Raw genomic sequence first — 112,834 nt, 5'->3', positions numbered from 1 at the left:
TACTTTTCCGCACCGATGCGGAAGTCGCCCTTGGCGTTCGGCACCAGGGTCTTGTCCAGCCAGGTCTGCTGTTCGTCCACGGCCTTCTTCAGGCCATCGATGGCGGCCTGCAGGCGCTGCTGGTCGGCCTGCGGAAGTTCACCGATGTGCGGGGTGATGAAGGTATCGACGATGCTGAGGATGCCCTTGTTCTGCTTGGCCACCGTTTCGGCGTGGATCTTCGGCACCCGTGCCGGATCCAGGTTCTCGCGGGCCTGGGCGAAGATCGCCGGCAGCTTTTCCATGCGCGCGGTGGCCGACTTCATGCGCTCCGGCAGCGGCGCGAACTCGCGCGCCATCAGGCCGTAGATCGCGCTGCCGGCGATGCCGTTGTACAGCTGCGGGTCCCACTTGCCGGACTGCAGCACTTCGGCGTTCCAGATTTCCGACTGCAGCTGGTTGCGCAGGATCGCTGCGTCCACCTGGTTCTCGCGGCCCAGCTTGGCCACCTCGATCTTGTCCAGCTCGCCCAGCAGCGCCTTGTAGGCTGCCAGGGTCTTCTGCTGGCCGGCGGTACTGAGGTCGTCCAGCTCGCTGTCGTAGCGGTGGTCACCGATCTGGGTAGCGCTGACCGGCGACAGCTGCATCCAGGTGTCCAGGGCGCGCTTGGACAGGTCGGCGAAGGCGGCATCGACCGCCGCGTCACCGGCCTGCTGGCTGGTGGCCGGGGTGGAAGCGTTGGTCGGGGCGTCGGCGGGCTGGCAACCGGCCAGCGCGGCGACCAGGGCGAGGGCAAGAAGATGCGGGCGCATCGGCGTTCCTGTACGGGGTCAAACCCTGAGCATAGGGCGGCGTGGCTGCTTTGTCCCCGTGCCATAGGATTACCATGGGCGCAGACAAGGACCCTCCAAAGGAGCGCAGAACATGGAATACCAGGGAAGCTGCCATTGCGGCAGGATCGCATTCACCGTACAGGCCGGGGCGCCGATCAGCGACGTCATCGACTGCAACTGCTCGATGTGCCGTCGCCGCGGCAGCCTGCTGTGGTTTGCCCCGCGCGAGGCGTTCCAGCTGAGCACCAATCCCGCGGACGTGGCCACCTACCACTTCAACAAAGCCCATATCGATCATCACCACTGCCGCGAGTGCGGCGTTGCCCCCTACAGCGAAGCGGTGGACCCGCGCACCGGTACGCCGATGGTGGCGGTGAACGTGCGCTGCGTACCGCAGGTGGACCTGGCCACGCTGGCGGTGATGTCCTACGACGGAGCGGCACTGTGACGCCGCTGCGCGCGTGGACGCGTGTGGTGGCAATGCCGGTGCTGCTGCTGGCGCTGGCGGCCTGTGCCAAGAACGGCGAGAGGGCGCAGGAGGCGGGTGCGGCCGCTGCCGATGCTGCTGTCGCTTCGCCGGAAGGTGCGTTCCTGGCCTACGAGCATGACGTGCAGATCCAGCTGGAAGCGGCGCAGATCGCTGTGCGCATCCAGCAGGTGGCGCAGGCCTGCCAGAGCGCGAAGTTCGGTGACTGCGCGGTTCTGCAGGTCGATCAACGCAGTGGCGAGCAACCCAGCGGTGAGGTCAAGGTACGCATCGCGCCGAAGGGCACCGAGCCACTGATCGCGATGGCCGGTGAGGGGGGCACGCTGCAGTCGCGTAACACGCGCGCCGAAGATCTCGCGCAGCAGGTCGCCGACACCGCACTGACCAAGGCGCGGTTGGAGAAGGAACACGCGCGGCTGCTGTCCTACCAGGATCGCAAGGACCTGAAGATCGAGGACCTGATGGCGATCACCACGCGCCTGTCGGAGATCGAAGCGGGCGTCGAACAGGCCAACAAGGATTCGGCGCAGCAACGCCGCCGCATCGATACCCAGCTGGTCACGATGCACTTCGATACCACCTCGGGCCAGCGCAGCCGCAGCGAGATCGGCGAAGCGCTGAGTGAATCGGGCAGCATCCTCAGCACCAGCGTGGCGTTCCTGATCCGCGCTGCCGCCGCGTTGTTGCCGGTAGCGGTGCTGGCGTTGATCGCGGCCTGGGGTGTGCGGGCGTGGTGGCGTCGCCGCCGCCGCAGGCTGCCGCCCAGCCTCTGAGGTGAAGGTTGATGCCGGCAACCCGCCGGCATCAGCCCTCGTCGGTCTCGTACTCGACGAACACGTCCAGCTCCAGTGCCAGTTCCTGCACGGCATCGCGCACCTTCTGCGCGGTGCTTTCATTGCCGACTTCCACTTCCAGTTCGTGGATGCCCGGGCCGATGTCATCGGACAGCCCGGCCGAACTGGAATCGTCGTCGTCCATGTGCGGCATCAGGTCGTCGGTTTCCTCGACATGTTCGATGCCGTCCAGGCCGAGCAGCAGGTCGCTGATGGCACGGGCGTCGTCTTCGGTTCCGGTGATGCGCAGTCGCAGCATGGCCATGGCATAGGTACGTTGTGGGTTCGCGAGCAGCCTAGCCAGCGTGAAGCAAAGAACGGGTGAGGGCGCAGTCAGCCGTGCGTGGCCGGGCGCCCGAGCAGGCTGTCCGGCAATGCGGGAATCGGCGTGCGTTCGTCCTGCGCCTGCTCCAGCAACCAGTCGATGAACAGGCGCGCGGCGTGGCTCGGCGGTTGCCCTTCGGCATGCACCACGTGATACGCATAGCGCGCTTTCAGCGCCGGGCCGGGCAGGCGTACCACCTCGTAGCGCTGCAGGTAGGGCTGCGCGATATGGGTACGTGCCAGCACCGTGCCCATGCCGTACACCGCGGCACGCATCGCATCGGTGCTGTCGGCAAAGGTATGCATCGGCGGCAGCGGCGACGGTGGACGCACACCCGCGTGGCGGAACCAGTCGCGCCAGCCCTGCGGCGACAGATCGGTCAGCAGCGGCAGGTCGGCGATGCGCGCCGGATCGACCAGCGTTTCGACCCCGGCCAGCGCCGGCGAGGCCACCGGGAACAGGTAGTCATCCATCAGGTGCTGTGCACGCAGGCCTGGCCACTGGCCCAGGCCATAGCGGATGCCGACCTCCGGACCGTTGTCGTCGTAGCGGTCCAGACCGCTGCCCGTGTGCAGTTCGATGCGGATGTGCGGATGGGCCTGGGTGAAGCGTGGCAGCCGTGGCAACAGCCAGCAGTAGGACAGCGAGCGCAGCGTGGTGATCCGCAGCGGCACGCTGTCGGCATCCGGCTGCAGGTGATGGGCGACGGCCGCGACATCGGAGAAGGCGGCGCTGGCGGCGTCGGCCAGCTGCCGGCCCTCGGCAGTCAGGCGCACGCCGCGGGCGTGGCGCAGGAACAGCCGGGTTTCCAGCACCTCCTCCAGCCGGCGCACATGGTGGCTGACCGCGCTGGCGGTCAGGTGCAGCTCCTGGGCGGCCTGGGCGAAGTTCTGGTGGCGCGCTGCAACCGCGAACACGGCCAGTGCGGGGAGCAGGGAAGGGCGTAGCTGCATGTCCAGCCTCAAACCATATTTGTGGCTGGCAGCGATACTACGCGCTTGTGCGGCGGGCGTCTGCGCCCGATCCTGTCTGCCTTGGCGAGGAACAGACGATGGACGGAGGCAGGGCATGAATGCGGTCCCACAGGCGGCCGAGCGCGACTGGCGCACGCCGCTGGAATTGACCCTGCTGGGCGCCATCTGGGGCTGCTCGTTCCTGTTCATGCGGGTGGCGGTGCCGTCGTTCGGCCCGTTCGCGCTGGTCGAGGTGCGGCTGGTGCTGGGCGCGCTGGTGCTGCTGCCGTTCCTGTGGCGCGCCCGCGCACAGTTCCCGCCGCGGCGCTGGCTGTGGCTGGCACCGATCGGCCTGATCAACTCGGCGCTGCCGTTCGTGCTGTTCGCCTATGCCGCCGAACAGGCACCGGCCGCGATCGGTGCGATCTGCAATGCGATGACCGTGCTGTTCGCCGCGCTGATCGCCTTCCTGTTCTTCGGCGAGAAGATCGGCATGCGCCGTGCGGGCGCGCTGCTGGTCGGCTTCGCCGGCGTGGTGGTGCTGGCCACTGCCAAGGTCTCCGGCCTGAGCATCGGCACCGCGGTGCTGGCCGGTGCGGCGGCTTCGTTGCTGTACGGCCTGGGCGTGAACCTGGTGAAGCGGCACATGACCGGCCTGCCGTCGGCGGCCGCGGCGGCGGCAACGCTGTCGTGTGCCTCGCTGTGGATGCTGCCGATGGCGGTCAGCCATTGGCCGCAGGCGGCGATTCCGGCCAAGGCCTGGGGCGCAGCGATCGCGCTTGGCGTGGCCTGCACCGGGCTGGCGTTCCTGATGTTCTATCGTTTGATCGGCCGTATCGGCCCGTCGCGTGCGTCGACCGTGACCTATCTGATTCCGCTGTTCGGCGCTGCGTTCGCGTGGTTGTTCCTGGGTGAGCCGGTGACGCTGCAGATGCTGATTGCGGGTGCGTTGATTCTGGGTAGCGTGGCGGTGAGTCAGAAGGGTTGAGGTGTTTTGCACGTGGCGCGTGCTGAAGGCGCTTCATCGTTCATGGGCGTCACTTTTCTTTTCGCGCGAAAAGAAAAGTAACCAAAAGAAACGCGCCGCCAGGTCGCGAGCCGGTGCTGCGCACCGGTACCCTGCGCTCCTCGGCCCGTCGAGGGACGGCGCGGGAACTCGCTGCGCTCAGACACCCGCGCCTCTTCGCCCTCGCCGGACCTGCGGTGCTCGGCTCGCTCAAGGCGGACCCAGATCAAAGGCCACAGCTGCACCCAGTAGATCCACGCCATGCGTGGATGCTTTTGCGGTTGATCTTGACCTTCCAGTCCGCCTTGAGCGAGCCGAGCATCGCAGGGGAATCAGGGGCGAAGAGGCGGCGATGTCCTGTAGAGCCGACTGCTAGTCGGCTGACTTCCTCGCGCCGTCCCCTGATTCACCGAGAAGCGCAGGGGACCGGCGTGCGAAGCACGGCGGCTCGCGACCTGGCGGCGCGTTTCTTTTGGTTACTTTTCTTTTCGCGCGAAAAGAAAAGTAACGCCCATGAACGATGAAGCACCTTCAGCACGCGCCACGCGCAGAACCCGCAACGGCGTTACTTCACCGGCACCGGAACATTGCAAAGATCGATATGCCCCGCCGGGCGCTTGTAGAAATCATCCACGCGATTGCGCCGCGCCTCCACTGTATCGGCGAAGGTCTTCGAATCGGTGCGCAGCACCTGGATCGGCGTGCGCTCGGCCGCCGGCACATCGCTGGCGCGGCGGATCGACACGATCGGCGTACGCAGCTTCGGGTCGGTGTAGAAGCCCATCGGCGCCGGGCCGCGCGGGGTCGCGCTGAGCAGCTCCATGCCCTTCAGCACGCGGCCGACCAGGGTGATGTTGCGGTCCAGCTGGCGCGGCGACTGACCGGTCACCACATAGAGTTCGGCGCCGATGCTGCTGTCTTCCTCGTTGCTGCGGCCAGCGCCGAGCATGCCGTAGCAATGCGCCAGCCAGGCCTTGCCGGCCTGCGGGTCCTGGCCGACCGGGAAGCCGTCGGCGAAACCGGTCTGTGCGGCCCAGCCATCGCGATCCGGCAGCACGCTGACCTTCAGGCCGGCGCTGGCGCGTTCGAATTCAGCCGGCAGCTTGCGCGCGGCACTGCCGAACGGCTTGGCCTTGGCGGCGTCATCGGCGTCAGCATCGCCGAACTGCACCACGAAGTTGTCCTGCGAACGGTAGATGCTGGTGCCGTCCCAGAAGTGCTCGTGGGCGAAGGTCTGGATGTTGGCGACATGGCGCGGTGCGAACTGCGGCGCCAGCTCGATGATCACCCGCCCGGCCGGCAGGTCCATGTACAGCAGGTTGGCCGGGTCCGGCGCGCGCCAGTCGCTGGCCGCCGACGCATCGAGGATCTGCTGCGGGCTGCGGTAGGGCGTGGCCGCACTGGCCATGGCGGGCAGCAGGCAGGACAGGGCGAGGGCGGTCAGGGCAAGGCGATGACGGTGCGGCATGGGATCCCCGGAACATGAACGAGGCCTCGATTCTGCGCGAGCGGCCCGGCCACGCCAACCGGCAGAGTGACTAACGACACATTCGCTATACCGAACTTCGCACTACTGTGGACTTCAACGTAGTGGAGGGCCGGTCATGTCCGAGGACGATGTCCAGCTGAAGAAGTTCCAGAAGGAGCTCAGCGCCGGAACGGTGTCGCTGGCCCTGCTGGCGGTGCTGGCCCGGGCCGGGGAGCCGCTGTACGGCTACCTCATTGCCAAGGAGCTGGAGCGGGTGGGCGAGGGCGTGCTGAGCGGCAAGCAGAGCGCGCTGTACCCGGTGCTGCGCAATCTGGAGGGCGCCGGCCTGCTGGAAAGCCATGTGGAGCCGTCCAGCAGCGGGCCGCCGCGGCGCTACTACCGCATCAATGAACGTGGCCGCGAGGTGTTGGCGCAATGGCGCCAGGCCTGGCAGGCCACCCGCGATTCCGTCGATTCCGTGTTGGAGGGGGTACCACAATGAACGACCCGAGCCTGGCAGGCAGTGCCCTGCCGACCACCATTCCGCAGTACCTGGCGCAGCTGCGCGCGGCGCTGGAAGGCGCCGACCCGGCGATGGTGCAGGACGCGCTGTACGACGCCGAGGAATACCTGCGCTCGGAGCTGGCGGCGCAGCCCGGCCGCAGCGAGGCCGAGGTGATCGCCGACGTTGCCGGCAGCTACGGTGCGCCGGACGAGGTAGCCGAAATCTACCGCGAGACCGAAGTGACGGTTAATCGCGCGTTGCGCACACCACGTGCGGATACCGCGCCGGTGCTGCGTGCTGCGGCGGAAGCCAGTGGCGTCGAGCCGGCCGCACCGCCGCCGGTGCCGGTGCAGCGCTCGCTGCTGACGCGCTTCTTCGGTGTGGTGACCGATCCACACACTTATGGCGCGCTGTTCTACATGCTGCTGTCGCTGGCCACCGGCATCTTCTTCTTCACCTGGGTGGTGACCGGCCTGTCGCTGTCGCTGGGCCTGCTGATCCTGATCATCGGCATTCCGCTGACCGTGCTGTTCTTCGGCTCGGTGCGCGGGCTGGCGCTGCTGGAGGGGCGGCTGGTGGAAGCACTGCTGGGCGAGCGCATGCCGCGCCGCCCGCGTTACACCGACCGCAGCCGCACGTGGCTGCAGCGCATCGGCGACATGTTCACCGACGGCCGCACCTGGCTGACCCTGCTGTACTTCGTGCTGATGCTGCCGCTGGGCATCATCTACTTCACCATCGCGGTGACGCTGCTGTCGCTGTCGCTGGGCCTGATCTGGGCACCGGTCGCGGCGATCTTCAGTGGCGACATTCCGGGTGTGTACGTCGACGGCATGAACGTGCTGCCGATGGCGGCCTCGCCGCTGGTGGCGATCGTGGTGGCGGCCGTGGGCGCGTTGCTGCTGGTGCTGACCCTGCACCTGGCACGCGGGATCGGCAAGCTGCACGGGCTGATCGCCAAGAACCTGCTCGTGCGGCTGTAAGCGGGAATCCACGCTTCGGTAGGCTTCGCTCTGGTAGGTGCCAACCTTGGTTGGCATGATCCATCAGTGCAGGGGCGCTTGGCGGAATTCGCTTTGGTAGGTGCCAACCTTGGTTGGCACAATCCTTCAGATACCGGGATTCAGGGTAGAGCGCCAACCAAGGTTGGCATCTACCAGGGCGTACCGACCAAGGTCGGTACCCACCCTGGGCGGTTTACCCCGCCTTGCGGCGCAACGGGGTGACGTTGCTCTTCTTCTTCGTGGCCTTCGCCGCCGGTGCTTCGGCATGCGCGGCGAAGAAATCGCGCACCTTCGGGTACACCACTTCGCGCCAGCGACGGCCGCTGAAGATGCCGTAGTGACCGGCACCTTCGACGATGAAATGCTCGCGGCGGTCAGCGTCGATGCCGGTGCACAGCGCCTGCGCCGCTTCGGTCTGGCCGAGGCCGGCGATGTCGTCCAGCTCGCCTTCGATGCTCAGCAGCGCGGTATCGCGGATCGCCGACGGATCGACCTTCTCGCCGTTGACCACCCACTCGCCACGCGGCAGCAGGAAGTCCTGGAACACCACGGAAATAGTATCCAGGTAGTACTTGGCGGGCATGTCCAGCACCGCGTTGTACTCGTCGTAGAAACGACGGTGTGCGTCGGCGTCTTCCAGGTCGCCCTTGACCAGGTCGGTGTAGAAGTCCCAGTGCGAGCTGAAGTGGCGGCTCGGGTTCATCGACAGGAAGCCGGCGTGCTGCAGGAAGCCCGGGTACACGCGACGACCGGCGCCGGGATAGCTGGCCGGCACGGTGTGGATGACGTTGTTCTCGAACCACGACAGCGGGTTCTGCGTGGCCAGGTTGTTCACTGCGGTCGGGCTGCAGCGCGCGTCGATCGGGCCACCCATCATCACCAGCGTGCGCGGCGTCGGTTCGCCACGGCTGGCCATCAGCGAAACCGCGGCCAGCACCGGCACGGTCGGCTGGCACACGCTGACCACGTGCAGGCGCTCCACGCCGAGGTGGCGGATGAACTCCTGGATGTAGGCGATGTAGTCGTCCAGGCCGAACTCGCCTTCGCTGGCCGGCACCATGCGCGCGTCGACCCAGTCGGTCACATACACGCGGTGGTCGCGCAGCAGCGTGCGCACGGTGTCGCGCAGCAGCGTGGCGTGGTGGCCGGACAGCGGCGCCACCACCAGCACGAACGGCTGGTTGAGCATGGTGTGCAGCTGGTCGGCTTCATTGCTGTGGCGCTTGAAGCGCAGCAGCTTGCAGAACGGCTTGCTCACTTCCTCGTGCACGACGATCGGCACGCGCTCGCCATCGACGTCGATTTCGTTGATGCCCCACTCGGGCTTCTCGTAATCCTTGCCGATGCGATGGAAGAGTTCATTGACCGCCGCCAGGCGATCAGCGCCGGGCATCTGCGACCACCAGTGGCCCTGGTTGGCGAAGAACCTGGCGTTGGCCTGGGCCTGGTGCACCCAGGGGGCGAGCAGGTTGCGGGTCAGTTCGTGCAGTTGATAGAGCATGACGACCGAATATGTATGGTCATATGTTGCCGCGCAGCATATCCCATCCGGGTGTCCCGCAGGTTAAGTTGTCTGAAAATAATGAATCCGGATTCACATCCGCTCCAGCGCGGCCGTATCGCCTGCCAGGGCGGGGCCGAGCCAGCAATGCGACCCTACCGCCTGCAGGCCCTGCCGGGCCAGTTCACGCCGGTACCAGCGCGCCGGGCGGGCCTGGAAACCTTCGTGGTCGCCCTCGAACGCGTCCTCGGCGGCGAAGGTCTCCAGGAAGGCCACGCCGCCGGTCAGCTCCGCCACGCCGGCCAGTCCGGCACGCAGCTCACGGTCGGGCACGTAGTGCATCACGTCCGAGCAGATCAGCAGGTCGACCGGGGCGCAGGGCCGCAGCCAGGCGAAATCACCGAAGCGGGCCAGGTGCAGGTTGCGGGTGCGGCCGTAGCGGCGCACAGCGTACTCGCTGCTGTCGAAGCCGAGGTATTCGACCTTCGGACGCAGCTTCAGCAGCGGCGCGCGCCAGGCGCCTTCGCCGCAGCCGATGTCCAGCACGCTGCGGATCGGTCGCTCCAGATAGTACTCGGCGCTGGCCACGGCCAACGCGACCTTGCGCGCCAGGCGGGCGCTGCCGCCGATGTCGGCACGGCGGTACCAGCGTTGGAAATAGGCGGCGTCGTAGGTCTTGTCCATGGGGCGGTGCACGATCGGGGAAAACGGCGCTTATCGTACGGCGTTGCGGCGTGCCATGCGTCGATGTGTCGCGGCGTGCGTGCCTGCGGCGGCCTTGTCACGGCATGCGAGAATGGCCGCCAACCTACGCCAGCCACCGGAGCGAGCGCATGCAGAGCTATTACTGGGTCAAGACCTTCCACATCGTGTTCGTGGTGGCGTGGATGGCCACGGTGTTCTATCTGCCGCGCATCCTGGTGAACCTGGCCGAGACCGCTGGCCAGCCGGCGGTGACCGAGCGCCTGCAGCTGATGGGCCTGCGCCTGTACCGTTTCGGCCACTCGATGTTCGGCCTGGCGTTCCTGCTGGGCCTGGTGCTGTGGCTGGGCTACAAGGTCATTCCGGATTTCCCGACGATGGTTGCCTCGGGCGGCGCCGGTTGGCTGCATGCCAAGCTGGGGCTGGTGGTGCTGCTGCTGGTGTACTTCAGCTGGATCGGGCGCCTGCTCAAGGGCGTGGCCAAGGGCAGGGCGCTGCCGTCGTCGCGCGCGCTGCGCTGGATCAACGAGATCCCGCTGCTGGCCTTCATCCCGATCGTGTGGCTGGTGCTGGCCAAGCCATTCTGAGATCCCGCTATCCGTAGAGCCATGCTTGGCTCTACGGGTCCGCGTGATTCTTCGCCAAAGCAGAGGCATCCACGCGTGGCGTGGATCTACTGGGTGCAGCTGTGGCTTTTGATGTTCAGGTCCGCCATGAGCGAGCCGAGCATCGCAGGTGAAACAGGGGCGAAGAGGCGCTGATGTCCTGTAGTGCCGACTGCTAGTCGGCTGACTTCTGCGCGCCGTCCCCTGATTCACCGAGAAGCGCAGGGAACCGGTGCAAGGCACCGGCTCGCGTTCGGCGGCGTGTTCTTTGGTTACTTTCTTGCACGAGCAAGAAAGTAACAAGCCGATGAATCAGGCCGCTTCGTACGTGCCGTAGCTGCGCAGGCGGGCGTAGCGCTGTTCCAGCAGCTGCTCGGTGGACAGCTTGTCCAGCGCGTCCAGTTCGTTCAGCAGCACCGCCTTCAGGCGCTTGGCCATCTGCGTCGGGTTGCGGTGGGCGCCACCGGTCGGCTCGCGCACGACCTTGTCGACCAGGCCCAGGCTCTTCAGGCGCGGGGCGGTCAGGCCCAGCTGTTCGGCGGCATCCTTGGCCTTGCCGGCATCCTTCCACAGGATCGAGGCGCAGCCTTCCGGGGTGATGGTCGAGTACACCGAGTACTCCAGCATCACGGTGCGGTCGCCCACGCCCAGCGCCAGCGCGCCGCCGGAGCCACCTTCACCGATCACGGTGCAGATGATCGGCACCTTCAGTTCGGCCATCTCGATCAGGTTGCGTGCGATCGCTTCGGACTGGCCACGCGATTCGGCATCGATGCCCGGCCAGGCGCCGGCGGTGTCGATCAGGGTCAGCACCGGCAGGCCGAAGCGCTCGGCCATCTTCATCAGGCGCAGGGCCTTGCGGTAGCCCTCCGGCTTGGGCATGCCGAAGTTGCGCTTGATCTTTTCCTTGGTGTCACGGCCCTTCTGGTGGCCGATCACCATCACTGCACGGCCATTGATGCGTGCCAGGCCACCCATGATGGCCTTGTCGTCGGCGAAGGCACGGTCGCCGGCCAGCTCCTGGAACTCATCGAACATGACGCGGAGGTAGTCTGCGGTGTACGGGCGCGACGGATGACGGGCCAGCTGCAGCACCTGCCACGAGGTCAGGTTGCGGAAGATCTGCGCGGTGCGCATGCGCAGCTTGTCCTGCAGCGCGTGCACTTCCGCCTCGACATTGACCGCCGGCCCGGCACTGGCGTTGCGCAGTTCCTGGATCTTGGCTTCCAGGTCGGCGATGGGTTGCTCGAAGTCGAGGTAGTTCGGATTCATCGGAAGCCGTCGTGTAAAGAAGAGGGGAATTCTATCCGAATGCGTGCAAACCACCCGTACGCCTTCGTCTGGAAGGCGACGGTAGCGCAGCCGGGCAGGGGGCGCCAGTCAGCTCAGGGCACCACCAGGGCGCTGCGGCCCATCAGCTGGCTGCGCTGGGAAACGAAGTCGTTGTAGGCCTCGTTGGCCTCCCGGCCCAGCCCGCTGCCCAGGGTGGCGGTGGCCGAGGTGAAGGCCATCTGCGCGGCGAAGTCCTGCTTGCGCAGGGCCTTCTGTTCATCGGCGGTGGTGGCCTTCAGCCAGCGCGCATAGACCTCACGCAGCGGCGCGGCATGCGCCTCGAAGGCCGGCACCAGCGCCGGCAGGCTGGCCGGGGCCGGTTCCAGGCTGAACGCCGGGGCCACGTAGCCGGCCGGCTGCTCGCGCTTGAACGCACCGGGCTCGCCCATGCCTTCTTCCACGTAAGCGATGAAGTCCGGCGCGGTGAACACCTTGGCCACGATCTGGCCGCCGCTGGAATCGACGTGGGCGACCACCTTTTCCTTGGGGAACGGTTCGCGCACGCCGTAGGTCCAGGTCTTGTCGATGAACAGGTCGTGGCGCTTCTCGAACGGGCCTTCGAAGTCGACGCCGCCCAGCTCGATGCCGGCCTTGCCGGTGCCGAAGTTCTTCATCTTGCTCTCGTCGGTGACATAGATCTCGCGGGCGATCACGTACTCGCTGAGGGTCGGATTGATCAGGCCGCCACGACCGTCGACGTAGACGATGAAGCGCACGTCGCCGAGCTTTTCGGTGTGCAGGCGATGTTCGCCGACGGCCAGCGAAATCGGGCGCGAGCCCTGTGCGGCCACCGGCAGGTCCTTGCCATCGATGCTCAGTGCCAGCGGCGTGTCGGTCGGGTTGTCGATCTGGAACTCGACCTTCGAGGGCGAACAGGCGGCCAGGGCCAGAGCGGCGGCGAACGGGAACAGCAGGGTCTTCATCGGCAATCGTCCTTGATACATGGAACGGGAAAGCAGGGGGTTCAGCAAAACCAGGGAGCCAGCTTCAGCTGGCCCACGGCGGGCTGTAGCGCACCTTCAGGGTGCGCACGGCCGGGTCGGCGCGCAGCGCCTCCATCAGCTTGGAATCGATGCGTACCGCGCTCTGCCCGGACACATCGAGCATGCCGGCGACGCCGCCGTGCGGCCCCTTCAGCAGCAGGTCCAGGCGCAGCGGCGTGCGGCCGGGGCGATGGCGGTCGAGCAGGGCGTCGATGCGCTCCCAGACCGGGCGCTGCTGGCGCAGGTCCAGGCGCAGCGAGAGCCGGGTGGCGTAGTTGGCGCAGACTTCGTCGAAGTCCCAGCACTGGCGGATGCGCAGCGCGAAGCCACCGTTGAATTCGTCCTCGCGCAGGCCACCCTTGACCACCAGGATGCGGTCCTTGGTCATCAGGTGGCCGAACTCGGCCATCGCGTCGGAGAACGCGCTGCACTCGACGCGGCCACGGCCGTCCTCGAGCTGGATGAAGATCTGGCTCTCACCCTTGCGGCGCACGCCGACCACCTGGCCGGCCAGCACGGTTTGCACTTCCGGGCGCCAGCGCTTTTCGCCGCCGCCACCGCCACCGCTGTTGGCGCTCCAGATCTTCTCCACCGAGCCCAGGTCGTTGCCGACCAGGTCGCGCACATCGTCGCGCCAGGGATCGAACGGGTGGCCGCTGAGGTAGAAGCCCAGCGTGTCGCGCTCGCCGTTCAGGCGCTGCAGCAGCGGCCATTCCTCGGCTTCGGGCAGGTCCAGCTGGATCGTGGTCGCGCTCGGGTCGGGGCCGCCGAACAGCGAGTTCTGCCCGGACGCACGTTCGCGCGCCATCTGGTCGGTGGCCTTGATCACTTCCGGCAGCTGCAGCATCAGCGAGGCGCGGTTATGCCCGAGCTCATCCAGTGCGCCGCAGTTGATCATCGCTTCCAGCGTGCGCCGGTTGAGCTTGGCCGAGCCGACGCGGGTGCAGAAGTCGAGCAGGTCCTTGTAGTCGCCACCCTTCAGGCGCTCGTCCACGACGGCCTCGCAGGCACCCTGGCCGACGCCCTTGATCGCGCCAAGCCCGTACTGGATGGTGTCCGGGGTCACGGCTTCGAACATGAAGGCGGAGTGGTTCACCTTCGGCGGCAGCACGGTCAGGCCGAGGTTGCGCACCTCGTCGAGGAAGCCGACCACCTTCTCGGTGTTGTCCAGGTCCGAGGACAGCGTGGCCGCCATGAACTCGGCCGGGTAATGGCGCTTCAGCCATGCGGTCTGGTAGCTGACCAGCGCGTAGGCAGCGGCGTGCGACTTGTTGAAGCCGTAGCCGGCGAACTTCTCCATCAGGTCGAAGATCGCGTCGGCCTTGGCCTCGTCCACGCCGTCCTTGGCCGCGCCTTCGCGGAAGATCTCGCGGTGCTTGGCCATTTCGGCCGGCACCTTCTTGCCCATCGCGCGGCGCAGCAGGTCGGCGCCGCCCAGCGAGTAGCCGCCGACGATCTGCGCCATCTGCATCACCTGCTCCTGGTACACCATGATGCCGTAGGTGTCCTTCAGGATCGCTTCGGTGCGCGGATCGGGATAGATGATTTCTTCCTGGCCGTGCTTACGCGCGTTGAAGGACGGAATCAGGTCCATCGGGCCGGGACGGTACAGCGACACCAGCGCGATCAGGTCTTCGAAACGGTCGGGGCGCGCGTCCTTCAGCAGGCGGCGCATGCCCGAGGATTCGAACTGGAACACCGCGCCGGTGTTGCCGTTGGCGAAGATGTCCTTGTAGGTGGGCGTGTCGTCCAGCGGGATCGCGGCGATGTCCACCGGCGGGATGCCGGCGCGCTCATGGCGCTTGTTGATCGCCTTCACCGCCCAGTCGATGATGGTCAGCGTGCGCAGGCCCAGGAAGTCGAACTTCACCAGGCCGACTTCTTCCACGTCGTTCTTGTCGAACTGGGTGACCGGGTTCTTGCCGAGGCCGTTCTCGTCGTGTTCGGCGTACAGCGGGCAGAACTCGCTCAGCGGCTCCGGCCCGATCACCACGCCACCGGCATGCTTGCCGGCGTTGCGGGTCAGGTCTTCCAGCTGCAGCGCCAGATCGATCAGGTCGCGGACATCGTCCTCGGTCTCGTAGCGCTGGATCAGTTCGGCCGACGCCATTTCCGAGCTCGGGCCTTCCTTGCCCTTGCCCAGCGCATCCTTCAGGTGGATGCCGAGGATGTTCGGGATCAGCTTGGAGACACCGTCGACCAGGCCGTACGGGAAACCGAGCACGCGGCCGGAGTCGCGCACCACCGCCTTGGCGGCCATGGTGCCGTAGGTGATGATCTGGCTGACGCGCTCGCGTCCGTACTTGCGCGCGACGTAGTCGATCACCTCGTCGCGGCGGTCCATGCAGAAGTCGATGTCGAAGTCGGGCATCGACACGCGTTCCGGATTGAGGAATCGCTCGAACAGCAGGTTGTACGGCAGCGGGTCCAGGTCGGTGATCTTCAGCGCCCACGCCACCAGCGAACCGGCACCCGAACCACGGCCGGGACCGATCGGGATGCCCTGGTTCTTGCCCCATTGGATGAAGTCGGCCACGATCAGGAAGTAGCCCGGGAAGCCCATCTTGATGATGGTGTTGAGCTCGAACTCCAGGCGCTCGAAATACTCTTCGCGGGTCTTGCCCGGCGCCAGTGGATTCTTCTCCAGGCGCTCTTCCAGGCCATCGCGCGACATCTTCTGGATCCAGGTGTCCAGGGTCTCGTCGTCCGGCACCGGGTAGTTGGGCAGGAAGTAGGTGCCCAGCCGCATCTCGATGTTGCAGCGCTCGGCCAGCGCCAGCGTGTTGTCGATCGCATCGGGGATGTCGGCGAACAGCGCGCACATCTCCTCGGCAGACTTCAGGTACTGCTGGTCGCTGTATTCGCGCGGGCGCTTGGGGTCGTCCAGCACGCGGCCGGTGGAAATGCACACGCGCGCTTCGTGCGCGCTGAAATCCGTCGGCGACAGGAAGCGCACGTCGTTGCTGGCCACCACCGGCAGGCCACGCTGGCCGGCGGCCATCAGCGCGAACTGGTTGAAGGTTTCTTCGCCCTCGCGGCCGGTGCGGGTCAGCTCCAGGTGCAGACCGTCGCCGAACACGCGTTGCCAGTCGGCCAGCTGCTGCTCGGCCAGTTCATGCTTGCCGTCCAACGCCAGGCGCCCGGCCAGGCTCTGCCGGCCAGCGAGTGCGAACAGGTTGGCGTTGCCGGCCTTCAGCCAGTCCGGGTGGATTGCCACGCCGCCTTCCGGGCGATGGCCTTCCATCCAGGCGCGGGTCAGCAGGCGCGACAGGCTCAGGTAGCCCTCACGGTCGCGGCACAGCAGGGTCATCCGCCACGGGTCCTGGCCTTCCTCGGCGATCAGCACGTCGGCGCCGGCGATCGGCTTGATGCCCACGCCTTCGGCGGCCTTGTAGAACTTGACCAGGGCGAACAGGTTGTTGAGGTCGGTCACCGCCAGCGCGGGCAGGCCGAGCTCGACCGAGCGCGACAGCAGGTTGGCCTGCTTGGCCTTCTTCGGGTCCGCCTGGTCGGGCTTGGCCGGCACGCGGATGGTCGAGTCCGCCAGCGAGAACTCGGTGTGGACGTGGAGATGTACGAAGCGGGAGTTGGACATGCCGGACCAGGTTGGAGCGCGCGGGCCCCGGGTGCTGACGGAAGATCGTCGCCGGGGTCGGGATGCGCTGGAGTGCCCGGTCAGGGTAGCGAGGGCAGGGGGAAGCGACAAGGACTTGACGGTGCGCCGATTGCGCGAATGTCGCCGGGCATGGCCCGGCGCCAGCGGAGGCGTTCACATTGCCGTGAAAGCGCCGGACGATACCCGGCAGCCGTTGTTCAAGCGATGGCTGTGATCGCGGGGGCTGGCGCTGTTTCCAGGCACTCGCGCACCGGGGCGAAGCTGCGCCGGTGCTCCACGCAGGGGCCGTGCTCGCGCAGGGCGGCCAGGTGGGCCGGGGTGCCGTAGCCCTTGTGCTGCTCGAAGCCGTACTGCGGATGGCGGGCATGCACCTCCTGCATGTAGCGGTCGCGCGAGACCTTGGCCAGTATCGAGGCGGCCATGATCGCGCGGTCGATGCCATCGCCGCCGACCAGCGCCTGCGCCGGCAGTACCAGACCCTTGGGCACCACGTTGCCATCGATGCGCGCGAAGCCGGCCACGTGGGCGACCGCTGCGACCACGTCGCGCATGCCCTGCAGGGTGGCCTGGTAGATGTTCAGACGGTCGATGGTGTCCACGTCCACCAGCACCACATGCCAGGCCAGGGCGCGCGCGATGATGCGGTCATGCAGCTGCTCGCGGCGCGCCGCGGTCAGCTGCTTGGAATCGTCCAGGCCGTTGATGCGCGGCCGTGCCGGGTCGAACACCACGGCCGCCACCGCGACCGGCCCGGCCAGCGGGCCACGACCGGCTTCGTCGACGCCGGCGACCAGGCGCTCCGGCTCGACCACCGCCGCGCCATCGAACAGGGTCAGGCTGGCCGCTGCGGCGTGGCGGCGGCTCATGCCTGGGCCTGGTCGCGCATCAGCAGCTCGCCGACGGCGTCGGCGGCACGTGCCGACGCATTGCGGCGCAGGCGCTCATGCAGGCGGGCATAGGTGTCCTGCAGGTCGGTCACCCGCTGCGGGTGGTCGAACCATTGCTGGATGGCCGCAGCCAGCTTGTCCGGCGTGCAGTCATGCTGCATCAGCTCCGGTGCCAGGTCCTGGCCGGCCAGGATGTTGGGCAGGGCGAAGCGGTCGACCTTGATCAGGCCGAATGCCTTGACCAGACGGTAGGTCAGCTCGTTGACACGGTAGCCGACCACCATCGGCCGCTTCACCAGCATCGCCTCCAGGGTCGCGGTACCGGACGCCAGCACCACCACGTCAGCCGCGATCATGGCGTTGCGCGCTTGGCCGTCGAGCACATGCGAGTACGCGACCGGCAGCGCCGAGCGCGACAGCTGCTCTTCGATCAGCCGCTTGCATGCGGGGTTGGCGGCAGGCACCACCACGTGCAGGCCGGGGATGCGCTCGGAGACCTGCCAGGCGGCTTCGAAGAAGGGTTCACCGAGGCGCGAGATTTCGCCCAGGCGGCTGCCTGGCAACACTGCCAGCACCTTGGCCGACGTCGGCAGGCCAAGCGCGGCGCGCGCTTCCTCGCGGTTGCCCTGCAGGGGGATGTCATCGGCCATCGGATGGCCAACGAAGCGTGCGTCGATGCCGTGCTTGGCATAGATCGGGGGTTCCATCGGGAACAGGCACAGCACCAGGTCAGCGCTGCTGCCGATCTTCTCGGCGCGCTTCTCGCGCCAGGCCCAGACCGAGGGGCTCACGTAATGCACGGTGCGCACGCCGCGCTGCTTCAGCCAGCGTTCGATGCCCAGGTTGAAGTCGGGCGCGTCGATGCCGATGAACGCGTCCGGTTGCCATTCCAGCGCACGCTGGCGGAACGCGGAACGCAGCTTGAGCAGGCGTGGCAGGTGGCGCAGTACTTCGGTCAGGCCCATCACCGCCAGCTCGCTGGCATCGTGCCAGGTCAGGCAGCCGGCGCTGCGCATGGCATCGCCACCGATGCCGGCGAATTCGGCATTCGGAAAGCGTGCCTTCAGCTCGCGCACCAGGCCCGCACCCAGCAGATCACCGGAGGCCTCACCGGCCACCAGTGCGATCCGCAATGGGCGCTCGCTGAGCACCCGCTGCGCGGGGACGCTGCCGGCCATCGAGGCCAGCGGAATCACGGCGGCGCCGGCCGGCGCCTGGCCGGTCGTGCTGCTCATCGCAGCAAGGGCCTCTCGGCGTGCTCGATGAAGTCCAGCATGGCCTTCACGTCATCGCTGTCGCGCGCCTGTTCGGTCAGCTGCACCTTGGCTTCGGCCAGTGGCAGGCCCGCCACGTACAGCGTGCGGTAGGCACGCTTGATGGCGGAAATGCGCTCGGCGTCGAAGCCGCGGCGCTTCAGGCCTTCGCTGTTGATGCCGCGCGGGCGGCCCAACGAATCGGTGCCGACCATGGTGAACGGCGGAACATCGCCATTGGTCAGCGCGCCCATGCCGAGGAAGGCATGCGCGCCGATCCGGCAGAACTGGTGGGCCCCGGCGAAGCCGCTGATGATCACGTAGTCACCCACGGTCACGTGGCCGGCCAGGGTGGTGTTGTTGGAGAACACGCAGAAGTTGCCGACATGGCAGTCATGCGCCACGTGCGTGTAGGCCAGCATCCAGTTGTCGTCGCCGATGGTGGTGATGCCGCCGCCGCCGCCGGTGCCACGGTTCAGCGTGACGAACTCGCGGAACACATTGCGGTCGCCGATCACCAGCTCGGTGCGCTCCCCTGCATACTTCTTGTCCTGCGGTTCGCCACCGACGGCTGCGTGGCCGATGAAGCGGTTGTCGCGGCCGATCTTCGTCGGGCCGTGGATGCTGCAGTGGGGGCCGATCACCGTGCCGGCACCGATTTCCACATCGGCACCGATCAGGGTGAACGCGCCCACCTGGACGTCATCGGCCAGGCGCGCGGCCGGATCGATGACGGCGGTCGGGTGGATCCGCGGTGCGTTGTCAGTCATTCCTGCCTCCAGTGGATCAGCCCTTGGCGCCGGCGCACATGACTTCGGCCGAGGCAACGACTTCACCGTTGACCTTGGCTTCGCCGTAGTACCAGCCCATGTTGCGGATCAGGCGCTTCATCTGCACATCCAGCATCAGCACGTCGCCGGGAACGACCTGCTTGTTGAAGCGGGCATTTTCCACCTTGACCATGTAGAACAGCTTGGACTGCGCATCGCGGCCGAGCGTGAGCTGGGTCATCACGCCACCGGCCTGCGCCAGCGCTTCGATGATCAGCACGCCGGGCATGATCGGGCGGCCCGGAAAGTGGCCCTGGAAGAACGGCTCGTTGATGCTGACGTTCTTCTGCGCAAGGATGCGCTTGGCGTCGATGTCGAGCTCAAGCACCCGGTCCACCAGCAGGAACGGGTAGCGGTGCGGGAGCAGTTCCTGGATCTGGCAGACGTCGATCGGAAGCTGCAGCGTGTCGTTCATTCTTTCTCCTTGCCAGCAGCCAGGACGCGGCGAGCCAATGCATCCAGCTGCTTGAAGCGCGCGGCGTTCTTGCGCCACGTGCGGTTGTCGGTCAACGGGGTGCCGGACGAGTACTCGCCCGGCTCATGGATGGAATTGCGAACCACCGACTTGCCGGTGATCACGACCTTGTCGCAGATCTCGAGGTGGCCGACCACGCCAACGTGGCCGCCGAGCAGGCAGTAGCGGCCGATCTTGGCGCTGCCGGCGATGCCGGTGCAGCCGGCGATGGCCGAGTGCGCACCGATCTGCACGTTGTGCGCGATCTGCACCAGGTTGTCCAGGCGCACGTCTTCGTCCAGCACGGTGTCTTCCAGCGCACCACGGTCGACGCAGGTGTTGGCGCCGATCTCGCAGTCATCGCCGATGCGCACGCCGCCGAGCTGCGGCACCTTGATCCACTTGCCGGCGTCCATGGCCAGGCCGAAGCCATCGGCGCCGAGCACGGCACCGGGATGCACACGAACCCGCTTGCCGAGCTTGACCCGGGTGACCAGGGTGACCCGCGCGATCAGCTCGCAGCCGTTGTCCAGGCTGCAGTCTTCGCCGATCACGCTGCCGGTGCCGATGATGCAGTTTTCGCCGACCACGCTGCGTGCGCCGACGGAGACGAACGGGCCGATATGCGCGCTGGCGGCGACCTGCGCGCTGGGATCGATGACGGCGCTGGGGTGGATACCGGGCGGGCGCGTCGGCGCGATGTCGAACAGCGCGGCGATCTTGGCGAAGGTGGTGTACGGGTCCTTGGCCACGAGCGCGGCGCCGGGGGCGGCCTCGGCGTCGTCGGCACGCAGGACTACCAGCGAGGCCTGGCTGTCGGCCAGTTGGGCGCGGTAGCGCGGGTTGGCGAGGAAGGTCAGCTGGCCAGGACCGGCATGGGCGAGGGTGGCCACGCCATGGATGGCGGTGGCGGGGTCGCCGTGGACCTGCAGGCCGAACTGCTCGGCGAGTTGCTGGGCGGTGTAGGTGGGAGTATTCACGGCGGGAGTTTAACGTGTGACGGCATTGCGGTCATGCGGGGCGGTCATGCAGCCAACGGCAGGGCCCCTCGCGGCCGGCAGAGCCAGTGTCATGGGCTGGGTCGGACGGGGCGGGGCTGCGGGGGGCGGCGCAAGTACGTCCATGTAGCCTTGGTCGCCGCATCCATGCGGCTCACACCCCCGCAGCCCCACCCCGTCCGACCTCCGAGGGCGTGGCGCGAGTGCCAGCCACGGAAAAACAGAAAAGATCAAAAGCAGAGCGGGCGCTTCCGGCATCCAGGCCAAACGAAAACGCCGGGCAGAGCCCGGCGCTTCGCATCCCGTCTGGTGGAGAGCCCCCCTTCGTTAAGGGGGGCGCGCCAACGGCGCGGGGGATAGGTGAAATGCGCGGGCAATTCACCGGAGGTGGATCAGTTCTGAGGAACGACGTTCCTCAGAACTGGCCACCGAACGTGAATTGCAGACGTTCGATCTTGTCATCGTCTTCCTTCTTCAGCGGGAAGGCGTAGCTGATCGAGATCGGGCCGACTGGGGCGCGCCACAGCAGGGCCACACCGGTGGACACGCGCAGTTCGTTGGCCTTGAAGTTCTTGGTGCCGTTGTAGACGTTACCGAAGTCGACGAAGGCGGACACGCGTGCCGACGGGCTGTCGAACAGGCGCGGGAAGTAGGCTTCGACCGAACCGACGGTCTTCAGCGAACCACCCAGCGGCTGGCCTTCCGGGTAGCCGTTGGTGACTTCGCGCGGGCCGAGGGTGTTGTCTTCGAAGCCGCGCACCGAGTTGGTACCGCCGGCGTAGAAGTTCTCGAAGAACGGCAGGCCGCTGGCGGTCACCGTACGGGTGGTGCCGTCCGGGTTGGTCAGCGTGCGGGTGTAGTCGTTGCCATAGGCATCGCCGTAGCCCACTTCGGCACGGGTGTTGATCACCAGCGACGGCATGATCGGCCAGTACTTGCTGATCTGGTAGTTCAGCTTGTAGTACTCGATGGTCGAACCCGGCAGCGTGGTTTCCAGGCCGATGCGCTGGTAGGTACCGCGGGTCGGCATGAAGTAGTCGTTGCGCGAGTCACGCGCCCAGCCCAGCTCGGTGCGCCAGGCATGGAACGTGCGCCTACCGACGGCGTTGATGTAGTCGATGATCGACTGCGGGGTCGAACCCTGGTAGGTGGTGATCTGGTTGCTGTCGATGCCGAACATCAGCGAGACGGTATCGGTCTCGGTGATCGGCACGCCGAACACCACCTGCGCCGAACCATTGGTGCTGTTGTACTGCGCGGTGTTGAAGTCGGAGTAGTCCAGTTCGCGCCAGGACAGGTTGTAGCCCAGCGACACGCCGTCATCGGTGAAGTACGGGTTGGTGTAGCTGAAGCCGTAGCGCTGCAGGTAGCTGCTGCGCGAGGCTTCGACCGACACGCGGTTGCCGCCGCCGAGGAAGTTGTTCTGCGACAGCTGCACCGAGGTGGTCATGCCGTAGGACTGCGAGTAGCCCAGGCCGAACACGAAGCTGCCGGACGTGGTTTCCTTGACGTTGTAGACGACGTCGACCTGGTCGTTGCTGCCGCTCACGGCCGGGGTTTCAACGTCCACCGACTCGAAGTAGCCCAGGCGCTGCAGGCGGATCTTGGAGCGGTCGATCGCGGCCTGCGAGTACCAGCTGTTCTCGAACTGGCGCATTTCGCGACGCATCACTTCGTCGGACGTACGCGTGTTGCCACGGAACAGGATGCGACGCACCGACACGCGCGGGCCGGGCACGACCTGCATGTTGATCGCCACGGTCTGCTCGGGGCGGTTGGTGGTCGGGATCGGGTTCACCTTGGCGAACGCGTAGCCGATGTTGGACAGCGAGTTGGTGATGGTGTCCGAGCTGAATTCCAGCAGCGCACGCGAGAACGTGTCGCCGGACTTCTGGATCACCATGCGCTCGACGTCCTCCTGCGGAAGGATCGTGTCGCCGCTGACCTTGATCTCGGAGATCTTGTACTGCGCACCTTCGGTCACGCCGGCGGTGAGGAACATGTCGCGCTTGTCGGGGCTGATCGACACCTGGGTCGAATCAATGCTGAAGTCGACATAGCCGCGGTCGAGGTACCAGGAATTGAGCTTTTCCAGGTCGCCGGACAGCTTTTCCTTGGAGTACTGGTCGTCACGGCGGTACCACGATGCCCAGTTGTGCTCCTTGGACTCCCAGGTCTCCAGGATGTCCTTACTCTCGAACTTCTCGGTGCCGACCAGGTTGACGTGACGGATCTTGGCCGCCTTGCCTTCCTTGATGGCGATCGCGATGTCCACGCGGTTGCGGTCCAGCGGGCTCACCGTCGGGGTGATCTCGACGTTGTACTTGCCGCGGTCGTTGTACTGGCGGCGCAGTTCCTGGGTCACGCGGTCCAGGCTCAGGCGATCGAAGGTGCCGCCCTCGGTCAGGCCGATGTCGGACAGGCCCTTGAGCAGCTGCTCGGACTTGATGTCCTTGTTGCCGGTCACGGTCAGCTTGTTGATCGCCGGGCGTTCCTTGACGGTCACCACCAGGATGCTGCCCTGGCGGTCCAGCTGCACGTCTTCGAAGAAGCCGGTCTTGTACAGGGCGCGGATGGTCTCGCCGACCTTGTTGTCGGTGACCGTCTCGCCACGCTCCACCGGCAGGTAGGTGAATACCGTGCCCGAGCTGATGCGCTGCAGGCCATCCACGCGGATGTCGCTGACAGTGAAGGGCTCGGCTGCCTGGGCCAGGGCGGGAGCGCCGGTGACGGCGGCGAGGGCGAGGGCCAGCAGGCGGCGATTGGGGAGTCGCGTCATGTCACGTCCGGTAGGAAGGTCGATTTCATTGGTGCGGGATGCCGACGCTGTAGACGGCAACAACGTGGAAAAGTTCATCGCGGGACCAGGCCGAGGATGTCGTTGTAGAACGCCAACCCCATCAGCCCGGCCAGCAACGCCAGGCCGATGTACTGGCCGGCGGCGATGGCACGCTCGCTCAGCGGGCTGCCCTTGACCAACTCGATAAGGTAATACAGCAGGTGGCCGCCGTCCAAGATCGGGATCGGCAACAGGTTGATGATGCACAGGCTGAGTGACAGCAGGGCAAGGAACTGCAGGAACCAGTCCAGGCCGCGTTTGGCCGAGATGTTGGCTACCCGGGCGATGGTGACGGGCCCGGAAACGTTCTGCAGCGAGGCTTTGCCGGTGACGATGCGGCCCATCATGCCCAGCGAATCGGCCGCCAGGCGGCCGGTTTCGCGCACGGCCACGGTGACCGCGTCGAGCGGGCCATAGCGCAGCAGGGTGTCGTAGGGAGGGCTGAACGAGGTCGGGAACTGCACGCCGATCTGCCAGATCGGCTCGCCCTTTGAATCCTTGCCCTGGCGCGGGGTGACTTCCAGCGCCAGGCGCTCGCCGCCCCGCAGGACCTCGATCATGCCCGGGCCGCCGGCGCGGCCCAGCGTCTGGATCTCGCCGATGACCTGGTCGGCGCCGTCGATGCGCTGGCCGTCGATCGCTACGATCAGATCGCCCGGCTGCAGCTGCCCGGCCACCACGGAGTCCGCGGTGAGCGACTCGACCAGCGCCGGTTGCAGCCACGACTGCCAGTACAGGCCAGCCAGGATTGGCACGCGCCGTTCATCGAAGCCGGGGGGCAGCTGCGACAGCGGCAGGCTGCGCACGCGCACCTGGTCGGCCGGGTCCAGCACTTCCAGCTTCACGTCGCGGCGGTCCATCGCGGCGGCGGTCAGCGCCATGCTGGCCTCGCCGAGGGTGACCACCGGGCGCTCGTCCACGCGCAGCACGCGGTCGCCGCTGGTCAGGCCGGCGCTGGCGGCGATGCCGCTGACACGGCCGATGGTCGGCGAATAATCCTGCTTGCCGATCACGAACATCGCCCACAGCAGCAGGATGCACAGCAGCAGGTTGGCGATCGGTCCGGCGGCGACGATGGCGATGCGCTGCCAGACGGTCTTGTGGTTGAAGGCCTGGCCGCGCTCGTGCGGGTGCACTTCGACCTCGCGCTCGTCCAGGAACTTCACATAACCGCCCAGCGGGATGGCGGCGATGGCGAACTCGGTGCCGTGCCTGTCCCGGCGGGACCACAGCGGCCGGCCGAAGCCGACCGAGAAGCGCAGGATCTTGACCCCGCACAGGCGCCCGACCCAGTAATGCCCGAACTCGTGGAACGTGACCAGCAGCCCGAGGCTGACAATCATCCACCAGACCGATCCGATGAAGTCAGTCATGCAGGCTCACAGTGGCGGGCAGGGGCGGCGTCGTCATGCTGGGCGAGGCGGTCGTTCAGGCGGCGTCGATGGCGTTCAGGGTCAGCTGGCGTGCCCGCTGGTCGGCGGACAACAGGACCTCCAGTGTATCGGCTGGCTGGGTCGGCAGTGTTGAAAGAGCGTTAGCAACCAGCTCCGGGATGGTCAGGAAACCGATCCGGCCCTGAAGAAACGCTGAAACCGCCTCTTCATTGGCAGCGTTCAGCACCGCCGGGGCGGTGCCGCCGGCCCGCATCGCCTGCCAGGCCAGGGCCAGGCAGGGGAAGGCGTCGGTGTCCGGGGCCTCGAAATCGAGCCGGCCCTGGGCCAGCAGATCCAGCCCGGATACGCCCGATTCGATGCGTTGTGGCCAGCCCAGGCCAACGGCCAGTGTGGTGCGCATGTCCGGCAGGCCCATCTGCGCCAGGGTTGAGCCGTCCACGAACTCGACCAGCGAGTGGACCAGGCTCTGCGGGTGCACCAGCACTTCGATGCGCTCACCGGGGATGCCGAACAGGTGGTGGGCCTCGATCACTTCCAGGCCCTTGTTCATCAACGTCGCCGAATCGACCGAGATCTTCGGCCCCATCGACCACTTCGGGTGGGCAACGGCCTGGGCCGGGGTGACCTGGGCCAGCTCGGCGCGGCTGCGGCCACGGAACGGGCCGCCGGAGGCGGTCAGCAGGATGCGGCGCACGCCGGCGCCATCCACGCTGGCATCGCGCGAGCGCAGGCACTGGAAGATCGCGCTGTGTTCGCTGTCGATCGGGATGATCTCGGCGCCGGCGCGTTCTGCGGTGCGGGTCAGCAGCTCACCGGCCAGCACCAGCGATTCCTTGTTGGCCAGCAGGATGCGCTTGCCCGCGGCGGCGGCGGCCAGGGTGGAAGACAGCCCGGCCGCACCGACGATGGCGGCGACCACGGTGTCGCAGGCATCGCTGGCGGCCAGCTGGTCCAGCGCGGCATGGCCGGCATGCGCCTCGGTGGCCAGTCCGGCATCGCGCAGGCCATCGCGCAGCTCAGCGAACAGCGATTCGTCGGCGATCACCGCGTGCGCGGGCCGGTGCTGGCGGCACAGTGCCAGCAACGCCTGCACCTGACGACCGGCGGCCAGCACGGTGGCCTGGTAGCGCTGCGGGTGGCGGGCGATCACGTCCAGCGTGGAGGCACCGATCGAGCCGGTGGCGCCGAATACGGCGACCCGGCGCAGGTCTGCGACAGCATTCATGGTCAGAACCCGAAGATTTCCTTGCCGAGTGCGAACACCGGCACTGCAGCCAGGACGCCGTCGACACGGTCGAGTACGCCACCATGGCCCGGAATCAGGTGGCCCGAGTCCTTGGCGCCCGCGTGGCGCTTGATCAGGCTTTCGAACAGATCACCCAGCACCGAGGCGAACACGGCCACCACCGAAGTGATCAGCAGGCCCGGCAGGTGTGTGGTATCGATGCCGGCCAGCCAGCCCAGGCCGACGGCCACGGCGACACCGGCCAGCAGGCCGCCGAACAGGCCTTCCCAGGTCTTGTTGGGGCTGATGCGCGGGGCCAGCTTGTGCTTGCCGAAGTGACGGCCGGCGAAATAGGCGCCCGAATCGGCCGCCCAGACCAGTGCCAGCGCAGCCAGCAGCCACAGGTGACCCTGCTTGCCCGGCGGATCGCCGCCCGCATGGATCAGCACCAGCGCGGCCCAGGCCGGAACGATGGCCAGCGTACCGGCCAGCATCTTCACGATGCGCGAGGGTGCCGAGGGTTGCGCGCCGAAATTGAAGAAGCGCAGCCAGACCAGCGCCGCCAGCCACCAGGCAACACCGGCCAATGTGGTGATCTGGAACAGCACCAGCGTGCTGCCATCGGCCCACACCAGCAGCACCATCAGCAGCAGGTTCAGTACCAGCAGCACGGTGCGCGCCAGGGTGTCTTCGATGCCGGCCAGCTTCAGCCACTCCCACAGGCCGATCAGCAGCACCGCAGCGGCCGTCGCTGCCAGCCATTGGGTCGGCAGCAGCAGGATCGCGGCAATGGCGACCGGCGCCATGATCAGCGCGGCAAGGACTCGGGTCTTGGTCATGGGCTGGAAGTCTCGGTGGCCAGTGCGGCGATCTGGGCGCTGGTCAGGCCGAAACGACGCTCACGGCTGCCGTAGGCGTCCAGCGCCTGCTGCAGCAGGGCGGGATCGAAGTCTGGCCACAGCGCCTCGGTGAACCACAGCTCGGTGTACGCCAGCTGCCACAGCAGGAAGTTGCTGATGCGGGTGTCGCCACCGGTGCGGATGAACAGGTCCGGTGGCGGCAGGTCGGCCAGGGCGACCTGGCTGCCCAGCAGCGATTCGTCGATCTGTTCGGGCAGCAGGCGGCCGGCGGCGACTTCAGCGGCCAGCGCGCGCGCGGCACGGGCGATGTCCTGGCGGCCACCGTAGCTGGCGGCGATCGACAGGGTCAGGGTGGTGTTGTCTGCGGTGCGCTGCTCGGCCAGCTGCATGCGGCTGACCAGCCCGGCACCGAAGCGTTCGCGCTCGCCGATGAAGCGCACGCGCACGCCACGCCGATGCAGCTCGTCCACTTCGCGGTCGAGCGCGCCGAGGAACAGCTTCATCAACGCATCGACTTCTTCCTGCGGCCGGCCCCAGTTCTCGCTGGAAAACGCGAACAGGGTCAGCGCCGGAATGCCCAGCTCAAGGCAGCGCTCGATGGTGCGGTTGACCGCACGCGCGCCGGCCCGGTGGCCGATCACGCGCGGACGACGGCGCTGCTGTGCCCAGCGCCCATTGCCATCCATGATGATGGCAATGTGGCGGGGCAGGGCGGCCGGCAACGGAGGCGGGACTGAAGGCATCGACTTCAGACCGACAGCAGTTCTTTTTCCTTGTCGGCAACGACCTTGTCGACGTCCTTGATGTTGGTGTCGGTCAACTTCTGGATGTCGTCCTCACCGCGCTTCTTCTCGTCTTCGCTGATCGCCTTGTCCTTGACCAGCTTGGCGATTTCCTTGTTCGCGTCCTGACGGATGTTGCGGATCGCGATCTTGGCGCCTTCGCCTTCCTTCTGCACCTGCTTGGCCAGCTCCTTGCGGCGCTCTTCGGTCGGCGGCGGCATGTTGATGCGGATCGCGGTGCCCAGGGTGTTCGGGGTGAACTCGGCGTTGTAGAGACCCTTTTCGATCTCCTTGATCATGCTCTTGTCGAACGGCGTGACCAGCAGCGAGTGGGCGTCGGCGTTGGAGATCGATGCGACCTGGTTCAGCGGGGTGCTGGCGTTGCCATAGGCGCTGACCGTGACGCGGTCCAGCAGGGCCGGGGTGGCGCGGCCGGTGCGGATCGAGGTGAGGGTGTGCTTCAGAGCGTCGATGCTCTTGGCCATGCGCGTCTGCGCGTTGTTCTTGATGTCGTTGAGCATCGCCCGGTCCTGGGTGTAACTGGAATCGGGCGATTATAGGCGAATACGGGACGCTGCCGGGCCTGAATCGGCCCGCAGCTCGCCTGGCGCTCAGGCTCAGGCCGGATCGCGGCCCTGGACCAGGGTGCCGATGTTCTCGCCGTTGAGGATCTTCAGCAGCTCACCGGGCTGGCCCATGTCGAATACGCGCATCGGCAGGTCGCTGTCGCGGGCCAGCGCGAAGGCGGCGGTATCCATCACTTCCAGGCCGCGGCGGATCACTTCGTCGTAGCTCAGGCTGTCGAAGCGGACCGCGTCGCTGTACTTGTTCGGGTCCTTGTCGTACACGCCATCGACCTTGGTGGCCTTCAGCAGCAGGTCGGCACCGATCTCGATCGCACGCAGCGCGGCGCCGGAGTCGGTGGTGAAGAACGGGCTGCCGACGCCGGCGGCGAAAATCACCAGGCGGCCCTTTTCCAGGTGGCGGATGGCGCGGCGGCGGATGTAGTCCTCGCACACGTCGTTGATCTTGATCGCGCTCATCACGCGGGCCTTGGCGCCCAGCTTTTCCAGGGCGTCCTGCATGGCCAGGGCGTTGATGACCGTGGCCAGCATGCCCATCTGGTCGCCGGTGACCCGGTCCATGCCGCCGGCGGCCAGGCCGGCGCCGCGGAAGATGTTGCCGCCGCCGATCACCAGCGCCACTTCGGCACCGGCCTGCTGGGCTTCGATGACCTCACGGGCCAGGCGATTGATGATCTTCGGGTCGATGCCGTAGTCCTCATCTCCCATCAGCGCCTCCCCGGACAGTTTCAGAAGGATGCGGCGATAGGCGAGCTTGGACATAGGGACCTCGGGTGCGTGGAAATCGCGGGCGATTCTACGCGCATGCGGCGTTGGGCCAAAGTGTTTTGTGCACTGCGGCGCGAAATCCTGCCGTCCGCCCCGCTCACGCGGGGCGTCCCGTTCAGCCCAGCTCGGCGCCGGCGGTGGCTGAAAGCTCGTCGTGGCCGAGGGCGCCGGGGGAGCGGGCGATCACCCGGTTGCGGCCCAGGTTCTTCGAGCGGTACAGCACATCGTCGGCTGCGCGCAGCAGGTCCTGCACGTCGGCAAAGCGTTCGTAGCCGCCCTGGGTGGCCACGCCGGCGGAGAAGGTGACGAACAGCGGGCCTCCCTCCAGCTCGGCCATCGGCGTGGCGACGATGTTGGCCAGCACACGCCGGATCACGTCCAGCGCCACCGATTCACTGGTGTTGGGCAGCAGCGCGACGAATTCCTCGCCACCGAAGCGGGCCACGGTGTCGCTGTTGCGCAGCTGGCCCTGCAGCTTGCCGGCAAAGGCGCGCAGCACCTCGTCGCCGGTCAGGTGGCCGTGGGCATCATTGATTTTCTTGAAGTCGTCCAGGTCGATGAAGGCCACCGACAGCGGCCAGCCCTGGCGCCCGGCGCGCAGGAACTCCTGTTCCAGCACCGCCTCCAGCTGGCGGCGGTTGAGCACGCCGGTCAGGGCGTCGCGGTGGGCCTGGTCGGCCAGGCGCTTGGCCCGCGCCTCGAATTCGTCGGCGCGGCGGCGTGCCTGATCGGCATCCTGCAGCTCGCGCAGGTTGCGCAGGGTGGCCAGCTCCTGCGCGTGGTCGATCAGCTCACGGACCCGCGAGGGCGAGTTCAGGCCGGCCTCGAACAGGCTGGCGATATCCGGCAGGGCATCGCTGATGCGGGTCAGCACCTGGTCGAAACGGGCGCTGTCGAGCTCCAGCCGGTCATGCACCTGGTGCAGGGCGCGTTCGCGGGCGGCATCGGCGTCTTCGTCCAGCCAGATGTCGGCGACAGCGCCGGACAGCTGTACGCAGGCCTGGAACGGCGAATCGGCAGCGTCGTCGTCCTCGCTGTGGCTGATGCTCTCCACCAGGTAGCGCGGCAGGCCCCACTGTTCGGCCACCCAAGCGCCGACATCGGCGTGGCTGCAGCCCAGTTCCTCGCGCTCGCGTGCGACCAGATCGGTATTGTCACGGGCTTCGCGCAGCAGTGGCAGGTAGCGCTCCGATTCGGCCTGGGCCAGGCACAGCACGCCCAGGTCCTGCAGCAGCCCGGCCAGCATCAGTTCCTCCAGCCGGCGCAGGCCGCGCGCCTGGCCCAGCTGGCTGGCGGCCAGGGCGCTGAGAATGCTGCGCTTCCACGCGCGCTGGCGCAGGTCGTGGTCGGCACCGCCGCCACCGGTCAGGCCCTGGGTGACGGTGAAGCCGAGGGCGAGGCTGATCGTGGCATTCAGGCCGAGCATGGTCAGCGCCTGGCCGAGGTTCTCGATGCGGCGGCGGCTGGCGTACAGCGGCGAATTGGCGATGCGCAGCATGCGAGCGCTCAGCGCCATGTCGATGGCGATGATGTCGGCGGCGGTGGCGATGTCCGCTTCCGGGTCCTGGGCCAGCTCGATGATGCGCAGGGCAATACCGGGTGGCGAGGGCAGGTTGCGGCAGAGCGCCAGGGCAGCTGTCAGCTCGGGAGGCATGTCGGGTCGTTCAATTCCATTGGGACAAGAATACCTAGGAATGCATCACAGTCCGCGATTTTCGTTCCTGCTATGTGACTGTGGATTCCCTGCGCCGAGTATCGGCTTGATTCGCGCGCAACGCAAAGGTGCCGGTTGTGCGCACCATCGGTGCGCACCCACCGATGGGGCATGGGTTCATCCCTTGGCCCATACGTAAAAAAGGAGCCGCGGTTTCCCGCGGCTCCTTCTGGTCGCTTCACAGCCGGAAGGCTGGAATCAGACCTGCATCGCCTTGGCAACTTCAGCGGCGTAGTCTTCCACCACCTTCTCGATGCCTTCGCCGACGATCAGCAGCTTGAAGCCCGCCACGTCGGCGCCAGCGGCCTTGACCACCTGCTCGACGGTGGTGTCGCCCAGCACGTAGGTCTGGCCGTACAGGGTCACGTCGCTGACGATCTTGTTGATCTTGCCGCTGATGATCTTTTCCAGGATCTCGGCCGGCTTGGCCTTGTCCTTTTCGGACATCTTGGCCAGCTCGATTTCCTTTTCCTTCTCGACGAACTCGGCCGGGACGTCCTCAGCCTTGTTGTGCGGCGGCTTCAGGGCTGCCACGTGCATGGCCAGGCCACGGGCCAGCTCGACGTCGCCGCCGACCAGGTCGACCAGCACGCCAACCTTGCCGTTGGTGTGGACGTAGGCGCCGATGGTGTTGTTGCCATCAACCTTCACCATGCGACGGATCTGGATGTTTTCACCCAGGGTCTGCACGGCGGTGGCGCGGGCTTCTTCAACGGTGCGGCCATCGGCCAGCTTGGCAGCCTTCACGGCTTCGACGTCGTTGGCGCCCGATGCCAGGGCGGCAGCGGCGACGGCATTGACGAAGGACTTGAAGTTGTCATCGTTGGCGACGAAGTCGGTTTCCGAGTTGACTTCGACCAGCACGGCCTTGCCGCCATCCTGGGCCAAGCCCAGACGGCCTTCGGCGGCCACGCGGTCAGCCTTCTTGTCGGCCTTGGCAGCGCCGGACTTGCGCATGGCTTCAGCAGCAGCGTTGATGTCGCCGTTGGCTTCGGTGAGAGCCTTCTTGCATTCCATCATGCCGGCGCCGGTGCGCTCGCGCAGTTCCTTGACCAGGGAAGCAGTGATTTCCACGGGATTACCTCACGAAAGAAAGGGGTTGGGCCGGCATGGTGGCCGGCCCGTGTGACACGGTCCTGTCACGCGCCAAAGGCTGCGCGCAGGGAGGGTGGACGCCGGGCGTCCACCCCGGGGCCTGGATCAGGCCTGGGCGTCGTCGCCCTTCTTGGCAGCCTTCTTGGCCGGAGCGCGGCGGGCCGGCTTCTCTTCGCCTTCGGCAGCAGCTTCGGCGAACTCTTCCTCACGCACCGAAGCAGCGTGCGGCGCAGCAGCCTTGCCTTCCAGCACGGCGTCGGCAGCGGCGCGGGCGTACAGCTGCACAGCGCGGATGGCGTCGTCGTTGCCCGGGATGGCGTAGTCCACCAGTTCCGGGTTGTAGTTGGTGTCGACCACGGCGATGACCGGGATGCCCAGCTTCTTGGCTTCCTTGATCGCGATGTCTTCGTGGCCGATGTCGATCACGAAGATGGCGTCCGGCAGACGGTTCATGTCCTTGATGCCGCCCAGCGAGGCTTCCAGCTTGTCGCGCTCGCGACGCAGGCCCAGCACTTCGTGCTTGACCAGCTTCTCGAAGGTGCCGTCGGTTTCACCGGCTTCCAGTTCCTTCAGGCGGGCAACCGACTGCTTGACGGTACGGAAGTTGGTCAGGGTGCCGCCCAGCCAACGCTGGTTCATGAACGGCATGCCGCAACGCTCGGCTTCTTCCTTGATGGTTTCGCGGGCGCTGCGCTTGGTGCCCAGGAACAGGACGGTGCCGCGCTTCTGGGCAACCGACGAGATGAAGTTCATCGCATCGTTGAACAGCGGGACGGTCTTTTCCAGGTTGATGATGTGGATCTTGCCGCGGGCGCCGAAGATGTACGGAGCCATCTTCGGGTTCCAGTAGCGGGTCTGGTGGCCGAAGTGGACGCCGGCTTCCAGCATCTGACGCATGGTGACCTGGGGCATTGCAATACTCCTGATATGGAACCGGCGTTTCCGCCCGCGGGATAGGTATGCGGGACGCGTGGAAGCGCGGATGGTTCCGGGGTTGGGCTTCCCTGTTGCCTCCGTGGCCGAACTCCTTGCGGAGCACCCCGGCACGGATGGGGGCAGCAGGTGTGGATTCACCGGTGACGTCCGGTGTGGACGGTCTCCCGCGCACGCAGGCGGCAGAAATCCGGTCGATTATAGCCCGCTGGGAGCGCTCGCTGCAATTGCCGGGTCCGGCGCGGTGAGATCGACCACGCGGCCGTCCTGCAGCCGGGCCTGGAAATGGCCACCGGCATAGCCGCCGGCATGGACGGGGAGGGCCCAGCGGCGTTCCCGGCCCGCCAGCAGGTAGCCGGCCAGTCCCGGCAGCAGCAGGGTGCGGCGTCCATCGCCGGCGACGAACGCAAGATCGTGCAGGCGGGCGTGAACGGAACCTGCGTTGCGCAGTCGCAGAAGAGGCTGCGACGTGCCGGGCTCGATCCCGGCATGCAGGTCCGGCCGCGCCAGGGGCGTCGCATGCCCCCGGAACAAGGGCAGCGAGTAGCGTGGCAGGTCCGGTCCGCTGGGGCTCAGGATCACCCGGTAGGCCTGCTCGAAGGCAACGGGCGACGTCTCCCGAGGCAGCAGCCAGATGCGTTGACGGGTGCCGGGCGGGAAGTCGAGCCGGGAGGGGCTGGCCAGGATCTGGTCGCTGGGCCGCAGCTTTTCCGCATCGACCTGCTGTTCCCAGGCCAGGATCCGAACCTCGCCCTGCCAGCGGCCGGGCCCGGGGTTGTACAGCCACAGCTCGCCGTGCCCCCCTTCGGCGGGCAGCTGCAGGGTGGTGGGCACCAGGTCCAGTGCCGCGGCGGGCAGTGCCAGCAGCAGTGCCAGCAGGCTCAGCAGGATGCGCATCAGTAGATGAGGGTCACGGCAGGCGCCGCGTCGTCGCTGTCGGCCGGCGGCGCGAGGTCGCGGATCTGTTGCGGAAGCTCGGGCGCGTCGCTGCTCCGGTGCGGTGCCGCGCATCGGGTGTTGCCGGCATCACTGCTGCAGCCCTCGACCACAGTCAGCCGGATCTGCAGGGAGGTGCTGCCGGGATCGGCCCACGCGGGCGTACTGGCGACCAGCATCGCCCCGATCAGAAGTGCGCGAACCACCTGCCATCCACCGTACTGTAGGACCCGTTGCGCGGTATCGGCCGGATCGGCCGAATCTGTAGGGTCGACTGCCAGTCGACTGGTCCTGGCGCAGGAGTGATGCGCGCATCCACGCACGGCGTGGATCTACCGGAACCCACCCCGGTGGGTGCCGACCATTCCAATCCATCCCGGTGGATGCCGACCGTTGGTCGGCACACAGGTCAGTAAGTGATCGTCACCTGCACCAGATCGTTGTAGGTACCGGCCGGGGGCTGGCCGGTGACCGGCGGCACCCGGCCATGGATGGTCAGCTGCTGCGCGCTGCCACTTCCGGTGCCGCCAACGGTATCGACATTGAGGGTATTGCCCCAGCGCAGGCTGCGCGCGGCGTCGCGGTACAGCTCATAGGGGAGGTAGTAGGTGCCGCTGCCAATGGTGGTGGCCATGCGCCGGGTGGTGGAGGCGGCGGGGTTGTTCTGGCCGTTGTTGAGGCTGATCTGGTAGGCGGTGTTCTTCAGGCAGGTCAGCGTGAGCGTGGCGGTCCGGTCGATGTTGGCGGAAATGCTGCCGGTGACGTTGCCGAAGTCCATGTTGGTGGTGACGTAGCTGCCGCATTGCGGCAGCACGTTGGCAGTGGCAGTGAAGCTGAAGGCCGCACTGGCGCTGTTGGTGCCGGTTGCGCCGCCGTTGCAGGCGGCCGGCACGGTGGCGTTGCCGAGCAGGACTTCGTTCCAGGCCCAGGTGAGCACCACGTTGGCGCCACTGAAGGTGCTGCTGTAAGCACCCGAAGCGAGGATCTGGTTGGCGGGGATCTGCGCGAACAGCTGCACGGACTGCGCACCGCTGCCGCCGGTCAGCAGCGGCACGTTGTAGCTCATGGTCAGTTCCTGCGCCGGCGGCGTGCCGCGTGGCACCAGGCCGGTGACCTGGCCGTAGCTGGCGTTGTTGTAGAGCTGGAAATTCATGGTGTCGCTGCTGGAAGTGGACATCGTGCGGAAGGTGGAGCTGCTGCCGCCGCCACTGCCTGCGCCGACACCCACGCAGACGCGGACGCCGGTGGTGGCCAGCAGGCTCAGTGCGGCGGTGGTGCAGGTCACCGTGATGTTCAGCGTCGCCGCCGTAGGGCCGGGAGCGTTGCTGTTGATGTTGCCGAACGGCAGGGTCGGGTTCGCGGTTGCCGTGCAGACCGCTGTCGCCTGGGCCGGTAGTGCCGCGAGCAGGCCGGCGAACAGCAGCATGCCGAGCAGCAGCACTCTCATGGCGCCACCTCCGGGATGCACGGCAGCGGTGCCGGCTTCGGCCGGGCGCCGGACGCCACTACCTTGGGCTGCTCGGGTACCTTCACCCGGCACTGGCCGCGGCTGGTGGTGATGTACAGCACGCTGCCGGCAGCGACGTCTTCCAGATACAGCAGGCCGTCATAGCCCACCGTGGCCTGGCGTCCGCCGGGCAACTGCACTTCGCTGCCCACTTCCAGCGGCTGCCCGTCCATGCTCTGAAGCGTCAGGCTCAGAGAGGGCCGCGAGCGCAACTGGAATGTCACGTGGGTCCCAGCGCGCTGGCGCGGCGTCACCCAGTCCTCGATGCGGTCGGCACGCATGTCCTCGGGCAGGTCCAGGGTGTCGATCGAGACCCGGTTGCGCTGCCAGGACAGCAGCGGGCTGACCAGTAACAGGCCACGATCATCGGTGACGCCGATCAGGCGGTTCTCCAGCCGCACCGGCACGCCACCGACACCATTGGTGCTGATCACCGCGAATGCATCGGAGACCTCGCGGGTGGCGAACGCGTGCCCGCCCATCCAGACCAGGCTGCCACTGGCGCTGCCGTAGGCATAGTTGAGCCCGCCCTGGCGAGAGGCGCCGAAGGAGTAGCGGCCGACGTCATTGAGGATGCCGACTTCGGCCAGGCCGCCACTGCCGTCCTCGCCGTGGCGCACCTGCGCGCGCCAACCGATGCCGCCTGCACTGCCATCGCCGGGCACCGGCTGGGTGACGTCGGCCACCCAGGTCTGGCTGTCGCCATTGCGCTGGCTGGACAGGCTGGCCTGGCGGTTGTTGCCCAGGCTGGCGGTTACCGACAGATAGATGCTGCGGTCATCACTCTGGTCCAGGTTCTGGTTCACCGAGAGGTAGGCCGACCAGCGCTGGCTCCAGGTCCGCGACCAGAACAGGCTGGCGTAGCGGTTGTCTTCGCCATCGGGGTAGCGCAGGCGCAGGTAGCTGGCGCTGAGCGTGCCCAGCCGCAGCAGGTCGGCGCCGACCGTGGCCTGTTCGCTGATGCTCGGCGGCAGGTTGCCCTGCAGTGCGCCCAAGTCGCGGTAATCACCATGGCTGCGCACGGTGCGCAGATTGACGTTGAGTCGGCGGTTGTTCCAGTTGTAGCCCAGTGCCCATTGCCCGCCCTGCAGGCCGTGATAGTCACTGTGCGCATAGGCGGCGTTGAACACGCCCGCGCCACCCAACAGCCACCAGCCGCCGATGCCGGCCTGGGCCAGGCCACCACCGCCTTCGGCATGAGCCTCGCCGGTGAACGTGTCACTGATGCCACCGCGCCAGCTGGCACTGGCCACGGTGCGGTCGTCGTAGGCGAAGGAGCGCTGGCCGAAGTCCTCACGCAGGTGGCCGATGCCGGCGGACCAGTCCGACAGGCCCTTGGCCAGCAGTTGCTGGGTGCCATAGAAACTGAAATCCAGTGTCTGCATGCGGCCGAATGCGTCGGTGACCACCACCTGTGCGCTGCCGGTGCCGCTTATCCCCGGCTGTGCGGCCAGCTGGAACGGGCCGACCGGGACCTGGCCGCTGTACTGGCGCAGGCCATCGACGTACAGCTCGACCGTCGACGGCACCACCGCCTGGCCGAGGAAACTGGGCGTGGGGGTCAGCACGCGATAGGGCTGCAGGCCGTAGTTGCGACCGATCTGCAGGCCACCCAGGCGCACCGGACGGGTCCAGTCGACGAAGCCGCTGTAGAAATCGCCGACCTCCAGCGTCATCGCCTGGTCGGGGAAATCCAGGCTCCAGCGCGTATCCAGGCGCACGCTCTCACCACGCCAGCGACGGTCGCCAGGCTGCTGGTAGCGCCTGCTGACCGCGGTGTTTTCGAAGGTGCCGTTGCCGACGCCGAACAGGCGCAGTTCGGAGCTCAGGCTGAGGTTGCCCAGCGTATCCACCCGGCTGCCATACACGTCGTAGTTGAGCAGCAGTCCGGGTGAGGCACTGCCTGCGGGCGCGCGTGTCTGCGGGCGGCTGAGCACGGTGGTTGGCAGGGTCAGCTGGTCCAGTGGCACGTCCAGCGCCAGGGTCTGCAGGCGTGCGTCATAGCGCACCACCGCGCCGCTGATCTGGTCCAGGTACACCGGTGCATCGCCGTGGGCGTTGAAGCCGAGCTGGCGCAGTACGTCGGGGCTGGCCTGCAGGCGGCCACGGTTCTCGATGAAAGGCAGCAGTCCGCGTGGGGTGCTGTTGAGCGAAACGTCCAGGTACAGCGTCTGGTTGGCGGTCAACGGTGTGGGCGGTGGCAGCATCGCATCGGCGGAGATGCCTGATACATCGGCGGTGGCGGTAGCCGCTGCACCGGACACATCGGCGGCTTGGGTCGCCGCAGGAGCCAGGGCAGCAAGCAGCGCGCCCATCAACGCCTCAGCGAGCCGATGGGGGCGACAGCGGCGTCTGTTCCGACTCGCCATTGAGCTTGGCCGTGATCTGGTCGTTGTCGCGGTCGATCGCCGTGCGCTCGATCGGCCAGCGCATCACCTGCCCGGGCAGCACGTAACCCAGCAGTCCGGGATGCACGATGCGTGGGCGCGTGGGGCTGCCCAGCGCAAGATCGGCGATCTGCGCATAGCTGTTGCCTGCGTTGGCCACCTCGACGCCGTTGCGGCCATCGGGCAACTGCACCAGGCGGGCCTGCAGCTGCGGCGCAAGCTTGCCGGCGGCGGGCTGCACGAACACCGGTATCGAATAGCGCAGCACGAACTGCATGCCGTCGGTGCGGGTGGCCAGGTCGGGCACCTCGTCGACAATCAGCCTGTAGTACTGCTGTGCCGGCGGTGGCGTCCTGTCCGGACGCATCACCCGGACCAGCTGCTGCTGCCCGGCAGCCAGTTCCTGCATCGGCGGGGTGACCACCAGTTCATCGGTGGGCAACAGTTGCTCCTGGCCGTCCTGCTGCACCCAGCGGAACACCCGAACCTGCAGCTTCACCGGCGAGGTGCCACTGTTGGTCAGCCAAAGCTCGCCGGCACGCTGGCGCGCTTCCAGCTGCAGGCTGGTCGGGGCGACCTGCAGGCTGGTGGCTTCGACCGGGGCGGCGAGTACCAGGCTCAGGACGAGCAGCGCCACGCCGGTGGCGCGCCACGGGCGGGGTCCGGCCATGCGGGCGTGCTCCATCAATAGGTGATCGTGGCGGTAACCGTATCCAGGTAGTTGCCGGTCGCCGGGTTGTTGGTGCTCAGGTTCAGGATCTGGCCGTAGACGATGTAGGGCACGGCCAGGCCGGTGCCGATGCCAGCCTGGGTGTTGGTGCCGGAGGTGGCACCCCATACCAGGGTGTGCGCGGCGTCCTGGTAGAGCTGGTAGCCGACGTAGTTGTTGGCGGTCACCGCGGCGTTGGTGTTCTTCATCCGGCGAGTGGTGACGTCATTCGCGGTGCTGGCATTGGCACCCGCATTCAGTGAAATCGTGTACGGGGTCAGTGCCGAGCACTGGGCGGTCACCGTGCCCTGACCCAGGGTGGGGGGCGCGGTGGTCGAGGCCGCCGTGCCGAAGTCAACGTTGGTGGCGGCAGCAGCCGTGATCGTGCAGGCCTTGGTCACCACCAGGGTGACATTGAAGGTGGTGGTGTCTGCGGCCAGGGCCGGGCCGGACAGCAGGACCCCGGCCAGGGCCCAGGCAAGCGGGGAACGAAGCGCGGATCGCATGGACAACCTCCCTGACCCGAAGGTCCGTTGAACAAGGCGAAGGCGGCACGTTCGGCACCGCTTCGGCGACGGTGACCCCAGCTTAGGAGGCGTAAGTGTCTGTATTCCGTGATAAACAGGGAGACGAAAGGGGGGCGGCGATCACGCTTTCACTTTCCTTGCCGGAACCGTGCATGGCCCGGATCGCCAGTTGGGTGGCGTTCGTTCAGATTGTGGCCGGATCGGCGATAATGGGGGCCATGAGCGTGAATCTGAAAACCCCGCAGGAAATCGAGATGATGCGAATCGCCGGCCGCATGGCCAGCGAAGTGCTCGACATCGTCACCCCCCACGTCAAGCCCGGTGTCACCACCGAGGAACTGGACCGCATCTGCCACGACCACATCGTGAACGTGCAGGGCGCCGTTCCGGCCAACGTCGGCTACCGCGGCTTCCCGAAGACCGTGTGCACCTCGGTCAACAACGTCATCTGCCATGGCATCCCCAGCGAAGGGAAGGTGCTCAAGGATGGCGACATCATCAACATCGACGTCACCGTCATCAAGGATGGCTGGCACGGCGACACCAGCCGCATGTACTTCGTCGGCACCCCGTCGGTGATGGCCCGCCGCCTGGTGGAAACCACCTACGAAGCCATGTGGCGCGGCATCCGCGCGGTGCGTCCGGGCGCGACCCTGGGCGACATCGGCCATGCCATCCAGAGCTATGCCGAAGGCGAGCGTTTCAGCGTGGTGCGCGAGTACTGCGGCCACGGCATCGGCAAGGTCTACCACGATGAGCCGCAGGTGGTGCATTACGGCCGCCCGGGCCAGGGCCTGGTGCTGCAGCCTGGCATGACCTTCACCATCGAGCCGATGATCAACGAGGGCACCCGCTACAACAAGGTGCTGCCGGATGGCTGGACCGTGGTGACCAAGGACCGCAAGCTGTCGGCACAGTGGGAGCACATGATCGCGGTCACCGAGACCGGCGTGGACGTGCTGACCCTGTCGCCGGGCGAGTCGCAGGTCTCCTGACGATGCTGCCGGCGAGTTCGCTGCTGGACACGCCGGCCGCGTCGCTCAACGACCCGGACTGGGCTGCTGCCGCGCGCCAGGCGCTGCAGCAGGCCGACGCGCGCCTGTACCGCCGCTTCGACCAGGGCGACAACATCGAGCGCCTGCTGGCACTGCGCGCGCGCGCTGCCGACCATCTGATCCGCCTGGCCTGGCAGCGCTGCCTGCCGGCCGACAGCGGGCTGTCGCTGTTCGCGGTCGGCGGCTATGGCCGCGGTGAACTGTTTCCGCGTTCGGACATCGACCTGCTGGTGTTCGGCGATCCGCCGGCACAGCTGGCCCATGAGGCGGCGCTGGCGCGCCTGTTCGCACTGCTGTGGGACTGTGGGTTGGCCGTCAGCCATGCGGTGCGTTCTGCATCGCAGTGCCGCGAGGCGGCAGCGGACCAGACCGTGCTGACCGCGCTGATCGAGGCGCGCCCGATCCTGGCCGATGATGTGGCGCGCCGCGCGCTGCGCGAGGCCGTCGACGATCGTGAACTGTGGCCGGCGCGCACCTTCTTCCTGGCCAAGCTGGAAGAGCTGCGCAACCGACACCAGCGCTTCGGCGACACCGCCGACAACCTGGAGCCGGATCTGAAGGATGGCCCCGGTGGGCTGCGCGATCTCAACACGCTGGGCTGGATGGCACTGCGTGCGTTCGGTGTGCGTGACCTGGAGGCGCTGGTCGGGCTCGGCCATCTGGGCGCAGACGAAGCGGCAGCACTGAAGCGCGAACGTGCGGTGCTGGCGCGGCTGCGCTTTGGCCTGCATCTGGTCGCGCGTCGCCCGGAAGAGCGCCTGCGTTTTGATTACCAGAAGACCTTGGCGGCACGCCTGGGCTTTGAAGACGATGCCGAGAACCTCGGTGTCGAGAAGATGATGCAGGGCTTCTACCGCGCCGCGCTGGTCGTGCGCCGGATCAGCGACCGTCTGCTGCAGCGCTTCGAGGAACAGTTCGATGGCGAGGCGCAGCCGGAGCCGCTGACCGTGGGTTTTTCCCTGCGCCGTGGTTACCTGGCGGCCAACGAAGCCGACTGGCCGCGCGGCGACATCGGCCAGGTGTTCGCGCTGTTCGCCAGCTGGGCCAACAATCCGCAGGTGCGCGGCCTGCATTCGCTGACCGCGCGTGCGCTGGCCGAAGCGCTGCCGCTGCTGCCGGCCTACGACCAGGCTGATGCCGATGCACGCGAGCAGTTCCTGGCGCTGCTGCGCGGCCAGCGCCCGGTCGATACGCTCTCGCGCATGGCGCGGCTGGGCGTGCTTGGCCAGTGGATTCCCGCCTTCGCCCAGGTCAGCGGGCGCATGCAGTTCGACCTGTTCCATGTCTACACCGTCGACCAGCACACGCTGATGGTCCTGCGCAACATCGGCCTGTTTGCCAGCAGCCGTGCCGACGAGCGCTTCTCGATCGCGCACGAAGTGTGGCCGCGCCTGCGCAAGCCGGAACTGCTCCTGCTGGCCGGCCTGTTCCATGACATCGCCAAGGGCCGTGGCGGCGACCACTCGGAACTGGGCGCGGTGGACGCGCGCGCGTTCTGCCAGGCACATGCGCTCAGTGGCACCGATACCGAGCTGGTGGCGTGGCTGGTCGAACAGCACCTGCGCATGTCGGTGACCGCGCAGAAGCAGGACATCGCCGATCCGGAGGTGATCCATCGCTTCGCCACCCTGGTCGGCAGCCGCGACCGCCTGGACTACCTGTACCTGCTGACCTGCGCCGACATCGCCGGCACCAGCCCGAAGCTGTGGAACGCCTGGAAGGACCGCCTGCTGGCCGACCTGTACTTCGCCACCCGGCGCGCGCTGCGCGAGGGGCTGGAACACCCGGTGCCGGCGGCCGAGCGCGTGGCCGAAGCGCGTGACAGCGTGCGCGCGCTGGTGCGCGAGCGAGGTTACGACGATGCCACCATCGATCGCCAGTTCGCGGTGATGCCCGACGAAGGCTTCATCCGCCTGCGCCCGGAGCAGCTGGCCTGGCAGGCTGCCGCGCTGGTGCCGGTGAAGCAGGGCCAGGCGCTGGTGAAGGTACGCCGGATCAGTGTCGACGATCCCGCGCTGGAAGTCTTCGTGCATTCGCCGGACCGCGACGGCCTGTTCGCCGCGATCGTGATGACGCTGGACCGCAAGGGCTACGGCATCCACCGCGCACGCGTGCTGGACGGTCCGGCCGATACCATCTTCGATACCTTCGAAGTGAACCCGGCCGATACCTTCGCCGATGGCAGCAGTGCCAACCTGGAAGCGGCGCTGCGCGACGCACTCAGTGGTGACCTGTCGCGCCTGCGGCCGTCACGCCGGGTGGTGCCACGGCAGCTGCGGCACTTCCGCTTCGCCCCGCGCATCGAATTCCGCGATGAGCCGGGCGCAACCCGTTTCGCCCTGGTCGCCCCCGACCGCCCCGGCCTGCTGGCCGATGTGGCGTTCGTGCTGCGCAATCAGGGCCTGCGCGTGCATGATGCGCGCATTGCCACGTTCGGCGAACGCGCCGAAGACACCTTCGTGATCAGTGACGAACACGACCTCCCCCTGACTGAACCTGCCCGGCAGCAGCTGCATGACGCGATGCTGGCCTGCCTGGACCCTGATCGAAACGCCGGAGACCCCGCCTGATGGCCACCAAGCCCGCCAAGAAGACCGCCGCGACCCCAAAGAGCGCAGCGGCCCGGAAACCTGCTGCTGCCGCACCGGCCGCGAAGAAGACCCCAGCGCCGAAGAAGGCCGCTGCGGTGACGGCCCCGGCGAAGAAAGCGGCTGCGGTGAAGCGTGCTGTGAAGAAGCCGGCGCCGGCCAAGAGTGCCGAAGCGGTCCGCGCCGAAACCATCGCCCGCAAGTCGCTGCGCAAGCCTTCAGCCCCGGGCGTGGAAGAGCTGAAGTTCGGCATCGAGAGTGCCTTCGAGCGCCGCGCTACCTTGACCCTGCACGAGCTGGAAGGCTCGACCAAGCCGCTGGTCAACCGCGTGATTGACGGCCTGGAGAGCGGTGAGTTCCGTGTTGCCGAGCCGGACGGCCAGGGTGGCTGGAAGGTCAACGAGTGGCTGAAGAAGGCCGTGCTGTTGTACTTCCGCGTCAACGACATGGCGGTGGTCGATGCCCGTCCGGCGCCGTTCTGGGACAAGGTCGAATCGCGCTTCGCCGGCTATGACGAAGCGAAGTTCCGCCGTGGTGGCGTGCGCGTGGTGCCGGGCGCGATCGCCCGCCGCGGCACGTACTTCGGCAAGGACGTGGTGCTGATGCCGAGCTTCACCAACATCGGCGCCTATGTCGGCGAAGGCACCATGGTCGACACCTGGGCCACCGTCGGTTCCTGCGCGCAGATCGGCCAGCACTGCCACCTGTCCGGCGGCGCCGGCATCGGTGGCGTGCTGGAACCGCTGCAGGCCAGCCCGACCATCATCGAGGACCACTGCTTCATCGGTGCGCGCTCGGAAGTGGTGGAAGGCGTGGTGGTTGGCCACCACAGCGTGATCGGCATGGGCGTGTTCCTCAGCCAGAGCACCCGCATCTACAACCGTGCCACCGGCGAGATCAGCTACGGCTACATCCCGCCGTACAGCGTGGTGGTGTCCGGCTCGCTGCCGAGCAAGGACGGTACCCATTCGCTGTACTGCGCGGTGATCGTCAAGCAGGTTGATGCCAAGACCCGCAGCAAGACCAGCGTCAACGACCTGCTGCGCGGCCTGGCCGACTGAAGGTGACTGCGCCGGAGGATCTGGCGCAGTCCGCGATCTACCGGCATCCGTTCGACACCCTGGTCGGGCGGATGCTGCCGCGCCTGCTGCACGCCCCGCGCTGGAACCGGCTGCGCCGTGCACTGTCGCGGCGCTGGCCGATGCCGGCGCTGGTCAGTGACGTGCGCGATGTGGTCTACGTGAGCTGGTGGGTCGACGTGCGTCACGCACCAATGCCACCGCCGGGCCATCACTACGTGGTCCATGCCGGACGCACGCCTTACACCATCCTCAGCTACCGTCACAGCCACTTCGGGCCCGCGCTGGCTGGGCCGCTGCGTTCCCTGATGCCGTCGCCACGGCAGAGCAACTGGCGCTGGTACCTGCGTCGTGACGACGATCCGGACGGGACGCCGGTGGTGCTGTTCGATCGCAACGTGATGGACCAGCTGGCCTTCGTCGCTGGCGCGCGCGTTTTCAGCGATGCCATGCAACCGCATCTGTCCATACGCTTCGAGCATGTGGTGCGCACCGATGGCGATGGGCACACCCTGATCGAAGGCGGGCAGGGCAGTGCCCCGGCGTTGCACCTGCAGTGGCAGGCCGCCGCGGGCTGGGACGATGCCGGGTGGGCGGCGGCCTTCGGCAACCATCAGGCCCTGCTGCGTTTCCTCACCTGCCAGGACGAGGCCATCGCCCGTACCTGCGACGGCCGCTGGGCCAGCACCCGCATCGCGCTGCCGGTGGACATCGCACAGTTGCAACCGCTGCAGCTGGAGGGCGAACCGCAGTGCCCGCGTCTGCAGGCAATGGGCGTGGCGCTGCACGAGGGGCTGGCCTTCCGGCTGCCAAACGTGCCGTTCCGGGTCGTGTCCGAGCGCCTGTTGTGAGATTCTGGCCCTCTGTTTTCCAGCATCACAGATGGCCATGAGCACCACTGTCTACGGTTTGAAGAACTGCGATACCTGCAAGAAGGCGACCAAGTGGCTGGACCGCTTCGGCGTGCCTTACACCTTCGTCGATTACCGCGAGAACAAGCCGAGCCCGGAAACACTGCTGGCGTGGGCTGGGCAGCTGGGGGGCCTGGCCGCGATGGTGAACAAGTCGTCCACCACCTGGCGGCAGTTGCCGGACAACCGCAAGGCCGCCGACTCCGAGGCCGAATGGAAGCTGCTGCTGCGTGAATACCCGCAGCTGATCAAGCGTCCGCTGGTGGTCACGGCCGATGGCACGGTCAGCCAGGGCTTCAGCGACAACGGTTTCAAGGCCCGCTTCGGCGTGGGTGACGCATGAGTGCGGTCCTCGACCTGACCTGCGAACTGATCGCACGACCCTCGGTGACGCCGGATGATGCTGGCTGCCAGACACTGCTGGCGGCACGCCTGAAGCAGGCCGGGTTCCAGTGCGATCACCTGCGCCTGGGCGAGGTCGACAACCTGTGGGCGACCCATGGCCAGGGCGCGCCGGTGCTGGTGCTGCTGGGCCATACCGACGTGGTGCCGACGGGCCCGCGCGAGGCCTGGGCCAGCGACCCGTTCACGCCGCAGATCCGTGACGGCGTGCTGTACGGCCGTGGCGCCGCCGACATGAAGGGCAGCGTGGCGGCGTTCGTGGTCGCCGCCGAGCAGTTCGTCGCCGCACATCCCGATCACCCTGGCACGCTGGCGGTACTGCTGACCAGCGACGAGGAAGGCGATGCCATCGATGGTGTGCGTCACGTTGCACGGCTGTTCGCCGAGCGCGGCCAACGCATCGACTGGTGCATTACCGGTGAACCGTCGTCGACCGCGATCCTGGGTGACCTGCTGCGCGTGGGGCGTCGTGGCAGCCTGTCGGCCAAGCTGCGCGTGCAGGGCGTACAGGGCCACGTGGCGTACCCGGATAAGGCGCGCAACCCGATTCACCAGGCTGCTCCGGCCCTGGCCGAACTGAGCGCGCGGCGCTGGGATGACGGCTACGAGAGTTTCCCGCCGACCAGCCTGCAAGTCTCCAACATCCATGCCGGCACCGGTGCCAACAACGTGATTCCCGGCGAGCTGGAGGTGGATTTCAACATCCGCTACAACCCGCACTGGGATGCACCGAAGCTGGAGGCGGAGATCACCGCATTGCTGGGCCGCCATGGCCTGCAGTACACGCTGAAGTGGCACCGCAGCGGCGAGCCGTTCTACACCCCGGAAGGCACGCTGCGCGCCACCGCGCGTGCGGTGCTGGCCGAGCACATCGGCCGTGCGCCGGAAGAAAGCACCGGCGGCGGCACGTCAGATGCACGCTTCATCGCGCCACTGGGTGCGCAGTGCATCGAAGTGGGGCCGGTCAACGCCAGTATCCACCAGGTGGATGAGAACGTACGCGTGGGCGATCTGGAAGCGTTGCCGGGGCTGTACCAGCGCCTGGTGGAACGGCTGCTGGTGGGAACCCCATGACGGAATGAATCCCGCGAGGGTGGGTGCCGACCGTTGGTCGGCACGCCTCCCGCCGGGGCCGCTTCTCTACTCGGAAAAAATGAAGAACGGCGGCTCGACCGCTTTCTTCCAGTAACTTGGCGCGGCCATGTAGAAGTGTTGCGCCTCGGCTCTGGCGAACCAGCGCGCCGCCGCGTCGGTGTCTTTCTCCACACCCGGCGCACTGCGGCCCAGCAGCAGACCGGCGAAGTACTGGCCGAACACATTGCCCTTCTCACCGGCGCGCTGGTACAGCTGCAGCGCACGCACCGGATCGCGCGGCAGTCCCACGCCCTTTTCCAGCAGCGCGCCCAGGTCGACCTGCGCTTCGGCGTCGCCGTGCTCGGCACGACGCTGGATCTGCGCCACCAGCGGATGCACGGTGTCACCCTGTGCCGCCACCGCATCCGGCAGTCGCGACGATGAACCCGGGTAGCGCTTGTAGATCATTCCGCGCAGGTCCCAGCGCAGCGCCTGCTGCGCGTCGCCTTGCTGGCGGTAGGCCTTGGCGAGCCCGTAGAACGCATAGGGATTGCCGTGGTTGGCAGCCGCCAGATACGCGCGTTCGCCACGTCGCCAGGACGCGCGCAGGACAGGTGCCGGGTTGATGTGGGGGCTGTCGGCATGCTGCAGCGTACCGGAGGTCCAGATCCGGCCCAGTGCTTCTTCCGCTTTGGTGTTGCGGAAGGTCCAGGGCGTGATCGCGGCAGCACGCTCGTAGTAGGTAACGGCGCGCGGATCGTTGAAACGTTCGAAGGTCTGCGCAGTGTCCCAGGCTCCGTCGAAGCTGCCGTCGGTGCGGCGTCGCTCCAGTGCCTGCTGCTGCGCCAGCGGCAACGTGGAGGGCGGAGGCAGGGTCTGGCAGGCGGCCAGGCCCAGGCAGAGCAGGGCGGCCAGCGCCGCGTTGCGTCCAGTGCGGTGTTGCATTTCCATTACACGTTTCACGGCGGGCCATTATGCGCGCCGGGGAGTGGTTGCCAACGCAACGGTTGCGCCGTGCCGGAAACCGGGGTAGGGTCGATGCCATGTCGATCCGCCTGGCCACCGCCGTCAATAACAACAACCGCAATAATCTGCGCGCGAATAATCGTGCGCGGCCGATGCGGGACTGCGCCCTGGGTAGATAGACAGCAACACACGCCCGGACACCAGAAAACCCGCATCAGCCGATGCGGGTTTTTTTGTGCCCGGGCGCAGCCCCACCCGGGCCTGGATGGCCGGTCGAACACCCTCCCACCCGTGAAATCCCCCAACAGGAGCTCTCCCATGTGTTCGATCTTCGGAATCTTCGGCCTGCAGGCCGGTGACGATCTTCCCGCCCTGCGCCGCCATGCGCTGGAACTGTCGCAGCGCCAGCGCCACCGTGGCCCGGACTGGAGCGGCGTGTACCTCGACGAAGGTGCGCTGCTGGTCCATGAGCGGCTGGCCATCGTCGACCCGGCCGGTGGTTCGCAGCCGCTGCTGTCGGCCGATGGCCAGCTGGCGCTCGCGGTGAACGGCGAGATCTACAACCACCAGGCGTTGAAGGCGGCGCTGACCACCGCCTACGACTTCCAGACCGGCTCGGACTGCGAGGTGATCAACGCGCTGTATCGCCAGGGCAGTTCGCCGGCGCAGTGGCTGGAACAGCTCAACGGCATCTTCGCCTTCGCGCTGTGGGACCGCGACAGCGGGCGCGTGCTGGTGGCGCGTGACCCGGTGGGCGTGGTGCCGCTGTACTGGGGCCACGATGCCCAGGGGCGCCTACGCGTGGCCTCGGAAATGAAGGCGCTGGTCGACACCTGTGCCGACGTCGCACAGTTCCCGCCGGGTCACTACTTCGACAGTGCCAGCGGTGAGCTGGTGCGCTATTACCAGCAGCCGTGGCGCGACTACGCCGACGTGCAGGGCCGCCAGGCCGACCTGGCCGAACTGCGCCAGGCCTTCGAGCATGCGGTGGAGCGCCAGCTGATGAGCGACGTGCCGTATGGGGTGCTGCTGTCCGGTGGCCTGGACTCGTCGCTGGTGGCGGCCGTTGCCGCGCGCTATGCGCGTCGCCGCATCGAGGATGGCGGGCAGACCGAAGCCTGGTGGCCGCGCCTGCATTCGTTCGCGATCGGCTTGAAGGGCTCGCCCGATCTGGCGGCCGCGGCGATCGCTGCCGAGGCACTCGGCACCGTGCATCACGGCTTCGAATACACCTTCGAGGAAGGCCTCGACGCGCTGCCGGAAGTGATCCGTCACATCGAGACCTACGACGTCACCACCATCCGCGCCTCGACGCCGATGTTCCTGCTGGCACGGCGGATCAAGGCGATGGGCGTGAAAATGGTGCTGTCCGGCGAGGGCAGCGATGAGATCTTTGGTGGCTACCTGTACTTCCACAAGGCGCCGGATGCACGTGAATTCCACGACGAGCTGGTGCGCAAGCTGGACGCGCTGCACAACTACGACTGCCTGCGCGCCAACAAGTCGATGATGGCCTGGGGCGTGGAGCCGCGCGTGCCGTTCCTCGATCGTGAGTTCCTTGATGTGGCGATGCGCTTCGATGCCGCGCACAAGATGGTCGGCGCCGGCTTTGGCGGGCGTCGCATCGAAAAGGCGGTGCTGCGCGAGGCGTTCGACGACTACCTGCCGGACAGCATCCTGTGGCGGCAGAAGGAACAGTTCAGCGATGGCGTCGGCTACGGCTGGATCGACGGGCTGAAGGCGCATGCCGAAGCACAGGTGAGCGACCGTGTACTGGCGGCGGCCGACAAGCGCTTCCCGCACAACCCGCCACAGACCAAGGAGGCGTACTACTACCGCCACCTGTTCGAGCAGTTCTTCCCCAGCCGTGCGGCGGCCGAGACCGTGCCGGGCGGCAAGTCGATCGCTTGTTCGTCGCCGGCCGCCATTGCCTGGGACGCCAGCTTCGCCGCGGCGGCAGATCCGTCGGGCCGCGCGATCGCCGGCGTGCACGAACAGGCACTGGCCTAAGCCCTCAAAAAGGGGACGGAGGGGATTAAGTCGTTTGTGCCACTAACGCCTTAATCCCCTCCGTCCCCTTTTTGTATGATCGCCCCCTGCGCATTGGGGAATGTTCATGGACGTACAGGCAGGTGGCGACGTGCCGCCCACGAAATGGGGATGGCGTTATCTGGCCTGGGCCGGGGTGCCGTTGCTGGCTGGCGTACTGCTGGCGCGGTATGCCGGGCCGGCGGCGCCCGAGGCGGTTGCCCGCGCCACCGCCGCCGAAGGCAGCTGGGCGCAGCACCTTGCCTCACCGCTGGGCCTGTTCCTGCTGCAGCTGCTGGTGCTGCTGCTGGTGGCCAAGGGCGCGGGTGCGCTGCTCAAGCGCTTTGGACAACCGGCGGTGATCGGCGAAATGGCCGCCGGCCTGATGATGGGGCCGCTGGTGCTCGGCAGCCTGCTGCCGCAGCTGCATGGTGCGCTGTTCCCGGCCAGTTCGCTGGGTCCGCTGGGCATGCTCAGCCAGCTGGGCGTGCTGATGTTCCTGCTGGTGGCCGGTGCCGAGCTGGACCTGGCGGCGCTGCGTGGCCGCCGGCGCTTCGCCTTCATGGTCAGTCATGCCGGCATCGCGGTGCCGTTCGTGCTCGGCGTGGCGCTGGCGATCTGGCTGTATCCGCAGCACGGTCCGCAGGGTGTGGGCTTTACTGCATTCGCATTGTTCGTCGGCATCTCCATGAGCATCACCGCGTTCCCCGTGTTGCTGCGCATCCTTGCCGATCGTGGGATCACACAGACGCCATTGGGCCAGACCGCGATCGCCTGCGCGGCATTGGGCGATGCCACCGCCTGGTGCCTGCTGGCCTTGATCGTCGCCGCCGCCCAGGCCAGCGGCTGGTTGCCGGCCAGCCTCAACCTGCTGTGCGTGGTCGTGTTCGTGGCGCTGATGCTGGGGCTGGTGAAGCCGTGGTTTGCCCGCCAGCAGATCGCGCCGGGCCGTGAGGGACGTTGGTTGCTGGGTATCCTGCTGCTGTCACTGGCCAGTGCGCTGATCACCGAGATGCTGGGCATCCACGCGTTGTTCGGTGCATTCGCTGCGGGCGTCGCGGTATCGTCCAACGCGCAGCTGCGCGACCTGTTGATGGCCCGCGTCGAACCGTTCGCGGTGACCCTGCTGCTGCCACTGTTCTTCGCCATGACCGGCCTGCGCATGCGCGCCGATGCGCTGCAGGCCAGCGATGTCGTGTTGTGCGTGGTGGTGATCGCGGTGGCCACGACGGGCAAGCTGCTGGGTACCTTCAGTGCCGCGCGCAGTGCGGGCATGCCCACGCGCGAAGCGTGGCGGTTGGGGGCGCTGATGAACACCCGTGGCCTGATGGAGCTGATCGTGCTCAACCTGGGCTACGAGCTGGGCCTGCTCGGCGATCGGCTGTTCGCGGTGCTGGCGATCATGGCGTTGGTGACCACGGCGATGACCGGGCCGCTACTGAACCTGATCGAGCGGCGCCGGGGCTGAGCGCTGGACGGTCGTGCCGGCCGCTGGCCAGCATCCTCATGATGCTGGACACACCTGCATGGATGCCGGCCAGCGGCCGGCACTACCGCTACCGCGCCGGTACCAGCGTCATCGTGTGCTGCGCTTTGCCGGGCAGGAACGGTGTCGGCCGCCCATGCACCCAGTCTTCGTGGCCGGCGCCCCAGTACGGCGACAGCGGGTGCCCGCTCTGGCCGCCGGGCATGTGCACGATGCCGTCGGCCTCGTGGCCGGGCGAAACCACCATGCGTTCGGAGGCGCCGAAGTTCGGCGTCTGCACGCGCGGCATGTCACGGTCACCGGGCAGGGGATCGGCGGGCATGCACAGCCAGCGCTTGGCAATGTCCGGCAATGCACGCGCGATGGGATGGCAGAGCGTCGCGGTGTTGCGCTCTCCCCAGGTGCGCTGGGCCAGTGGGCCCTGCTTGGCCAGCTCGCTTTCGGTGCGGCGTGCGGCATCAAGCAGCAGCGCGTCCCAGCTGTCGTAGGCCGGTGGCAACAGGTTGGCGGGGCGTTGCTGCAGCATCGGCCAGGCCACGCCTTCCAGTTGTGCCAGGCGCGGGTCCAGATAGTCATCGCCCAGCTGCGCGTTGGCCGGTGCCAGCAGTGCTTCGGACAGGGTATCCATCACCTGCGTGCGGAACGCGCGCACCACCCGGTAGCTGACCGAGCCGGCCGAGGCCCGGCCGCCCCATTGATGGCTGACCGCCTTCAAGCGCTTCAGTGCAGGGTCGTCACTGCGTTCGATGACGTCATGCAGCAACGCCCACCAGCGCTGCAGGAACACGGCGCGGTCGTCGAGCTGGATCGCCAGCAGGTCGTGTTCGTCGAAGCGGTCCTGGATGGCGAGCAGGTCGCGGATCTGCTGCGCACGCGCGCCGAGGTCATAGCCACCGTTGCCGACGCTGGCCAGCGCCTCGCCGTCGAGGACGCGTCCGTTGGCGGTCCACAGGCGATGGTTGGGGGGATCGATCAATGCAGGCGAGGCATCGCTGCGGATCGGCCACGGTGCGCAGTCCTGGTTGCTGGCGGCCGTGAAGCCGGCCGGCGCACAGCCGGGGCCGCGGTCAGGGCGGGCGCCGATCAGCCGCCAGGCAATGCGGCCGCTGCGGTCGCCGACCACCAGGTTCTGCGCGGGAATGCCGGCGCGGTCGGCGAAGTGCAGTGCACCGTCCAGGTCACCGGCGCGGGCCAGATCAGCGAAATCCAGGCGTACGGCGCCGGGCAGGTGTGCGACCCAGCGCAGGGCATCGCCACTGCCATCGGCATGGGGGTGCAGGATCGGCCCCCAGGCGGTTTCGCGTACCGGGAACAGCACGTCGGCCTGGCCGGCCACCGCAATGCGTTCTTCGTGCACGGTCACCGTGGCGTTGGCCGGTTCCGTGCGGTAGTCCGCCGTGTCGATGTAGCTGTTGGTGAAGCCCCAGGCGACGTGGCCGTTGCTGCCGACGATCACCGCCGGCAGGCCAGGGAGCGAGAAGCCAGTGACGTCGACCTGGCCGCCGGCAGCCTGCGGGTCGGGGTAACGCAGGCGCACCCGGAACCACAGGCCAGGCGCGCGCAGGCCCAGGTGCATGTCGTCGGCGACGATGGCGCGGCCGTCCGCGGTGAGTGCGCCGGCCACCGCGAAGTTGTTGCTGCCGATGACGTCCGCCTCCTCCTGCTCGGTGCCCGGCTTTCCCTTCAATGTGCGCAGATCGAGCTGGCTGGCATCGGGCAGAATCGCATTGCCGGTGGCTTCGCCAAACAGCGGTGCATCCCATTCGGTGCCGTCGTGGGCAATCAGCGCGTACAGCGCCGGCGGCACCACCGCACGGATGCGGCTGAGGGCAAGCTCGGTCTGGTTGTTCGGGTCCTGCAGGTCGGCGTACATGGCCAGCCCGGCCAGCACGCTGTCGCTGGCCTGCCACGGTTGCGGTGACTGCCGCAGCAGCAGGTAGGCCCATGGCCGCACGGAGAGATCGGTAAGGCCTTCGTTGACGCCATCCACATAGGCGCGCACGACCGCGCCGTTGTCGCCCAGCGCGGTATCCAGATGCGCCTCGGTGCGGGCGCGCAGGCGGTGCACGCGCATGCGCTTGTCAGCTTCAATGGCCTTCGGCCCGAACAATGCCGACAGCTCGCCGGCGGCACTGCGGCGCATCAGGTCCATCTCGAAATAGCGTTCCTGCGCATGCACATGGCCGAGTGCGCGCATCGCGTCGGCCTGGCTGCCGGCAGTGATGGTTACCACCCCCAGCGCATCGCGCTCGATGGTGACCGGCTTGGCCAGGCCCGGCAGCGCATGCTCGCCGTCCAGGTCGGCCAGGCTGCCGCGCAGCAGGAGCCACAGGGCCAGTGCGGTGACCAGCACGATGGCGACCAACACACCCAGCACCCAACGCCATGTACGTCGCATCGCACGTCCTTTCCGAACTTGTGGGCTGATTGTAGCCGCAGGCGCAACTGCGACTGATTCCGATTAGATCACCGTATTTTGAAATGCGGCACCCTATGCCGCATCGATTCACAGGAGCCCCCCCATGAAAGGCAACCCGGACGTCATCGCCTGCCTGAAGGAACTGCTGCGCGGCGAACTCGCTGCCCGCGACCAGTACTTCATCCATTCCCGCCGCTATGAGGACCAGGGCCTGTTCGCGCTGTACGAACGCCTGAACCACGAGATGGAAGAGGAAACCCAGCACGCCGACGCGCTGCTGCGCCGCATCCTGTTCCTCGGCGGCGACCCGGACATGCGCCCGCATGCCACCGAGCCGGGCAAGACCGTGGAAGAGATGCTGCAGAAGGATCTCGACACTGAATACGCGGTTCGGAACAATCTCGCCGCCGGCATGAAGCTGTGCGAAGAGAAGGGTGACTACGTGAGCCGCGACATGCTGCTGGCGCAGCTGAAGGACACCGAGGAAGACCACGCCTGGTGGCTGGAGCAGCAGCTGGGCCTGATCAAGCGCATCGGCCTGGAGCTGTACCAGCTGAGCAAGATCGACGGCAACGGCGCTCCGGCGCACTGAACCGGCACCGCGATCCGGTAGGGCCGACTGTTAGTCGGCCGCTCTCCAAACGGCAGCCGACTAACAGTCGGCTCTACCAGAGGCAAAAAGCAGCCGACCAGCGGTCGGCTCTACCAGAAGAAGCACAGCGTTCTGTCGCCCGCCAGCACCGGAGCATCGCCAGCCAGCTTTCGCCAGCCAGCCGCTCCACCGCCCGCCAGCCGACAACGAAAAAGCCGGGGAATGCCCCGGCTTTTTCGTGTCTGGTCTCCGGCAAGGCGTGTCAACCAAGGTTGACATCCACCAGGGGCAAGGCCCCAGCCTTTATTCCACCGACAGCCCTTCCACCTTCTGCCAGCCGCGCGGCAGCAGGTGGCCGCGGGTGGCGCGGGCGCCGAGGTAGGCGTCAAGCTCGTTGAACTTCAGCCCCATCGTGCGCTGGCCACTGCGCACCTGCAGGGTCTGCCCCGGGCTGATCGCCACGATGGCGACCACGCGTTCGGTGGCGAGCTTGGCCTTGGGGATCTCGATGATCTTGTTGCCCTTGCCCTTGTCCAGTTCTGGCAGGTCGTTGGCGGCGATCGCCAGCAGGTTGCCCGAACTGGTCACCGCCACGATGCGGTCGGTGGCGACGTTGGCCACCACCGACGGGGTCAGCACGGTCGAACCGGCTGACAGGTTCAGCATCGCCTTGCCGGCCTTGTTGCGGCCGATCAGGTTCTCGAAGCGGGTGACGAAGCCGTAGCCGTGGGTGGAGGCCAGCACGAAGCGGGTGTCCGGCTCGGCGCTGGCCAGGGTCACGAAGCTGGTGCCCGCGGCCGGCGAGAAGCGGCCGGTCAGCGGTTCACCGTTGCCACGCGCGGAGGGCAGGGTGTGCACCGGCGTCGAGTAGGCGCGGCCCTCGCTGTCGAGGAACGCGACCTGCTGCGTACTGCGCGCACGCACCGCGCCCTGCAGGGCGTCACCATCACGGTAGGACAGGGCGGACGCATCGACGTCGTGGCCCTTGGCGGCGCGGATCCAGCCCTTCTCCGACAGCACGACGGTCATCGGCTCGCTCGGCACCAGCTCGGTCTCGTCGATGGCCTGCGCGGCCTGGCGCTGCACCAGCGGCGAACGGCGCGCGTCGCCGAATTTCTTGGCATCGGCGGTCAGTTCGTCGCGGATCAGCTTCTTCAGCTTGGCCTTGCTGTCGAGGATGCCGAGGATCTTCTCGCGTTCCTTGGCCAGCTCGTCCTGCTCGCCGCGGATCTTCATCTCTTCCAGGCGGGCCAGCTGCTTCAGCTTGGTTTCCAGGATGTACTCGGCCTGTTCCTCGGACAGGCCGAAGCGCGCGATCAGCGCCGCCTTCGGTTCGTCCTCGGTACGGATGATGTGGATCACCTCGTCCAGGTTGAGGAAGGCGACGAGCAGGCCTTCCAGCAGGTGCAGGCGGCGCTCGACCTTCTGCAGGCGGTGCTGCAGGCGGCGGGTGACGGTGTTGCTGCGGAAGGTCAGCCATTCGCTGAGCAGCATCTTCAGGTTCTTCACCTGCGGACGGCCGTCCAGCCCGATCACGTTGAGGTTGACGCGGTAGCTGCGCTCCAGGTCCGTTGTCGCGAACAGGTGGCCCATCAGCTGGTCGGCGTCGACGCGGTTGGAACGTGGCACCAGCACCACGCGCACCGGGTTGGCGTGATCGGATTCGTCGCGGATGTCTTCCAGCCACGGCAGCTTCTTGGCGCGCATCTGCGCGGCGATCTGCTCGATCACCTTCGACGGCGACACCTGGAACGGCAGCGCCGTCACCACGATGTTGTTGGCTTCCTTGTTGAAGGTCGCACGCGCACGCACGCTGCCGTTGCCGGTCTCGTAGATGTTCCGCAGATCGTTGGCGGCGGTGATGATCTCGGCGCTGGACGGGTAGTCCGGGCCCTGCACGTGCTCGCACAGGTCGCGCACGGTTGCATCGGGGTTGTCCAGAAGGTGCAGCAGTGCGCTGACGATCTCGTTGAGATTGTGCGGCGGCACGTCGGTGGCCATGCCCACGGCGATGCCGGTGGTGCCGTTCAGCAGCAGGTGCGGCAGCCGCGCTGGCATCCAGGTCGGTTCCTGCAGGGTGCCGTCGAAGTTCGGTGCCCAGTCGGCGGTGCCCTGGCCCAGTTCGCCCAGCAGCACTTCGGCGATCGGGGTCAGCTTGGATTCGGTGTAACGCATCGCCGCGAACGACTTCGGGTCGTCGCTGGAGCCGAAGTTGCCCTGGCCCTCGATCAGCGGGTAGCGGTACGAGAACGGCTGTGCCATCAGCACCAGCGCCTCGTAGCACGCGCTGTCGCCATGCGGGTGGTACTTACCGATGACGTCACCGACGGTGCGCGCGGACTTCTTCGGCTTGGACGCGGCATTCAGGCCCAGCTCGCTCATCGAATAGATGATGCGGCGCTGCACCGGCTTCAGGCCGTCGCCGATGAACGGCAGGGCGCGGTCCAGGACCACGTACATCGAGTAGTCGAGGTAGGCGCGTTCAGCGTACTCGCGCAGCGGCAGTTGTTCGAATCCGTGGAACACGGGGCGGGCAAGTTCGGTCATGCGGCGTTGTTACCTGTTGTCGGGAGGCGGCGACGGCGGTCGCCGCTCGCAATCCTGTGATTATCCGGATGCGGCGGGGGATGCCAAGCCGCGCGCAGGGTCCAACCCGGTTTCCAGGCCGTGTCCGGCCCGTGCCAGGTAGCGCCCCGGTGGCAGCCCGAAGTGGCGGCGGAACACGGTGACGAAGGCGCTGGCGCTGCTGAAGCCCAGCGCGTGGGCGATATCGGCCACGCTGCGGCCGTCGGTCAGCTGGCGCAGGGCTTCGGACAGCCGGGCCTGCTGCCGCCACTGGGCGAAGCTGAGGGTGGTCTCGTCGCGGAAGTGGCGGGTCAGGCTGCGCGGCGACAGCCCGGCCCAGTGCGCCCATTCGGCCAGGCTGCGCTCGTCGGACGGGTCGGCCAGCAGCTGCGAGGCGATCTTCAGCAGGCGCCGGTCATGCGGCATCGGCAGGTGCATGCGCTGGCGCGGCGCGGTACGGATCTCGTCCAGCAGCACCTCGATGATGTGCTGGCGCTCGGGCGTGGTGTCGTAGCCCAGCGGCCATTCGCAGATGCGGTCGGCCAGCGCCTGCGCCAGCTTGGACAGGCCCAGTACGCAGGGATCGGCGGGCAGGGTGGCGCAGGCCGGTGCGGCCAGCGCCATGCCCCAGCCACGCAGCGGGCCGTCGAGGGTGACCGTATGCGGCTCCAGCGGCGGCATCCAGCCGGCCGAGCCCGGCGCCAGTGACCACGTTCCGTGCGAGGTGCGGGTGGTCAACAGGCCGCGTTCGACGCAGATCAGCTGCGCGCGCTGATGGTGGTGCCAGTCCACTTCACGGACCAGGCCCAAGGGGCTGTCGAAGCGGAAGGCGACAACCGGTGGCCCGTCATTGCGCTCGAACCAATCCAGGGCGTCGTCGCGCAGCAACCGCTTGGGAGGGGGGATTTCTGCCTTGTTCATCATATCCGCTGGCTGAAATGTGTCATCCATTGGCTGAATTGTACTACCGGGCCACCTGACCAGATCATTAAGGTAGGCGCCTTCGTTGATCCAGCCCGCTGCTGCAACACAGCATTCGATGCCAGATCGAATATTTCCATTGAGAAATATTTTTTTTGGAAGAGAATGCTCCCCCATGATCTGTCCTGCAACCACTCCCCCCAGCTTCGGCCTGCTGCTGCGCCAGGTGCGCGATGGCCTGGTCCGGCAACTCGACGCGTCCATGGCTGAAGAAGACCTGGGTATCGGCTTCACCCATTACATCGGGTTGAAGGTGCTTTCCAACATGGCTCCGTGCACGGCCAACGAGCTGGCCCAGGCCATCGACCAGGTGCCCAGTGCGGTGACCCGCCTGCTGGACAAGCTGGAGTCGCTGGGCTGCGTCCGCCGCGAACCGCATGCCCAGGACCGGCGTGCGCTGCAGATCGTGCTGACCGATGAAGGCCGCGCACTGTGGGCGCGGCTGAAGCTGCGTGGCGACGCGGTGATGGATTACGCCCTGCGTGATCTTTCCGCCGACGAGCGCACGCAGCTGCTGTCCCTCCTCACCCGAATCCGCGATTCCCTGACGACCCCATGAACCCGATCCCGCAATCCACTCTCCGCCGGTCCGGGCGCGCGCTGCTGGTATCAGCGCTGGCCCTGGCCCTGGCCGCCTGCGCCAGCAGTCGTGGCCTCAACCCGCAGGGCCACGTGCTCGACGTGGACAGCCTGCACAGCGAACGCACCCTGGCCGACACCGACCTGAGCGCCACCGGCTTCCCGGCGCAGGACTGGTGGAAGGCACTGGGCGATGCGCAGCTGGACGCGCTGGTCGCCGAGGGCCTGGCTGGCCACCCGAGCCTGGACGCTGCCGATGCGCGCCTGCGCCAGGCGCAGTCGCAGGTCGGTACCGCGCGTGCCGATCGCCTGCCCAGCCTGTCGGTGTCCGGTGGCTATACCGGTCTGCGCCTGCCCGAGTCGATGGCCGGCAGCGAGATGGGTGGCCATTACGCTGGCAGCAGCCAGGTCGCGTTTGATTTCAGCTATGGCGTGGACCTGTGGGGCGGCAAGCGCGCTGCCTGGGAAGCGGCCGTGGACGGCGCCCATGCCGCCACTGTCGAAGCCCAGGCTGCACGCCTGAACCTGTCCACCGGCATCACCCAGGCCTATGCCGACCTGGCGTATGCATGGCAGCTCAATGACGTGGCCGAAGAAGAGCTGGGCCGCTCGCAGAAGTCGCTGGAACTGACCCGCCAACGCCGCAGCGCCGGCATCGACAGTGATCTGCAGGTGCGCCAGGCCGAGGCCCGCGTGCCCGCCGCGCAGCAGCAGGTGCAGGCCGCGCAGCAGCGCATCGATGCGGCCCGCACCGCGCTGGCCGCGCTGGTCGGCAAGGGTCCGGACCGTGGCCTGTCGATCCAGCGCCCGCAGGCGTTGAATCCGATGGCGCTGCAGCTGCCGGGCGTGCTGCCCAGCGAACTGTTGGGTCGTCGCCCGGACATCGTTGCCGCGCGCTGGCGCGTGGAAGCGGCCGACAAGCAGATCAAGGTCGCCAGGACCATGTTCTACCCGAGCTTCAACCTGACCGCACTGGCTGGCGTCGTCGCACCGAACGTGGGTGATCTGCTGAAAAGCAGTTCGACCTTCGCCTACATCGGACCGGCGCTGAGCCTGCCGATCTTCGAAGGCGGCAAGCTGCGCGCCAACCTGGCCAACGCCGATGCGCAGTACGACCTGGCGGTGGCCAACTACAACCAGACCGTGCTCGATGCACTGCGCGACGTGGCCGACCAGGTCAACGCGGTGCGTTCGCTGGCACAGCAGGCGCATTCGCAGCAGCAGGCGGTGGATACCGCACGTTCGGCCTTCGACCTGGCCCAGCAGCGCTACCGCGCCGGCATCGGCAGCTACCTGGACGTGCTGACCGCGCAGTCCACCCTGCTGCAGTCGCAGCAGCAGCTGGCCGGCCTGCAGTCGCAGCAGGTGCAGACCTCGGTGCGCTTGAGCAAGGCGCTGGGCGGTGGTTTCCAGCCCTCTGACGCCGACCGCGCACCGATCGCCTCCCATTCCGATTCCTCGCATTCCTGAAGACTTCCGCCATGAGCCAGACCCAAGACACTGCGGCCCCGGCCGCCCCCAACCGCCGCGGCAACCTGCTGCGCGGCCTGTTCGTGATCGTCGTGCTGCTGCTTGCCGCACTGGCGTTGTGGTACTTCATGTTCGGCCGTTGGTTCGAAGAGACCGACGACGCCTACGTGCAGGGCAACCAGGTGCAGATCACCCCGCTGGTGGCCGGTACCGTGGTCGCCATCAACGCCGATGACGGCATGCGCGTGGAGCGCGGCCAGCTGCTGGTGCAGCTGGACCCGTCCGACACGTCGGTGGCGCTGCAGCAGGCCGAAGCCAACCTGGCCAAGACCGTGCGCCAGACCCGTGGCCTGTACCGCAGCGTGGAAGGCGCACAGGCAGATTTGAACGCCCGCCAAGTGACCCTGAAGCGCGTGCGCGACGATTTCGCCCGCCGCAAGGATCTGGCCGCCACCGGCGCCATTTCCAATGAAGAACTGGCCCATGCCCGTGACGAGCTGGCCGCTGCCGAAGCCGCCGTGGCCGGTTCGCGCGAGACCGTCGAGCGCAACCGCGCGCTGGTCGACGACACCGTGATCGCCACCCAGCCGGACGTGCAGGCGGCCGCCGCGCAGCTGCGCCAGGCCTTCCTCAACAATGCCCGCGCCGGCATCGTCGCGCCGGTCACCGGTTACGTCGCCCGTCGTTCGGTGCAGGTTGGCCAGCGCGTGCAGCCGGGCAATGCCCTGATGGCGGTGGTGCCGACCGAGCAGATGTGGGTCGAGGCCAACTTCAAGGAAACCCAGCTGCGCCACATGCGCCTGGGCCAGGAAGTTGAGCTGAAGTCGGACCTGTACGCCGGTGACGTGAAGTACAAGGGCCGTGTCCAGAGCCTGGGCCTGGGCACCGGCTCGGCGTTCTCGCTGCTGCCGGCGCAGAATGCCAGCGGCAACTGGATCAAGATCGTTCAGCGCGTGCCGGTACGCATCGCCATCGATGCCAAGCAGCTGGCCGAACACCCGCTGCGCATCGGCCTGTCGATGAAGGCCGAAGTGAGCCTGCGCGACCAGAAGGGCGAAGTGCTGCCGAGCACCCCGGCCAAGGGCACGGTGTTCGACACCGACGTGTATGCCAAGCAGCTGCATGATGCCGACGAGGTGATCCACACGATCATCCAGGGCAACCTGCCGCAGCAGGCGAAGGTGGGTTGAGGTCGCCATGTCCGCACAAGCTCCAGCCGCGCCCGGTGCTCCGGGCGCCCCGGCGGCGCCGGGTACGGCCTCCGGGTTCCTGCCGCCCAGCGTCGCCCTGTGCACCGTCGGCCTGGCGATGGCGTCGTTCATGCAGGTGCTCGACACCACCATCGCCAACGTCTCGCTGCCGACCATCGCCGGTAACCTCGGCGCCAGTTCGCAGCAGGCGACCTGGGTCATCACCTCGTTCGCGGTCAGCACAGCCATCGCGCTGCCGCTGACCGGCTGGCTCAGCCGCCGCTTCGGCGAACGCAAGCTGTTCGTCTGGGCCACGCTGGCCTTCGTCATCACCTCGCTGCTGTGCGGCCTGGCGCAGAGCATGGGCATGCTGGTGCTGTCGCGTGCGCTGCAGGGTTTCGTGGCCGGCCCGATGTACCCGATCACGCAGTCGCTGCTGGTCTCGATCTATCCACGGGAGAAACGCGGGCAGGCACTGGCGCTGCTGGCGATGATCACGGTGGTGGCGCCGATCTGCGGACCCATTCTCGGTGGCTGGATCACCGACAACTACAGCTGGGAATGGATCTTCCTGATCAATGTGCCGCTGGGCATCTTCGCTGCGCTCGTTGTGGGCAACCAGCTGAAGGGGCGCCCGGAGCACATCGAGAAGCCGAAGATGGACTACGTCGGCCTGGTCACCCTGGTGATCGGTGTCGGTGCGCTGCAGCTGGTGCTCGACCTGGGCAACGACGAGGACTGGTTCTCGTCCATGAAGATCGTGGTGCTGGCGTGCGTGGCCGTGGTCACGCTGACGGTGTTCCTGATCTGGGAACTGACCGACAAGGATCCGATTGTCGACCTGAAGCTGTTCCGGCATCGCAACTTCCGCGCCGGTACGCTGGCGATGGTGGTGGCCTACGCGGCGTTCTTCAGCGTGGCGTTGCTGATTCCACAGTGGTTGCAGCGTGACATGGGCTACACCGCGATCTGGGCGGGCCTGGCGACAGCGCCGATCGGCATCCTGCCGGTGATCATGACCCCGTTCGTGGGCAAGTATGCATCGCGCTTCGACATGCGCATGCTGGCTACGATTGCGTTCATTGTGTTGTCGATGACCAGCTTCCTGCGTTCGAACTTCAACCTGCAGGTGGACTACAACCATGTGGCGGGCGTGCAGCTGATCATGGGCATCGGCGTCGCGCTGTTCTTCATGCCGGTGCTGCAGATCCTGCTGTCGGACCTGGATGGGCGCGAGATCGCGGCGGGCTCAGGCCTGGCCACCTTCCTGCGTACGCTGGGCGGCAGTTTCGCGGCGTCGCTGACGACGTGGCTGTGGGCGCGGCGCACCCAGGTGCACCATGCCGACCTGACCGAGCACATCTCGGTCTATCAGCCGGGCATGCAGGACCAGGTGACAGCGATGGGGCAGGGCGACCTGCAACATGGCGCAGCGGTACTGAACAACATGATCAACCACCAAGCATCGCAGATGGGCTTCAACGACATCTTCTTCCTGCTGGGCTGGATCTTCCTGGCGATCATCGCGTTCCTGTGGCTGGCCAAGCCGCCGTTTGGCGCAGGCGCAGGTGCGGCCGCCGGTGGCGGACACTGAAACTCCCTGGAAACACGTGCTGTATTTTGACCCCGCCGCAAGGCGGGGTTTTTGTTTGTGCACCGCGGGTCGCACGGGCCCTGCCGTTGGGATCGTGCCGCGGCGCAGGTTCAGCGCGTGCGATAGACGCGCTTGAACACCACCCGATCGCAGAACAATCGGGTGATGGCCCACATTCCCGCCACAAGTACGGCGCCGCATGTGAGCCAGCCAGCAGTGGCCTGCAATCGGCTGCCGACCAGTGCGCCGCAGATGATGGCGGCAACAAAGACCAGCATTACGGCCTCCTTCGATGCGCCGTAGTGGACCTCGGCCTGGCATCCCACGCATACGCGTACGCCGTGGTTCGAGCCGGTATGGCAGTGAGGGCAGATGATGCTGCGCTGCATGGGTGCGTCCTTTGGGGAAGGGGGAGGGCGCTGGTCAGGTCGTGGCGATACACCTGCAACCGGCTTCTGTAAATCTGCCTTCCACCGAAAAGGAATCGGGTAAATCTCGACTAGGAAAAGTACGAATTGAACGGCTAAAGTGAAATGCGCCCCAAAAGGAGGCCGTTCAAGGTCTGGTAACGACGCGCCGGGAGGCGGTATGCAGCAGCAGGCGACTGCCGGGTGGTGCTAGATACGACAGTTCCAGCGGTAGATGCGATGCCAGGCTCGCCAAACCCCGGAAACGAAAAAACCCGCTTTCGCGGGTTTGATCATCTTGAGTCATGGTGCCCAGGAGAGGACTCGAACCTCCACGGTTTTACCCGCTAGTACCTGAAACTAGTGCGTCTACCAATTCCGCCACCTGGGCGACTCAGGAGATGAATTGTGCGGTACGGCAGAGGATGTGTCAACAACATTTCACACCTTTTTCTGCGGCTGCACGCCCAGGTGAAGCAGCAGGCTGCGCATTGCCGATGACAACTGCGCCCACTCGGCAAAACAGGCGCACAGGCGGCGCTGTGCCCATGCATCGGCGAGCGGTACGGCGACGGTATGCGTGCTGCGCCGATGCTGGCGGGCGATGGTCCGCGGCACGATGCCGACACCAATGCCGTGGCCGACCATGATGCATACGCCTTCGAAGGTCTTCATGCGGATGCGTACGTCCAGGCGGCGCCCGATGTCGCGCGCCTGGTCCTCGATGTAGGTCTGCAGTGCATTGCCATCGGCCAGTGCGACGAAGGTCTCGCCGGCAACATCGGTGAAGGTCACGCTGCGCTGCGATGCGAATCGGTGGTCTGCGGGCAGCAGCATCACCAGTGGATCTTCGGTGACCACATGCTGCTGCAGGCCGGCAGCGTCGACCGCATCGCTGATGATGCCGGCCTCGGCCTGGCCAGCACTGATCGCACGCACGACTTCAGGGCTGGTGCGCTCCAGCAGTTCCACGTGCAGGCGCGGGCGTTCGGCCAGCCACGGTGCCAGCCGAGAGGGCAGGTAGTTGGTCAGCGCTGCGGTGTTGGCATACAGATGCAGGGTGCCGCGCGCACCGTGCGCGAACGCCTGCAGTTCACCGCGCAGCTGTGCCTGCTGCTGCAGGATCAAGCGTGCATGGTGGGCGAGCGCGGCACCGGCTTCGGTCAGGCTGACGCCGCGTGGGTGCCGGTTCAACAGCGGGGTACCGGCATCGGCTTCGATCGTGCGCAGGCGCTCACTGGCTGAGCCCAGTGCCAGGTTTGCCTGCGCGGCACCGGCCGTGATGCTGCCCGCCTCGGCAATGGCCAGGAACAGGCGCAGGTCGGCGATATCCATCCGCATGTGATGCCCTCATCGCAACGCCTGCGCCTTCGGATCAGCCGAAGGCGAGGCCGGGAAGACCGCATTGTGCGCCGAGCGGCCGGCCGATCCAATGAAGGCATGAATGAATCGATGTACTTCTACGTGCTGCTGGTGGTGGTGTTCGCGCTGGCCGGTGTGGTCAAGGGCGTGACCGGCATGGGGTTGCCGACAGTGGCGATGGGTCTGCTCGGTGGCGCGCTGTCGCCGGTGGCGGCGGCATCGATGCTGTTCATCCCCACCTTCGTCACCAATGCGTGGCAGCTGTTGTCCGGCCCCTCACTGGGCCACATCGTGCGGCGCCTGTGGCCGATGATGCTGGCCGTGGTGGTGGTGACACTGGGTTCGGCAGCGCTGCTGGTGCGGGTCGATCGCACCTGGTCGCGTGTTGCGCTGGGCGTTGCGCTGGTGGTTTATGCGGCCTATGCCCTGCTCGCGCCGGTGTTCCGCGTACCGCAGCGGCGCGAGCGATGGCTGGGGCCGCTGGTGGGGGCGTTGTCGGGTGTGGTGACCGGCGCCACCGGCGTGTTCGTGATGCCGGCGGTGCCGTACCTGCAGTCGCTGGGGTTGCAGCGCGAGGAGCTGGTGCAGGCGCTGGGGCTGGCGTTCACTGTGTCGACGATTTCGCTGACCACTGGCCTGGTACTGCACGGCGCATTCGGCATCCAGCAGCTGGGGCTGAGTACGCTGGCGGTGCTGCCGGCATTGCTGGGCATGTGGCTGGGGCAGGTGATCCGGCAGCGCATCAGTGCGCGGGTGTTCCGCGCCTGTTTCCTGGGTTTCCTGCTGCTGCTCGGGCTGGAGCTGGTGCTGCGGCCGCTGTTGTGATGCCGGCCGCCGGTCGCGGCGATGCCGAATCACGGGCATGAAAAAACCCGCTTTCGCGGGTTTTTCTCATTCTCGACGTGGTGCCCAGGAGAGGACTCGAACCTCCACGGTTTTACCCGCTAGTACCTGAAACTAGTGCGTCTACCAATTCCGCCACCTGGGCGTCGAGGAGCGAGATTATGGAGTGTTGTTACGGGGGTGTCAACACCCTTGTGAAGATCATTGCCGATACCGGGTCGGAGTTCCTTCCTGGAGGAGAAAGAGTCGAGCCTCAGGGCCGGATTACAGGCAAAAAAAATCCCCGCCGAAGCGAGGAATTTTTTCGTTGGTGCCCAGGAGAGGACTCGAACCTCCACGGTTTTACCCGCTAGTACCTGAAACTAGTGCGTCTACCAATTCCGCCACCTGGGCGTTCCAGAGGCGCAATTGTGAAGATGAATCCGCAGGCTGTCAACGACTTCCTGAATATTTTTCATGCAAGGCCTTCAAGACAGCCGCTGACCCGTTCTGCACGCCGTCAGCGGCTACCATGTAGGGCGATGACTACCAAAAAACCAAGCAAGGGCGGGAGCACCTCCCGCAGCCAGGCCCCGAAGAAGGGCGCCAAGGCGGGCACGGCCCGCACCACCAAGCCGGGGAAGCCGTTGCCGGGCTGGTTCCCCGAATTGAATGAAGGCGGCGCACCACCGCGTGGTCGCAAGGTCCGCAGCGCCGATGCCGCCGCTCCGGGCCCGGCCCCGGGCCGCAAGCTGCCGCCGACCGGCAAGGTGATCGACGATCCCTATGCCGCCCGCGAAGCCGAGAAGTACGAACAGCCCATCGCCAGCCGCGAGGCCATCCTGGCCCTGCTGGAGCGCTGCGAAGGGCCGCAGACCGCTGAAGAACTGGGCGCGCGCCTGGGCTTGACCGCGCCGGATCGGGCCGAGGCGCTGTCGCGCCGGCTCGGTGCCATGGTCCGCGACGGCCAGTTGGTGCAGAACCGTCGCGGCGGTTTCGCCCCGATCCAGAGCCTGAACCTGGTCACTGGCGTGGTGATCGCCAACCCGGAAGGGTTCGGCTTCCTGCGCCCGGTCGAAGGCGGCGACGACCTGTTCCTGCCGCCGTATGAGATGCGCAAGGTGATGCACGGCGACAAGGTGTTGGCCCGCGTGACCGGCATCGATCACCGTGGCCGTCGCGAAGGCAGCATCGCCCGCGTGCTCGAACGCGGCATGACCCGCCTGATCGGCCGCTTCAGCATCGAAATGGGCATCAACTATGTGGTGCCCGACGACAAGCGCGTGCAGCGCAACGTGCAGGTGCCGCCGGACCAGACCGGTGGTGCACGCGACGGCCAGCTGGTGGTCTGCGAACTGACCCAGGCGCCGGACAGCCGCCGTCCGCCGATCGGCCGCATCATCGCCGTGCTCGGCGACAAGCTGACCGCGTCGCTGGTGGTGGAGACCGCCATCCACGGCCACGAGCTGCCGTTCGAGTTCCCGCAGGAGGTGCTGGACGAAGCGGCCTCGGTGCCGCTGGTGGTCGAGCCCGCAATGATCGGCGACCGCGTCGACCTGCGCAGCACGCCGCTGGTCACCATCGACGGCGAGGATGCCAAGGACTTCGACGACGCGGTGTACTGCGAGCCGAATGCCGAGGGTTTCCGCCTGGTGGTGGCGATCGCCGATGTCTCGAATTACGTGCGCCCCGGCACGCCGCTGGATGAGGAGGCGCAGAAGCGCGCCACCTCGGTGTACTTCCCGGGCTTCGTGGTGCCGATGCTGCCGGAGACGCTGTCCAACGGCATCTGCTCGCTGATGCCGAAGGTCGACCGCATGTGCTTTGTCTGCGACATGCAGATCGACCGCGATGGCCTGGTCACGCATTCGCGCTTCTACGAGGCGGTGATGAACTCGCATGCGCGCCTGACCTACACCCAGGTGTGGAAGGCGGTGGGCGAGGACGATGCCGATACCAAGGCCTGGATGGGCGACCTGCTGCCGCAGGTGCAGCGCCTGCACCAGCTGTACAAGGTGCTGTCCAAGGCACGTGCCAAGCGCGGTGCCATCGAGTTCGAAAGCAGTGAAGTGCGCTTCGTGCTGGACAACCGCGGTGAAGTGACCCAGGCCGGCATGCTGGTGCGCAACGACGCGCACAAGCTGATCGAGGAGTGCATGATCGCGGCCAACGTCGAGGCGGCCAGGTACCTGCTGTCGCGCCATGTGCCGGCGCCGTACCGCATCCACGAGAAGCCGCCGGAAACCAAGTACGCCGACCTGCTGGAATTCCTCAAGGAGTTCAAGCTGAGCCTGCCGCCGTGGTCGAAGGTGCGCCCGGGTGACTACACCAAGCTGCTGAAGAAGATCCGCGACCGCCCCGATGCCACGCTGCTGGAATCGGTGCTGCTGCGCAGCCAGAGTCTGGCGATCTACAGCCCGGAGAATCACGGTCACTTCGGCCTGGCGCTGGAGGCGTACGCGCACTTCACCTCGCCGATCCGTCGCTACCCTGACCTGCTGGTGCACCGCGCGATCAAGCACGCGTTGTCCGGCAAGCCGCTGGACAAGTTCACCTACAACGCACGCGAGATGGCTGCGCTGGCGCTGCAGTGCTCCGAGCGTGAGCGCCGTGCCGATGAGGCCGAGCGCGAGGTCGACGAGCGCTACCGCGCCGCGTGGATGGAAAAGCACGTGGGCGGCCAGTTCGATGGCGTGATCAGTGGCGTGACCAGCTTCGGCCTGTTCGTGGAGCTGGACGAGTCGAAGGTGCAGGGCCTGGTCCATGTGACCCAGCTGCCGCAGGACTATTACAAGTTCGACGCGACCCGCAAGACGCTGACCGGCGAGCGCCGTGGCAGCAGCTACCGGCTGGGTGATCGCGTGCGCATCCTGGTGCTGAAGGCCAGCATGGAAGAGCGCAAGATCGACTTCCGCTTGGTCGAGCACAAGGGTGAGGATGAAGGCGATGGCCTGCCGCCGCTGCCCGAGCGTGGCAAGCCGGCCAAGCGGAAGAAAGAGAAATACTGATGACCGTGGTAGTGCCGGCCGCTGGCCGGCATCCATGGCACCCTCGGCACCGACGGGTTGCCGGCCAGCGGCCGGCACTACCAGGAGACATCGCATGCAGGGCCAACCCGAATACAGCGGCGGCTGCCAGTGCGGCGCGATCCGCTTCCAGGCGCGAGGCGAGCTGACCGACAGCTCGATCTGCCATTGCCGGATGTGCCAGAAGGCCTTCGGTGCCTACTATGCGCCACTGGTGTCGGTGCGCGGCGTGCAGTTCAGCTGGACCCGCGGCCAGCCGCGCTATTTCCAGTCGTCCAACGTGGTGCGGCGTGGCTTCTGCGCCGACTGCGGTACCCCGTTGACCTATGAAGCCCCCGACGGCGTGGCCGTGGCCGCTGGTGCCTTTGACCAACCCGAACGCCTGCCACCGACCATCCAGTACGGAGTCGAACGCAAGCTGCCCTTCGTCGACAGCCTGGCCAGCCTGCCGGCGCGGCGCACCGAGGAAGACATCGCGGCGCTGGATTTCCTGGCCACCATCGTGTCCCACCAGCATCCGGACCACGACACCCCGCACTGGCCGCCGCGCAGCCGATAAGCCACCTGTAGCGCCGAGCCCACGCTCGGCTGCTCTGGGTTCAGGCTTCATCGGCCGCCGCCCGCCGAGCATGGGCTCGGCGCTACAGAGGGCCGGCCGCAGCGCCCGGCCCGCCGATGCTCTACCATAGCCACCCCCTTTCCGGTCCCCGCCCGCATGAGCAAGAACAGCCAGTGGATTGTCGGCGTCAACGCCGTCGCCTCCTCCATCGAGAACGACGCCGAGAACGTCCGCGAAGTGCTGGTCGAGGCCGGTGCGAAGAACCCGCGCCTGACCGAGATCGAGGAAAACGCCCGCCGCAAGGGCATCGACGTGCGCAAGGTGAACAGCCAGGCGCTGGACGGTGTCGGCGGTTCGGTACGCCACCAGGGCGTGGCCGCGCGCTATGCCGCCGCCCGCACCTACAGCGAGAACGAGCTGGAAGGCCTGGTCACTGCAGCCGAGGGCAAGGCCCTGCTGCTGGTGCTGGACGAGGTGCAGGACCCGCACAACCTGGGCGCCTGCCTGCGCTCGGCCGCTGCCGCCGGCGCGACTGCCGTGATCATCCCCAAGGACAAGTCGGCCACGGTCAATGCCACCGTACGCAAGACCTCGGCGGGTGCCGCCGATCTGATCCCGGTGGTGGCGGTGACCAACCTGTCGCGCTGCCTGAAGGACCTGCAGAAGCAGGGCGTGTGGATCTACGGCCTGGCCGGCGAAGCCACCGCCTCGCTGTACCAGCTGGACCTGAAGGGCAACATCGCCCTGGTGCTGGGCGGTGAAGCCGATGGCCTGCGCCGCCTGACCCGCGAGAACTGCGATGGCCTGGTCAAGATCCCGATGCCGGGCGAGATCGAGAGCCTGAACGTCTCCGTCGCGGCCGGTGTCAGCCTGTTCGAGGCCGTGCGCCAGCGCGGTTGATCGGCAGCAGCGGCTGTGTCGACCAAGGTCGACACCCACCAGGTAGTCGCCAACCTTGGTTGGCGCTCTTGCCGCCTCACCCCGCGCTGCCGCCCAGTGCCTTGAACAAGGTGACGTCGTTGTTCAGCTGGCCCTGGCGCACGCGCGCCAGCGACAGCTCGGCATCGCGCCGGGTCTGCTGCGCTTCCAGCCAGGTGCGCAGGTCGGTGGCACCCACGCGGTAGCGCACTTCCTGCGCCCGTTCCACTTCCACCGCTTCGTCGTACGAAGCCTGCGAGGCCGCCACCTGGCGCGCCAGCTGCTCGCGTGCCGACAGCGCGTTGTCCACTTCCGAGAGCGCGGTATACAGCGTCTTGCGGAAATTGGTCGCGGCGATCTGGTAGGCGGTGCCGGCGATATCGGTATCCAGCTGCGCGCGCTGCAGGTTGAGGAACGGAAGCGACAGGCCGGCGCCCAGCGTGGCCACCGGGTTGCGCAGCACGTCACCCAGCGACGTTGCACTGGAGCCGAGGCTGCCGGTCAGGCTCAGCGCCGGGTAGTACTGGGTAGCGGTCACCTTGATGGTCTTCAGGCTGTTGCGCAGGCGCAGTTCGGCCGCGCGCAGGTCGGGACGGCGACCGAGCAGGTCGGTCGGCAGGCCCTCCGCGATGCTGGGGCTGCGTGCGCCGAGCAGGTCCTGCGGTTCGTCCTGCTGCGGCCAGGGCGTGCCGTCCAGCAGCACGGTCAGTGCATTGCGCGCCTCCACCCGCTGCTGTTCCAGCGCACTCTGCGAGGAACGCTGCGACTGCAGGTTCTGCAGTGCCTGGCGTACTTCCAGGCGCGATACCGCACCGGCGTCGAAGCGGGCCTGGACCAGTTCGCGGGTACGTTCCAGCCGCTCCAGGTTGGCCTGGCCGGTGGCGATGGATTGGTTGAGATAGGCCAGGTTCCAGTATTGGTTGATGGTGTCGCTGATCACCAGCAGCGCGGTGTTCTGCCGGTCTTCCTCGCTGGCCTCGGCTTCCCAGCGGGCGATGTCGCGCTGGGTGCGCAGGCGGCCCCACAGGTCCACTTCCCAGCCCAGCGAGACGCCGGTGGAATAGCTGCGGCGCCAGTCGTCGGCCTGGTCGGTGGCGCGGCTGGCGCTACCACTCACACCTGAAGACGAAGGCTGCGGCCACAACGCGTTGCTGGCCAGGCCGGCCTGCAGGCGCGAACGCTGCACGGCCAGGCCAGCGGCGGCAAGATCGCTGTTGGCGGCCAGCGCCTGCGCCACCAGACGGTCGAGACGTTCATCGCCGAAACCGGTCCACCAGGTGTCCTGGCGGATGTCGCGGCCCGGAGTATCCAGGCTGCTGCGCGGATCGTCGGCGGGCGCATTGAGGGCGGCGTCGCCACGACCGTAGGTCGCCGCCACGTCGGGGGCCTGCACCGGATAGCGGCCCATCGATGCGCAGCCGGACAGGGCGAGCAGTACAGCGCCCGCCAGCAACAGGCGCGAGGGGGCAGGGAAGGGCAGTCGGGTCATCATCTTCATTCGCGGGCCAGGGCCTCCACTGGGTCGAGCTGCGCGGCGTTACGCGCGGGCAGGAAGCCGAACGCAACGCCGATCAGGGTCGAGCAGGCGAAGGCGGCGACGATCGAGGCGGTGGAGAACAGCACCTGGAAGTCGCTGGCGAAGCGGCCGATCATCGAGCCCAGCAGCAGGGCCAGGCCGATGCCGAGCACGCCGCCGAGCAGGCACACCAGCACCGCCTCGATCAGGAACTGCTGGCGGATATCACTCTGCCGTGCACCGACGGCCATGCGCACGCCGATCTCGCGGGTACGCTCGGTCACCGAAACCAGCATGATGTTCATCACACCGATACCACCGACCAGCAGTGCGATGGCGGCGATGGCGCCGATCAGCAGGGTCATCGTGCGCGTGGTCTGCTCGATGGTCTGGCGGATCTCGGCGCTGTTGCTGAGGAAGAAGTCCTCGGTGCCATGGCGCATCGTCAACAGGCGGGTGATCGCTTCCTGTGCCGCATCCATCGGCGTGGCGTCGTCCACGCGCACGGTGATGCTGGACACGTGGCTCTGGCCGAGCATGCGCGACATCACCGTGGTGTACGGCAGCCACACGCTGAGGCTGGTGCTGCCGCCGAAACCGAAACTCTGGCGCTTGGCCACGCCGACCACGCGTGCCGGCACATTGCCGAGCAGGATCACCTGGCCGATCGGATCGACATCGGGGAAGAACTGGGTCTGGGTGTTCTCGTCGATCACCGCCACCTGGCCGAGGCCCTTCACCGCATCGGCATCGAAGAAGCTGCCGCTGAGCAGGGTCACGCCCTTGACCCGGAAGAACTGCTCGCCGACGCCGCTGACCTGGGCGGTGGAGGACTGGTTGCGGTAACGCGCGGTGACCGAGGTCGACACGCTGGGCGTGGAGCTGTCGACGTAGCTCTGCCGGGCCAGCGCATCGGCATCACTGGCTTTGAGCGTCTGCACACGGGCCGAGCGCATGTCTCCGAAACCACGGCCGGGGTAGACATCGATGGTGTTGGTGCCGAGCGCGCTGATGTTCTGCAGGATCTGCTGCTGCGAGCCATTGCCCAGCGCCACCACCGAGACCACCGAGGCGATGCCGATGATGATGCCGAGCATGGTCAGGAAGGTGCGCAGCCGATGTGCATTCATCGCCAGCAACGCCATGCGGAATGCTTCGGTGAAGCGGTCGCGCGCGGCCCGCCAGCTGTTGCCGCGGGCGACGCCGGTGCTGGCCTCGCGCTGCGCGCGGTAGGTCGGTGCATTCGGGTTGGCGCGGTCGGCGATGATCTCGCCGTCGCGGATCTCGATGATCCGCTGCGCGTGTTCGGCCACGCTCATGTCGTGGGTGACGATGATGATGGTGTGGCCTTCGGCGTGCAGCTCGCCGAGGATCGCCATCACTTCCTCGCCGGATTTCGTGTCCAGCGCGCCGGTCGGTTCGTCGGCCAGGATCACCTCGCCGCCGTTCATCAGGGCACGGGCGATCGACACGCGCTGCTGCTGGCCGCCGGACAGCTGGCCCGGCTTGTGGTGCATGCGGTCGCTCAGGCCCAGCCGCTGCAGCAGCTGTTCGGCACGCGCGTTGCGCACCGGGCCGGGGCTGCCGGCGTACACCGCCGGCACTTCCACGTTGCCGCGCGCATCGAGGTCGCCCAACAGGTGGTAGCGCTGGAAGATGAAGCCGAAATGCTCGCGGCGCAGTTTGGCCAGCTCGTCCGGCTCCATCTTCCCGGTTTCGCGGCCGGCCACCTGGTAGCTGCCACGGGTGGGGCGATCGAGGCAGCCGAGGATGTTCATCAGCGTCGACTTGCCTGAGCCGGACTGGCCGACGATGGCCACCATCTCACCGGCGTGGAGGTCGAGGTTGACGTCGCGCAGCACGGCGATCACATCGTCGCCGGCCGGGAATTCGCGTCGCAGGTCACGCAGGCGCAGCAGCGGCGCCGTCGTGCTCATCGGCGCCCCATGCCCGGGCCGCCGACCCGCATCTGCATGCCGCCGCGGTTGCCGCCGCCGGCGCTGGCACCGGCCGCACCGGCTTCGCCGACCACCACGCGCTCGCCTTCCTTCAGTCCCGACAGGATCTGGGCCGAGGCGCCGTTGTTGATGCCCACGGTTACCTTGCGCGGCTGCGGCTGGCCCTTGTCGTCCAGCACCCGCACCATGCGCTCGTCGCCACGGCGCTTCGGCCCCAGTGCCACCGCCGGCACCATCAGCACGCCCTTGGCCTGCTTCAGCAGTACCGACACCTGCGCGGTCATGTCGATGCGCAGGGTGCCATCCGGATTCTCCACGTCGAACAACGCGTTGTAGTAGACCGCGCTGCTGGAACTGGAACTGGACGAACTGCTGGAACTGGACGAACTCTCGTTGGCGATCGAGGCCGGCGCCGGATTGATCTGGCGCAGCGTGGCGTGGTACTTGCGGTCCGGATCGCCCAGCGTGGTGAAGTACACCGGCATGCCGGCCTTGATCTTGACCACGTCGGCCTCGGAGATCTCGGCATTGACCGTGACCACGTCCAGCCGTGCCAGCATGACGATGGTCGGTGCGGTCTGGTTGGCGTTCACGGTGCGACCTTCCTCGGCCACCACCGCCACCACGGTGCCGTCCATCGGCGCGGTAATGCGGGTGTAGGCCAGGTTGGCGCGGGCGGTGCCCAGCTCGGTTTCGCGGCCCTTGATCTGCGCCTCGTAGGACTGCAGCTGGGCGCGGGCGGTCTTCAGCTGCGCCTCGGCGGCATCGTATTCCTGGCGCGAGGTGGCCTCGGCGGCCAGCATCTGCTGCTGGCGCGCGAATTCCAGTTCGGCCTGGCGCAGGGTGGCCTGCTGCACGGCGCGCTGGGCGGTGACCTGGTCCAGCGAGGCCTGCGCATTGAGCACCTGGTTCTGCTGGGTGGTGGCGTCGATCTCGGCGATCAGGTCGCCTTCCTTCACGGTGTCGCCCAGCTGCACCTTCAGCGATTTGATCTGGCCCGAGGCCTGGGCACCGACGCTGACCAGCTTGTAGGCGTCGATCACGCCGGTGGCGTCCACCGTCTGCTCGATGTCACCACGGCTGACGGGCGTGGTCGCCACCGCCGGGGCGGCGGGCTTGCGCAGCAGCCACCAGGCGGCTGCGGCAACGGCAAGGGCGAGCAGGGCGATCAGTATCAGGCGACCCCGGCGGGTCGCGGGCAGCAGGCGGAACGTCACGTCGTGGCTTCACTCTCGGGGCCGCGGTGGCGGCGTTGGTGGGCATTGTGAAGACCGGGCGATGGGCGGCTCAATCCTCGGGGTATGTCTCTATGTAACACTGTCGGTGAATACGCGTAACCACAGGTATCCCGCCCATGGCTGGATACACTGGTACGCATTGCCCCGGATGCGGTTCAGCTGCCGACACGGGATGATCGCGACATGGAGACTGAAAACACGATGCATCGACTGCTGATCGTCGACGACGACAACGACATCCGCACCCTGCTGGCCGAACAGCTCGGCCGGGCCGGCTACCAGGTGAGCACGGCCGCAGACGGCACCGCCATGCGCCAGCTGCTGGACCGCGAACACGTGGACCTGATCGTGCTCGACCTCAACCTGCCGCGCGAGGATGGCCTGACCCTGTGCCGCGACCTGCGCGCGCGCTCGAACACACCGGTGATCATGCTGACCGCGCGTGCCGAGCCGATCGACCGCGTGCTGGGCCTGGAAATGGGCGCCGACGACTACCTGGCCAAGCCGTTCGAACCGCGCGAGCTGCTGGCACGCATACGCAACGTGCTGCGCCGGACCGAGGCGCTGCCGGCGAACCTGGAGCCGCTGGCGGTGCGCCGTGCGCGCTTTTCGCGCTGGGTGTTCGATCTGGAGCATCGCCACCTGGTGGACCCGGACGATCGCGTGGTGGTGCTGTCCGGCGCCGAGTTCCGCCTGCTGCGGGTGTTCATCGCCCACGCCAACAAGGTGCTGTCGCGCGAGCAGCTGGTCGCGCTCAGCAGCGGCCGCAACTACGAGGCACAGGACCGCGCCATTGATCTGCAGGTCAGCCGGCTGCGCAACAAGCTGGGTGACGACGGTGGCCCGGACGGACTGATCAAGACCGTTCGCAACGAAGGCTATGTACTGGCCTCCTCGGTGAACCTGGAATAAGCCGCGATGAAGCGCCTGCGCCATTTCCTGTCCTCGATGGTCGGGCGGTTGTTCGTGATCCTGCTGCTGGGCATGAGCGTGGCCGCGATCGGCGCGACCATGCTGGCCACCTCCAAGCGCCAGCAGGAGTTCGAGCGGCAGAACCTGAACCGCATCGCCGACCGCCTCCAAGGCTACGTCAACCTGCTCGACGGCAACCCCGAACTGCGCGAGCGCCTGCTCGAAATCGGTGGGCCGAGCGTGCGTGCGCTGCAACCCGGCGCACGCCTGGGGCGGGCCGATACCGCGTTGATGGAAGTACTCGATGACCGGCCCGGGCCGGTCGCACGCGCGCATGTGCACTTCGCTTCGTTCCGCTCCTGCATTCCCAAGCTGCAGGACCTGCTGCCCCCGCCGCCACCGGGGCATCGCAAGCATCCGCGCGAACGTGATCCGGCGTTCATCCCGCCCAAATGCCGTGCGGTCGACGTGACCCTCAACGACGGCACGCTGCTGAAGCTGGCGCTGGATTCGCCGGCGGTGGCACACAACGGCATCCTCGCCGTGGACCCGTGGTTCCTGACCCTGCTGGTGCTGGCGATCGCGGTGCTGGCCTATATCGTCGCGCGCATGGCCAGCGCGCCGCTGCAGGAACTGGCCGCAGCCGCCGAAGACCTGGGCGACGACCTGCAGCGCGATCCACTGCCGCTGCGCGGCCCGCGCGAAGTGCAGCGTGCCGCCGAAGCCTTCAACGCCATGCAGCATCGCCTGCAGCGGCACCTGGCCGAGCGCACGCAGATGCTGGCGGCGATCACCCATGACCTGCAGACCCCGCTGACCCGGCTGCGCCTGCGCCTGGAGAATGTCAGCGACGAGGTGCTGCGCGAGCGCCTGATCGGCGATCTGGCCGCGATGCAGGCGTTGGTGCGCGAAGGCCTGGAGCTGGCGCGCAGCGCGGAGAGCGCCGAGCAGCGCGCCGCACTGGACCTGGATTCGCTGCTGGAGAGCATCGTTGAAGACACGGCCGAGGGCGGCGGAGATGTCGTCTTTGAAGGTGGCAGCGGAGCGGTGTTGATGTTGCGTCCGCTGGCCATGCATCGCCTGTTTTCCAACCTGGTGGACAACGCGGTGATGTATGCCTACCGGGTGCGGGTACGGGTCGAGCGTAGTGGTGGCGCGATCACCGTGGTGGTGGCCGATGACGGCCCGGGCCTGGCCGAGGATCAGCTGGAAGCCGTGTTCGACCCGTTCGTGCGGGTGGAAACCTCGCGTTCGCGCGAAACCGGCGGCGCCGGTCTGGGCCTGACCATCGCCCGCGCCCTGGCTGAGAAAGACGGGGCGCGGCTGTGGCTGCGCAACCGCGTCGAAGGCGGGCTGGAGGCGGTAGTGCAGTGGCCGGCCAGTGCACAGGTGACGCCGCCGGGCCGCGCGGGCTGAGCCTTCGCGGCTGGCGATGGTGACGCCGTGGGCCGGGTTTGGCCTATCATCTGCGCATCTTCCCAGTTCCCCCCCGATGAGCCAGCCCGTCCCCGCCGGCATGCCGTCCCGCGCTGCCCGGCAGTTCCCGCATGCTGCCAGGCCCGGCAGCCCTGCCTGGCCGCCGCCGCTGCACTGATGGCCGGACAGGGGGACATGGGGCGCTGGGTGGAGCGCTGCGGATCAGATATCGGTCGATGGCTGCGACAGGGCCTGCTGTGGCTGCTGCTGGCCCTTGCACTGCCGGTGGCAGCGCAGGAGGGGGCTCCGCCACTGCGCGACTACGCCATTGATGTATGGACGTCGCGCAACGGCCTGCCGCACAACTCGCTGCGCGACATCGCGCAGACCCCCGAAGGCCACCTTTGGTTCGCCACCTGGGAAGGCCTGGTGCGTTACAACGGGCTGGATTTCACCGTGTTCGACCGCAGTACCCGCCCGGGCCTGCGCGACAACGGCATCGGCGCGCTGTTCGTCGACCGCCAGGGGGGGCTGTGGATCAGTGATTCGCGGGGCAATGTCAGCCATCGCGGCAACGATGGCCAGTGGCGTGTCTGGGAGCACCAGGCCGATACCCCGCAGGTCCTGATCCAGTCCATGCAGATGGACAGCCAGGGCCGCTTGTGGCTGCTGTATGAAGGCAAGGGCATCGGCTATCTGACGCCGGACACCGGTATCGTCTACCAGGCTCCGGCCGCCGACCTGCCGATGGCGATGAGCTTCACCAAGCTGGTGGTCGATGCGCAGGACCGGGTCTGGGTCGGCACGTTGGATGGACTGGTGCTGCGCGACAACGATGGCGTGCTCAAGCGCGCGCCAGCGACTTGGGGGCTGGGCGCCGGCAGTGGCCTGTCATGGCCGTACCGCGCTCCGGATGGCGCGCTGTGGATCGTCGCCGGCGAGCGCCTGTACCGGGTGGAGGATGATCAGCTGGTGCTGATGCACCGCCTGCCGGGGCAGCTGCACCTGACCTCGATGCTGCAGGATCGCCATGGTGACCTGTGGCTGGGCACCGAGAACCAGGGCCTGCTGCGGATCTCAGCGCATGGCCTGGAGCGCCTGCCGGCGGGCCTGAACCTGCCGGGTGGGCGCGTGGTCAGCCTGCGCGAGGATGCCGAGGGCAGCATCTGGGTGGGTGCCAACGGTGGCCTGTACCGCCTGCGCGAAACACTGTTCAGCAGCTACACCGAGCGCGATGGCCTCAGTGGCGACTATGTGCGCACCGTGTTCGAGGACCGCGAACGCCAGCTGTGGGTCGGCAGTGCCAGCGGCCTCGACCTGCAGGCTGCTGATGGCCGCTTCCGCGCGATGCCGCTGCACAACCGCGGCGGCAAGGCACCTTCGGTGCTCAGCCTGGCGCAGGGTCCGGACGGTGACCTGTGGGTCGGAACGTTCGGTGATGGCGTCTACCGTCTTGGCCCCGATGGCCGGCTGCGGCACAACTATGCCGCCGCCGATGGCATGCCGGGCGGCAACATCCGCGCGATCAGCGTGGACCCGCAGGGTGTGGTCTGGGCCGGCACCCAGAAGGGCGTGGTCCGCATCGACGGTGACCGCGTGCAGGTGTCAAGCGTTGCGGGCATGCCCAGCGGCCTGATCACCGCGCTTGAGCACGATCACCAGGGCAACCTGTGGATCGGCACCATCGAGGGCATCCGCGTCCTGCGCGGCGACCACGTGCAGTCGATCGACCTCGCGCCGATGGGCGGTGGCCGCAGCGTGTTCGGCTTCCATCAGCTGGGTGACGCGATGTGGATCAGCAGCGACCGTGGCCTGTACCGCTGGCGCAACGGCACGCTGGCACGGGTGGGGCTGGAGCAGGGCATGCCGGTGGATGCGGTGTTCCAACTGGTGCCGGATCGCCTTGGCAACGTGTGGATCAGCAGCAACCGCGGCGTGCTGCGCACCGACATGGCCACCCTCAACGCCGTGGCCGATGGCCGCGCACCCCGGGTGGTGGTGGAGCGCTACAACGAGATTGACGGCATGGCCAACGCGCAGGCCAACGGCAGCTCCGGGCCATCGGCGATCCTGCGCCAGGACGGCACGTTCTGGGTGGTCACCGCCGGAGGCCTGAGCACCGTCGATCCGCAACGCCTGCAGCGTTTCCGCGAGCGTCTTTCACCGCCGGCAGCGATTGAAAGCGTGCAGGTGGATGGCGCCCCGGTGCATTGGGAAGGCCCGGACCGCAACTACATTCCCGGCGGCCGGCGCTTGGCGGTGAGTTATGTCGGCCTGAGCTACCTGATGTCTGATCGGATCCGCTACCGCACGCGGTTGGACGGCCTGGATACGGGGTGGGTCGAACGCGGCCCGCAGCGCAGCGTGGAGTTCGTCGGCCTGCCGCCGGGCGACTACACCCTGCACGTGGCCGCTGCCCATCCGAGCGGCAGCTGGGGCCAGCAGGAAGCGGTATGGAGCTTCACCGTGGAGCCGTTCTGGTGGCAGCGACGCAGCGTGCAGGTGCTGGGTGGACTGCTGCTGCTGGCCGGGCTGGTGGCGCTGTACCGCCTGCTGCTGCAGCAGCTGAAGGCCAGCAACCTGCGCCTGGCGCGGCGCGTGGACGAGGCGACCTTCGACCTGCAGGCCAAGACCGTGCACCTGCAGGCGCTGAACCAGGAAAAGACCGAACTGGCCGAGCGCCTCGCACGCCAGGCCGAGGCATTCGAACGGCAGGCCCGCGAGGATGCACTGACTGGCCTGGCCAACCGCCGTGCCTTCGATGAAACGCTGGCGCGTGACTTCGCCCGTTCGCAGCGCAGCGGTCATCCGCTGTGCCTGGTGGTGCTGGATATCGACCACTTCAAGGACGTCAACGACCGCCACAGCCACAGCATCGGTGATGCGGTGCTGGTGCAGGTGGCGCGGTTGATTGCAGCCGCCAGCCGCGATTCGGACCTGCCGGCGCGGACTGGTGGCGAAGAGTTCGCGCTGCTGCTCAACGACACCCGCCTGGAGGAAGCCGCACAGCTGTGCGCGCGCCTGCGCGGCCTGTTCCATGACCACCCCGACTGGGCCGGCGTGGACGGACTGCGCGTGACCTTCAGCGCAGGGCTGGTGGAGCTGGATGCCGACGACCGCACCCCGGCACTGCTGTACCAGCGCGCAGACCGCGCGTTGTACCGCGCCAAGAGCGACGGCCGCGACCGAACGAGCATTGGTTGATCGCATCCACGCATGGCGTGGATCTACCGTCCGGTGAGTGGTGGGTGCGGACCGTTGGTCCGCACTGCGTGGATGCGGTTGCGCCGTTGGCTGGCTTACCGCGGCCAGGCGTTGGCGATCGTGCAGAACAAGCGCGCGGTCTGTTCGGTGTCATACACCGCGCTATGCGCCTCGTTGGCATCCCAGCCCAGCCCGGCGGCGGTGGCCGCACGCGCCAGCACGGTCTGACCGTAGGCGATGCCGGCCAGGGTCACCGTGTCGAACACGCTGAACGGATGGAACGGGTTGCGCTTGTGCCCGGTCCGCGCCACCGCTGCATTGACGAAGCCGAGGTCGAAATGCGCGTTGTGGCCGACCAGGATCGCGCGCTGGCAGCCGTACTTCTTCATGGCCGCGCGTACCGGGGTGAAGATGTGGTCCAGCGCCGCCTTCTCTTCCTTGGCCAGCCGGAACGGGTGGTCGAGGATGATGCCGGTCACTTCCAGCGACTTCGGGTCGATCTCCAGGCCCTCGGCCGGCACCACGTGGGCACTGGCGGTCTGGCCGGGGTAGAGCAGGCCGTTCTCGTCCATCTCGATCGGCACGGCGGCGATTTCCAGCAGCGCGTTGCGCTGGCTGTCGAAGCCGCCGGTTTCCACGTCCACCACCACCGGCAGGAAGCCGCGGAAGCGTTGTGACATCGCGCGCTGCGCCTGGGGGACTGCGGAATCGGGAGCGGCGGCAGGTGCGGGGGTGGGGTCAGTCATGCGTGAATTCTAGCAGAGCGACCCTGAGCGCCCGGCCAGCCTTCGGTGCATGCGTTCCCTGCGCGGGCGTGTGTCGACCAAGGTCGACACCTACCGGGACACCGCGCGCTCAGGATTCCGGTAGGTGCCAACCTTGGTTGGCACACGGTGCGCCGACCAGGTTTGGCGATTACCGGACTGCTGGCCGTGCAGGCGTGGCCGAGGGAGACCACCGCGCCAACCACGCATCCACGCTCAGCCTGCCGGCGCCGGTGAAGATCAGCGGCAGCAGCATCGCCATGAACAGTACTGGCAGCTTGAAGTTGCCGAAGCCCTGGTCAGTGATCGCGTAGCCCATGGCCAGGTCGGCCAGCGAGTTCCACTCCATCGGCCAATGCACCGCATAGGTGGCCACTACGGTCAGCACCAGCAGGCTGGCGGCGGCAAACCGGGTGCCGAAGCCAACCAGTAGGCAGGCCGCGCCAATCAGCTCGAACCAGGTGGCAAGCTGCCAGTTCAGGGTGGCCGGCAGCTGGTCGAACGGGAACGGGAAAGCGTCCTGCAGGTCGGCGAACCAGTTCTGGCCGTGCAGCTTTTCGCGGCCGGATTCGAAGTATTCCCAGGCCAGCAGCAGGCGCAGGCCGAGCGGGGCCAACCAGGGGGCGAGACGGTCCAGCTGGCCACGCGTGGCGGCCAGGGTCGGAAGGTTCATCGGTGGTTCTCCGTGGGGGAAAGGGCGTCAGCCAGGGACTGTGAGCGGGCCGATCACGCCGGCCTGCAGGAACTGCTGCAGCAGCGCGGCACCGGGCCCGGCCAGCGCCTCCTCAGCCAGGCCGTTCGCAGCGGCCAATTGCCGCAGATAGGCATGTCCATCGAGGCCGGGTCGTTCGCCGACGCTGGACAGCAGGTATACCGCCAGCGGGCTGAGCACGGCGAAGCGCACTTCGCCATCGGCCTCGCGGCGGACCAGCAGGCCGGTCGGTTCCGCCGGCGGCTGAATTGGCGCATCCTCGGCACCGAGTCGATGCACCGGCCACTGGTACAGCAGCGGCCACGCCAGGGGTGAGCGCTGCAGCGGTACCTGCAGCGGATCGATGTCGCCGGGTGCCGGCAGCGGCTCGGCCTGCAACTGGTACAGCGCGGTCTCCACCCACTCGTAATGAGCGAGTTCGGCCAACGCCGGGTGCGGCAGCTGCGGCTGTGCCTGCAGCCACTGCACGAATTCGGCGGCCAGTTCGGTGAACAGCGGTGTCTGGCAGCGGTGGGTGGCGAAGTAGTGGCGCACCAGGTCGCTCCAGGCGGGCTCGCCGAGCAGGCGCACGCAGACCGGGAAGCCGTTGCTCAACAGGCCGAGCAGATTGTTGAACAGCAGCCGTTGGTACACCGCGACCCGGCGTGCCTCCAGCCCAGCCGGCGGTGGCACGCCCTGCGGATCGCGCAGATGGGCAGTGAACGCATGCTGCTGCGCGCGCAGGGTGCCACGAGCGTCAGTCATGTGCAGTCCCCCCGTGCGTCGCCTGCAGGCGGCGGATGGTCTGCAGTTCGCCCTGCAGCTCGGCGTATGGGGGGAAGTTGAAATCGCGCTCGAGCAGGGTGGGGCGTGGGCCGATGCGCGCGTAGGTACGCGCCAGCAGCTCCCAGACCGGGTCGATCACCGCGCTGCCATGGGTATCGATCTTCAGGTCCGGCGCCTCGTCCAGGTGCCCGGCCACGTGCAGGCAGACGATGCGCTCTGCGGGCAGTCCGGCAATGAAAGTGTCGGCGTCGTAGCCATGGTTGCAGGCATTGACGTAGACGTTGTTGACGTCCAGCAGCAGATCGCAGTCGGCTTCGGCAAGCACCGCGTTGGTGAAGGCCAGTTCGTCCATCGCCGGTTCCGGTGCCAGGTAATAGGACACGTTCTCCACTGCAATGCGGCGGCCCAGCAGATCCTGCACGCGGGCGATGCGTGCCGCAGTGTGGCGCACCGCTTCGTCGGTGAACGGGATCGGCAGCAGGTCGTACAGGTGACCGTCGTCGCTGCAGTAGCTCAGGTGCTCGCTGTACAGCGGCACGCGGTGCTTTTCCAGGAACTGGCCGACCTGTTCCAGCAGCTGCGTATCCAGCGGCGCGCTGCCGCCCAGCGACAACGACAGGCCGTGGCAGCTCAACGGATGGCGCTGCGCCAGTTCGGCCAGTGCATCCCCGGCGGGACCACCCACATGGATCCAGTTCTCCGGCGCGCATTCGAGGAAATCGAAGTCGCCTGCCGGGGCGTCACGCAGGTCCTGTAGCAGCGCCCGGCGCAGGCCCAACCCGGCGGCCGCCGCACGAAGCGGCGACCGCGGGTGGACGAGGCTGGCGCGGACGTCAGTGCTTGCCACCGCACTTGCCTTCGCCGCACTTGCCTTCAGCCGACTTCTTGTCGCCTGTCTTGGCAGCGGCTGCACCAGCAGCCTTGCCCTTGTCGGCACCGCACTTGCCTTCGCCACACTTGCCTTCGGCAGCCTTGCCCTTGTCACCGCCGCACTTGCCTTCAGCGGTCTTGCCGTCGGCGCCGCACTTGCCTTCGGCGTGCTTGGTATCGGCAGCCTTTGCCGCCTGGCCAGCCACCAGGTAGCCCTGGGCCAGGTCGCTCATGCTCAGGGCCGAGGCACTGGCGGTCATGCCCAGGCCGGCGGCCAGGGCCGTAGCGGTCAGCAGGGACAGGGTCTTGTTGGAACTGCTCATCGGTCTTGCTCCTAGGTGGAGGGCAGGTGCCCGGGGTGAATCGATGGTGCAGCGATCCTACTCAACGAATCCTCGCCAAGAACTCAAATTTTCGTGAGATTTGTTACAGAGGGGGAGACCGGTGGCCGGAACGCCCAAAAACAAAGGGCCGCTGTCACCAGGACAGCGGCCACCGTGGAGTCGACTCCGGTGTTGCAGTGCAGCGTCAGGGCTGGCCGGTGCTGGAGGTCTCGTCGCGCTTTTCACGCGGCGGCAGCGGCTGCTCACCGTGCACCAGGAACCACACGTTCTCGGCGATGTTGGTGGCGTGGTCGCCCACGCGCTCCAGGTTCTTGGCCATGAACAACAGATGGGTGCACGGGGTGATGTTGCGCGGGTCTTCCATCATGTAGGTCAGCAGCTCGCGGAACAGCGCGGTGTACTGCGCGTCCAGGCGGGCGTCATCCTCGCGCAGTTCCAGCGCGGCATCGGCGTCGTTGTCGCGGTAGGCGGCAATGGCGCGGCGCACCTGCTGCGCGGCCAGGCGGCCGAGCGCCCGCAGGCCCTGGATCTGTGGCAGCGGCGGCACTTTGCCCAGCGCGATCGAACGCTTGGCAACGTTGGCCGCGTAGTCGCCGATGCGCTCGATGTCGGCCGGGATGCGCAGGCCGGCCAGGATCTCGCGCAGGTCGCGTGCCATCGGGCCACGCAGCGCCAGGCGCATCACGTCATGGCTGATCTGCTGCTCCAGCGCATCGATCGCTTCGTCGTTGGCGATGATGCGATGGGCGGCGTTCTCGTCGCGCTTCTCGATCACGTCCATCGCCGCTTCGAGCTGAGCGACGGCCATCTCGCCCATGCGCACGATTTCGGCCACCAGCCGCTGCTGTTCTTCGTCGTAGCTCTTGACGATGTGGTCGTTGGGAAGATTCATGTTCATTCCACTCTGTAGAGTCGAGCCATGCTCGACTGACGTTATCCGTAGAGTCGAGCCACGCTCGACTGACGTTAGCTGTAACTCGACTGACGTTTCAGCCGAAGCGACCGGTGATGTAATCCTCGGTCTGCCGCTGCGACGGCTGCGAGAAGATCACTTCGGTGCGGTCGTGCTCGATCAGGTCGCCCAGGTACATGAAGGCGGTGTAGTCGGACACGCGCGCGGCCTGCTGCATGTTGTGGGTGACGATGACGATGGTGTACTCGTGCTTGAGCTCTTCCACCAGCTGCTCGATGCGGCTGGTCGAGATCGGATCCAGCGCCGAGGTCGGCTCGTCCAGCAGCAGCACCGACGGGCGCAGGGCCACGGCACGGGCGATGCACAGGCGCTGCTGCTGGCCACCGGACAGGCCCAGTGCGCTCTGCCCCAGCTTGTCCTTCACTTCGTCCCACAGTGCGCCCTGGCGCAGCGCCTGCTCGACGCGGTCGGCCATGTCGGCCTTGCTCAGCTTCTCGTGGTGGCGGATGCCGTAGGCCACGTTCTCGAAGATGGTCATCGGGAACGGCACCGGCTTCTGGAACACCATGCCGACCTTGCTGCGCAGGCGGTTCATCGGGTACTTCGGTGACAGGATGTTCTCGCCGTCCAGCAGCACTTCACCACGCGCCTCCAGCTTCGGGTACAGCGCGTAGATGCGGTTGAAGATGCGCAGCAGGGTCGACTTGCCGCAGCCGGAGGGACCGATCAGCGCGGTCACGCGCTTTTCCGGGATCTCCAGGTTGATGCCCTTCAGGGCATGGAACTTGTCGTAGTAGAAGTCCAGTCCACGCGCAGCCAGCTTCACCGGCGACGGCGTGTGCAGGCTCTCGTGCGAGGACGGCACGGCGATGCGCTGCATCGGCACGGCGTTGGAAAGGTCGTTCATGGCGTTATCCACGGAAAGGTCAGTCATGGGAGATACGGTTGCGCAGCAGGATGCCGCGGGCGGCAAGGCTGACCAGCAACACGAAGACAGTCAGCACCAGGGCACCGGCCCAGGCCAGCACCTGCCAGGATTCATACGGGCTGCCGGCGAACTGGTTCATCACCACCGGCACCGAGGCCATCGGCTGGAAGATGTTGTTGTTCCAGTACTGGTTGCCGAAGGCAGTGAACAGCAGCGGTGCGGTCTCGCCGGAGATGCGGGCCAGCGCCAGCAGGATGCCGGTGATGATGCCGGCCGAGGCACTGCGGTACAGCACCTGCACGATCACCTTCCACTGCGGGATACCCAGCGACAGGGCTGCCTCACGCATCTGCGAGGGCACCAGGCGCAGCATCTCGTCGGTGGTGCGCACCACCACCGGCAGCACGATGAAGGCCAGCGACAGTGCACCGGCGAACGCCGAGAAGTTGCCGCCGGTCTGCATCACGTACAGCGTGTAGACGAACAGGCCAAGCACGATGGATGGGGCCGACAGCAGGATGTCGTTGACGAAGCGGACCACGGTGCCGGCCTTGCGGGCGTTGCCGTACTCGGCCAGCCAGGTGCCGGCCAGCACGCCCAGCGGGGTGCCGATGCCGATCGCCAGCGCACACATCACCGCACTGCCGAAGAAGGCGTTGGCGAGACCGCCTTCCTGCATCGGCGGCGGCGTCATCTTGGTGAACAGATCCCAGTTGATGCCGGCCAGGCCCTTGGAGGCCAGGGTGAACAGGATCCAGCCGAGGAAGAACAGGCCGAACAGGGCGGTGGCACAGGAGGCGGTGATCGCAACGACGTTGCCGATGCGACGGCGCAGGTACAGCGAATCAGCGGTGGTGGACATCAGTTGCCCTCCTTGCGGGACAGGCGCATCAGCATCAGGCGGGCGATGGCCAGCACCACGAAGGTGACGATGAAGAGGACGAAGCCGAGCAGCAGCAGGGCCGAGCGGTAGGTTTCAGTGGCTTCGCCGAAATCGTTGGCGATCAGCGCGGCGATGGTGGTGCCCGGTTCCAGCAGCGACGGCGACAGGCGCACGCTGTTGCCAATCACGAAGGCCACGGCCATGGTCTCGCCCAGGGCGCGACCGAGGCCGAGGAAGATGCCACCGATCACCGCCGAGCGGGTGTAGGGCAGCACGATGTCCCAGCTCACTTCCCACTTGGTGGAGCCCAGCGCGTAGGCCGATTCCTTCAGGCGGGTCGGCACGGTCAGGAACACTTCGCGCATCACCGAGGAGATGAACGGAATGACCATGATGGCCAGCACGAAACCGGCGGTGAGCATGCCGATGCCCAGCGGCGGGCCCTGGAACAGCGGGCCGATGATCGGCATCCCGCCCAGGGTTTCGTTGAGGAACGGAGTGACGTACTCGGTCATCACCGGCACCAGCACGAACAGGCCCCACATGCCGTAGATGATCGAAGGAATGCCCGCCAGCAGTTCGATGGCGGTACCGACCGGGCCACGCAGCCAGCGCGGCGCGACTTCGGTGAGGAAGAAGGCGATGCCGAAGCTGACCGGCACGGCGATGACCATCGCGATGAGCGCGGTGACCAGGGTGCCGTAGATCGGAGCGAGGGCGCCGAACTTGTTTTCGACCGGATTCCAGTCGGCGGAGAAGAAGAAGCTCAGGCCCTGCATCTGCAGGGCATGGCGGCCGCCCCACAGCATGGACAGCGCGGCGCAGGCCAGGGCGATCAGGACGAAGATGACGGTGCCGACCAGCACCCATCGGAACAGTTTGTCGTTGCGGGCATCACGCGCATCACGCGTGGACGGGGCGGCTACAGGCTGGGCGATGGCATTCATGGGGACGGCAGGGCCAGGAAGGGGCGGGGCGGCACGGCGTGGAAGAAGCGGTGCCCGCGCGGGGCGGGCACCGTCGTGTCCATCACTTCAGGTCGGTCGCCCAGTAGGCCTCGATCTGCTTGACCAGTTCGGCCGGCAGCGGCACGTAGTGCAGCTCGTTGGCCTGGGCCTGGCCGTTCTCGAAGGCCCACTTGAAGAAGGCCAGGGTGTCCTGGTTGCGCTTGGCATCCTTCGGCTGCTTCTGCATCAGCATGAAGTTGGTGGCGGTGATCGGCCACGCCTGCTCGCCCGGGGCGTTGGTGATGACCAGGTTGAAGTCCTTGGCGCTGGCCCAGTCGGCGCTGGCAGCCGCGGCGGCGAAGGTTTCCGCGCTCGGTTCGACCCAGTTGCCGGCCGCATTCTGCATGGCGGTGTACGGCATGCCGTTCTGCAGCGCGTAGGCCAGTTCGACGTAGCCGATCGAGCCCTTGATCTGCTTCACGTAGGAAGCGACGCCTTCATTGCCCTTGCCACCGACGCCGTCCGGCCACTGCACCGAGGTGCCTTCGCCGACCTTGCTCTTCCACTCCGGGCTGACCTTGGACAGGTAGTTGGAGAAGTTGAAGGTGGTGCCCGAACCGTCCGAACGGTGGACCAGGGTGATCTTGCCGTCCGGCAGCTTCACGCCCGGGTTGGCGGCGACGATGGCCGGGTCGTTCCAGGTCTTGACCTTGCCCAGGAAGATGTCGGCCAGCAGGGCGCCGCTGAGGCGCAGCTTGCCGGTTTCCAGGCCTTCGATGTTGACCACCGGCACCACGCCGCCGATGGCGGACGGGAACTGGGCCAGGCCGGCCTGGGCCAGCTCTTCGCTGCTCAGCGGCTTGTCGGAGGAGCCAAAGTCGACGGTGCCGGCCTTGATCTGGGCGATGCCGCCACCGGAGCCGATCGACTGGTAGTTGATCTTGGCGCCGGTGCTGGTGTTGTAGTCAGCCGACCACTTGGAGACCAGCGGGAAGATGAAGGACGCGCCCGCGCCGGACACTTCGGCGGTCACCTTGGCACCGGCAGCGGCCGGGGCGGCGGCACCGTCGGCAGCCGGCTGCTGCGCGGCCTGCTTGTCGCCACCGCAGGCCGACAGGCCCAGGGCGATGGCCAGGGAAAGGGCGGCAAGGCCGGCCGAGTGCAGTTTCATGGTCACTCCATAGCGGGGAAGAGCCGACGTCGTCGGCGGATGCGGCTATGAAATGATGTTTTTGTTACAGCCGTATTACGACCATGACAGGGGTGTCCTGGATCACGTTCTGACAAGGGTTTCACGGGGTTGGCCCCCATCCCGCAGAGCCCCGGAGGCCCCGGATCTGCGCACCGATATGACGGCCGGGGCTCTACAAACGCTCTTGCCTTTGCTCCTGCCTTTCATGACCCCACCGCGCCCCCGATGAACTGTCGAGAGGCGGTGGGCCAGGGCGTGCAGGACCGTCCACGGCATGGATGCCGTGGCCGAGCCCCCAAGGAAGGGTTTACGGCGTGTCCTGCACGCCCTGGCCCCCCGACTCACCCACGGATCAGCGAAGGCGCAAACGCTCTTCACGACCAACCCCCAAAAACAAGAAGAGCGCGAGATCTCGAGGATCTCGCGCCCGGGGTGGGATCGGCGGGGGAGAGAGGACCCGCCGATCCCGTTCCTGCGGGGGAACGCGCTTGCTTACTTCAGGTTCTGCGTCCAGTAGGTCTCGATCTGGCGGACCAGGCTGTCCGGCAGCGGCACGTAGTCCAGCTGGCGGGCCTGGGCATCGCCGCTCTTGTAGACCCAGCGGAAGAACTCCTGGGTGGCCTTGCCGTTGGCAGCGTTCTTCGGCTTCTTGTGCACCAGGATGAAGTTGGTGGCGGTGATAGGCCAGGACTCGGCGCCCGGGGCGTTGGTCATCACCAGGTAGAAGTCCTTGGCGCTGGCCCAGTCGGCGCTGGCAGCAGCGGCGGCGAACGACGCGTCGCTCGGCTGCACGAAGCGGCCGGCGGCATTCTTCATCGCGGTGTACGACAGCTTGTTCTGCAGCGCATAGGACAGTTCGACGTAGCCGATGCCGCCCTTGATCTGCTTCACGTAAGCGGCAACGCCTTCGTTGCCCTTGCCGCCGATGCCGGCCGGCCACTGGACCGAGGTGCCTTCACCGACCGAGCTCTTCCACTCCGGGCTGACCTTGGACAGGTAGTTGACGAAGTTGAAGGTGGTGCCCGAACCATCCGAACGGTGCACGACGGTGATCTTGGCGCTCGGCAGGGTCACGCCCGGGTTCAGTGCGGCGATGGCCGGGTCGTTCCAGGTCTTGATCTTGCCAAGGAAGATGTTGGCCAGCACGGTGCCGTCCAGCTTCAGCGCGCCCGGGGCGATGCCGGCAACGTTGACCACCGGCACCACGCCGCCGATCACCGACGGGAACTGCGCCAGGCCCGAAGCGGCCAGTTCTTCCGGCTTCAGCGGGGCGTCGGATGAGCCGAAATCAACGGTCTTGGCCTTGATCTGGGCGATACCACCGCCGGAGCCGATCGACTGGTAGTTGACCTTGTTGCTGGTGGCGGCGTTGTAGTCGGCCGACCACTTCGACATCACCGGGTAGATGAACGAGGCGCCCGCGCCGGTGATTTCAGCGGCGTTGGCGGCGAACACGGACGACGCTGCGAAGACGGCAACGGCAACGCGCGACTTGAAGGCGTGGATCACGGGGTGGCTCCTGGGTTGATTGGGATGCGGGGTTACCCGCCCGGCGCACATTCCATAACGGTTCGATGACAGCGCAGGGACCGTTGTATGACGCAACCGTTACAGCGCTGCCCGGCGTCCGCACAGCCAGGGGCGTGAAGGTTCTGAGTGCTGCGGGCAACGTGATGACCATGCGCCGGAGACGGACGTGGCCCGGTTGCGATCACGTTCTATATGTCGCTGATGGACTGCCCGGTGTGGTCGTCAATGCCATCCCGGCCTGGCATTCCGCAGTGATGCCGCGTCATCCACACGAAACCATCAATGCAGTTGAGCGCTGCGCGGCGGTCGGCCCGGGCCGGGACGCTGATACGTGACGCCATATGCCGCAAGGGATCGACAAGCATGTGGCGGCAAATGAGTCGTACGCATGACCGCACGAAGAAATCTGTGGTTGGTGCTCAGGTTGTCATTCGGCTGTCATGGTTTTAACGGAATGTTCGCAAAACGCTTGACCGGCCTGCCGGCGTGGCGTTCTGCCCAAGCCATTCCAACCCTCTGGAGAAATCCAAAATGCGTTCCCATTTGCTCGCCGCCGCGGTCGTTGCAAGCCTCGGTCTGGTTTCCGCCGACGCCTTCGCAGCTCCCGCCAGCACGGGCGTATCCCAGGCACAGCTGCAGCAGCTGCAGGCGCAGATCGCTGCCCTGCAGGCCCAGGTCCAGCAGTTGCAGAACGATTCGCAGGCGCTGCAGGCACAATCTGACGCGCAGTCCGAAGTGAACATCACCCAGGCCCAGGCCCTGGAAGGTGCACAGAAGACCCAGACCAGCGTCGACAAGCTGGCCAAGCTGGTCAATGACAACAAGATCGGCGGTCGCATGTTCTTCGACCTGACCAACATCGACAAGACCAGCAACGGCAAGGACACCGCCGCCAGCGGCACCGGTCTGGACGTCAAGCGCTTCTACCTGACCGTCGACCACAAGTTCAACGACATCTGGTCGGCCAACCTGACCACCGACTTCCAGTACAGCTCGGCCATCGGCAACACCGAACTGTTCGTCAAGAAGGCCTACGTGCAGGGTAGCTTCGACCCGGCCTTCAACCTGCGCGTCGGTGCCGCCGACATGCCGTGGATTCCGTACGTCGAGAAGTTCTACGGCATGCGTTATGTCGAGAACACCCTGACCGATCGCCTGAAGTACGGCAACTCGTCCGACTGGGGTCTGCATGGCTTCGGCAACCTGGGCAACAACTTCAACTACGCGGTCTCGGTTGTGTCCGGCGCCGGCTACAAGAACCCGACCCGCAGCAAGGGCATGGACGTGGAAGGCCGCGCGGCCTATACCCCGAACGAGAACTTCGTGGTTGCCGTCGGTGGCTACAGTGGCAAGCTGGGCAAGGAAACCGACATCCAGAGCGCCGAGAACACCTACACCCGCGCCAATGCGATGGTGGCCTACGCCAGCAGCGACTTCCGCGTCGGTGGCGAGTACTTCCAGGCCAAGAACCTCAACAACGTGATGACCGTTGCCACCGACAAGACCAGCGGCTGGTCGGTGTGGGGCAGCGTGCGCGTCACCGACGGCGGCATCAACGTGTTCGGTCGTTACGATGACACCGACGTCAGCAAGACGCTGGACCCGACCCTGAGCGACAAGTACTGGAACGTCGGCGTCGAGTTCCCGGTCATGAAGAACCTCAAGCTGTCGACCGTGTACAAGTACACGCACCTGGCCAACGCCAGCGACAAGAAGAACGACAAGACCAAGGAGTTCGGCGTCTGGGGCGACCTGTCGTTCTGATGTCCTGAAGCACTCTTGTCTACAAGCAAAGACGGCGGGCCCTGTGCCCGCCGTCCTTGTTTTGTCACACCACGAACGCGTTCACGCCTCGGCCGTGGTCTTTTCCTTGAACCGGCACAGGTCGGCGATCACGCAGCCCGGGCAATCCGGCTTGCGCGCCTTGCACACATAACGTCCGTGCAGGATCAGCCAGTGATGCGCGTCGAGCAGGAACTCGGCCGGAATCACCTTCACCAGTTTGTCTTCCACTTCGCGCACGTTCTTGCCCGGGGCCAGGCCGGTACGGTTGGAGACGCGGAAGATATGCGTGTCCACCGCCATCACCGGCTCACCGAACGCAGTGTTGAGCACCACGTTGGCGGTCTTGCGGCCCACGCCCGGCAGCGCTTCCAGTTCATCGCGATCGCGCGGCACTTCACCGCCGTGCTTCTCCAGCAGGATCGCGCAGGTGGCGATCACGTTCTTCGCCTTGGCGTTGAACAGACCGATGGTGGCGATGTACTGCTTCAGCCCGTCCTCGCCAAGCGCGAGGATCTTTGCCGGGGTATTGGCCACCGGGAACAGGCGGCGCGTGGCCTTGTTGACGCCCACGTCGGTGGCCTGCGCCGACAGCGCGACCGCCACCAGCAGTTCGAACGGCGAGCTGTACTCCAGTTCGGTCTTCGGGTGCGGATTGAGTTCGCGCAGGCGGGTGAACATCTCCACCACGTCGGCGCGCGGCATGCTGCCACCGCGTCGCGCCGGCGCGCGCGGGGTCTTCTTCGCAGTAGCCATTACTGCTCCTTGCCGGTGGCGCGGGCCTTGGCCCGGGCGAGAATCGCGGCGGCCGCCGGGGGCAGGGCGGGCTTCACGTCCGGTGCCGGGGCTGGCGTGCGTCGCGCATCGCGTTCGGCCTCGCGGCGCGCCAGGCGCACGGCACGGGCACGGTAGCGTTCGCGTGCGGCCCAGGCCGCGTGCAGCTGCTGCTGGGCCTGCTGCAGGCGTCGTGGAAGGTCCGGGTGGCCGGGCAGCAGCTGTTCGTCGCCGTCACGGGCAACGTAGTCCATGAGACCGGCCTGCAGGGCGCCATCGAGATCGTCTGCCTGGACCCGGGCGAACAGCTGCGCGGGGTTGGGTCGGGATGCCATGGCGTCAGCGGTTCTGGAAGGCCGGCGGGCGGCGCTGCAGGAAGGCGCTGGTGCCTTCGCGCATGTCTTCGGTGGCGAACAGCAGGCCGAACTGCGCGCTTTCGTACTCCAGCCCAGCCTCCAGGCTGCATTCGCCACCCACGTGTACCGCGTCGAGCAGGCCACGCAGGGCCAGCGGGGCCGAGCGTGCCAGCTGGCGCGCGATGTCCTGTACACGGTTGTCCAGCGCATCGGCGGGCACCACCTCGTTGACGATGCCCAGTTCCAGCGCACGCGCGGCGTTGATCGGTGCACCCAGCAGGCACAGCTCCAGGGTGGCGGCGCGGCCGCACAGGCGCAGCAGGCGCTGGCTGCCGCCGAAGCCGGGAATCAGGCCGAGATTGATCTCCGGCTGCCCGACCTTGGCCGTATCGGCAGCGATGCGCAGGTGGCAGGCCATGGCCAGCTCCAGCCCGCCGCCCAGGGCGAAGCCGTTCACGCGTGCGATCACCGGCTTGGGCATGCGCTCGATCTGGCGCATCAGGGCCTGGCCGAGCAGGGAGAAATCACGTCCCTGAACCGCACTGAGTGTGTTCATCTCGGCGATGTCGGCCCCGGCCACGAAAGCCTTCGGACCGGCACCGGTGAGCACCACCACGCGCACGTCCGGGTCGGCGGCGGCAGCGCTGAACGCCTCGGTCAGCGCCTGCAGGGTCGCGGCATTCAAGGCGTTGAGCTTGTCCGGGCGCTGGACGGTCACGGTGCGGATGGCGCCGTCGTCGGCGACAGCGATCAGGGCATCGGCCACGGGGAAACTCCTGAAACGTTAAAAAAAAGTGAGATTGAACTCCGCCAACGCAGACGGGTCTTAGCCTGCATCGTGAGTAGCGGTTACACGTTGTGCCCGTTATCCTAACCCGTCGCCTCAGGGCGGCGCAGAACGTCCCTGAGTTACCACCCCTGGAGAACTGTTTGATGAAGTTGCGTTCTATCGCGGTCGCCGTCGCGGCCCTGGCCCTGACGGGCAATGCCTTCGCCCAGGACGTCTCGTCCGAAAAGGGCAAGCTGAGCTACTACTTCGGTTACGACTACGGCAACAACCTGGCGGAGCTGACCGGTCGTGGTGAGCAGCTGGACATCAACTCGGTGGTGAAGGGCCTGCAGGACGCCTACGCCAAGAAGCAGCCGGCGATCACCGCCGACCAGCTGAAGCCGGCCGTTGAAGCGTTCCAGAAGCGCGAGCAGGGCCGTGCCCAGGCTGCCAAGGCCGAGTACGAAAAGGCTGCTGCCGAAAACAAGACCAAGAGCGATCAGTTCATCGCGGCGAACAAGGCCAAGGCCGGCGTGCAGTCCCTGCCGAGCGGCGTCCAGTACCGCGTGATTGAAGCCGGCAAGGGCGCCAAGCCGACCCAGGCCAGCACCGTGCAGCTGGAAGTGGCCGGTCCGTTCCCGTACGGCCAGCGCCCGACCGAAGCCCGCCCGGCCCAGCAGATTCCGTCGATCAAGGTCAGCGAAGTCGAAATGAAGGCCATGCGCGAGACCCTGCTGCAGATGCCGGCTGGCTCGAAGTGGGAAGTCACCCTGCCGCCGGACCAGGCCTACGGTGCCGACCCGCGCACCCCGTTCCCGCCGAACGTGGCTGTGCAGTTCGAGATCAAGCTGGTCAGCGTCAAGTAAATCGAAGCGGTAAACGAAACGCGCCGGTGATCCCACCGGCGCGTTTTTGTTTGCGCGGATCGCGACGCTGCCGTGCACTGCATATTGACCCCGCGCAAATTCAGCCCGATCGCGCTACTGTTGCCGGGTGCAAACAATGGAAAAAACGGCACGTGTTGTCGCAAGTCCCTGCATCGGAGTGTGCACGCTGGATCCGCACCGGCAATGCACCGGCTGCGGGCGGCATATCGATGAGATCGCGCGGTGGTCGTCGATGAGCAACGAGGAACGCAGCCGCATCCTGCATCGCGTGCAACCTCTGCGTGAACAGCTGCAGCAATCACTGCGCGGCTCGCTGGCTGATCACGAGCGCCTGATGCGCGCGCTGCATCCACTGGCCGAGCCGCCGGCCGGCGACGGCTGGAACCGCAGTGAACTGATCGATCTGCTGCCGCCCGGGCCCCCGGTGGAAGCCGCCGTACTGGCCGGCATCGTGCCGCGCGCCAACGGCGCACAGGTCATTCTCACCCGTCGCACCGAAACCCTGCGTACCCATGGTGGCCAGGTCGGTTTCCCCGGTGGCCGCACCGAACCCGATGACCGCGATGCGTTGGCCGCTGCACTGCGCGAGAGCCAGGAGGAAATCGCATTGGCGCCCGGCCAAGTGCAGGCGCTGGGCTATCTCGATCCCTTCGTGACGATCACCGGCTACCGGGTCACGCCGGTGGTGGCCGTGGTCGATCCGGATTTCGTGCCGGTGCCACAGCCCAGTGAAGTGGCCGAAGTGTTTGAAGTGCCGCTCGATTACCTGATGGCAGCCGACAACCTGCACCAGGTCGAAATCAATCATCGCGGCCGCGTCCGCCACGTCCTCGAATATGGCTGGCCCGGCCAGCGCATCTGGGGCGCCACCGCCGCCATCCTCTACAACCTGCGTCGCCGCCTGGAGCAAGTGCAATGAAGCCGATCGATCCGCCGTGGACCACCCTGGTCGATGTCGCCACCCTGGCCGCTGCATTGGGCGAGGGCGTTCGCGTGGTCGACGCACGTGCTACTGCCAGTACCGCCGTACGCGTGGTCGATGCACGTTCCTCGCTGGCCGATCCGCAGGCGGGTAACGGCCAGTATCTGGCGGGGCATGTTCCGGGCGCGGTGTATGCCGACCTCAATCGGGACCTGTCGGATCTGACCCGCAGCGGCCACGGCCGTCACCCGCTGCCGGACAGCGATGCCTTCGCCGCGAAACTGGGCCAGTGGGGCATCGGTCCCGACACCCAGGTGGTGGTCTACGACGGCAGCGATGGCAGCATGGCCGCCTCGCGCCTGTGGTGGCTGCTGCGCCTGATCGGGCACAGCAAGGTGGCCGTGCTTGATGGTGGCATCGCCGCATGGCAGGGCGCAGGGCATCCCTTGGCGACGGGGCAGGATGAGGTGATCGCGCTGCCGGTTTACCCGGGCCGTTTCGACACCACCCAGATCGCCAATGCCGAGGAAATCAGCGCACGCCTGAAGCACGCGCCGGGCTGGCTGGTCGATGCACGCGCGGGTGAGCGCTTCCGCGGCGAAGTGGAGCCGCTGGACCCGGTCGCCGGCCACGTGCCGGGCGCGGTCAACCGTCCGTTTGCGTTGAACGTCGCCGACGGCCGCCTGCGTGATGCACAGGAACTGCGCGCCGAACTGCAGGGCGTGATCGGCAACCGTGATCCGCAGCAGGTGGTGCTGATGTGCGGCTCCGGCGTGACCGCCTGCCACCTGTTGCTGGCGATGGAAGCGGCCGGTCTGTCCGGCGCACGCATCTACGCCGATTCCTGGAGCGGCTGGGTCAGCGACAGCAGCCGCCCGGTCGCCACCGGCGCCTGAGCAACGCGGGGTCAGAGCCGCTTTCCAACGAAAAACGGCTCTGACCCCATCAACTGAAAATCCGGGTCAGAGCCCGTTGCGTAGCAACGGGATCCGACCCCGTGTCGACCAAGGTCGACACCCACCAACAGCAGCAGAGATCTGTCGAAGGCGGGGTGGGTCCGGTTGCGAGGGTGTCCGCGGCATGGATGCCGCGGCCAAGCCCCCATGGACGGGTTTACGGCGTCCCTCGCAACCGGACCCACCCCGCCATCCTGCGGAATGCCAGCTCTTGACGTTGATGTTGCTTCTGCGGGTGCAGGGCGCAGCCCTGCCGCTTACCCAACCGGCTGCAACGGCACCTTCGCCAGGATCCGCGCCCACGGGAACAACGGCCCCGGATCACGCTTGCGTGCCACCATCAGCGCCGGGTCATCGCTGGCCGGCACCTGCTCCAGATCCAGCTGGTCGTGCCCGGCAATCCGCCGCAGCGACGGGTAGCGCGCTACCAGCGCCAGCAACAGCTGCTCCAGCGCCTGCAGCTGTGCCTCGGTGTACGGCTCGTCCATCGCCTGCTGGCGGCTGTCGAACCAGTGCGGGTAGCGGCCGGTGTTGACCAGCTCGATGCCCAGCGTGTGTGCGTTCATGCCGCGTACGTGGTGGGCCACGCGTTCCGGCGCCACGTACTGCACCACGCTGCCATCGCGGTCGATGTAGAAGTGGCCGCTGTTGCCGGCGCCGCTGTCGTACAGCACACGCTCACCGTACTCGCGCGCCATCGCCAGGTCGGGCAGCTCGGTGCAGTGGATCACCACCATCTCCAGCGTGGCCGGGTCGCGCAGTGGCAGACGGTCTTCGTAGGGCAGGGGCTGCAGCTGCAGGCCGGGCAGGAGCGGGTTGGGCATCCGGCGATGCTAGCATTGCGGCATGAACCTGCCTTCCCTTTCCTCGTCGGCCCGCGCCCACGGAGCACGCGCATGAGCCGTGGCCACTGCATCCTGTCCCATGGCTTCGAGAGCGGCCCGGAGGCGACCAAGGTCACCGCGCTGGCCGACGTGGCGCAGCGCCTGGGCTGGACCCATGAGCGCCCGGACTACACCGACCTGGACGCGATGAGCGAGGTCAGCCGGGTGGGCGATGTGCCGACCCGCCTGCGCCGCCTGGTCGAACGCACCGCCATCGCTGCCCAGCAGGGCCCGGTGGTGCTGGCCGGCTCCAGCCTGGGTGCCTACATCTCTGCCATCGCCTCGCTGCAGGTGCCGGTGGCCGGCCTGTTCCTGATGGTGCCGCCGACCACCATGGGCCCGATGCCGGCGCTGGACGCCGCCGCCGTGCCGACCACCGTGGTCCAGGCCTGGCATGACGACGTGGTCCCGGCCGCCGGGGTGATTGCCTGGGCGCAGGCGCGTTCGGCGCAGCTGCTGCTGGTCGACGACGGCCACCGCCTGGAGCACCACGTGGAGGCCTCCGCGCAGGCCTTCGAGCGCCTGCTGCGGCAACTGTGAAGCCCGGGCGCACGGCGCGCCCGCCCGCATTGACTACAATGGCAGCCCCGCCGCCCCCGGCGCGGGCCTGCCGGCCGTGCCTACGGCCCTCCTTTCCGACTGGCCCGGCCCCTGTGCCGCGCCCGACCACCTGCGAACCGATCCTGTGAAATTCTTCGTCTCCTGCGCCAAGGGCCTGGAATACCTGCTTGCCGATGAACTGTCGGCCCTGGGCCTTGGCAAGGCCACTGCCACCATTGCCGGCGTCAACGCCGAGGGCGAACTGGAGCAGGCGCTGCGGATCGTGATGTGGTCGCGCCTGGCCAGCCGCGTGCTGTGGCCGATCGACGAGTTCGACTGCCCGGACGAGCAGGCCCTGTATGACGGCGTGCGTGCGCTGCCGTGGCACGAGCACATCAAGCCGGAGATGACCCTGGCGGTGGACGCGCACGTGTCCGGCGACAAGATCACCCATGCCCGCTTTGCCGCGCAGCGGATCAAGGACGCCATCGTCGACCGCATGCGTGATGAAGGTCTGGAGCGCCCGTCGGTCAACACCGACCTGCCGGATGTGCGCGTCAACCTGTCACTGCGCAAAGGCCGTGCCTCGCTGTCGATCGACCTCGGCGGCGGCCCGTTGCATCGCCGTGGCTGGCGCGGCGCCGCTCACGAGGCACCGCTGAAGGAAAATCTGGCCGCCGCGCTGCTGCTGCGCGCGCAGTGGCCGCGGCTGCACGCCGCCGGTGGCGGCCTGCTGGACCCGATGTGCGGCAGCGGCACGCTGCTGATCGAAGGCGCGCTGATGGCCGCCGACGTCGCGCCCGGCCTGATGCGCCACGGCAGCCTGCCGCCGAGCCGCTGGCTGGGCTTCGACAAGGCCGCCTGGAAGAGCATCCAGAGCGAGGCGCGTGACCGCGAAGCGGCTGGCCTGGCCGCGCTGAAGCCGGTCATCCACGGCAGCGACATCGACCCGACCGCGATTCAGGCGGCACGCGAGAATGCCGAGGTGGCCGGTGTCGCCCACGCGATCCGCTTCACCCGCGCCGATGTGGCCGACCTGGCCGCGCCGGAGCAGGAGATCGGTGCGGTGGTCTGCAACCCGCCGTATGACGAACGCCTGGCCGCCGACCCGGCGCTGTACCGCGCACTGGGCAATGCCCTGCAGAAGGCGGTGCCGCAGTGGCGCGCCAGCCTGCTGTGCGGCAATGACGAACTGGCCTTTGCCACCGGCCTGCGTGCGGGCAAGAAGTACCAGATGTTCAACGGTGCGCTGGAATGCGCGCTGATCGTCTGCGACCCGATCGCCGTGCCGGGCCGCGACCCGGCGCAACCGCGCGAGCTGAGCGAAGGTGCGCAGATGGTGGCCAACCGCCTGCGCAAGAACCTGAAGAAGTTCAAGAGCTGGCGTGCCCGCGAGGACATCACCTGCTTCCGTGCCTACGATGCCGATCTGCCGGAGTACGCGGCGGCCATCGATGTCTACGAGGAAGACGGTGGCAAGCGCCGCACCTTCCTGCATGTGCAGGAATACGCCGCACCGGCGGCGATTCCGGAGAACGACGTGCGCCGCCGCCGCAACGAGCTGCTGGCGGCCGCGCGCGAAGTATTCGGCGTGCCGCCGGAGCAGGTCTCGATGAAGTCGCGCGAGCGCGGCAAGGGCGGCAGCAAGTACGGCCGTTTCGAGCAGCGTGACGAATTCATCGTGGTGCGCGAGAACAACGCGCTGCTGCAGGTGAATCTGTTCGACTACCTGGACACCGGCCTGTTCCTCGACCATCGCCCGCTGCGCCGGATGATGGCCGAACAGGCGCGTGGCAAGCGTTTCCTCAACCTGTTCTGCTACACCGGCGTGGCCAGCGTGCAGGCCGCCGTGGCCGGTGCGGCCAGCACCACCAGCGTCGATCTTTCGGCGACTTACCTGCAGTGGTGCTACGACAACCTGGCGTTGAACGGGCAGGGCGGCAACCAGCACCTCCTGGTGCAGGCCGATGCGATGGCCTGGCTGGAAGGCGACCGTGGCCAGTACGACGTGATTTTCTGCGATCCGCCGACCTTCTCCAACTCCGCACGCGCCGATGACTTCGACGTGCAGCGCGAGCAGTTGAAGCTGCTGCGCGCGGCGGTGGCGCGGCTGGCGCCGGGTGGCGTGCTGTACTTCTCCAACAACTTCCGCCGCTTCAAGCTGGAAGAGAACGCCATCGCCGAATTCGCCCAGTGCCGCGAAATCACCGCGCGCACCATCGGCCCGGATTTCGAGCGCAACGCGCGCATCCACCGCGCGTGGGAACTGAAGCGGTTGGGGTAATTACGGTAGTGCCGGCCGCTGGCCGGCAACGTTGTCAGATCCGCAGAGGGTTCATGGGATGCCGGCCAGCGGCCGGCACTCCCCATATCTGGCCGGTACATCCACGCCATGCGTGGAGGGCTGTCCAGTAGATCCCCGCCATGCGTGGATGGCTGTTCAGTAGATCCACGCCATGCGTGGATGGCGGTTACAGCAACGCCACCAGCAGCCCGGCCACGGGCAGCGCGATCGCCAGCGGCGCGATCCATTTCGGCCGGTACGGGTACAACCCGAACGACAGCACCACGCCGCCCACGGTCATCACGCCCAGCCACAGCACCGGGCCCATCGCCCAGCCGTGGTCGACCACGCACAATGCGAACGCTACCGTCAGCAGCACCCAACCCAGCACCCGCCACTGCGTGCGCCGTGCCGGGGTGGCTGCAGCCTTGCCGTGCAGGTCGTGCTGGTGCTTCTCCATCGCCAGCGACAGCGCGGTGAACGCAGAGAACGACAGGGTCAATGCCAGCAGCATCATGCGCTGGCCTCCGCTTCGGCGGTTTCTGCAGCGTCCACCGGGGCCTTGGGCGCCGCCGCCGCTGCACGCTTCTTCTTCTCGGCCGCGCTCAGCGGTGGTGTCCAGCGCTGCATGCGCCAGCCGCACAGCGCCAGCATCGCGCCGAACGCGATCATCGACAGATCAAAGCCAGCCAGCACCCAGTCCCCGTTGCGCAGGGTGTTGCCCAGGTGCGCATGCGTGGTCAGCGCATTGACCACCGGCACCAGCGCGAACGCGGCTGCGCCCAGGTACAGCTGCCAGGCCCACATCATCCGCTTCGGCCAGATGAAGGCGGCCAGCAGTGCCGCGCCCCAGGCGTAGAAGAACACGTTGGCCTCGGCGCTGGAGCGTTCGGTGATGTCCAGCGGCAGCAGGCGGTTGCCCCAGAAGTACGCTGCAAAGGCGATCGGCAGGCCGGCCACGGTACCGATGTTCAACGCATCGACCAGGCGCAGGCCGAAGCCTGTGCGGCCACTCTTGGCGTGCTTGGGCCGTTCCTTCACCGCCCACAGCACCACGCCGCTGGCCACCATCAGGCAGCCGACCAGGCCGGACAGGAAGAACAGTGCGCGCAGGCCCCAGTCGGCGAAGCGCGCCAGGTGCAGGCCGTACAGCACGCCGCGGGTGGCGGTGGCGCCACCGGAAGGCGGTGTTTCTTCCAGCAGCGTGCCGTTGACCATGTCGTAGCGCACGGCCGGGGTGTCGGTGGACAGGCGCTTGCCGTCACGCTGGCGGATGTCGATCACTGCATTGGCCGCGCCCGGGTTGGACACGGTGAAGCCGGCCACTTCCACGCCGTGCCAATGCGCTCGCGCGCTGTCCAGCAGCTGCGCGATCGGCAGCGGCGTGGCGCGGCCTTCGGCAGGTGCAGTCACCTCCGGCATGCCACCGAAGGCCTCGCTGTAGAAGGCATCCTCGTCCTGCGGGTAGGCCACCTTCACGCCCCACGGCAGGTACATGATCATCAGGGTGACGATGCCGGTGTAGGTGATCATCGCGTGGTAGGGCAGGGCCATCACCGCGCTGACGTTGTGGAAATCGAGCCAGGACCGCAGGCCCTTGTCCTTGCGGAAGGTGAAGAAGTCCTTGAAGATTTTCTTGTGGGTGATGACGCCGGTGATGATTGCCACCAGCATGAACATCGCGCAGAAGCCGACCAGATAGCGCGCCCACAGCACCGGGATGTAGTGCAGGTCGAAATGCAGGCGGTAGAAGAAATCACCGCCGCGGGTCTCGCGGGCCTTCAGTGCCTGCCCGGTGTTCGGGTCCAGTGTGGCGTCGCCGAAGCCCCCTCGACGGCCACGGCTGGGGTCGGCCAGCTCCGGCGGCAGCCGCCAGAACATCTGCATGGCGGGGTTGCGCGGTTGTGGCAGGGTGACGAACCAGTTCTCGGCCTGCGCGGCGTTGGCCTGCAGGTAGTCCACGGCACGCTGCGCGGCCACATTGATGCTGACGTTGCTGGAGGGCAGTTCCGGGCGCATCCAGCGGCTGATTTCCTCGCGGTAGTAGCTGGCCGTGCCGGCCATGAAAATCAGCAGCAGCAGCCAGCCGACCAGCAGGCCGGTCCAGGTGTGCAGCCAGGCCATCGACTGGCGGAATCCATTCTTCATGCCCAGGCCCCCAGCATGCGCGCGATGACTGCCATCAGCAGGGTGGGGGCGAGGATGCCGCCCCACGCACGCAGCGCACTGCGCGTGGCGAACGCCCACAGCGCCGCGCAGGCGGCCACCAGAATGGCCAGCAGCATGCCGGTCAGCACGGTCTGGCCTCGAGCGCCGGGCAGCGCCACCGCGCAGAACACGCTGGTCACGGAAGCCAGCGCGTAGCCGCCGAAGATCGCCGCCAGCGAGCGTGACAGCACGCCCCAGCGCGGGTTGGAGAAGAAGGTGCGGGGGCTGGCGGTTGCGGGCGAGCGGTCCACGGCGTTCCTGCAGGTTTCAGTGAAAAGGAACCGGCGCACCGCAGCGCGCCGGGGTTGGCCATCCGTGGCCGGGCACCGGTCGCAGAACCGGTGCCATCCATCGAGGGTCAGAGCTTCCAGCGCAGTGTCATCGTCACATTGCGCGGTTCGCCCCAGAACACGCCGTCATAGAAACCGACGCGGTTGTAGTACTTCTTGTCCAGCAGGTTGTTCACGTTTACCTGCGCGGTGAAGTTCTCGTTGAAGCGATAGCCCGCCGACAGGTTGAGCAGGTAGATGTCGCCCTGTTCGATTGCCACGCGGTCGCGCTTGCCGCTGGTCAGGAAATCCGCACGCGGCTTGTTGCTCAGGCTCCAGATTCCGCTCTGCCAGGTGGCGCCACCGCCCAGCCAGAAGCGGCCTTCAGCACCGCCCGGTCGCCAGCTGGCGTTGAGGCGGAACAGATCGACCGGGATGACGGTGTTCTGGCGCACGCCTTGCGCATTGCGGCTGACGGTGTGGGTGAAGCCGGCCGCCAGGTTCCAGTTCTCACCAAGGCTGCCTTGTGCTTCGATCTCCCAGCCCTTGACCTTGTTGCCCTTGCCGGTGGAGCGGTAGGCACTGACCCCACCCGGCAGCGAGTTTTCCGGCACCGAGTCGTCGAGCTCGGCAACGTTGTCCTTCTGGCCCTTGAACACGGCCGCGGAAGCATTCAGCAGACCGTCGAAGAACTCGGCCTTGACGCCGGCCTCCCACATGTCACCGACCACCGGTTCGAGGTAGTTGTTGTCCCGGTCACGGTAGTTCTGCGGCTGGAAGATGTCGGTGTAGCTGACGTAGCCGCTGAAGTAGCGGTTGAAGTCGTAGATGAAGCCGGCATACGGAGTGAGCGAGTCGTCCGGCTTGTAGCCGCCACGACGCGTATCGGTCAGGCGACCGGCGGCGTCGTGGGTGTAGTTCCAGGTGCGCGTTTCCCAGCTGCCGTAGCGCGCGCCGAGCACCGCGGTCAACGGATCGGCCAGCTGCAGGCGCGTCGCCAGATAGGCCGCGCGCTGGCGCAGTTCGTCTTCAGAAGCCAGATAGCCCAGGCGGGTGACCTGCAGCGGCGCGACGTCGCCGTTCCAGCGATGCCAATCCGGTACACGGGTGTAGCTGTCCGGGTAGGCAGCAGTGTGGGTGGCAGGCACTTCACCCTTGCGCACCGATTGGCCGAAACCGAGCACCAGCTCGTGTTCCCGGCCGAACAGCCGGAACGGACCGCCAACGTTGAAGTCGAACACCTGCATATCGCCGTTCTCGCCGAAGCTGCCGACGAAGGCGCTGATGCCGCTGCCATCGGCATTCGGGTAGCCGGAGGCCCCGTACCACACCGCACCGTCGGTTTCGCGCTTGGAGCGGGTATAGGCGGCCTTGGCGGTCCAGCCGTTGCCCAACTGCTGCTCAAGGCGTGCGAATGCGCTCTTTTCGATGATCGGCCAACTGCTCCAGCGGGCGGACAGGTTGGTCGAGCGCGGCAGGTTGGCGGGCTGGCCATCGGACCCCCAGTACGGCACCACGCCCCAGGTCACGCCCGTGGTGCGCGGCGACTGGTATTCGTAGCCGGCCTCGAGCAGGGTCGTGTCGGTGATGTCGGCCTGGACGATGCCGTAGAACACGTCCTTGTCCAGTTTGTAGACATCGCGGAACGAGTCACTCTGTTGTTTGGCCGCCACCACGCGCGCGCGGATGCGGCCGTCGAGCGCAACCGGGCCACCGAGGTCGGCCTCCAGGCGCTGGTTGCCCCAACGCCCGAGGGTCAGGTTGGCGCTCATCTGGAAGCTGTCGGTAGGACGCTTGCGCACGAAGTTGATGGTGCCCGAGGGATCGCCGGCACCGGTGGTCAGGCCGGTTGCGCCGCGCACCACTTCGATGCGGTCATAGATCACGCTGTCGGTGTTGGTCTTGATGTACCCACCGAAGGTGTTGAGCATCCCATCGACCTGGAAATTGGTGATGTTGTAGCCGCGCGAGACGTAGTTGATGCGCTCGCTGTCGGTAACCGATACCGCCACGCCGGTGACCTGGCCCATCACATCGGACAGCGAGAACAAGCCCATGTCATCCAGGCGCTGGCGGGTGACCACGGTCATCGACTGCGGTGTCTGGCGCAGCGACAGGCCGAGCTTGGTGGCCGTGCTGGCACGCTTGACCGTATAGCTGTCGACGATATCGCCGTCAGCGGTGACCTGGACCGTATCCAGCGTGCGCGCGGAAGGATCGGCAGTGCCGTCGGCGTGGGCCAGCGGGGCGATCATCAGTGCGGTCACGGCCAGGGCCAGCAGAGTGGGACGAGGGTGGTTCAACGGCATTGCCATCGGTGCGATTCCATGCAGGACGAAACAGGCGATGGAATGCGCAGACGCAGCAGCCGTGCGCTCCGCGCACGTCGCCCAGCGAGTCCCATCGACGGTGTGCCACCCGTGTAGTGCGGGCGACCCGGTAGTCGGGGGATGTACACGGGCGAAGGGGCGGGTGGGTGCGTGCTTCCGTGCCCCGCTTGGCTAAGCGTACAACCGATCGGCAAATGATAGGCATTCGCATTTCGTTAATCAAGCGTGACGAATTCCGTCTCCACGCAGGGCGTGGATCGACTGCCGGATGGGGTCCTAGAACCTGAACACCACCGTCGCGGCGTGCAGCAGCAGGCCGATCAGGCCGCCCACCAGGGTGCCGTTGAAGCGGATGAACTGCAGGTCGCGGCCCACGCTCAGTTCCAGCTGTTCGACCAGATGCCGTTCGTCCCAGCTCTTCACGGTCTGCGCGATATGCGTGGTCACGCCTTCGCGCAGGCGGCCGGTGAGGCGCTGGGCGCCCTCCAGAAGATGCTGGTTCAGCGCGTCGCGCAGGGCCGGGTCGGCCTGCAGGCTGCTGCCCAGTGACGCGAGGCTGCGCTGCAGGTGGCCGACCAGCGCCGAATCCTCACGCTGCAGGTCGGCACGCAGGCTGGCATGGATGCGCGCCCACAGCCCCTGCACGTACTCCTGCAGGGCAGGGTGGTCGATCATTTCCTGTTTGAGCTGTTCGATGCGCTCGGCCAGGGCCGGGTCCTCGCGCAGGCGCTGCACGTAGTTCTGCAGCCAGCTCTCGTAGTCCTGGCGCAGCGGATGCTGCGGCTCGGCCAGCACCTGCTGCAGTTCTTCCAGCACCGCCCGCGCCAGTCGCTCGGCCAGGCTGTCGCCGATCTCGTCGATCGGCTTGACCCAGTTCACCGTGCTCGACAGCGTCGGCCACTCGCGCTGGATGTAACGCACGATCAGCTGCGAGGCGCGCTCCTTCACTTCCGGCTGCTCCAGCCAGCGCCCCAAGCGCTGCAGGCCCTCGTCCAGCACGCGCTGGTGGCGCCCATCGGCGGTCAGCAGGGCCAGCAGCTCACCGGCGGTGGCGGCGGCATTCCACTGCCGCAGCTGCTGCACCACGAAGGCGTGCAGCTGCCGACGCACCGCGGTTTCGTCGAAGAAGTCCAGTGCCTGCAGGGCCCAGCCGCGGGCCATGTCGGCCAGCATCCGCGAACGTGCAGGGTCGGCCAGCCAACTGCCGAGACGGCTGGCCGGGTCGAATACCTGCAGCTTTGCCAAGAGGACCTGTGGTTCAAGGAACTGGTCGCGCACGAACAGGGCCAGGCTGTCGCCGATGCGTTCCTTGCTGCGTGGGATGATTGCCGTATGCGGGATCGGCAGGCCCATCGGCCGCCGGAACAGCGCGACGACCGCGAACCAGTCGGCCAGTGCGCCTACGGCCGCTGCTTCGCAGAAGGCCGAGACCCAGGCCCAGATGCCGCGCTCGCCCTGCCAGTGGCTGACCGCGAAACCGGCCAGCATCAACAGCAGCAGTCCCAGCGCGAGGGCTTTCAGGCGCCGCAGCTGTGCGCGGCGCGGATCGTTGGCAGACGTCATGCCGGAAGTCTAACCGGCACGGCATGAGCATCTGGTAGTGCCGGCCGCTGGCCGGCATCCGCAACGCACCCGGAACGTCCATGGGGTTGCCGGCCCGCGGCCGGCACTACCCGTTGGTTCAGAGCGCTTCGAGCTGCTTGCGCAACGCCGCCAGCTGCGCGCGCAGGGTGTCGTTCTCGCGGGTCAGCGCGACCACGCGGCGGCGCAGCGCCGGGGCATCCTCGCCCAGCTGCTCCAGTGCCGACAGCACCTCGGCGTCGCGGCTGGCGATCTGCTCTTCGTCCGCTTCCTCGAAGTCCATCTCGGCTGCTTCCGGCTTCGGTGCGCGCGGCTTGCGCTTGGACTCGCGCACGCGCTTGGCGGCCTGCTTCAGCTCATCCTTGCCACCGGCGGCAGCGGCGCGCTGCTCGTCTTCCGGCAGGTCGGCCACGGCAGCAGCAGCGCTGATCGAGATCACGCCGGCCTTCACCGCTTCCACCACCTCGGCCGCGGCCTGGGCGTGGATGCGTTCGATCATGCCGACCTGGCTGGTGCTCAGCTTGGCCTCGCGGGCCAGCTCGGCGCGGCTGATCTTCGGTGCCGGTTCCCACGGCGGGCTGTCCTCACCCGCGTCCTCGATGGCTTCGGCGGTGCCGTCGCTCTCGCGTTGCAGCTGCGCCTGCTCGATCTGCTTGCGGGCGGCCAGGATGTCGCGCTTGCGCAGCGCCAGCACGCCGCGCTGGAAGTCGGACACGCTGCGGCGGCCCAGGTGCTGCTCGATCATCCACAGGTGTACGTCTTCCATGCTCTGGAAGCGGGTGTTCTGCACGGTATTGAAGGGCAGGCCATGCTTCTGGCAGATGCCGAAACGGTTGTGGCCATCGACCAGCACATCACCCCACAGCACCAGCGCATCGCGGCAGCCTTCGGCCAGGATGCTGCGCTCCAGCGCGTCATGTTCGTCCGCGGTCAGCGGGTCGATGTAGGCCTTGAGTTCTTCTTTGACGACGATATCCATGGGCACGGCAGCGAGCAGGAGCGGAACCGCCCATTGTACCCGCTCGCCACCGCCGGCCCGGGCTCAGGCGGTGGCCCGGATCATCTCGCCCAGGGTGCTGGTGATCTGGTCGATCTGCGCCTTGTCCACGATCAGAGGTGGCGACAGCGCGATGATGTCGCCGGTACAGCGCACCAGCAGCCGGCCGTCCTGGAAGCAGCGCCGGAACACCTCGTAGCCACGGCTGCCGGGGGCATCGCGGCGCGGCGCCAGCTCGACCGCGCCGACCAGCCCGAAGTTGCGGATGTCGATCACGTTGGGCAGGCCCTGCAGCGCATGCAGCCGTTCCTGCCAGTATTCGCCCAGCTCGATGGCACGCTCGAACAGGCGCTCCTCGGCATAGACCTCCAGCGTGGCCAGCGCTGCGGCGCAGGCCAGCGGATGGCCGGAATGGGTATAGCCATGGAACAGCTCGATGGCCTGCGGCGGTGCCTGCATCAGGGTTGCATGCACGGCGTCGCTGGCCAGCACGCCACCCAGCGGTACCGCGCCGTTGCTGACCGCCTTGGCGAAGGTCAGCAGGTCCGGGGTGACCCCGAAGCGCTGCGCGGCGAAGGGCATGCCGACCCGGCCGAAACCGGTGATGACCTCGTCGAACACCAGCAGGATGCCGTGGTGGTCGCACAGCTCGCGCAGGCGCTGCAGATAGCCCGGCGCGGGCAGGATCACCCCGGCCGAACCGGCAATGGGCTCGACGAACACTGCCGCGATGGTCGAGGCGTCGTGCAGGGCGATCAGCCGTTCCAGGTCGTCGGCCAGCTCGGCGCCCTGGCGTGGCAGGCCCTTGCTGAACGCATTGCGCGGCAGGTCCAGGGTATGCCGCAGGTAGTCCACGCCGCCCAGCTGCAGGCCGAACGCCCTGCGGTTGTTGGGCAGCCCACCCAGCGCCATGCCGCCGAAACCGACCCCGTGGTAAGCCTTCTCGCGGCTGATGAAGCGGGTGCGCTGGCCCTCGCCACGCTGGCGGTGATAGGCCAGCGCGATCTTCATCGCGGTATCCACCGCCTCGGAGCCGGAGCTGGTGAAGAACACATGGTTGAGCGGGGCAGGCGCCAGTGCGGCCAGCCGCTGCGCCAGTGCGAAGGCCGGCGGCGAGCCCATCTGGAAGGCCGGCGAATAGTCGAGCGTGCGTGCCTGCTCGACGATGGCCTCGACGATGCGCGGGCGAGCGTGGCCGGCGTTGCAGCACCACAGGCCGGCGGTGCCGTCGAGGATCTGGCGGCCGTCGACGTCCTCGTAGTGCATGCCTTCGGCGCGTACCAGCATGCGCGGCGCGGCCTTGTACTGGCGGTTGGCGGTGAACGGCATCCAGTACGCGTCCAGTGACTCGGGGCGCTGGGTGGCCAGGTCGTGCAGCTCGCTTTCGGGACGCTTCATGCCAGCTCCATCGGGTCCGATGCGACGAATGTAGCGCAGCCGCGTCACGGTGGAGTCGCGGCGGTCCCGGTATAACCAAAGCTTGTTGACCGCTGGAGCTTCCCATGGCCGATTTCCCCGACCGCAGCCACTGGCAGGCGCTGTCCCTTCAGCTCTCGATGCCGGGCCAGGCCTTCATCGATGGCCGTTATGTCGATGCCGCCAGCGGCGCCCGCTTCGACTGCATCAGCCCGATCGATGGTCGCGTGCTGGGCGCGGTTGCCGACTGCGACGCGCAGGATGTCGAACGCGCGGTACTGGCCGCGCGGCGCAGCTTCGAGGCGGGCCACTGGTCGCAGGCGAGCCCGGCGCATCGCAAGCGCGTGTTGCTGGCGCTGGCCGCGCTGGTGGAGAAGCACGCCGATGAGCTGGCGCTGCTGGAAACCCTGGACATGGGCAAGCCGGTGTGTGACGCACGCCGTATCGACCTGCCCGGTGTGGTGCGGTGCCTGACCTGGACCGCCGAAGCGGTGGACAAACTGTATGGCGAGATCGCGCCGACTGACCCGCACGAACTCGGACTGGTCACCCGCGAAGCCGCGGGCGTGGTGGCGGCCATCGTGCCGTGGAATTTCCCGTTGCTGATGGCCTGCTGGAAGATCGCGCCGGCGCTGGCGATGGGCAATTCGGTGGTGCTCAAGCCTTCGGAGCGGTCGCCGCTGAGTGCGCTGCGGCTGGGGGCGCTGGCCGCCGAGGCGGGCCTGCCGGAGGGCGTGCTGAACGTGCTGCCGGGCCATGGCGCGCGCGTTGGCGAACCGCTGGCCCTGCACATGGACGTGGATGTGTTGGCGTTCACCGGTTCCACTGCCACCGGCGCGAAGTTGCTGGAGTATTCCGGGCGATCCAACCTCAAGCGGGTCTGGCTGGAATGCGGCGGCAAGAGCCCGCACGTGGTGTTCGCCGACGCTCCCGATCTGGACGCGGCGGCCAAGGCCGTGGCGCAGGGCATCTTCTTCAACCAGGGCGAAGTCTGTACCGCCGGGTCGCGCTTGCTGGTGCAGCGCTCGATCCGTGAGGATTTCGTGCACCGGGTGGTTGCTTATGGCCAGCACATGCAGCCGCAGCATCCGCTGGACGCCGACGCGCCGATGGGCGCGCTGGTGGACGCCGCGCATCTGGACAAGGTGATGCGGGATATCGCACGCGCCGAAGCTGAAGGTGCCCGCCTGCTGCTGGGCGGGCATCGTGCCGAGGTGGAGGCGGGTGGCAGCTATGTGCAGCCCACGGTGTTCGACCAGGTGCGCCCGGAGCAGGCCTTGGCACGCGAGGAAGTGTTTGGGCCGGTGCTGGCGGTGCTCGGTTTCGACGACGAGGCCGAAGCCGTGCGCGTGGCCAACGACAGCCGCTACGGACTGGCCGCCGGTCTCTGGACACGCGATCTGGGCCGCGCGCATCGGGTTGCGCGCCAGCTGCGCGCCGGCAGCGTCTGGGTGAACGGCTGGGATGGCGGCGACATGACCGCACCGTTTGGTGGTTACAAGCAGTCCGGCAACGGCCGGGACAAATCGCTGCACGCCTTCGACAAGTACAGTGAGATCAAGGCCACCTGGATCCAGTTGTAACGACGTGGCTGCTTGACCGCTGTTCGCTCTTTGTAGAGTCGAGCCATGCTCGACTGCTTTTCGTTCTTCGGTAGAGCCGAGCCATGCTCGGCTGCATCTCGCGAAGAGCAGTCGAGCATGGCTCGACTCTACAGAAGGCAGACAGCTGTCGAGCTACCGGCAGCGGGCACTCACCTGCAGCACTGCCACACGCAACATGTCGCGGTCGGCTTCTTCGACGGCATTCTGGAAGTAATCCATGTCCTGCCGGCCCAGCTCGCACGGGTCGACGATGTACCCCGGTGGCCACAAACCCAGCAGTTGCGCCACGCCATGCACGATCTGCTCGGGTGTCATCTGCCGACGGATCCGGAAGTAGTTGCGGCGCGGCCCAAACGCCGGATGGACCTCGCGCCGACCGATCAGGCGCGGGGCCACACCCGCTGCGCTGATGCCGTCACCGCCATCGATGCTGCCCGCAGGCAGGTCCAGCATCAGTGGCGCCGTTGCAGGCGGTTCCTCGGACGCGGGTGTGCTGGCATCCGTAGGTGCCGCCGGGGGCGGGCGTGGCGCTGTCGATGCGGCCGGGCGCGCTGCCTCTGCGTTGGGCTGCGCCGGGTGCGGTTGCGCAGGCACGTGCTGCTTCGGTGGCAGCCAGTACAACGTCATCCTGGCGCCTTCGTCGCTGCGCAGCGTCATCCTGCCGCTGCCCAGCAGCCACACTGCCATCAACCCATGCACCAGCAGCACCACCAGCCATGCCGCCATGCGCGGCAGCTTCGGCGAATCGGACCACGACAGCGCGACTGCAGTCATCGGCAAAGCATCCATGCAGGGACCGGTGGCGCAGCCTAGCGGGTGGCCCGAAAAATTCCGTTGGCATCGGTGTCGGCTGAAACCATCGCCCCGTGCGGCCACCGGCCCGTGGCAGAATCGGGCGATCCGCCGTTACCCGTGTTGCCGATGTCGACGATCACCGCTGCCGCGCCGTCCGTGAATTCCCCCAGTCGAGTCCTGCTGGCCAGCCTGATCGGCACCACCATCGAGTTCTTCGATTTCTACATCTACGCCACGGCAGCGGTGCTGGTGTTCCCGCACCTGTTCTTCCCGGACAGCAGCGAACAGGCGGCGCTGCTGCAGTCACTGGCAACGTTCGCGGTCGCGTTCATCGCGCGTCCGGTGGGCTCGGCAGTGTTCGGCCACTTCGGTGACCGTATCGGCCGCAAGGCCACGCTGGTGGCCGCGCTGCTGACCATGGGCCTGTCCACGGTGCTGATCGGTTTGCTGCCGACCCACGCGCAGATTGGCTTGTGGGCCCCCGCGTTGCTGGCGCTGTGCCGCTTCGGCCAGGGCCTGGGGCTGGGCGGCGAGTGGGGTGGGGCAGTGCTGCTGGCCACCGAGAACGCACCGCCGGGCAAACGTGCCTGGTACGGCATGTTCCCGCAGCTGGGTGCGCCGCTCGGCTTCCTGCTGTCGGCCGGCATTTTCCTGGTGCTCGGCCGCTGCCTGAGCCAGGACGACTTCCTGCAGTGGGGCTGGCGTATCCCGTTTGTGGCCAGCGCACTGCTGGTCGGCCTTGGCCTGTGGGTGCGCCTGAACATCCACGAGACGCCCGATTTCAAGAAGGCGCTGGAGCGCAAGGCGCCGGTGCGGCTGCCGATGTGGACGGTGCTGCGTGACCATCCGGTACCGATGCTGCTGGGTACCCTGGGCGCGTTCGCCACCTTTGTGCTGTTCTACCTGATGACGGTGTTCAGTCTCGGCCATGGCACCGCGGTGCTGGGCTACAGCCGCGAGCGGTTCCTGCTGATGCAGATGGCCGGCATGCTGTTCTTCGCGCTGGGTATCCCGCTGTCGGCGCGCTATGGCGACCGTTGGGGCACGCGACGCACGATGATCGTCGCCAGCGTACTGATCGTCGGTTTCGGTGTGCTGTTCGCGCCGCTGTTCCAGCCGCACAGCCCGTGGCTGGTCACTGGCTTCCTGTGCCTGGGCCTGTTCCTGATGGGCCTGACCTACGGCCCCTGCGGCACCTTCCTGGCCGAGATCTACCCGGTGGAGGTGCGCTACACCGGCGCCTCGCTGTCATTCAATCTGGCCGGCATTCTCGGTGCGGCACCGGCGCCGTACCTGGCCACCTGGCTGGCCGAACGCTTCGGCCTGGTCGCGGTCGGCTACTACCTGTGCCTAACTGCGGTGGCGACCCTGTGCGCGCTGGTGGCACTGCACCGGCGCGCCCTGCGGCTCAACCAAAGAAGCGCTTGAGCGTACGCCCCAGCCAACCGCCCCCTTGGTGCTCGCGGGCGAACTGGTTCAGGTGCGCCTTGACCTGTTCGGCATAGGCCTGGTCATCACCGCGTATGTGATTGAACAGCCAGCGTGAGAGCATGGTGCGCAGTTCGTCGCTGATGTCCTCGCCGGCCTGGAAGCGCATGCGGTATTCCGATACCCGCTTGATGAAGACCTCATGCACGCGCTTGTGCGCGGCGCAGAACGGGTAGCCCGCTTCTTCCATCAACTCTTCTTCGAACGCGAAGTGCGACATGGTGTAGTCCACCACCTCGTCGATCACTTCACCCACCGCCGCACGCTGCATGCTGGCCTGGGCCACGTGCAGGTGGTTGAGCATCTCGATGATGCGGCGGTGTTGTTGGTCGATCACATCGATGCCGATGTTCAGATCGTCCTGCCAGACCAGTAGTGCCATCCCCGGCTCCCCTTCATGCGTATGTCGGGGCCGACTGTAGAGCCGCCGCGCGGGTGCGGCGTTGATCTGGATCAAAGCGGGCCGGTCAGGGCAGGGCGGGCTCGCGCGGGCGCAGCGGGCTGGCCACCGTGGTGCAGCTGACCCGGTTGCGGCCACCGGCCTTGGCCAGGTACAGCTGGCGGTCGGCCTCGGAGATCAGCCGGTGCAGCGCATCACGCTGCGGGCGCAGGCAGCACAGGCCGATGCTGACCGTCATGCGAAGCGTCGCGGTGCCAATGTCCACTTCCAGTGCGGCGATGCGCTGTCGCAGTTCCTCGAAGTACTGCAGTGCCTCGTCCTGTTCCATGTCCGGCACCAGCAGGCAGAACTCCTCGCCACCGAAGCGTGCGATCAGGTCCTGGCTGCGTGCATGCGCGGCCACCGCACCGGCCACCGCACGCAGCGCATCGTCGCCGGCCTCGTGGCCGTGGGTGTCGTTGATGTGCTTGAAGTGGTCGATGTCGATCATCGCCACCGCCACGCACTGGCCATGCAGCTGCAGCTGTGGCAGCTGGCGCTGGCTCTGTTCCAGGAAGCAGCGGCGGTTGGGCAGGCCGGTAAGGAAGTCTCGGGTGGCCAGATCCTGCAGGGT

99 protein-coding genes and 3 tRNA genes (2 of these 102 only partly in view) are annotated in these 112,834 nt (G+C 67.1%); 34 read left to right on the top strand and 68 right to left on the bottom strand.

Translation table 11 applies throughout. The features are described 5' to 3' along the window. On the bottom strand, positions 1-791 hold the start of the coding sequence (locus tag ACX9OT_RS11655; protein ID WP_459002178.1) for a DUF885 domain-containing protein. Its footprint begins 1,018 nt before the window's first position; 791 of the gene's 1,809 nt are visible here — the first part of the coding sequence; it begins with the start codon at positions 789-791; its stop codon lies beyond the left edge, outside the window. A gap of 112 nt (positions 792-903) precedes the next feature. Between ACX9OT_RS11655 and ACX9OT_RS11650 the strand changes: the two genes are divergently transcribed. Both ACX9OT_RS11650 and ACX9OT_RS11645 read left to right on the top strand, forming a co-directional pair. Further along, positions 904-1,260, top strand: a complete 357-nt coding sequence (locus ACX9OT_RS11650; RefSeq protein WP_458075504.1) for a GFA family protein — start codon at positions 904-906, stop codon at positions 1,258-1,260. Positions 1,261-1,292: 32 nt separating this feature from the next. Next, positions 1,293-2,072 (top strand): DUF4349 domain-containing protein, encoded by a 780-nt coding sequence (locus tag ACX9OT_RS11645; protein WP_177179510.1) that lies wholly within the window; start codon positions 1,293-1,295, stop codon positions 2,070-2,072. Positions 2,073-2,103: 31 nt separating this feature from the next. Here ACX9OT_RS11645 and ACX9OT_RS11640 read toward each other — a convergent pair whose 3' ends face one another. Together ACX9OT_RS11640 and ACX9OT_RS11635 are read right to left on the bottom strand one after the other, a co-directional pair. Then, positions 2,104-2,397 (bottom strand): hypothetical protein, encoded by a 294-nt coding sequence (locus tag ACX9OT_RS11640; protein WP_005415831.1) that lies wholly within the window; start codon positions 2,395-2,397, stop codon positions 2,104-2,106. A gap of 68 nt (positions 2,398-2,465) precedes the next feature. Next, positions 2,466-3,410 carry a LysR substrate-binding domain-containing protein gene (locus tag ACX9OT_RS11635; RefSeq protein WP_189719839.1) on the bottom strand — a complete coding sequence of 315 codons (945 nt, stop codon included), beginning with the start codon at positions 3,408-3,410 and terminating at the stop codon, positions 2,466-2,468. A gap of 115 nt (positions 3,411-3,525) precedes the next feature. Here ACX9OT_RS11635 and ACX9OT_RS11630 point away from each other — a divergent pair, with 115 nt between their 5' ends. Then, positions 3,526-4,398 carry a DMT family transporter gene (locus tag ACX9OT_RS11630; protein WP_032128339.1) on the top strand — a complete coding sequence of 291 codons (873 nt, stop codon included), beginning with the start codon at positions 3,526-3,528 and terminating at the stop codon, positions 4,396-4,398. Here ACX9OT_RS11630 and ACX9OT_RS11625 read toward each other — a convergent pair. Both ACX9OT_RS11625 and ACX9OT_RS11620 read right to left on the bottom strand, forming a co-directional pair. Further along, a complete protein-coding gene (locus tag ACX9OT_RS11625; protein WP_459002174.1) occupies positions 4,386-4,679 on the bottom strand; it encodes a hypothetical protein in 294 nt (97 codons plus the stop codon). The genes ACX9OT_RS11630 and ACX9OT_RS11625 overlap by 13 nt on opposite strands. Positions 4,680-4,981: 302 nt before the next feature. Next, positions 4,982-5,884: a peptidylprolyl isomerase gene (locus ACX9OT_RS11620; protein WP_459002172.1), complete on the bottom strand. Its 903-nt coding sequence runs from the start codon at positions 5,882-5,884 to the stop codon at positions 4,982-4,984. Positions 5,885-6,020: 136 nt separating this feature from the next. On the opposite strand from ACX9OT_RS11620, the gene ACX9OT_RS11615 reads away from it, so the two are divergent. Continuing rightward, the gene (locus ACX9OT_RS11615) at positions 6,021-6,386 is read left to right on the top strand and encodes a PadR family transcriptional regulator (RefSeq protein WP_032128337.1); all 366 of its coding nucleotides are present in this window, start codon (positions 6,021-6,023) and stop codon (positions 6,384-6,386) included. Then, positions 6,383-7,372 (top strand): sensor domain-containing protein, encoded by a 990-nt coding sequence (locus ACX9OT_RS11610; RefSeq protein WP_459002169.1) that lies wholly within the window; start codon positions 6,383-6,385, stop codon positions 7,370-7,372. The genes ACX9OT_RS11615 and ACX9OT_RS11610 overlap by 4 nt, the downstream gene beginning before the upstream one ends. 214 nt (positions 7,373-7,586) lie before the next feature. Here ACX9OT_RS11610 and ACX9OT_RS11605 read toward each other — a convergent pair whose 3' ends face one another. Continuing rightward, positions 7,587-8,894 (bottom strand): polyhydroxyalkanoate depolymerase, encoded by a 1,308-nt coding sequence (locus ACX9OT_RS11605; RefSeq protein ID WP_110711697.1) that lies wholly within the window; start codon positions 8,892-8,894, stop codon positions 7,587-7,589. Positions 8,895-8,987: 93 nt separating this feature from the next. After that, entirely contained in the window at positions 8,988-9,578 is a 591-nt protein-coding gene (locus ACX9OT_RS11600) for a class I SAM-dependent DNA methyltransferase (RefSeq protein ID WP_459002167.1), read from the bottom strand. Between the two features lie 149 nt (positions 9,579-9,727). Here ACX9OT_RS11600 and ACX9OT_RS11595 point away from each other — a divergent pair, with 149 nt between their 5' ends. After that, complete coding sequence (locus ACX9OT_RS11595) at positions 9,728-10,183, top strand: CopD family protein (protein WP_032128333.1); 456 nt, start codon at positions 9,728-9,730, stop codon at positions 10,181-10,183. Positions 10,184-10,513: 330 nt separating this feature from the next. On the opposite strand, the gene ACX9OT_RS11590 is transcribed toward ACX9OT_RS11595, so the two are convergent. The 24 genes from ACX9OT_RS11590 to ACX9OT_RS11475 all read right to left on the bottom strand — a co-directional run bounded on the left by ACX9OT_RS11590 (position 10,514) and on the right by ACX9OT_RS11475 (position 38,793). Further along, positions 10,514-11,473 (bottom strand): acetyl-CoA carboxylase carboxyltransferase subunit alpha, encoded by a 960-nt coding sequence (locus tag ACX9OT_RS11590; RefSeq protein WP_032128332.1) that lies wholly within the window; start codon positions 11,471-11,473, stop codon positions 10,514-10,516. Positions 11,474-11,586: 113 nt separating this feature from the next. Then, positions 11,587-12,456 carry a hypothetical protein gene (locus tag ACX9OT_RS11585; RefSeq protein WP_459002164.1) on the bottom strand — a complete coding sequence of 290 codons (870 nt, stop codon included), beginning with the start codon at positions 12,454-12,456 and terminating at the stop codon, positions 11,587-11,589. A 64-nt stretch (positions 12,457-12,520) separates the two neighbouring features. Further along, positions 12,521-16,111, bottom strand: coding sequence for a DNA polymerase III subunit alpha (gene dnaE / locus ACX9OT_RS11580; protein ID WP_121503847.1), 3,591 nt, complete (start codon positions 16,109-16,111; stop codon positions 12,521-12,523). 218 nt (positions 16,112-16,329) lie between these two features. Next, positions 16,330-16,998 (bottom strand): ribonuclease HII, encoded by a 669-nt coding sequence (locus ACX9OT_RS11575; protein ID WP_459002162.1) that lies wholly within the window; start codon positions 16,996-16,998, stop codon positions 16,330-16,332. Next, the gene (gene lpxB, locus ACX9OT_RS11570; RefSeq protein ID WP_132811118.1) at positions 16,995-18,197 is read right to left on the bottom strand and encodes a lipid-A-disaccharide synthase; all 1,203 of its coding nucleotides are present in this window, start codon (positions 18,195-18,197) and stop codon (positions 16,995-16,997) included. The genes ACX9OT_RS11575 and lpxB overlap by 4 nt, the downstream gene beginning before the upstream one ends. Before the next feature lie 53 nt (positions 18,198-18,250). Then, positions 18,251-19,042 (bottom strand): acyl-ACP--UDP-N-acetylglucosamine O-acyltransferase, encoded by a 792-nt coding sequence (lpxA, locus tag ACX9OT_RS11565; RefSeq protein ID WP_032128327.1) that lies wholly within the window; start codon positions 19,040-19,042, stop codon positions 18,251-18,253. A 16-nt stretch (positions 19,043-19,058) separates the two neighbouring features. Next, complete coding sequence (fabZ, locus tag ACX9OT_RS11560) at positions 19,059-19,517, bottom strand: 3-hydroxyacyl-ACP dehydratase FabZ (RefSeq protein WP_005408737.1); 459 nt, start codon at positions 19,515-19,517, stop codon at positions 19,059-19,061. Next, positions 19,514-20,536 (bottom strand): UDP-3-O-(3-hydroxymyristoyl)glucosamine N-acyltransferase, encoded by a 1,023-nt coding sequence (gene lpxD, locus ACX9OT_RS11555; RefSeq protein WP_010486339.1) that lies wholly within the window; start codon positions 20,534-20,536, stop codon positions 19,514-19,516. The genes fabZ and lpxD overlap by 4 nt, the downstream gene beginning before the upstream one ends. 433 nt (positions 20,537-20,969) lie before the next feature. Further along, the gene (gene bamA, locus ACX9OT_RS11550) at positions 20,970-23,333 is read right to left on the bottom strand and encodes an outer membrane protein assembly factor BamA (RefSeq protein WP_049463624.1); all 2,364 of its coding nucleotides are present in this window, start codon (positions 23,331-23,333) and stop codon (positions 20,970-20,972) included. Between the two features lie 74 nt (positions 23,334-23,407). Next, positions 23,408-24,766 (bottom strand): RIP metalloprotease RseP, encoded by a 1,359-nt coding sequence (gene rseP / locus ACX9OT_RS11545; RefSeq protein WP_032127946.1) that lies wholly within the window; start codon positions 24,764-24,766, stop codon positions 23,408-23,410. A 55-nt stretch (positions 24,767-24,821) separates the two neighbouring features. Next, positions 24,822-26,012 carry a 1-deoxy-D-xylulose-5-phosphate reductoisomerase gene (locus tag ACX9OT_RS11540; RefSeq protein WP_279912328.1) on the bottom strand — a complete coding sequence of 397 codons (1,191 nt, stop codon included), beginning with the start codon at positions 26,010-26,012 and terminating at the stop codon, positions 24,822-24,824. A 2-nt stretch (positions 26,013-26,014) separates the two neighbouring features. After that, complete coding sequence (locus ACX9OT_RS11535) at positions 26,015-26,851, bottom strand: phosphatidate cytidylyltransferase (RefSeq protein WP_459002158.1); 837 nt, start codon at positions 26,849-26,851, stop codon at positions 26,015-26,017. Next, positions 26,848-27,615, bottom strand: a complete 768-nt coding sequence (gene uppS, locus ACX9OT_RS11530) for a polyprenyl diphosphate synthase (protein WP_032127943.1) — start codon at positions 27,613-27,615, stop codon at positions 26,848-26,850. Before uppS ends, ACX9OT_RS11535 begins: the two co-directional genes overlap by 4 nt. A gap of 5 nt (positions 27,616-27,620) precedes the next feature. Then, entirely contained in the window at positions 27,621-28,175 is a 555-nt protein-coding gene (frr, locus tag ACX9OT_RS11525; RefSeq protein WP_032127942.1) for a ribosome recycling factor, read from the bottom strand. A gap of 96 nt (positions 28,176-28,271) precedes the next feature. Beyond that, entirely contained in the window at positions 28,272-29,000 is a 729-nt protein-coding gene (gene pyrH / locus ACX9OT_RS11520; protein WP_012510513.1) for a UMP kinase, read from the bottom strand. 121 nt (positions 29,001-29,121) lie between these two features. Continuing rightward, positions 29,122-30,660, bottom strand: a complete 1,539-nt coding sequence (locus tag ACX9OT_RS11515; protein WP_049399536.1) for a GGDEF domain-containing protein — start codon at positions 30,658-30,660, stop codon at positions 29,122-29,124. Between the two features lie 258 nt (positions 30,661-30,918). Further along, positions 30,919-31,794 (bottom strand): translation elongation factor Ts, encoded by an 876-nt coding sequence (gene tsf / locus ACX9OT_RS11510; RefSeq protein WP_459002154.1) that lies wholly within the window; start codon positions 31,792-31,794, stop codon positions 30,919-30,921. Between the two features lie 126 nt (positions 31,795-31,920). Next, entirely contained in the window at positions 31,921-32,727 is an 807-nt protein-coding gene (gene rpsB / locus ACX9OT_RS11505; RefSeq protein ID WP_005408748.1) for a 30S ribosomal protein S2, read from the bottom strand. Between the two features lie 219 nt (positions 32,728-32,946). After that, entirely contained in the window at positions 32,947-33,645 is a 699-nt protein-coding gene (locus tag ACX9OT_RS11500; protein ID WP_459002152.1) for a fimbrial biogenesis chaperone, read from the bottom strand. Next, entirely contained in the window at positions 33,645-33,863 is a 219-nt protein-coding gene (locus ACX9OT_RS11495; protein ID WP_459002214.1) for a hypothetical protein, read from the bottom strand. The genes ACX9OT_RS11500 and ACX9OT_RS11495 overlap by 1 nt, the downstream gene beginning before the upstream one ends. A gap of 230 nt (positions 33,864-34,093) precedes the next feature. After that, entirely contained in the window at positions 34,094-35,131 is a 1,038-nt protein-coding gene (locus ACX9OT_RS11490; RefSeq protein WP_458073659.1) for a Csu type fimbrial protein, read from the bottom strand. After that, positions 35,128-37,506: a fimbria/pilus outer membrane usher protein gene (locus ACX9OT_RS11485; protein ID WP_459002150.1), complete on the bottom strand. Its 2,379-nt coding sequence runs from the start codon at positions 37,504-37,506 to the stop codon at positions 35,128-35,130. The genes ACX9OT_RS11490 and ACX9OT_RS11485 overlap by 4 nt, the downstream gene beginning before the upstream one ends. 7 nt (positions 37,507-37,513) lie before the next feature. Then, complete coding sequence (locus ACX9OT_RS11480; RefSeq protein WP_459002148.1) at positions 37,514-38,263, bottom strand: fimbrial biogenesis chaperone; 750 nt, start codon at positions 38,261-38,263, stop codon at positions 37,514-37,516. Then, the gene (locus ACX9OT_RS11475) at positions 38,263-38,793 is read right to left on the bottom strand and encodes a Csu type fimbrial protein (protein WP_459002146.1); all 531 of its coding nucleotides are present in this window, start codon (positions 38,791-38,793) and stop codon (positions 38,263-38,265) included. The genes ACX9OT_RS11480 and ACX9OT_RS11475 overlap by 1 nt, the downstream gene beginning before the upstream one ends. A 173-nt stretch (positions 38,794-38,966) precedes the next feature. Between ACX9OT_RS11475 and map the strand changes: the two genes are divergently transcribed. Genes map through dapE form a run of 6 tightly spaced genes read left to right on the top strand, consistent with a single transcriptional unit; the run spans position 38,967 to position 45,923 of the window. Further along, complete coding sequence (gene map, locus ACX9OT_RS11470) at positions 38,967-39,809, top strand: type I methionyl aminopeptidase (protein ID WP_080355365.1); 843 nt, start codon at positions 38,967-38,969, stop codon at positions 39,807-39,809. A 20-nt stretch (positions 39,810-39,829) separates the two neighbouring features. Then, positions 39,830-42,439: a [protein-PII] uridylyltransferase gene (locus ACX9OT_RS11465; RefSeq protein WP_459002212.1), complete on the top strand. Its 2,610-nt coding sequence runs from the start codon at positions 39,830-39,832 to the stop codon at positions 42,437-42,439. Beyond that, a complete protein-coding gene (gene dapD / locus ACX9OT_RS11460) occupies positions 42,439-43,518 on the top strand; it encodes a 2,3,4,5-tetrahydropyridine-2,6-dicarboxylate N-succinyltransferase (protein WP_423174757.1) in 1,080 nt (359 codons plus the stop codon). The genes ACX9OT_RS11465 and dapD overlap by 1 nt, the downstream gene beginning before the upstream one ends. A gap of 2 nt (positions 43,519-43,520) precedes the next feature. Further along, positions 43,521-44,387: a hypothetical protein gene (locus ACX9OT_RS11455; protein WP_459002143.1), complete on the top strand. Its 867-nt coding sequence runs from the start codon at positions 43,521-43,523 to the stop codon at positions 44,385-44,387. Positions 44,388-44,418: 31 nt separating this feature from the next. Continuing rightward, positions 44,419-44,790, top strand: coding sequence for an arsenate reductase (locus ACX9OT_RS11450; RefSeq protein WP_180838119.1), 372 nt, complete (start codon positions 44,419-44,421; stop codon positions 44,788-44,790). Beyond that, positions 44,787-45,923, top strand: coding sequence for a succinyl-diaminopimelate desuccinylase (gene dapE, locus ACX9OT_RS11445; protein ID WP_459002141.1), 1,137 nt, complete (start codon positions 44,787-44,789; stop codon positions 45,921-45,923). Before ACX9OT_RS11450 ends, dapE begins: the two co-directional genes overlap by 4 nt. 66 nt (positions 45,924-45,989) lie before the next feature. On the opposite strand, the gene ACX9OT_RS11440 is transcribed toward dapE, so the two are convergent. Beyond that, positions 45,990-46,868, bottom strand: a complete 879-nt coding sequence (locus ACX9OT_RS11440) for a tetratricopeptide repeat protein (RefSeq protein ID WP_459002210.1) — start codon at positions 46,866-46,868, stop codon at positions 45,990-45,992. Between the two features lie 339 nt (positions 46,869-47,207). Between ACX9OT_RS11440 and asnB the strand changes: the two genes are divergently transcribed. Both asnB and ACX9OT_RS11430 read left to right on the top strand, forming a co-directional pair. After that, a complete protein-coding gene (gene asnB, locus ACX9OT_RS11435; RefSeq protein WP_459002139.1) occupies positions 47,208-48,899 on the top strand; it encodes an asparagine synthase B in 1,692 nt (563 codons plus the stop codon). Positions 48,900-48,999: 100 nt separating this feature from the next. After that, positions 49,000-50,385 (top strand): cation:proton antiporter domain-containing protein, encoded by a 1,386-nt coding sequence (locus ACX9OT_RS11430; protein WP_459002137.1) that lies wholly within the window; start codon positions 49,000-49,002, stop codon positions 50,383-50,385. A gap of 88 nt (positions 50,386-50,473) precedes the next feature. Here ACX9OT_RS11430 and ACX9OT_RS11425 read toward each other — a convergent pair whose 3' ends face one another. After that, positions 50,474-52,801 carry a penicillin acylase family protein gene (locus tag ACX9OT_RS11425; RefSeq protein WP_459002135.1) on the bottom strand — a complete coding sequence of 776 codons (2,328 nt, stop codon included), beginning with the start codon at positions 52,799-52,801 and terminating at the stop codon, positions 50,474-50,476. Positions 52,802-52,925: 124 nt separating this feature from the next. On the opposite strand from ACX9OT_RS11425, the gene bfr reads away from it, so the two are divergent. Then, positions 52,926-53,414 carry a bacterioferritin gene (bfr, locus tag ACX9OT_RS11420; protein ID WP_004151115.1) on the top strand — a complete coding sequence of 163 codons (489 nt, stop codon included), beginning with the start codon at positions 52,926-52,928 and terminating at the stop codon, positions 53,412-53,414. A gap of 303 nt (positions 53,415-53,717) precedes the next feature. Here the strand turns inward: bfr and parC are convergent, their stop codons facing one another. Then, positions 53,718-55,961 carry a DNA topoisomerase IV subunit A gene (gene parC, locus ACX9OT_RS11415; RefSeq protein ID WP_459002132.1) on the bottom strand — a complete coding sequence of 748 codons (2,244 nt, stop codon included), beginning with the start codon at positions 55,959-55,961 and terminating at the stop codon, positions 53,718-53,720. A gap of 60 nt (positions 55,962-56,021) precedes the next feature. Next, positions 56,022-56,903: a helix-turn-helix domain-containing protein gene (locus ACX9OT_RS11410; RefSeq protein WP_049399506.1), complete on the bottom strand. Its 882-nt coding sequence runs from the start codon at positions 56,901-56,903 to the stop codon at positions 56,022-56,024. A gap of 172 nt (positions 56,904-57,075) precedes the next feature. Between ACX9OT_RS11410 and emrR the strand changes: the two genes are divergently transcribed. From emrR to emrB, 4 genes are read left to right on the top strand one after another with little or no spacing between them, the layout of a single operon-like run. Next, positions 57,076-57,519, top strand: coding sequence for a multidrug efflux system transcriptional regulator EmrR (gene emrR, locus ACX9OT_RS11405; protein ID WP_032127923.1), 444 nt, complete (start codon positions 57,076-57,078; stop codon positions 57,517-57,519). Next, positions 57,516-59,009, top strand: a complete 1,494-nt coding sequence (gene emrC, locus ACX9OT_RS11400) for a multidrug efflux transporter outer membrane subunit EmrC (protein WP_459002129.1) — start codon at positions 57,516-57,518, stop codon at positions 59,007-59,009. Before emrR ends, emrC begins: the two co-directional genes overlap by 4 nt. Positions 59,010-59,020: 11 nt before the next feature. Then, entirely contained in the window at positions 59,021-60,199 is a 1,179-nt protein-coding gene (gene emrA, locus ACX9OT_RS11395) for a multidrug efflux MFS transporter periplasmic adaptor subunit EmrA (protein WP_049399501.1), read from the top strand. A 7-nt stretch (positions 60,200-60,206) separates the two neighbouring features. Continuing rightward, a complete protein-coding gene (gene emrB, locus ACX9OT_RS11390; protein ID WP_459002127.1) occupies positions 60,207-61,793 on the top strand; it encodes a multidrug efflux MFS transporter permease subunit EmrB in 1,587 nt (528 codons plus the stop codon). Positions 61,794-61,903: 110 nt separating this feature from the next. Here emrB and ACX9OT_RS11385 read toward each other — a convergent pair whose 3' ends face one another. From ACX9OT_RS11385 to ACX9OT_RS11375, 3 genes are all read right to left on the bottom strand, one after another. After that, entirely contained in the window at positions 61,904-62,182 is a 279-nt protein-coding gene (locus ACX9OT_RS11385; protein ID WP_049461950.1) for a hypothetical protein, read from the bottom strand. Between the two features lie 324 nt (positions 62,183-62,506). Further along, positions 62,507-62,591, bottom strand: a tRNA-Leu gene (locus tag ACX9OT_RS11380). Between the two features lie 50 nt (positions 62,592-62,641). Beyond that, the gene (locus tag ACX9OT_RS11375; RefSeq protein ID WP_459002125.1) at positions 62,642-63,541 is read right to left on the bottom strand and encodes a LysR family transcriptional regulator; all 900 of its coding nucleotides are present in this window, start codon (positions 63,539-63,541) and stop codon (positions 62,642-62,644) included. 99 nt (positions 63,542-63,640) lie between these two features. Here ACX9OT_RS11375 and ACX9OT_RS11370 point away from each other — a divergent pair, with 99 nt between their 5' ends. Beyond that, the gene (locus ACX9OT_RS11370) at positions 63,641-64,387 is read left to right on the top strand and encodes a sulfite exporter TauE/SafE family protein (RefSeq protein WP_459002124.1); all 747 of its coding nucleotides are present in this window, start codon (positions 63,641-63,643) and stop codon (positions 64,385-64,387) included. A 78-nt stretch (positions 64,388-64,465) separates the two neighbouring features. Here the strand turns inward: ACX9OT_RS11370 and ACX9OT_RS11365 are convergent. Further along, positions 64,466-64,550, bottom strand: a tRNA-Leu gene (locus ACX9OT_RS11365). A gap of 163 nt (positions 64,551-64,713) precedes the next feature. Beyond that, a tRNA-Leu gene (locus ACX9OT_RS11360) sits at positions 64,714-64,798 on the bottom strand. Between the two features lie 128 nt (positions 64,799-64,926). Between ACX9OT_RS11360 and rnr the strand changes: the two genes are divergently transcribed. The 3 genes from rnr to rlmB all read left to right on the top strand — a co-directional run bounded on the left by rnr (position 64,927) and on the right by rlmB (position 68,869). Further along, positions 64,927-67,392 carry a ribonuclease R gene (gene rnr / locus ACX9OT_RS11355; protein WP_459002122.1) on the top strand — a complete coding sequence of 822 codons (2,466 nt, stop codon included), beginning with the start codon at positions 64,927-64,929 and terminating at the stop codon, positions 67,390-67,392. A 94-nt stretch (positions 67,393-67,486) separates the two neighbouring features. After that, a complete protein-coding gene (locus tag ACX9OT_RS11350) occupies positions 67,487-67,969 on the top strand; it encodes a GFA family protein (protein ID WP_071228428.1) in 483 nt (160 codons plus the stop codon). 156 nt (positions 67,970-68,125) lie between these two features. Beyond that, on the top strand, positions 68,126-68,869 hold the full coding sequence (gene rlmB, locus ACX9OT_RS11345; RefSeq protein WP_005408775.1) for a 23S rRNA (guanosine(2251)-2'-O)-methyltransferase RlmB: 744 nt from the start codon (positions 68,126-68,128) through the stop codon (positions 68,867-68,869). A gap of 76 nt (positions 68,870-68,945) precedes the next feature. Here rlmB and ACX9OT_RS11340 read toward each other — a convergent pair whose 3' ends face one another. From ACX9OT_RS11340 to ACX9OT_RS11330, 3 genes are read right to left on the bottom strand one after another with little or no spacing between them, the layout of a single operon-like run. Continuing rightward, a complete protein-coding gene (locus tag ACX9OT_RS11340) occupies positions 68,946-70,385 on the bottom strand; it encodes a TolC family protein (protein ID WP_071228427.1) in 1,440 nt (479 codons plus the stop codon). Continuing rightward, on the bottom strand, positions 70,382-72,340 hold the full coding sequence (locus tag ACX9OT_RS11335; RefSeq protein WP_459002118.1) for a MacB family efflux pump subunit: 1,959 nt from the start codon (positions 72,338-72,340) through the stop codon (positions 70,382-70,384). Before ACX9OT_RS11335 ends, ACX9OT_RS11340 begins: the two co-directional genes overlap by 4 nt. After that, a complete protein-coding gene (locus tag ACX9OT_RS11330) occupies positions 72,337-73,578 on the bottom strand; it encodes an efflux RND transporter periplasmic adaptor subunit (RefSeq protein WP_459002116.1) in 1,242 nt (413 codons plus the stop codon). Before ACX9OT_RS11330 ends, ACX9OT_RS11335 begins: the two co-directional genes overlap by 4 nt. Before the next feature lie 204 nt (positions 73,579-73,782). On the opposite strand from ACX9OT_RS11330, the gene ACX9OT_RS11325 reads away from it, so the two are divergent. The 3 genes from ACX9OT_RS11325 to ACX9OT_RS11315 all read left to right on the top strand — a co-directional run bounded on the left by ACX9OT_RS11325 (position 73,783) and on the right by ACX9OT_RS11315 (position 79,131). Next, complete coding sequence (locus tag ACX9OT_RS11325; protein WP_005408779.1) at positions 73,783-74,511, top strand: response regulator; 729 nt, start codon at positions 73,783-73,785, stop codon at positions 74,509-74,511. 6 nt (positions 74,512-74,517) lie between these two features. Further along, on the top strand, positions 74,518-75,927 hold the full coding sequence (locus tag ACX9OT_RS11320; protein WP_032127908.1) for an ATP-binding protein: 1,410 nt from the start codon (positions 74,518-74,520) through the stop codon (positions 75,925-75,927). Positions 75,928-76,104: 177 nt separating this feature from the next. Further along, complete coding sequence (locus tag ACX9OT_RS11315; RefSeq protein ID WP_459002114.1) at positions 76,105-79,131, top strand: two-component regulator propeller domain-containing protein; 3,027 nt, start codon at positions 76,105-76,107, stop codon at positions 79,129-79,131. A gap of 95 nt (positions 79,132-79,226) precedes the next feature. Here ACX9OT_RS11315 and rnt read toward each other — a convergent pair whose 3' ends face one another. The 11 genes from rnt to pstS (ACX9OT_RS11260) all read right to left on the bottom strand — a co-directional run bounded on the left by rnt (position 79,227) and on the right by pstS (ACX9OT_RS11260) (position 88,958). Then, positions 79,227-79,877 carry a ribonuclease T gene (rnt, locus tag ACX9OT_RS11310; protein WP_014036542.1) on the bottom strand — a complete coding sequence of 217 codons (651 nt, stop codon included), beginning with the start codon at positions 79,875-79,877 and terminating at the stop codon, positions 79,227-79,229. Positions 79,878-80,046: 169 nt separating this feature from the next. Next, on the bottom strand, positions 80,047-80,568 hold the full coding sequence (locus tag ACX9OT_RS11305; protein WP_049463604.1) for an HvfX family Cu-binding RiPP maturation protein: 522 nt from the start codon (positions 80,566-80,568) through the stop codon (positions 80,047-80,049). 27 nt (positions 80,569-80,595) lie between these two features. After that, positions 80,596-81,351: an HvfC family RiPP maturation protein gene (locus ACX9OT_RS11300; protein WP_458073670.1), complete on the bottom strand. Its 756-nt coding sequence runs from the start codon at positions 81,349-81,351 to the stop codon at positions 80,596-80,598. After that, positions 81,344-82,219 carry an HvfB family MNIO-type RiPP peptide maturase gene (locus ACX9OT_RS11295; protein ID WP_458073672.1) on the bottom strand — a complete coding sequence of 292 codons (876 nt, stop codon included), beginning with the start codon at positions 82,217-82,219 and terminating at the stop codon, positions 81,344-81,346. The genes ACX9OT_RS11300 and ACX9OT_RS11295 overlap by 8 nt, the downstream gene beginning before the upstream one ends. After that, the gene (locus ACX9OT_RS11290) at positions 82,206-82,565 is read right to left on the bottom strand and encodes an HvfA family oxazolone/thioamide-modified RiPP metallophore (protein ID WP_049421602.1); all 360 of its coding nucleotides are present in this window, start codon (positions 82,563-82,565) and stop codon (positions 82,206-82,208) included. Before ACX9OT_RS11290 ends, ACX9OT_RS11295 begins: the two co-directional genes overlap by 14 nt. Before the next feature lie 205 nt (positions 82,566-82,770). Then, the gene (gene phoU, locus ACX9OT_RS11285; RefSeq protein ID WP_087944217.1) at positions 82,771-83,484 is read right to left on the bottom strand and encodes a phosphate signaling complex protein PhoU; all 714 of its coding nucleotides are present in this window, start codon (positions 83,482-83,484) and stop codon (positions 82,771-82,773) included. A 91-nt stretch (positions 83,485-83,575) separates the two neighbouring features. Further along, the gene (gene pstB, locus ACX9OT_RS11280; protein ID WP_005408788.1) at positions 83,576-84,406 is read right to left on the bottom strand and encodes a phosphate ABC transporter ATP-binding protein PstB; all 831 of its coding nucleotides are present in this window, start codon (positions 84,404-84,406) and stop codon (positions 83,576-83,578) included. 19 nt (positions 84,407-84,425) lie between these two features. Continuing rightward, on the bottom strand, positions 84,426-85,289 hold the full coding sequence (gene pstA, locus ACX9OT_RS11275) for a phosphate ABC transporter permease PstA (protein ID WP_032127902.1): 864 nt from the start codon (positions 85,287-85,289) through the stop codon (positions 84,426-84,428). Next, the gene (gene pstC / locus ACX9OT_RS11270) at positions 85,289-86,257 is read right to left on the bottom strand and encodes a phosphate ABC transporter permease subunit PstC (RefSeq protein ID WP_459002109.1); all 969 of its coding nucleotides are present in this window, start codon (positions 86,255-86,257) and stop codon (positions 85,289-85,291) included. Before pstC ends, pstA begins: the two co-directional genes overlap by 1 nt. An 82-nt stretch (positions 86,258-86,339) precedes the next feature. Next, positions 86,340-87,428: a phosphate ABC transporter substrate-binding protein PstS gene (gene pstS, locus ACX9OT_RS11265; RefSeq protein ID WP_125895763.1), complete on the bottom strand. Its 1,089-nt coding sequence runs from the start codon at positions 87,426-87,428 to the stop codon at positions 86,340-86,342. Positions 87,429-87,941: 513 nt separating this feature from the next. After that, positions 87,942-88,958: a phosphate ABC transporter substrate-binding protein PstS gene (pstS, locus tag ACX9OT_RS11260; protein WP_459002106.1), complete on the bottom strand. Its 1,017-nt coding sequence runs from the start codon at positions 88,956-88,958 to the stop codon at positions 87,942-87,944. Positions 88,959-89,510: 552 nt separating this feature from the next. Here pstS (ACX9OT_RS11260) and ACX9OT_RS11255 point away from each other — a divergent pair. After that, positions 89,511-90,743 (top strand): porin, encoded by a 1,233-nt coding sequence (locus tag ACX9OT_RS11255; RefSeq protein ID WP_032127900.1) that lies wholly within the window; start codon positions 89,511-89,513, stop codon positions 90,741-90,743. A gap of 81 nt (positions 90,744-90,824) precedes the next feature. On the opposite strand, the gene nth is transcribed toward ACX9OT_RS11255, so the two are convergent. The 3 genes from nth to ACX9OT_RS11240 are packed head-to-tail and all read right to left on the bottom strand — an operon-like array spanning position 90,825 to position 92,657. Next, positions 90,825-91,517 carry an endonuclease III gene (nth, locus tag ACX9OT_RS11250; RefSeq protein ID WP_032127899.1) on the bottom strand — a complete coding sequence of 231 codons (693 nt, stop codon included), beginning with the start codon at positions 91,515-91,517 and terminating at the stop codon, positions 90,825-90,827. After that, a complete protein-coding gene (locus tag ACX9OT_RS11245; RefSeq protein ID WP_107432510.1) occupies positions 91,517-91,870 on the bottom strand; it encodes a hypothetical protein in 354 nt (117 codons plus the stop codon). The genes nth and ACX9OT_RS11245 overlap by 1 nt, the downstream gene beginning before the upstream one ends. Before the next feature lie 4 nt (positions 91,871-91,874). Then, positions 91,875-92,657, bottom strand: a complete 783-nt coding sequence (locus ACX9OT_RS11240; RefSeq protein WP_032127897.1) for an enoyl-CoA hydratase/isomerase family protein — start codon at positions 92,655-92,657, stop codon at positions 91,875-91,877. Between the two features lie 167 nt (positions 92,658-92,824). Here ACX9OT_RS11240 and ACX9OT_RS11235 point away from each other — a divergent pair, with 167 nt between their 5' ends. The 3 genes from ACX9OT_RS11235 to ACX9OT_RS11225 all read left to right on the top strand — a co-directional run bounded on the left by ACX9OT_RS11235 (position 92,825) and on the right by ACX9OT_RS11225 (position 95,365). Beyond that, positions 92,825-93,526: an FKBP-type peptidyl-prolyl cis-trans isomerase gene (locus ACX9OT_RS11235; RefSeq protein ID WP_032127896.1), complete on the top strand. Its 702-nt coding sequence runs from the start codon at positions 92,825-92,827 to the stop codon at positions 93,524-93,526. A gap of 136 nt (positions 93,527-93,662) precedes the next feature. Next, positions 93,663-94,466: a CoA pyrophosphatase gene (locus ACX9OT_RS11230; RefSeq protein ID WP_032127895.1), complete on the top strand. Its 804-nt coding sequence runs from the start codon at positions 93,663-93,665 to the stop codon at positions 94,464-94,466. Continuing rightward, on the top strand, positions 94,463-95,365 hold the full coding sequence (locus tag ACX9OT_RS11225; RefSeq protein WP_459002102.1) for a sulfurtransferase: 903 nt from the start codon (positions 94,463-94,465) through the stop codon (positions 95,363-95,365). The genes ACX9OT_RS11230 and ACX9OT_RS11225 overlap by 4 nt, the downstream gene beginning before the upstream one ends. 317 nt (positions 95,366-95,682) lie before the next feature. Here ACX9OT_RS11225 and ACX9OT_RS11220 read toward each other — a convergent pair whose 3' ends face one another. Then, positions 95,683-96,249 (bottom strand): N-acetylmuramoyl-L-alanine amidase, encoded by a 567-nt coding sequence (locus ACX9OT_RS11220; protein WP_049463595.1) that lies wholly within the window; start codon positions 96,247-96,249, stop codon positions 95,683-95,685. Between the two features lie 72 nt (positions 96,250-96,321). Between ACX9OT_RS11220 and ACX9OT_RS11215 the strand changes: the two genes are divergently transcribed. Then, entirely contained in the window at positions 96,322-96,849 is a 528-nt protein-coding gene (locus ACX9OT_RS11215; RefSeq protein WP_049399884.1) for an alpha/beta hydrolase, read from the top strand. A 145-nt stretch (positions 96,850-96,994) separates the two neighbouring features. Continuing rightward, positions 96,995-99,133, top strand: a complete 2,139-nt coding sequence (gene rlmKL, locus ACX9OT_RS11210) for a bifunctional 23S rRNA (guanine(2069)-N(7))-methyltransferase RlmK/23S rRNA (guanine(2445)-N(2))-methyltransferase RlmL (RefSeq protein ID WP_049423319.1) — start codon at positions 96,995-96,997, stop codon at positions 99,131-99,133. Positions 99,134-99,320: 187 nt separating this feature from the next. Here the strand turns inward: rlmKL and ACX9OT_RS11205 are convergent, their stop codons facing one another. The 7 genes from ACX9OT_RS11205 to aptA all read right to left on the bottom strand — a co-directional run bounded on the left by ACX9OT_RS11205 (position 99,321) and on the right by aptA (position 107,916). Beyond that, entirely contained in the window at positions 99,321-99,650 is a 330-nt protein-coding gene (locus tag ACX9OT_RS11205; RefSeq protein ID WP_049399886.1) for a DUF3325 domain-containing protein, read from the bottom strand. After that, positions 99,647-101,281: a PepSY-associated TM helix domain-containing protein gene (locus ACX9OT_RS11200; RefSeq protein WP_459002099.1), complete on the bottom strand. Its 1,635-nt coding sequence runs from the start codon at positions 101,279-101,281 to the stop codon at positions 99,647-99,649. The genes ACX9OT_RS11205 and ACX9OT_RS11200 overlap by 4 nt, the downstream gene beginning before the upstream one ends. Further along, the gene (locus ACX9OT_RS11195; protein WP_189719809.1) at positions 101,278-101,592 is read right to left on the bottom strand and encodes a DUF3649 domain-containing protein; all 315 of its coding nucleotides are present in this window, start codon (positions 101,590-101,592) and stop codon (positions 101,278-101,280) included. Before ACX9OT_RS11195 ends, ACX9OT_RS11200 begins: the two co-directional genes overlap by 4 nt. Before the next feature lie 107 nt (positions 101,593-101,699). After that, positions 101,700-103,925, bottom strand: a complete 2,226-nt coding sequence (locus ACX9OT_RS11190; protein ID WP_189719808.1) for a TonB-dependent siderophore receptor — start codon at positions 103,923-103,925, stop codon at positions 101,700-101,702. Between the two features lie 291 nt (positions 103,926-104,216). Beyond that, positions 104,217-105,503, bottom strand: a complete 1,287-nt coding sequence (locus tag ACX9OT_RS11185; RefSeq protein ID WP_071228415.1) for a DUF445 domain-containing protein — start codon at positions 105,501-105,503, stop codon at positions 104,217-104,219. A gap of 118 nt (positions 105,504-105,621) precedes the next feature. Further along, positions 105,622-106,500, bottom strand: a complete 879-nt coding sequence (locus tag ACX9OT_RS11180; RefSeq protein ID WP_032127886.1) for a plasmid replication/partition related protein — start codon at positions 106,498-106,500, stop codon at positions 105,622-105,624. 63 nt (positions 106,501-106,563) lie between these two features. Beyond that, complete coding sequence (gene aptA, locus ACX9OT_RS11175) at positions 106,564-107,916, bottom strand: omega-aminotransferase AptA (RefSeq protein ID WP_049463588.1); 1,353 nt, start codon at positions 107,914-107,916, stop codon at positions 106,564-106,566. A gap of 104 nt (positions 107,917-108,020) precedes the next feature. Here aptA and ACX9OT_RS11170 point away from each other — a divergent pair, with 104 nt between their 5' ends. Next, positions 108,021-109,517 carry an aldehyde dehydrogenase gene (locus ACX9OT_RS11170; RefSeq protein WP_459002096.1) on the top strand — a complete coding sequence of 499 codons (1,497 nt, stop codon included), beginning with the start codon at positions 108,021-108,023 and terminating at the stop codon, positions 109,515-109,517. Positions 109,518-109,670: 153 nt separating this feature from the next. Here the strand turns inward: ACX9OT_RS11170 and ACX9OT_RS11165 are convergent, their stop codons facing one another. Then, positions 109,671-110,312, bottom strand: coding sequence for a hypothetical protein (locus ACX9OT_RS11165; RefSeq protein WP_459002094.1), 642 nt, complete (start codon positions 110,310-110,312; stop codon positions 109,671-109,673). Positions 110,313-110,459: 147 nt separating this feature from the next. Here ACX9OT_RS11165 and ACX9OT_RS11160 point away from each other — a divergent pair, with 147 nt between their 5' ends. Next, the gene (locus tag ACX9OT_RS11160; RefSeq protein WP_189719778.1) at positions 110,460-111,761 is read left to right on the top strand and encodes an MFS transporter; all 1,302 of its coding nucleotides are present in this window, start codon (positions 110,460-110,462) and stop codon (positions 111,759-111,761) included. Here the strand turns inward: ACX9OT_RS11160 and ACX9OT_RS11155 are convergent. Then, positions 111,742-112,203: a bacteriohemerythrin gene (locus tag ACX9OT_RS11155; RefSeq protein WP_004151683.1), complete on the bottom strand. Its 462-nt coding sequence runs from the start codon at positions 112,201-112,203 to the stop codon at positions 111,742-111,744. The two genes, ACX9OT_RS11160 and ACX9OT_RS11155, sit on opposite strands and share 20 nt — an antisense overlap. An 85-nt stretch (positions 112,204-112,288) precedes the next feature. Then, positions 112,289-112,834: the end of a diguanylate cyclase gene (locus ACX9OT_RS11150; RefSeq protein ID WP_032127881.1), read on the bottom strand. 798 nt of this gene lie beyond the right edge of the window; 546 of the gene's 1,344 nt are visible here — the last part of the coding sequence; its start codon lies off the right edge, out of view; it ends in the stop codon at positions 112,289-112,291.

The sequence above is a fragment of the Stenotrophomonas genospecies 3 genome (genome assembly GCF_054473855.1).
The sequence above is the reverse complement of the archived record's forward strand: the minus strand, read 5'-3'. Positions and strand labels throughout refer to the sequence as shown.

Excerpts from the sequence above, each read along its gene's own strand:
- lpxA (WP_032128327.1), bottom strand. The coding sequence starts at position 19,042 with ATGACTGACAACGCACCGCGGATCCACCCGACCGCCGTCATCGATCCG.
- ACX9OT_RS11480 (WP_459002148.1), bottom strand. The coding sequence starts at position 38,263 with ATGGAGCACGCCCGCATGGCCGGACCCCGCCCGTGGCGCGCCACCGGC.
- ACX9OT_RS11290 (WP_049421602.1), bottom strand. The coding sequence starts at position 82,565 with ATGAGCAGTTCCAACAAGACCCTGTCCCTGCTGACCGCTACGGCCCTG.
- lpxB (WP_132811118.1), bottom strand. The coding sequence starts at position 18,197 with ATGGCCGGCAGCGTCCCCGCGCAGCGGGTGCTCAGCGAGCGCCCATTG.
- aptA (WP_049463588.1), bottom strand. The coding sequence starts at position 107,916 with ATGAAGCGTCCCGAAAGCGAGCTGCACGACCTGGCCACCCAGCGCCCC.
- ACX9OT_RS11255 (WP_032127900.1), top strand. The coding sequence starts at position 89,511 with ATGCGTTCCCATTTGCTCGCCGCCGCGGTCGTTGCAAGCCTCGGTCTG.
- ACX9OT_RS11170 (WP_459002096.1), top strand. The coding sequence starts at position 108,021 with ATGGCCGATTTCCCCGACCGCAGCCACTGGCAGGCGCTGTCCCTTCAG.
- emrA (WP_049399501.1), top strand. The coding sequence starts at position 59,021 with ATGAGCCAGACCCAAGACACTGCGGCCCCGGCCGCCCCCAACCGCCGC.
- ACX9OT_RS11245 (WP_107432510.1), bottom strand. The coding sequence starts at position 91,870 with ATGGCATCCCGACCCAACCCCGCGCAGCTGTTCGCCCGGGTCCAGGCA.
- ACX9OT_RS11585 (WP_459002164.1), bottom strand. The coding sequence starts at position 12,456 with ATGAAGACCCTGCTGTTCCCGTTCGCCGCCGCTCTGGCCCTGGCCGCC.
- ACX9OT_RS11495 (WP_459002214.1), bottom strand. The coding sequence starts at position 33,863 with ATGCTGGTCGCCAGTACGCCCGCGTGGGCCGATCCCGGCAGCACCTCC.
- ACX9OT_RS11575 (WP_459002162.1), bottom strand. The coding sequence starts at position 16,998 with ATGAGCCGCCGCCACGCCGCAGCGGCCAGCCTGACCCTGTTCGATGGC.
- rseP (WP_032127946.1), bottom strand. The coding sequence starts at position 24,766 with ATGACTGACTTCATCGGATCGGTCTGGTGGATGATTGTCAGCCTCGGG.
- ACX9OT_RS11155 (WP_004151683.1), bottom strand. The coding sequence starts at position 112,203 with ATGGCACTACTGGTCTGGCAGGACGATCTGAACATCGGCATCGATGTG.
- ACX9OT_RS11615 (WP_032128337.1), top strand. The coding sequence starts at position 6,021 with ATGTCCGAGGACGATGTCCAGCTGAAGAAGTTCCAGAAGGAGCTCAGC.
- bfr (WP_004151115.1), top strand. The coding sequence starts at position 52,926 with ATGAAAGGCAACCCGGACGTCATCGCCTGCCTGAAGGAACTGCTGCGC.
- ACX9OT_RS11635 (WP_189719839.1), bottom strand. The coding sequence starts at position 3,410 with ATGCAGCTACGCCCTTCCCTGCTCCCCGCACTGGCCGTGTTCGCGGTT.
- pstC (WP_459002109.1), bottom strand. The coding sequence starts at position 86,257 with ATGAATGCCATCGCCCAGCCTGTAGCCGCCCCGTCCACGCGTGATGCG.
- ACX9OT_RS11450 (WP_180838119.1), top strand. The coding sequence starts at position 44,419 with ATGGCCATGAGCACCACTGTCTACGGTTTGAAGAACTGCGATACCTGC.
- ACX9OT_RS11215 (WP_049399884.1), top strand. The coding sequence starts at position 96,322 with ATGAGCCGTGGCCACTGCATCCTGTCCCATGGCTTCGAGAGCGGCCCG.
- ACX9OT_RS11235 (WP_032127896.1), top strand. The coding sequence starts at position 92,825 with ATGAAGTTGCGTTCTATCGCGGTCGCCGTCGCGGCCCTGGCCCTGACG.
- phoU (WP_087944217.1), bottom strand. The coding sequence starts at position 83,484 with ATGAACATGAATCTTCCCAACGACCACATCGTCAAGAGCTACGACGAA.
- ACX9OT_RS11440 (WP_459002210.1), bottom strand. The coding sequence starts at position 46,868 with ATGCAACACCGCACTGGACGCAACGCGGCGCTGGCCGCCCTGCTCTGC.
- ACX9OT_RS11595 (WP_032128333.1), top strand. The coding sequence starts at position 9,728 with ATGCAGAGCTATTACTGGGTCAAGACCTTCCACATCGTGTTCGTGGTG.
- ACX9OT_RS11165 (WP_459002094.1), bottom strand. The coding sequence starts at position 110,312 with ATGACTGCAGTCGCGCTGTCGTGGTCCGATTCGCCGAAGCTGCCGCGC.
- ACX9OT_RS11300 (WP_458073670.1), bottom strand. The coding sequence starts at position 81,351 with ATGACTGACGCTCGTGGCACCCTGCGCGCGCAGCAGCATGCGTTCACT.
- ACX9OT_RS11610 (WP_459002169.1), top strand. The coding sequence starts at position 6,383 with ATGAACGACCCGAGCCTGGCAGGCAGTGCCCTGCCGACCACCATTCCG.
- ACX9OT_RS11385 (WP_049461950.1), bottom strand. The coding sequence starts at position 62,182 with ATGCAGCGCAGCATCATCTGCCCTCACTGCCATACCGGCTCGAACCAC.
- rnr (WP_459002122.1), top strand. The coding sequence starts at position 64,927 with ATGACTACCAAAAAACCAAGCAAGGGCGGGAGCACCTCCCGCAGCCAG.
- rpsB (WP_005408748.1), bottom strand. The coding sequence starts at position 32,727 with ATGCCCCAGGTCACCATGCGTCAGATGCTGGAAGCCGGCGTCCACTTC.
- parC (WP_459002132.1), bottom strand. The coding sequence starts at position 55,961 with ATGACCGAACTTGCCCGCCCCGTGTTCCACGGATTCGAACAACTGCCG.
- dnaE (WP_121503847.1), bottom strand. The coding sequence starts at position 16,111 with ATGTCCAACTCCCGCTTCGTACATCTCCACGTCCACACCGAGTTCTCG.
- ACX9OT_RS11625 (WP_459002174.1), bottom strand. The coding sequence starts at position 4,679 with ATGGCGTGGATCTACTGGGTGCAGCTGTGGCCTTTGATCTGGGTCCGC.
- ACX9OT_RS11200 (WP_459002099.1), bottom strand. The coding sequence starts at position 101,281 with ATGAAGAATGGATTCCGCCAGTCGATGGCCTGGCTGCACACCTGGACC.
- fabZ (WP_005408737.1), bottom strand. The coding sequence starts at position 19,517 with ATGAACGACACGCTGCAGCTTCCGATCGACGTCTGCCAGATCCAGGAA.
- ACX9OT_RS11205 (WP_049399886.1), bottom strand. The coding sequence starts at position 99,650 with ATGATGCTGCTGGCATTGACCCTGTCGTTCTCTGCGTTCACCGCGCTG.
- ACX9OT_RS11630 (WP_032128339.1), top strand. The coding sequence starts at position 3,526 with ATGAATGCGGTCCCACAGGCGGCCGAGCGCGACTGGCGCACGCCGCTG.
- emrB (WP_459002127.1), top strand. The coding sequence starts at position 60,207 with ATGTCCGCACAAGCTCCAGCCGCGCCCGGTGCTCCGGGCGCCCCGGCG.
- ACX9OT_RS11350 (WP_071228428.1), top strand. The coding sequence starts at position 67,487 with ATGCAGGGCCAACCCGAATACAGCGGCGGCTGCCAGTGCGGCGCGATC.
- nth (WP_032127899.1), bottom strand. The coding sequence starts at position 91,517 with ATGGCTACTGCGAAGAAGACCCCGCGCGCGCCGGCGCGACGCGGTGGC.
- ACX9OT_RS11160 (WP_189719778.1), top strand. The coding sequence starts at position 110,460 with ATGTCGACGATCACCGCTGCCGCGCCGTCCGTGAATTCCCCCAGTCGA.
- asnB (WP_459002139.1), top strand. The coding sequence starts at position 47,208 with ATGTGTTCGATCTTCGGAATCTTCGGCCTGCAGGCCGGTGACGATCTT.
- ACX9OT_RS11600 (WP_459002167.1), bottom strand. The coding sequence starts at position 9,578 with ATGGACAAGACCTACGACGCCGCCTATTTCCAACGCTGGTACCGCCGT.
- ACX9OT_RS11640 (WP_005415831.1), bottom strand. The coding sequence starts at position 2,397 with ATGGCCATGCTGCGACTGCGCATCACCGGAACCGAAGACGACGCCCGT.
- bamA (WP_049463624.1), bottom strand. The coding sequence starts at position 23,333 with ATGACGCGACTCCCCAATCGCCGCCTGCTGGCCCTCGCCCTCGCCGCC.
- ACX9OT_RS11490 (WP_458073659.1), bottom strand. The coding sequence starts at position 35,131 with ATGAGAGTGCTGCTGCTCGGCATGCTGCTGTTCGCCGGCCTGCTCGCG.
- ACX9OT_RS11225 (WP_459002102.1), top strand. The coding sequence starts at position 94,463 with ATGAAGCCGATCGATCCGCCGTGGACCACCCTGGTCGATGTCGCCACC.
- ACX9OT_RS11540 (WP_279912328.1), bottom strand. The coding sequence starts at position 26,012 with ATGAATGCTGTCGCAGACCTGCGCCGGGTCGCCGTATTCGGCGCCACC.
- ACX9OT_RS11305 (WP_049463604.1), bottom strand. The coding sequence starts at position 80,568 with ATGAACCTTCCGACCCTGGCCGCCACGCGTGGCCAGCTGGACCGTCTC.
- uppS (WP_032127943.1), bottom strand. The coding sequence starts at position 27,615 with ATGCCTTCAGTCCCGCCTCCGTTGCCGGCCGCCCTGCCCCGCCACATT.
- pyrH (WP_012510513.1), bottom strand. The coding sequence starts at position 29,000 with ATGTCCAAGCTCGCCTATCGCCGCATCCTTCTGAAACTGTCCGGGGAG.
- ACX9OT_RS11650 (WP_458075504.1), top strand. The coding sequence starts at position 904 with ATGGAATACCAGGGAAGCTGCCATTGCGGCAGGATCGCATTCACCGTA.
- ACX9OT_RS11410 (WP_049399506.1), bottom strand. The coding sequence starts at position 56,903 with ATGATGAACAAGGCAGAAATCCCCCCTCCCAAGCGGTTGCTGCGCGAC.
- ACX9OT_RS11230 (WP_032127895.1), top strand. The coding sequence starts at position 93,663 with ATGGAAAAAACGGCACGTGTTGTCGCAAGTCCCTGCATCGGAGTGTGC.
- ACX9OT_RS11375 (WP_459002125.1), bottom strand. The coding sequence starts at position 63,541 with ATGCGGATGGATATCGCCGACCTGCGCCTGTTCCTGGCCATTGCCGAG.
- frr (WP_032127942.1), bottom strand. The coding sequence starts at position 28,175 with ATGCTCAACGACATCAAGAACAACGCGCAGACGCGCATGGCCAAGAGC.
- dapE (WP_459002141.1), top strand. The coding sequence starts at position 44,787 with ATGAGTGCGGTCCTCGACCTGACCTGCGAACTGATCGCACGACCCTCG.
- map (WP_080355365.1), top strand. The coding sequence starts at position 38,967 with ATGGCCCGGATCGCCAGTTGGGTGGCGTTCGTTCAGATTGTGGCCGGA.
- ACX9OT_RS11220 (WP_049463595.1), bottom strand. The coding sequence starts at position 96,249 with ATGCCCAACCCGCTCCTGCCCGGCCTGCAGCTGCAGCCCCTGCCCTAC.
- ACX9OT_RS11425 (WP_459002135.1), bottom strand. The coding sequence starts at position 52,801 with ATGCGACGTACATGGCGTTGGGTGCTGGGTGTGTTGGTCGCCATCGTG.
- ACX9OT_RS11340 (WP_071228427.1), bottom strand. The coding sequence starts at position 70,385 with ATGAAGATGATGACCCGACTGCCCTTCCCTGCCCCCTCGCGCCTGTTG.
- ACX9OT_RS11535 (WP_459002158.1), bottom strand. The coding sequence starts at position 26,851 with ATGACCAAGACCCGAGTCCTTGCCGCGCTGATCATGGCGCCGGTCGCC.
- ACX9OT_RS11190 (WP_189719808.1), bottom strand. The coding sequence starts at position 103,925 with ATGGCAATGCCGTTGAACCACCCTCGTCCCACTCTGCTGGCCCTGGCC.
- pstA (WP_032127902.1), bottom strand. The coding sequence starts at position 85,289 with ATGTCCACCACCGCTGATTCGCTGTACCTGCGCCGTCGCATCGGCAAC.
- ACX9OT_RS11515 (WP_049399536.1), bottom strand. The coding sequence starts at position 30,660 with ATGCCTCCCGAGCTGACAGCTGCCCTGGCGCTCTGCCGCAACCTGCCC.
- ACX9OT_RS11645 (WP_177179510.1), top strand. The coding sequence starts at position 1,293 with ATGCCGGTGCTGCTGCTGGCGCTGGCGGCCTGTGCCAAGAACGGCGAG.
- ACX9OT_RS11320 (WP_032127908.1), top strand. The coding sequence starts at position 74,518 with ATGAAGCGCCTGCGCCATTTCCTGTCCTCGATGGTCGGGCGGTTGTTC.
- ACX9OT_RS11185 (WP_071228415.1), bottom strand. The coding sequence starts at position 105,503 with ATGACGTCTGCCAACGATCCGCGCCGCGCACAGCTGCGGCGCCTGAAA.
- ACX9OT_RS11475 (WP_459002146.1), bottom strand. The coding sequence starts at position 38,793 with ATGCGATCCGCGCTTCGTTCCCCGCTTGCCTGGGCCCTGGCCGGGGTC.
- ACX9OT_RS11620 (WP_459002172.1), bottom strand. The coding sequence starts at position 5,884 with ATGCCGCACCGTCATCGCCTTGCCCTGACCGCCCTCGCCCTGTCCTGC.
- ACX9OT_RS11605 (WP_110711697.1), bottom strand. The coding sequence starts at position 8,894 with ATGCTCTATCAACTGCACGAACTGACCCGCAACCTGCTCGCCCCCTGG.
- pstB (WP_005408788.1), bottom strand. The coding sequence starts at position 84,406 with ATGAACGACCTTTCCAACGCCGTGCCGATGCAGCGCATCGCCGTGCCG.
- emrC (WP_459002129.1), top strand. The coding sequence starts at position 57,516 with ATGAACCCGATCCCGCAATCCACTCTCCGCCGGTCCGGGCGCGCGCTG.
- ACX9OT_RS11180 (WP_032127886.1), bottom strand. The coding sequence starts at position 106,500 with ATGGATATCGTCGTCAAAGAAGAACTCAAGGCCTACATCGACCCGCTG.
- ACX9OT_RS11335 (WP_459002118.1), bottom strand. The coding sequence starts at position 72,340 with ATGAGCACGACGGCGCCGCTGCTGCGCCTGCGTGACCTGCGACGCGAA.
- pstS (WP_125895763.1), bottom strand. The coding sequence starts at position 87,428 with ATGAAACTGCACTCGGCCGGCCTTGCCGCCCTTTCCCTGGCCATCGCC.
- ACX9OT_RS11315 (WP_459002114.1), top strand. The coding sequence starts at position 76,105 with ATGGCCGGACAGGGGGACATGGGGCGCTGGGTGGAGCGCTGCGGATCA.
- rnt (WP_014036542.1), bottom strand. The coding sequence starts at position 79,877 with ATGACTGACCCCACCCCCGCACCTGCCGCCGCTCCCGATTCCGCAGTC.
- ACX9OT_RS11485 (WP_459002150.1), bottom strand. The coding sequence starts at position 37,506 with ATGGGCGCGCTGCTTGCTGCCCTGGCTCCTGCGGCGACCCAAGCCGCC.
- ACX9OT_RS11325 (WP_005408779.1), top strand. The coding sequence starts at position 73,783 with ATGGAGACTGAAAACACGATGCATCGACTGCTGATCGTCGACGACGAC.
- rlmB (WP_005408775.1), top strand. The coding sequence starts at position 68,126 with ATGAGCAAGAACAGCCAGTGGATTGTCGGCGTCAACGCCGTCGCCTCC.
- ACX9OT_RS11500 (WP_459002152.1), bottom strand. The coding sequence starts at position 33,645 with ATGCGCATCCTGCTGAGCCTGCTGGCACTGCTGCTGGCACTGCCCGCC.
- ACX9OT_RS11370 (WP_459002124.1), top strand. The coding sequence starts at position 63,641 with ATGAATGAATCGATGTACTTCTACGTGCTGCTGGTGGTGGTGTTCGCG.
- ACX9OT_RS11590 (WP_032128332.1), bottom strand. The coding sequence starts at position 11,473 with ATGAATCCGAACTACCTCGACTTCGAGCAACCCATCGCCGACCTGGAA.
- ACX9OT_RS11430 (WP_459002137.1), top strand. The coding sequence starts at position 49,000 with ATGTTCATGGACGTACAGGCAGGTGGCGACGTGCCGCCCACGAAATGG.
- dapD (WP_423174757.1), top strand. The coding sequence starts at position 42,439 with ATGGCCACCAAGCCCGCCAAGAAGACCGCCGCGACCCCAAAGAGCGCA.
- emrR (WP_032127923.1), top strand. The coding sequence starts at position 57,076 with ATGATCTGTCCTGCAACCACTCCCCCCAGCTTCGGCCTGCTGCTGCGC.